The following is a 115,343-nucleotide window of genomic DNA, read 5'->3' as shown; positions in this document are numbered from 1 at the left end:
CGTCGGGCCCGCGCCGCCTCGTCCGGGTAGCGCCGCCGGTAGTACAGCTCGCAGCCCTCGACCAGGTCCGCACCCTCCAGGACCTCGGCCCGCGCGAGCGCGTAGAGCGCGTCGCCGCCCCCGCCGGCCGGGTTGGAGTCGTAGACCGTCAGCGAGACCACCGGGTTGGCCGCGATGTTCCGGGAGTGGAGGGTGTCCAGCCCCGAGATCCAGTAGAACCGGTCCTCGTCGTCCCAGGCGTGGGCCAGCGCGGACACCCATGGGACGGCCTGCGGCGAGGCGGTGCCGAGCGTCAGGTAGCGGGTGGAGCGGAGGATCTCGCGTGCGGAGGTGCAGAGTTCGTCGTCCGAGCTGGGCACAGTGCCTCCGGTTCGGTGAGCTTGGGCTGCCACGGGTTCGCACAGGCAAGGCGGGTTCGCACAGGCAAGGCGGGCGGATCGATCGCTCCGCCGGGCGTCCTGGGGCAGGGCGCCCCGCGGCCGGGCGCCGGGACGCCGGTTCTTCGCGTCCCCACTCTACCGAGGCCCGGCGACGGCCAGAAGAGGGCCGCCGCCGGACGCCCGCACGATCCGTTCGGGGCGGCCCAGGGCGCCGCTCAGAGGTAGAGCGGATGGAGGCGGCCGGTGCGGGAGACGTTGAGCCGGGCCTCGTGGCCGCTGCGCACGAAGGCGGAGACCAGGCGGCCGCTGACGGCGCCGACCGCCACGTCGTGGTGGGCGGAGGATCCGTCGGGGCCGCCGCGCAGCCGCGGGCTGGGCAGGTGCTCCTGGACCAGCCAGCCCTCGCCGACGGCGCGGGTGACGGCGTCCGCCCAGGCGGCGTCGTCGGTGTCCGGGCCGACGACCACGCCGCGGCCGTTGGTGTCCAGCGGGCTCTTGAGGACGTACCGCCCGCGGTCGCGGGTGATCCGGCGGACGGTCGGGCCGTCGCAGTGGGCGATGTTGCGCGACCACGGGACGGCCGGCTGGACGAGCCGGTGGTCGGCCGGGTCGAAGAGGTCGGCGAAGCGGGGGTCGGAGAGGACGGCGAGGCAGAGCTTGTTGTCGCCGAGGAGCCGGGCGCGCAGGCCGTTCTGTACGAACAGGGCGCGCTCGCGCAGGGCCTGCAGGCAGGGGCCCAGGTCGCCGAAGAGGTGCTGGAGCTCCGGAAGTTGGATCTTGGCGTAGGCGTGCCGGACGGGCTCGCCGTGCAGGGTGGCGCCGCCGTCCGCGCCGGTGCGCAGCTCGCGCGGGTCGGCGTGCAGGACGCGGACGCCGAGCGCGTTCAGGCCGTCGTGGTAGGACTGGACGGCGTTGCGGCTGGTGTGGTGCGGATACAGCAGTGCCACGGTGTCCGGCCGTCGGCCGGTCTCCTGTTCGGCGAGGTCGAGCAGCCAGCGGCCGGTCCAGGTGGCGTCGTCGGCGGGCAGCGCCCGGGGCAGGTCGATCCCCTGCCGGGTGAGCAGCGGCCGCCAGGCGGCCCGGGCCCGGCCGACCACGGCCAGCCCGCCCGGACAGTTGGCATTGGTCTCCAACACGCCCCACCGGCCGTCGGGTTGGGGTAGCAGGTCGAGCCGCAGCACGTGCACCCGGGTGTCGCGGGCTTCTGTCGCCAGGGTGCCCAGCGGCTCCGGGACGGTGAGTACCCGGCGCACCCGCGGATCGTGCTCCCAGGCGATCATGACGGCTTCGAGCATCCGGGTGCAGGCGGCGACGAGGGACTCCAACTCCGCGCGCAGGCCAGGCCGCAGCCGCAGCGGGAGGCCGAGGGGCCGCGCCTTCCCGGCGGCCGGGTCGCCCACGGTGTGCGACTCGGCCAGCGCCCGGCCCTCCGCCGTCCCACCGACCGCGCCGACCTGCCGGGTGAACGCCTCGTCCAGCCCCGGCCAGCTCTCGCCGTCGGCGGTCCTGGTGTCGTCAGCCATGGGAACCATCACGTCCTCAACCGGTCGAGAGCCCGAACGGTGGCCGACGGTAGCCATTCGCTCACCCGGCCTCAAGGGGGCGCGCGGTCACGGTACTCGGCGCCCGGCGGGTTCCGGCCAGGCCCGTTCACCGGATGGTGTCGCCGCGCTCCCGCACGACCGACCAGGTGTCGCCGTCCAGCGCGTGGACGGGCGGCCGGGGCCGTACCCACAGGTGGGCGAACGGCTGGTCGTAGCCCCCGGCGCCGCCGATCACCACCACGTCGCCCGGCGCCGCCCCGGCCGGCCCCGCGACGTCGTCCGCGAACACGTCGCCCTCGTAGCAGTTGGCGCCGAGCAGCCGGTAGCGGCCGTCGAGGTCGCCCGGCGCGGCGGGGAACTCGATCGGGTGCGCCCGGCTCTTCACCGTACGGGCCAGGTTGGTGCCCCCGTCCAGCACCAGGAGTTCGCGCCCGTCCCGGGACTTGCGGACCGCCACCCGGCAGACCAGCGCGCCGTGCTCCTCCACGAGGGAGCGCCCCGGCTCGATCAGCAGGTCCACCTTCTCCGGGCGCAGCCCCGCCTCGCGGCACCCGGCCGCCACGGCCGCCGCGTACACCTCCCACCCGCGCCCGGGGACTCCGCGCGGCGGGAAACCGCCGCCGACGTCGACCGTCAGCCGGCCCTCGGCGGCCTTCGCCAGGTCCCGCAGCGTCTCCGCCCAGAACAGCAGCGCCTCGCGGTACGCGTCCGGCCCGGAGAGCGTCCCGACCCCGGCGTGCACCCCCCACACCGGCCGGTCGGCCCGGTCCAGCAGCTCCCGGGCCCGTGCCACCTCGTCCGGCACCAGCCCGAACCGCGACCACTCGCCGTCGCCGCCCCGGGTGGCGAGCCGCAGGCCCACCGGCGGGGGCCCGTCGGGCAGCGCGAGCAGGTCGTCCAGCTCGGTCAGCGAGTCGACCTGCACGGGCACCCCGAGCCGGGCCGCGAGAGCGAGTTCCGCCGGGCTCTTCACCGGCCCGTCGAAGACGATCCGCCCGGGTGCGAAGCCGTCCGACAGGGCCAGGGACAGCTCCGCCCCCGACACCACCTCCGCCGTCCCGCCGAGTGCGGCCAGCCGCCGGGTCACCGCCGCCAGCGGATTGGTCTTGTACGAGTACGCCACCGTCAGGTTCGGGAACTCCCGCCGCCAGACCCGCTCCATCTCCCGGTAGTCGGCGCCGAGTCGCTCCAGGTCGAACAGGTAGAACGGCGTCGCGCAGCGCTCCGCCACCTCCAGCGCCCCAGCCCGCAGACGATCGTTCAGCACGGTGCACCCACCTCCCGGCACGGTTCGTACGGCCGTGAAGCACGATAGGCCAGCGCCCCCGGGTTGTCAGTGCCACCTCAGGGGAGTCGTGGTGGGGCGGGTGCCTGGAGGGGCCCCGAGCGGTTGTGGCCGTAACCCCGGGCGGTGCAAGGGCGTTGGGAAGCCGAGGCGGTGGAGCGGGAGGAGCGTGCGATGGCCGGGACTGTTGCCGCGGACGTGTGGATCGTCGGCCGGGGCGAGAGCTACGCCGAGCTGCGGATGCTCGGTGACGAGCTCGGCGGGCGCGGGCTGCGCGCCGAGGTGGTGGACTGGGACGGGCTGACGCCCAGTTGCGAGCCGCCGGGGGCGCTGCGGGCCGACGGCGGCTTCCAGGTGCCCCGGCTGGCCGTCATCGGGTCGATGGTCTTCACCCGGCAGCCGGCGGCGGGCCTGGCGGACCTCCAGGCCGCGCTCGGGCTCCTGGAGGACGGGGGCGCGCGCCTGGTGAACCCGGCGGCGAGCCTGGCCGCGTACCGCAACAAGCTCCGGCAGACGGCCGCGCTCGCCGCGGCCGGGCTGCCGGTGCCGCCGACCCGGGCGGCACGGAGCGTGGCGCAGGTCAGCGCCTGCGTCGCCGAGTGGGGGGACGTGGTGGTCAAGCCGAGCTACGGCCACGCCTCGGTCGACGTACTGCGGCTGCGCCCGGGGGTGCACGGCGGCGAGGTGCCGGGCGGGCTCGGCAGGCGCTCGGGCATCCTGGTCTGGCACCTGCTGGACCGTCACGGGGTGCTCTGCGTACAGCGTTTCGTCACCAACCCGGGGCGCGACCTGCGGCTGGTGGTACTCGGCGGGCGGGTGGCGGCGTGCTACTACCACGTGAGCACCGCGCCGGACGGCGACACCCACCACCCGCTCTACCCGTTCCGCTGGGAGCGCGCCGAACGCAAGCCGGAGATCGAGGAGTTGGCGCTCCGGGCGGTGGCGGTGCTGGGTTTCGACGTCGCCTCGCTGGACCTTCTGGAGGGGCCGGACGGGCCAGTGGTCGTCGAGGTGAACCCGAGCGTCTCGGCCTGGGCGTCGGTGGAGCGGACCGAGTACGACCGGACACCCGACGGGATCACCCGGGCCTACGCCGACCTGCTGTGCGAGCGGCTGGCGGAGCGGGCGTGACGCACCCGGGGCACGGCTCGCGCGGCCCCTTCCGCAGCCACGCCGAGACCGTCCTCGACCTGCTGGGGCACGACCCGGGCCGGGAGGCCGTCGTGCACGGCGGCCGGCGCGTCACCGCGGGCGAGCTGCGCGACCTCGCGCTGCGCACCGCCCGGGCCCTGCGGGCGCGGGGGCTCGGCCCCGGCCGGACGGTCACCCTGCTGGCCGGCAACCTCCCGGAGACCCTCGCCGCCCGGTACGCGGCCCACCTGTTGGGCTGCCGGGTCGTCCACCTCTTCGGCGAGCCGCCGGCCGCGGTGCACGCGGCCATCGCCCGCGACGTCGAGACCGGGGCGCTGGTCGCCGACCCCCGGTCCGCGGCGCGCGCCGCCGAACTGGCCGCGGCGGCCGGGGTGGCCGACCTGGCCACCCTCGGCCCGGCCGACGCGGGCGAGGACCTGCTGGCGGCGGCCGCCCGGGAACCGGCCGAGATCGTCCCCGGCGCCGTCCGGGCGCAGGACGTCTGCCAGGTCCGCCACACCGGAGGCACCACCGGCCCGCCCAAGGGCGTCTGCCTCAGCTACGCCCAGGCGGGCTCCTGGCGGCGGGCGCCGGGCCCGGCCCACCGCCTCCTGGTCTGCACCACGCTCGCCCATGCCGCCGGCCGGCTCGCCGACCGGACGCTCGCCGCCGGCGGCACCGTCGTACTGCTGGACGGCTTCGAGCCCGGCGAGGTGCTGGCGGCGGTCGAACGCGAGCGGATCACCCGGCTCTTCCTGATGCCGCCGCACCTCTACCGGCTCCTGGACCACCCCGACCTCGGGCGGCGCGACCTCACCAGCCTCACCAGCCTGCCCTACGGCGCCACCCGGGCGTCCCCGGCCAGGCTGGCCGACGCCGTCCGCCGGCTGGGCCCCGTTCTCTACCAGATCTACGGCCAGACGGAGGCCGGCAGCATCAGCCAGCTGGACGCCGCGGACCACGACCCCCGCCACCCGGACCGGCTGCGCTCGGCGGGCCGCCCGCTGCCCGGCGTCGAGGTGGCGATCCGCGACGAGGCGGGCCGCGACCTGCCCGCGGGCGCGGTCGGCGAGATCTGCGTCCGCTCGGAGCGGGTCATGCGCGGCTACTGGAAGCAGCCCGCGCTGACCGCCGAGGTGCTGCGCGACGGCTGGCTGCACACCGGGGACCTCGGCCGGCTGGACCGCGACGGCTACCTCACCGTGGTCGACCGGATCGGCGACAGACTCGTCGTGCTGGGCGGGCACGTCCATCCCGCCGAGGTGGAGGACGTCCTCGACTCCTGCCCCGGCGTGCGGCAGAGCGCCGTCTTCGGGATCCTGGACGCCGACCGGATGGACCAGGTGCACGCCGTGGTCGTCCCCGAGCCCGGCCGGGTCCTCGACGAGGCGCGGCTGCGCGGTGCGGTGCGGCGCGGGCTCGGCGCCCCGCACGTCCCGGCGCGGATCACCTTCGCCGCCGCGCTCCCGCTGACCGGGGTGGGAAAGCCGGACAAGAAACTCCTGCGCCGCCGGGCCGAGGAGAGCGCTCGAACGGGAGAGGGCGGGGCATGACGAGCCGTCGCGCGGACCATGGGCAGCCGGCCGAGGAGGGGCCGGACGGTTACACCTGGCCGGGACTGGACGCGGAGTTCACCGAGCGGGTCGCGGCGCTCGCCGCCACCGCCGAGGGCCGCGAGCTGGCCGGCTCGGTCGTCTTCCGGCAGGGCGACGCCCTGCGGGTGGGCCACCAGGGCGTCCCCCTGCGGCTGCGCCCCGGCGTGCGCGCCGAGCTGACGGCCCTCGTCGCCGCCTACCACCGGCTGATCGAGACGATCGTGGCCGCCTACGGCCGGGACCGCCGGCTCCGGGAGGTGCTCACCCTCCCCGAACCGCTGCGCGGCGAGGCGGCCGCCGCCCGCGACGACCGGGTGCACCTGCTGCGCCTCGACCTGCTCCCGCAGTCCGACGGGACGGTGCGGATCCTGGAGACCAACGCCAACTGCCCCGGCGGCCTGCACGTCAGCGGCCAGGGCCGGGCCGCCTGGCGCCCGCTGCTGAGCCGGCACGGGATCGACCTGCCCGCCCCGCTGCCGTCCGAGGCCGGCGACTGGCTGGGCCGGTGGTTCCTCGACACCGCCGAACGGCACACCGGACGCCGGCCGCACACCGTCGCCGTGCTCTGCCCCGAGGGCGCCAACCGCACCGAGGTCCCGGAGTACGGCGAGGCGCTCACCGCGCTGGGCGCGCGCGTCCTGCACGCCGACCCGCGCGAGCTGGACACCGGGCCGGACGGCGGCGCCGTGCTGCGCGGGGAGGAGGTGCGGTACGCCTACGCCAAGATCGGCATGCAGGACCTGGCGCGGCTGAGCGGCGAGGTCGGCCCCTACCTGCGGGCCGTGCGCGAGGGGGCGCTGTTCGTGCAGAACGGCGTGCGCGGCCGACTGGTCGGCGACAACAAGCTCTGCCTCGCCGTGCTGTCCGACCCGGCCTTCGCCGACCTGTTCGGTCCGGCCGACCACCGGCGGGTGCGTCCGGCCGTCCCGTGGTCGCGCAACCTCGCCCGCTGTGACGACGCCACCGTCCGCGCGGTCGCCCGCGACCGCGAGCGCTACGTGCTCAAGCGCCCGCTGGACACCCGGGGCCGCGGGGTGGTGATCGGCCGGGAGAGCGACGACGCGGCCTGGCGGGAGGCGGTCGACCGGGCGGGCGCCGAGGGCTGGCTGGTCCAGGAGTACCTGCCCAGCCCGCGGCTGCGCACCGCCCCGGACGGACCGGCGCTCCGCCACGACCTGGCCCTCGGCGCGGTGGACGGCCGGCTCGCGGCCGCGTTCGTCCGCACCGGCGACGGGGAGCGCCTCAACGTCGCCCGCTCGGGCTGCCCGCACTCGGTGTACCTGTGACCGGACGGCGACGGGCGAACCGTCCCGGCCGACTTCGACCGGATCCCGAGGCGGCCGCGACGGCACCGTGCCACGACCTACTGCGGGCCGTAACCCCCGTTGCCCGCCCGCCCGGTACCGCATGCCCCGTCGTCGTGCCCCCGCCGGTCAGGGACTGCCGCCGTGCGCAGTGGCGGCCCGCCGGGCGAGGGAGGTGGTGGAGTGCCCGTCGAGGTAGGGCAGGACGACGGCGTGGCCGTCCCAGCCGCGCAGGACGGCCCGTTCGGGCAGCGTCTCGGCGGTGTAGTCGCCGCCCTTGACCCACAGGTGGGGCCGCAGCCGCCCGAGCACGCGGTCCGGGGTGTCCTCGTCGAAGACCTCCACCGCGTCGACGCAGCCGAGGCCGGCCAGCACCCGGGCCCGGTTCTCGGCGGCGTTGATCGGCCGTCCGGGGCCCTTGAGCCGCCGGACGGAGGCGTCGGAGTTGAGGCACACGATCAGGCAGTCGCCGAGCCGCCGGGCGGACTCCAGCAGGGCCACGTGTCCGGGGTGCAGCAGGTCGAAGCAGCCGCCGGTGGCGACCACCGTGCCGCCCCGCGCGCGGACCGACCGGGCCAGCCGCGCGGCGTCGGACGTGGCCCGGCGGGCCGGGACGCGGTCGGCCGCGGGCTCGTGCTCCCAGAGCGCCGGGTCGCCCACGCCGCCGCGGGCGACGAAGTCCGTGGCCGCCGTGACGCCGCGGTGCACGGCCTCCTCGGGCAGACCGCCGTCGGCGAGCGCGGCGGTCACCGTGGCGGCGAAGCAGTCCCCGGCGCCGCAGGTGTCGCCCGCCGCCTGGTACGGGGCCGGCAGCAGGATCGGGCTGTCCGGGCCGCGGCTGAGCAGGGCGCCGAGCGGCCCGAGGGTCACCGCGACACCGGCGGCCCGCCAGTGGCGGGTGAGCAGGGCGGCGCGGCGGGTGTGCGCGGGAAGGTCCTCGCCCGGCGGCTCGCCCGGCGCGAGCGCGGCGCTGAACAGGCGGGCCTCGGCGGCGTTCGGGGTGGCGAGCCGCACACCGGGCACCGGCGGGCCACCGCGGGGGTGCGGGTCCCACACCACCGGGACGCGGTCGGCCACCGCGGCCAGCAGCGTCCGCAGCCGGTCGGCCGTGCCCGTGCCGTAGTCGGAGACCAGCACCGCCCCGGCGGCCGCGATCGCCTTGCGGACGGCGTCCGTCGGCGCGCCGGGCACGCCGCCGCCCCGGTCGATCCGGACCAGCGGCCGGCCGCCGGTGCGGACACGGGTCTTGACGGGCAGGTCGCCGTCCAGGGGGAGCCCGGCGAGGACGACCCGGTCCGCGAGCAGACGCCGTAGCTCGGTCGAGGCCTCGCCGTCGCCGACCGCCGTCACCAGGACGACCTCGCGGCCGCCGCTCGCCGCCAGCCAGGCGGCCAGCGCGGCGCCACCGGGCCGGTGCCGCTCGCCGGTCACGTCCACCACCGGCACGGGCGCGTCGGGGGCGAGCCGGGTCGCCTCCCCGTCGATGTCGCAGTCGAGCAGGCTGTCCCCGACGACGACCAGCGGACCGCGCCGGTCCGTACGCCGGACCGCGACGCCGCTCATGCCGGCCCCCCGGACGGGCGCCGGCCGTCGCCGCCCGCGCGCACGGCGGCGGCACGGGGCGGCGGCGGACCGGGCCGCGGGCGGGCCGTCGCCGCGTCGAAGGCCCCGCGGCCGGGGTGCGGGTCGGGCGTGGTGCTCCGGGGGCCCGGGCTCATCGGGCCACCTCCTCGATCAGCTGCTGCCAGTCGTGCAGGAAGCGCTTCAGCCCGTACCGTTCGAGCGCGGCCCGGCGGGCCTGCCGGCCGTCGGCCTCGGCCGCGGCGGGGTCGTGCAGGTAGCGGCGGGCCGCCTCGGCCAGCTCCTCCGGCCGGGTGGAGAGCACCCCGGCACCGGGCGGTACCGCCCGCACCACCTCGGTCGTGGCGAGCGCCACCACGGGCAGGCCGAGGTGCATCGCCTCCAGCAGCGACAGCCCCAGGGACGTCCAGCGGACGGGGTGCAGGTAGACGCGGCGCCGCGCGAGTTCGGCGTGCAGGCGAGCCTGCGGCAGCTCGTACGTCCGGCAGCGCTCCCGGGCCAGGCCGAGGCGGCCGGCCAAGCCCTCGGTGCGCATGCCGAAGACGTCCAGCGGAGCGGCGTCCGACAGCGCGGGCAGCAGGTCGCAGCCGACGGTGCGCCCGCGCCGCACGGGCTCGTTGACGACCACGGCGGCCCGCTCCAGCTCGCCGGTGTACAGGTGGCCCGGGTCGACGACGCCGTGCTCCACGACGGTGGTCGGGGCCCGCCCGTTGTCCCAGAACAGCCGGTTGAAGTGGGTCACGTGGACGATCGGCACCCGGTCCTGGCCGGCCATCGGATGACGGGTGTCGGGGACGTCCCCGTGCGGGCTGTTGTGCTCCAGGTAGACGGCCGGCACGTCCCGCCCGGGCCGGCGCCCGAGCCAGCGCTCGGCGAGGTCCTGTTCGTGGGGGCGCTGGAGCACCACCAGGTCGACGTCCGTGCCGCGCAGCTCCTCGGGGGAGAGCTCGACGACGGAGGGCGGCCAGTCGAACGTCCGGGCCCGCCCGAGGCCGTCCGGCCCGCGGTCGGGCAGGACCGGGACGAGGTAGCGGTGCGGCCCCTGGACGAAGGCCGTCGTCCAGGACCCGTGCACGTGCCACAGCAGGATGTTCACGAAGCCTCCTCGGTACGGGGGAGCGGACCGTCGACGGCGCGGGCGGCCCCGGGCCCGGACCGGCGCGGCCCGGAACCGGGCAGGCGGGTTACTCCTCACCGGGCGCGGCAGCAGGACCAGCATCGGTGACCGGCCCGCGGGCCCGCGACCGGAGCCGGCGCCGCCGCGTTCCCGGTGACGGCGTCCGACCGGTGTCGCACCGCGCTACGGCGGCGGCCGCCGGCGCGTCGCGGCCCGCCGCCACTCGGGTGACCCCGGTCCGGGGACCGGTCCTTCGCCGGACGCGGTCGGGCACGGCCCGGCGGAGGGCGTCGGCGGCAGCTCCGGCCGACCCCGCAGAGAGCGCGTGGCCGGGCGGATTGCCGTGCGGCCGGACGGGCAAGCGCTCCGTACAGGCCGACGGACGCGGCAGCGACCCGTCGGCGTCGTCGCAGCGGTCAGGGCGGAGGGAGTCGGGCCATGCGTCTGAGAACCAGCGATCCGCACGGGCCCGGGTACCGGCGGAGGCGGCACGGCCGTGGCTTCCGCTACCTCGCCGCGGACGGCCGGCCGGTGGCCGAGGAGGAACTCGCCCGCCTCAGGGCCCTCGCCGTGCCGCCCGCGTGGACCGACGTGTGGATCTGTCCGCACGCCGACGGGCACCTGCAAGCCGTGGGCACCGACGCGGCCGGCCGCCGGCAGTACCTCTACCACCCGGCCTTCCGGGAGCAGCGCGACCGGGCGAAGCACGAGCACGTCGTGGACGTCGCGGGCTGCCTCCCCAAGCTCCGCGCCGCCGTCGAACGGGACCTGGCCGGCCGCGGACTGGGTCGTGAGCGCGTGCTGGCCTGCGGGGCCCGGCTGCTGGACCTCGGCCTCTTCCGCATCGGATCCGACGCCTACACCCGGGACAACGGCTCCTACGGCCTCACCACCGTCCTGCGCTCCCACGTCACCCTGGCGCGCGACGGGGTCCGCTTCGAGTACCCGGCCAAATCCGGCCGACAGCGGTTCGCCGTCCTCGCGGACCCGCAGGCCCGCGCCGCGGTCCGGTCCCTCCTGCGCAGCCGTCACCCGGGCGAGCGGCTCCTGGTCCACCGGCAGGGGCGGGGGTGGCGCGAGGTGCACGGGAGCGACCTCAACGAGTACCTGCGGGAGCTCGGCGGGACGGACATCACCGCCAAGGACTTCCGGACGTGGAACGCCACCGTCCTCGCCGCGGTCGGGCTCGCCGTCTCGCGCCGGGCCGCCGGCACGTCCGAGGCCGCCCGGAAGCGGGCGGTGGGGCGGGTGGTCAGGGAAGTGGCCGACTACCTGGGCAACACCCCCGCCGTCTGCCGGGCCTCGTACATCAACCCGCGGCTGATCGAACTGTTCGACGAAGGCGTGACCATCCCCCTCGACGACCTCGGGGTCGACGGTGGACCCGTCGCCACCCACGGACCGGTCGAGGACGCGGTCCGCGCGCTCCTGTCCGAGCCGGTGCCCTCGCCGGGCCGAGGGCCGGGTCGGAGAGCGCGGCCGCCCGCGCCGGACAGGGGCCCGCGGACGGCCCCCACCGCCGGTCGCGGCCCGCCGCCGACGGGCCGGAACAGCCGGCTGGCGTGCCCGGAAGGGCTGGGCCACACTGACCGGGAGGTGAGGCTCCGATGAGTTCGCTGCGCATTGCACTGGTGTCCGAAAGCGTCAGCCCCCTCGCACCGCCCGGTGGCGACGCGGACCCGCTGCGCGCCCACGTCGCGGCCCTGTCCCGGGCCCTCGCCCGCCGCGGCCACCAGGTCACCGTGCACACCAGGCGCGCCGACACCCGCCTCGGCGAGCACGTCCCGCTCTGCTCGGGCGTCCTGGTGCACCACGTCGGCGAGTGCCTGGCCCTCGGCACCTCCGAGGAGGACGTGCTGCGCGGCATGGCGGACTTCGGCGAGCGGCTCGCCGACTACTGGATCCACCACCCGCCGACGATCGCCCACGCGCACTTCTGGACCTCCGGGCTCGTCGCCCTGCCCGGCGCCCACTACCTGGGCGTCCCCCTGGTGCAGACCTTCCACGCCCTCGGCGGCGGCGCGGTACGGGGCCGTGACGACGGCCGTGACGACGGCCGGGGCGTGACCGCGTCCGGCCGGATCGCCATCGAGACCGCGGTGGGGCGGCAGGCCGACCGGGTCCTCGCGGGCTGCCAGGACGAGTTCGGCGCCCTGCGGGCGATGGGCGTCGCCGAGGAGCGGATCCGGCTCCTCCCGCGGGAGGGGGACCAGCCGGTGTCGCGCCGGTCGCCGGCGGCGGCCCGCCACGCCCGCGACCGGGCCGCCGCCTTCACCGAACTGGTCTACCGGGAGGCGCTGGGGGCCCGGTCGCCCCGCCGGGAGCACCCGTAGCGGGACGTCCGCAACCGTCCGGCAGCGAGCCGAGCACCGCCCTCCGTCGGGCCGGCCCTCAGGCCGCGACGGCGATCCGCTCCTCCGCGACGGCGACCCGCCCCTCCGCGGCCGCGGCCGTGACCGGCCCGGCCGATCGGCGTCGCGCGGCGGCGGCTCCGCCCACCGCCCCGCCGACCACCAGCCCGCCGGACAGCAGTGCGCCCCGGGCCCCCAGCGCCTGGATGGACCCCCCGAGCACGAGCGGTCCGGCGAGGCCCCACACGGTGCTGACGCTGCGCCAGGCGCCCAGGACCCGTCCGCGCAGGTGAGCCGGCGGGTCCGTCTGGAGGATCGTCGAGACCGCGGTGTCGCTCAGCGACTCCAGCACGGCCATCGGGACGACCAGCAGCGCGAGGAACAGGACGGTGGGGGAGAGCGCGGCGAAGCACTGGAGCACGCCGCCGGCCGCCGTCACGACGGCCACCAACCGCACGGAGGGGTTGCGCAGCCGTCCGGCCAGCACCGCCCCGGCGGTTCCGCCGACGGCCAGGACGGTGGCGATCACCCCGAACTCCTCCGCTCCGCCGTGCAGGGCGCCGCTGACCAGCGCGGCGAGCGTCAGGCCGTAGTTGCGGCCCAGCACCGAGCCCAGGCCGGTCAGACACGCCAGCGCGACCAGGCGGCGCCTGCTGCAGAAGAAGGCGATGCCGTCCCTGACGCCCTGCGCCGCGGCCGTCGGCTGCGGCGCGTCGGCCGTGACCGCGCCGGCGGCCGGCCGCAGGAACGGGATGACCGCCGCCACCAGGACGAAGGAGACGCCGTTGACCACGTACGCGCTCGCCATCCCGAACAGGGCGACGACGACGCCGGCCGACGCGGTGCCGGCCAGCCGTCCGACGCTGTGCACGACCGAGCCGACCGAGATCGCCGACGGGACGTCCTCCGGCGGCACGAGGTCGTTGCCCAGGAGGGCGCAGGCCGGGCCCTCGACCGTGGCGACGAGCCCGGTGAGGACGGCCAGCACCATCAGGGCCGGGACACTGAGCGCTCCGAAGGCCACCAGGGCCGCCGTGGCGAAGGCGATCACGGCCAGCACCGCCTGGCAGACGGTCGCCGTGAGCTTGCGCGGCCAGCGGTCGACCGCGGCTCCGCCCACGAGTCCGAGCAGCAGGCCGGGGGCGACCTGGAGGGCGAGCGACAGTCCGGTGACGGCGGCCGAGCCGGTCAGCTGGAGGACCAGGAGGTTCTGGACGGTCAGCTGCATCCAGGCGCCGACGTTCGAGACCAGGTTCGCCAGCGACCACCAGCGCATGCTGCGGTGGCGCAGGGAGCGCCACGGGGCGCGCGACCCGGACGGGGTGGCCGGGGGGACGGCGGGACTCGCGGCAGGACGGTCCGGGCCGCTTCGTTGGGCGGGGAGCAGGGAGTTCGGGGTCGCCGGCGACGCCTTGGTGGTGGGCAGCACGTCTCACATCTGGATCAGGTGGGCACGGGGAGGGCTCCGGGCGGACGGTCGCCGGGCGGGAGCCGGGCCGGCTCGGACGCGGGAGCGACGGAGCGGCGCCGTCCATCCTGACCGGTCGCGGCGGGATCCCGAACGACGATCGCGTCACACTGCCGGGGCGGGGAGCCGTCGCACCCGGCTTGACCAGCGGCGTCGCCGCTCGGTGGCGTCCGTCACACCGCGTCGGCCGGGGCGGTCGGCCCGGTGCGGTGTGACGCTCCGCGACCGGGCCGGTGCGGCCGGCCTCGCTCCGCCGTGGGGGAGCGCTACCCACCGTGCGGCGCGGGCTCAACCGACGTAGCGGCGCGCGGTCGACGACCGCTGGGGCTCCTCCAGCAGCCGTAGGGCCTGCTCGACCCGGTCCGGCAGCCGTCGGCGCTCTCGCAGGACCCAGGGCAGTCCGGCGGCGGCCTCGGCGAAGGCGCGGGCGGAGACGGCGTCGCGGGGGACGGTGCGCACCAGGTGGACGGTACGCCGCACCACGGTGGTGGGATGCCGCCGGAGCCAAGTCGTCCACAGGGTGTTCCGGATCCCGTGGCGGCGTCGCAGCGTCGGGTCGCGCAGCGGTGACGGCCGGTGGTGGACGGTGAGTTCGGCGGCGTAGACGAGCCACCAGCCCTTCGAGGCGAGGTCGTGGGCGAGGAGCTCCTCCTCGCCGCCCAGCCAGAGCCGCGGCGAGAAGCCGCCGACCGCCCGGAAGGCCGAGAGCCGGACGACGGTGGCTCCGGCCAGGAACGAGCCGAGGGCGGGGCCGGGCAGGCCTGCCGGGGCGGGCACGGGGGAGTCGCGCAGTTCGGCCACGATCGGGTCCTCGGTCGGCGGCAGGTCCGGCGCGGCAGGGTCCTCGACCACGATCCGGGCGGTGACGGTGGCGACGTCCGGATGGGCGTCCAACAGGTCGGCGGCGGCGCGCAGCGAGCCCGGTTCCCACCAGGTGTCGTCATCGCTGAAGGCCAGGTAGGGGCAGTCCAGCTCGCGGGCGGCCAGGTTGCGGCCGCAGGCGCCGAGGTTGCGGCCGGGGGTGAGCAGGCGGACCTCGGGGTATAGCCTGCGGACGGCGTCCGCACTGCCGTCGGCGGAGGCGTTGTCCACGACGACGACGGGCGGCCGCTCGGGCAGCAGGGCGAGCCGGCCGAGGGTGTGGAGGAGCTCGTCGCGGCGGTTGTGCGTGATGACGGCGACGGCGACGCGCTGGTCGGTCATCGGGCCGCCCCGTCGATCGCGCCGGCTTCCTCCAGACGGGCCACGGACTTCTCCACCTCCGGAGGGAGGGGCCTGCGCAGGGCGAGTGCGACGGGGATCCTGGGGAGCGCTCCGACCAGGGCCCGGGCGGCCTGGGGACTCCCCGCGGCCTCCCGCAGCAGGCCGGCGCTCTGCCGGGCCACGTGGGGCCACGGCCGGCGCAGCCAGCAGGTGAGCAGCTCGTTGCGGCGCATCCGCGCGACCCGTCCGGGCCGCGGGCCCGGGTCCGGGTGGTGGTGGGCGACGACCTGGGGGCAGTGGGCGACTCCCCAGCCCGCCGCGGCCAGGTCGAGGGCCAGCAGGGCCTCCTCCCCGCCGAAGTGCAGCACCGGGTGGAACCCTCCCACCTGAAGGAACGCGCTCCGGCGGACGACGCTCGCGCAGGCGAGGAAGCCCAGGACGGAAGGCCCCGGCAGATCGGGCGCCACCCCGAGCGGGGACGCGGAGAGCTGGTCGTCGATGGGGTCGGCCCGGCCGCCGGGCCCGACCCGGGTGGCCGCCGCGAGCAGCCCGAGCCGCTCGTGCCGGTCGAACAGCCCGGCCGCCAGGGACAGCGCCCCGGGCCGCCACCACGAGTCGTCGTCGCTGAAGGCGACGTAGGGGGTGCCGAGCTGCTCGACCCCCACGTTCCGGGCCACCGCGCCCCGGTTGCGGCGCAGGACGCGCACCGCCACGGCGGGGTGGCGCTCGCGTACGGCGGCGGCCGTGCCGTCGGTGGAGGCGTTGTCCAGGACGAGGACGGGCGGGGCCTCGGGCAGGCCCTGGAGCCGGTCGAGGGTGTGCAGCAGGCGTTCCCGGCGGTTGCGCGTGATGACCACCACGCCGACGCGGGGAGCGGGGTGCGGGCTCGTCATCGGTCGCCGTCACCCCCTTCGTGCGCCCAGGCGGGGAGGGCCCTCAGTTCGGACAGGACGTCCTCCGGACCGATCCGCAGCAGCCGTGGGTCGGGGGACTCGCCGTGCGCGTCGCCGGGCCGGTCGCCGTCGAGGCGCTCGGGCCGCCACAGGATCCGGTGGCGCTCGTCGGCGGGCGGTCCCCAGAGGCGGGGCGACACCGGGCCGAAGAGGGTGACCGAGGCGGTGCCGAGGGCCGTGGCGAGATGGGAGAGGCCGGTGTCCCCGGCGACCACGGCGCCCGCCTCGGCGACCAGCGCCGCCAGGGTCTCGAACGGCACGTCCGCGGCCCCGCCGAGGACGGATCCCGCGGGCAGGCCGGCGAGGGCGGCCACCTCCCGGGCGAGCTCCGCCTCGCCCGCGCCGGCGGTGACCACCACCGGTCGGCCGGAGCGGCGCAGTTCGCGGGCCACCGCGGCGAAGCGGGCGGCCGGCCACCGGCGGGCCCCCGCGTCGGCGCCCGGGTGCAGCACCACCGCTCCAGGAGCGGGGGAACGAACCGCCGGCCGCCGGATCAGCAGGTCGGCGGGGTCCGCGGGGATGCCGTGGGAGCGCAGCAGACGGCACCAGCGGTCCCGTTCGTGTTCGTCCGCGCGCCACCCGGCGCCGCGGGCCCCCCGTGCCGCGTAGCCGATGAGCCGCCGCGGCTCCAGGGCCCGCAGGAGTCCCAGGCTCTCCTCGCCGCAGCCGTGCAGGTCGACCGCCAGCGCCGGCGCCGGCCCGTCCCAGCGCAGGTCGCCCGGCACCTGGCGCCCGGTGGCGTCGGTGGCCAGCAGCCGGTCGACGCAGCCGGTGGCCGCCACCGCCGGGGCCAGGCGGCCGGGCGCCGCCAGGACCAGTTCGTGGCCGGGGTGGTGGCGGCGCAGTGCGCGCAGGGCCGGGATCCCGGTGAGCAGGTCGCCGAGGCCCAGCGCGCGCAGGACGAGCAGCCGTGGCCGGCCGTCGGCCGCGCTCACGGGCCCGCCCCCGCGGAGCCCGGCCCGCCGGTGCCGGCGGCGCCGACGCCGGCGGCCCGCCCCGCCGCCACGGGCGGCCCGTTCACGCGACCTCACCCGCCGGCCGGGCGCCGTCGGCCGGGGCCCGCCCGCCGGCGCGGCGGGCCAGCGCCGCGTCGAACGCCTCGCAGACCAGATGGAGGGCCATCAGGTGGACCTCCTGGACGGTGGCGGTCGCCTCGGAGGCGACGGCGAACGTCTCGTCGGCCCGCTCGGCGAGCGGGTTGGGTGCCGGGCCCGTCATCGCCCACACCCCGAGGCCCGACCTACGGCCGACGTCGGCGGCCCTGAGCAGGTTGCCGCTGCGCCCCGAGGTCGACATCAGGACCAGCACGTCGCCGGGCCTCCCGTGCGCGGCCACCTGGCGCGCGTACACCTCCTCGAAGCCGTAGTCGTTGCCGATCGCGGTCAGCGCGGAGGTCTCGGCGTGCAGGGCCAGCGCGGAGAACGCGGGGCGCTCCACGCGGTAGCGGCCGACGAGTTCGGCGGTGAGGTGCTGGGCCTGGGCGGCACTGCCGCCGTTGCCCGCGACGAGCAGGCGCCCACCGGCGGGCAGCAGGCCGGCCAGGGCCTGGCCCCAGCTGGTGAGCAGCGGAAGCTGTCCGCCGCGCAGGGCCCGCACCGCGTCCTCCAGCGCGGCGCAGTGCCGCTGGGCCTCGGCGAGGTCGTGCGCCGACTCGTGGAAGTGAGCGCTCATCACAGTCCTCCCGACGGTGCCGCGGTACGGGCCTGCGGATCGGGGGCCACGGGGTGGGGGCGCACCGCCTCCTGGTAGATCCGCTCGGTGCTCGCCGCGACCCGCTCCCAGCTGTAGGAGGCGAGGACGCGCCGGCGTCCGGCCGCCCCGAAGTCGCGGCGCAGCCGGTGGTCGCCGAGCAGCCTGGCGGCCGCGGCGGCCAGCGCCGCACCGGACCCGCTGGGCACCAGCAGGCCGGTCCGGCCGTCGGCGACCGTGTCGAGGTGCCCGCCGACCGCGGTGGCGACCACCGGCACGCCGCACGCCATCGCCTCCAGCGGGACGATGCCGAACGGCTCGTAGTGCGCGGGGCAGACCACGAGGTCGGCGCTGCGCAGGAGCGCCGGCATCCGGGTGTTGGGCACCCCGCCCAGCAGGACGAGCCGGTCGGCCACTCCGTGGTCGACGGCCAGCGCGCGCAGCCGCCGGCACTCCGGATCGGCGTCCAGGCGGTCGGCCGGGGGGCCGCCGGCGATCACCAACTCGGTGTCGGGCAGCCGGGCGAGCGCCTCCAGGGCGGTGGCACCGCCCTTGCGCGCGACGAGCCGTCCGACCATGAGCAGCCGGTGCGGTGCCGAGCGCGGTGCCACGTCGCCCTGCGGGCTGAACCGGTCGGGGTCGACACCGCACGGCACGATCCTGACCCGGTCGGTGGGTACGCCCATCGCGAGGAGCTCGGACACCTCGTCGCTGCAGGTGGCGATCACGCGGGTGGCGGTGCGGCCGAGGTGCGACTCCAGCCCGATCCGCTGGGCGGGGCTGCTGTCCTCGTGGCCCTGGTGGCGGCGTTTGACCGTACCGAGCGCGTGGTAGGTGTGGGCGACCGGTAGGCCCAGGTGCCGGGCTCCGCGCAGGGCGGCCAGCCCCGACATCCAGAAGTGCGAGTGCACGATGTCCGGTCTGCGGCGGGCCCAGTAGCGCGCCAGGTGATCCCCGAACTCGTCCATGTAGGGCAGGAGTCGGTCCTTGGGGACGGCGCGGGGCGGTCCGGCCGGCACGTGGTGGACGACGACGCCCGGGCGCATCGCGACCTCCTCGGGCGATCCGGCGCGGTCGCGCCGGGTGTGGACGACCACCCGGTGGCCCAGGTCGGCCAGGGCGCCGGCGAGTGCGGCGACGTGGACGTTCTGGCCTCCGGCGTCCACCCCGCCGAGCACGGCGAGCGGGCTGGCGTGTTCGGACACCAGGGCGACGGTCAGGGGCCGGTTCACCGCGTCACCTCCTCGGTCGGGCGGTCCCGGTCCGCCGGGAGCCGCCCCTCGGCGAACCCGGTCGTCCGGGAGCCGTGCACGTGCCTCAGCAGGGTGTTCATGAGCTCACCTTTCCGGTGCTCGGCCGGGCGGGCGGGAACTGCCCGCCCGGCACCGCTCCGTTCGTCAACCGGCCCACCGCCGCCGCGATCTGGGTGCCGGTCAGGGTGTCCAGGCAGGGATGGCCCTCGACGGGGCAGACCCTGGCCCGGCTCGCGGCGCACGGCGCGTCCTGCCGGCCCAGCAGCAGGTGCGGCACGCCGAACGGACGCCAGCGCTCGGCCGGCACGACCGGTGAGAACAGGCTCACGACCGGGGTGCCGACGGCGGCGGCCAGATGGGCCGGACCGGTGTTGCCGGCGACCACGGCGTCGGCCGCGGCCAGGACCGCCGACAGGCCCCTGAGGTCGGTGCGGCCGCCGAGGTCCAGGGCGTGCGCCCCCGCGACCTCGGCGGTGAGTTCCTTCTCCGCCGGGCCGCCGGTCACCACCACCCGCCGTCCGGAGTCCGCCAGGGCGCGCACGGCCGCCGCGAGCACCGCGGGACCGGCGGCGCGGGCGGGAACGGCCGCGCCGGGATGGACCACCACGTACGGGTCCGGACCGGTCAGGTGCCGCAGGTCGGGCGGCGGCAGCACCCGCAGCCGGCCGTCGTCGTGCGGGGGGAGCGGGAATCCGGCGGCCCGGGCCAGGTCGAGGGCCGCTTCGGCCTCGTGCCGGCCGGGCGCGCGCCGGTGGCGCAGATCGAGCAGCGAACCCGGGTAGTCCTCGCAGTCGGCGGCGATCCAGGCCACGCCGGCCAGCCGGAGCAGCAGGGCGGTGGGCAGCGGGCTCTGATGGAAGGACGTGAGCACGAGGGCGCGGTCGAAGCGCTGCCGGGCGAGGTCCGCCACGACCGCCCGGACGTCCTCGGCGTCCAGCGGGGGCGGGTCGAAGCCGACCCAGGGGGCCTCCCAGACGACCGTCCGGTCGACGCCGGGCAGCAGCTCGGCCGCCGCGGCGCCCCGGGGCCCGCAGAGCACGGCCACGTGCGCGGAGGAGCCGGCGACGGCCCGCACGGCGGGCCCGGCGAGCAGTACGTCGCCCGCGCTGTCGAGGCGTACGACGAGGGTCCTCGTCATGCGGCCCGCCCGGGGGGAAGGAGGTGGTGCAGCGCGGTCCCGACGGCGGCAACGAGATCGCTCGCGACGGTCCTCGCCGCAGCCGTCTCCTCGACGCGGGTGGCGGCGTTGGGCACCAGGACGGGGAACGCCCCGGCGGCCTCGGCCGCGGCGCCGTCGGAGCCGATGTCCCCGATGACGACCGCCCGCCGGGGCGGGACGCCCAGGACCCGGCAGGCGGCCAGCACCAGGCCGGGGGCCGGCTTGCGGCAGCGGCAGCCGTCCTCGGGGCCGTGCGGGCAGACGGCCCAGACGTCCACCGGTCCGAGCAGTTCCTCGACGCGCCGGTTCACCGCCTCGACCTGCTCCCGGGTCAGCAGACCGCGCGCCACCCCGGACTGGTTGCTCACGACGCCCACCAGGATCCCGGCCGACCGCAGGGCCGCGACGGCGTCGGCCGCGCCGGTCACCGGACGGACGGCGCCCGGATCACCGTTGTACGGCACGTCGTGGACGAGCGTCCCGTCGCGGTCGAAGAGCACGGCCGCACGTGGTGTCCCCGGACGGCCCGCGGCACCCGCGGACCCGGCCGTACGGATCCATGGCAGCAGGCCGTCCGGAGCCGGGCGCCCGGGCACGGGCCCGGCCGGCGCGGTGGAGTCGGTGGGAACGGTCATGGGGGGTGTCCTCCTCGGCTGCGCGCCTACGGGGATCAGTGGTGGGCCGGAACCGGTCGTCCGCCGCCGGCCCGGTGCGCGGACCCGGAGCCGGTGCCCGGCGCGGGCCGCCAGGGCGCCACGCGGCGGTGCCGCAGAAGGCCCGCGGCCCAGTGGTAGCCCGCGGCGGGCGGGATCGCCGCGCTGGTGAGCAGCATCGTCGCGATCTCGTCCGCGAGCCGCGGCCCGGGCGCGATCCTCGCCAGCGCGAACTCCCCGGTGCCCGCCAGCCAGAGCCCGGCGAGCGCGAGCGAGGCGCGGGGGCGGCGGGCCAGGGCGGCGACGGCGGCGCCGACCGCGCAGCCGGTGACCGCCAGGTGCCGGGGGAGCCGGCCGCGGGGGGCTCCGGCCCGATGCCACCAGTGCCGCCCGTGGAGGCGGTTCATCAGGACGTCGTCCGCGTTGCCCGCCTGCTGGCGCAGGGAGACCCAGCGGTCGGCCGGCCGGACGGGGTGCAGGGTGGTGCGCGCGCCCTGGGTGAGGTGCCAGCCCGCGTCGAGGACGCGCAGGGCCAGGTCGGCGTCCTCGCGGAAGGCCCTGCGGAAGCGCTCGTCGAAGCCGCCGACCTGCTCCAGGGCGGTGCGGCGGTACGCCATGTCCGCGGTGATCCACAACGATCTGGCGAGCCCGGCCGTCGACCGCTCCCAGTCGGTCGGCCGCCGGTCGTCGGGCAGCGGCACCACGATGGTGCCCTGGCTTCCGCCGGTGCGCCGCCCGCAGGCGGCGAGGTCGGCGGCGAGGTCGGCCGGCCAGGTCGGTCCGGGCACGGTGTCGTCGTCCAGGAAGGCGATCCACTCCTGTCCGACGCTCCGCCAGCCCGCGTTGCGGGCGGCCGCGGGGCCGTTCCCGCAACCCGCCACCACCGAGGTCCGGTCCCGGAGGGACGGCGGGACCTCGACGTCCAGCGGCCCGCAGTCGGTCAGCGGGCGGTCGTCCACCAGGACCACGCGTTCCGGTGCCGGCCCGCCGGCCCCGGCGAGGGCGGCGAGGGTGACGGACAGGCTCGGCCGACCGAGCGTGGGGATGACGACGGCGTACGAGGGGCCGGTGCCGTGCGTCATGCCCGGGCCTCCGACCGGTCCGGCCCCGCGAACAGGGCCCCTCGGCGGACGACGAACGGGCCGAGGGCGAGCAGGTCGACCGGCGCGGAGCCGAAGCACTCCAGGGCGTCCCGGACGTCGTCCACCATCGGGCGCCCCGCCGTGTTGAGGCTGGTGTTGACGACGACGGGGAGGCCGGTGAGCAGCTCGAACCGCTCCAGCATCCGTGCCGTCAGGGGGTCGTCCAGCGGATCGACGGTCTGGATCCGGGCCGTGCCGTCCACGTGGACCACGGCGGGGATCCGGTCGCGCCACGCGGGGGCGACCTCGTGGACGAACAGCATGTAGGGGCTCGGGTGCCGGCCGTTGAAGATCTTCTGCGCCCGGTCGGCGAGGACCATCGGCGCGACGGGCCGGAACTGCTCCCGCCCCTTGACGTCGTTCAGCCGTTCGAGGTTCGCGGCCCGGCCGGGGTGGGCGAGCAGTGAACGGTGCCCGAGCGCGCGCGGGCCGAATTCGGACCGGCCCTGGAACCACGCGACGATGCCGTCCGCGGCGAGCTCCCGGGCCACCTCGGCGGCGACGTCCTCCGGCCGTTCGTAGGGGACGGCGGCGCCGCGCAGCCAGTCCTCCAGTTCCCGGTCCGACCAGCCCCGGCCGAGGTCGGCGCCGGGCATCGGTTCCGGCTGGTCCCCGGCGGAGGCCGCGAGGTGCAGCGCGGCGCCCAGGGCGGTGCCCGCGTCGCCGGCGGCCGGTTGCACCCAGACCCGTTCGAACGGGCCCTCGGCGGCGATGCGGGAGTTCGCCACGCAGTTCAGGGCCACCCCGCCGGCCATCGTCAGCAACCGGTCGTGGGTGCGCCCGTGCAGCCAGCGGGCCAGGTCCAGCAGCACCTCTTCGAGCACCCGTTGCGCGGAGCAGGCGAGGTCGGCGTGGGCGGGAGTCCACTCCTGGCCGGGCCGCAGGGCCGGAGCGAACTCGGCCCACGGCACGCCGGCGGCGCGGAAGCCGCCGTCGCCGGTGGAGTGGACGTACCGGCGGAGTTCCGCCACCGAGGTCGGCGAGCCGTAGGAGGCCATCGCCATCACCTTGTACTCGTCCGAGGACCGGAGGAACCCCAGGTGCTGGGTCAGCTCCTCGTACACCAGGCCCATGGAGTGCGGGAGTTCCTGGGCCGCGAGCTGGTGCAGCCGCGGCCCCTCCCGGCGGGCGGCCAGGTGCGACGTCGCCTCGCCGCGGCCGTCGAGCACCAGGACCGAGGAGGGGTCGGTGTTCCCGTCGGCCGCGAACGCGGCGGACGCGGCGTGCGCGACGTGGTGCGGGACGAACCTGACCTTGGCGGGGTCCAGGCCGGGCAGCGCCTCGGCGAGGAAGCTCGGGGCCTCGCGGGCGTAGGTGAGGCGCACGTGGTCCCAGGGGTCGTCCAGGCCCAGCTGCTCGGCGGGCCGGGCGAGTGCAGGGTCGAAGGAGTAGCCCACCAGGTCGAGGTCGCCGGGGCGGATGCCCGCGTGGTCCAGGCACCAGCGGGCGGCCTGTTCGGGCAGCTCCCAGGCGGAGAAGGGCAGCGGACGCTTGCCGTGCTTGCGGCGGCTGAAACGTTCCTCCTCCGCCGCCGCCACCGTCCGCCCGTCGATGACGAGGGCGGCGGCAGGGTCGTGGAAGAGGGCGTTGATGCCGAGAATGCGCATGGTCATGACGGCCTTCCGGATCGGCGGCGGGCCCCGCACGTCAGGTGGAGGGTCGGGTCGGGGAGGACTGCTCAGGCCTCGGGGTGCTCGCGGAACCAGGCGATGGTGCGGGCGAGTCCCTCGCGGGCGGGCACCGTCGGTTCCCAGCGGAGCTTCCCGCGGGCCAGGGTGATGTCCGGGCACCTGACGGCGGGGTCGTCGGTGGGGCGCGCGATGAACTCCACCGTCGACGTGGAACCGGTGAGCTCGATGACGAGCCTCGCCAGGTCCAGCATGGTGATCTCGGTGTCGTTGCCGAGGTTCACCGGGCCGGCCAGCTCGGAGCGGGCCATGGCGAGGATGCCGTTCACGGTGTCGCTCACGTAGGTCAGGGAGCGGGTCTGGCTGCCGTCGCCGGTCACCGTCAGGGGCTCGCCGGTCAGCGCCTGGCGGATGAACGTCGGCACCGCCCGCCCGTCGTGGGACCTCATCCGGGGCCCGTAGGTGTTGAACAGGCGGACGATCGCGGTGTCCACCCCCTCGGCGGCGGACTCGGCCGTGGTCAGCGCCTCGGCGAACCGCTTCGCCTCGTCGTAGACGCTCCGCGGACCGACCGGGTTGACGTTGCCCCAGTAGGTCTCGCTCTGCGGGTGCTGCAGCGGATCGCCGTAGACCTCCGAGGTCGAGGTGAGCAGGAACCTCGCGCCGTGCCGCTGGGCCAGGGCCAGCGCGTTGCGGGTGCCCAGGCTGCCCGCGTCGAGGGTGTGGACCGGGAGCCGGAGGTAGTCGCTGGGCGAGGCGGGGGAGGCGAGGTGGAGGACGAGGTCCACGGGCCGGTCGATCTCCAGCCGGTCGGTGACGTCCGCCTCGCGGAGCTCGAAACCGGGGCGGCCCAGCAGGTGGCGCACGTTGGCCGGGGAACCGGTGCAGAAGTCGTCGACGCAGGTGACGGCATGGCCGAGCCGGACGAGTTCCGTGCACACGTGGGAACCCACGAAGCCGGCCCCTCCCGTCACGACGGCATGCATGTGGTCGGTCGGCAAGCTGCCCATGGAATTCCTTTCGGTCGTCGCGGACTTGCGGTCCGCGGTCCCCGGACCAGCTTTGGCGGACCTCGGCGCGTTCCGCCAGTCGGTCCGCCCGCGCCGCGGGCTCCGGCCCGCGCACCACCCGCCGCACCCGCGGGCTGCCGCCGCCCCGCCCGCCCTGCCGCCGCCCGGCGCGGCGGAAGGGCGCGGACGACCGCGGACGGACGGCCGCCGCCGGCCGGGCCGGTACTCCATCCGAACGAACCCCGCCCGTCCCGGCCGGGCCGCCGAGAACCTGGGGGCGATCCCCCCATACGGCCCCGGGCCGGCGTGCGCCCGGCCCGGGAACCACCGCGCACGACGGTGTCCCGCGGGGCCGCCGAGGACTTCCCCGGGCAGCGGGGAGGGGCCGCCTCGACCGTGGGCGGAATGCGGGGGCCGATCCCCCATGCGGCTCCAGCCGGGCGCGACCGATGCTCGAGGCCCAAGAGGACTCGCCGCGCCGATCGAGGAGCCGCTCCATGGGGAACGCCCTGTCCGTCTGCGTAGTCGCACTGGATCCCGTCCTGGAAGCGGGAGCCGCCAGCACCCTGGGCAACAGCCCGGAGGTCGCACTGGCGCTCCCGAACGAGCCCGCCCAGGTCGCCGTCGTGATCGTCGACCAGGTGGACCGCCCGGCCCTGGACCTGGTCACCACCACCCGTGAAAGGCTCCAGCGGCCCGAAGTCGTCCTGGTGGCCGCCGAACTGGACGCCGCCGACGCGCGCCAGGCGATCACCGCCGGGGTGGCCGGACTGCTGCGCCGCCGCGAAGTGACCGTCGACCGCCTGGTGCGCACCGTGCTCACCGCCGCGGGCGGCGACTGCACCATGTCCGCCGACCTGCTCGACGAACTGCTCGAACACCGGGAGGGCGGCGTCCGCCCGTACGCCGGCGGCCCGGGCCTCAGCGACCGGGAACGCACCGTGCTGCAACTGGTCGCGGACGGCCGGGAGACCGAGGAGATCGCCCGCGAACTGAACTACTCGGTGCGGACCGTGACGACCGTGCTGCGCGACATCACGCAGCGGTTCCGGCTGCGCAACCGCGCCCACGCCGTCGCCTTCGCGCTGCGCGGGGGCCTGCTGTGAGCGGCGCGGCGGTGGCCGAGGTTCCGGCCGGGCCCCTGACCGACGCCTCGTACCCGGCCGTGCCGGCCGACCGGGCACGGACCGGCGCGGGCCACCGGTTGCGCGCCCACCTCCGGGCCGCCGACCTCGCCGGGTACGAGGCCCTGGCCGGCGCGCTGAGACGGGCCGGCGTGGAACTGCTCGGCAGCCGCCCCGTCGACGGACCACCGGGCGCGGTCACGGTCGCCGTCGGCGGGACGGTCGAGGAGGCCCTCGGCATCTGCCCGCCGCCGGGAGGGCCCGGAGCCGGTTCCGGGGTGCTGCTGGTCGCCGAACGCTTCACCGCGGGCGGGGTGCTGCGGGCCGTGCGCTCCGGCGCCCGGACCATGTTGCGCGCCGGCGACACCGCCCCGCACCGGCTCGCCGCCGCCGTGCGCACCGCCCGGCACGGGGAGGGGATGATCCCGCAGGGCGTGGTGCTGCGGCTGTTCCCCACCGGGACGGAGGAGGCGGGCGCCCCGCGCCCCGGCACTCCGCTGACCGCCCGGCAGTCCCTGGTGCTCGCCCTGGTGGCGGAGGGCCACGACAACGCCGCGATCGCCCGGACGCTGTCCTGCTCCCAGCACACCGTGAAGAACGCCCTGTACGACCTGATGGCCCGGCTCCAGGTCCGCAACCGGGCCCACGCGGTGGCGCACGCCGTCCGGGCCGGGCTGATCTAGCACGGCCCCGGCCGGGCCGGTGGGGCCGCCGTCCCCGGCGCCCCACCGGCCCGGCCGCCGGTCACTCCCGGGCGTCCGGGGCGATCACCCGCTCGATCACCGCCGCCAGCTCGCCGACCAGGGGCGGCTTCACCACCCCGAAGTGGTCGCCCGCCATCCGGTGCACGGTCACCTCGCCGGCCGCCAGCTCCCGCCAGCGCGCCAGGTAGTCGGCGAACTCGGTGCCGTAGGCCACCTCGTGGCGCCCCTGGGCGAGCTCGTCGCTGGCGATCAGATGCAGCCCCCCGGCGTACCGGCGGTGGCGGTAGGTGAGGCACATCTCCATGACCTCGCGCCAGATCCGGGCGGACGGCAGCCACACCTCGTCGGCCCCGTGCTCGGGCAGCACGATGCCGGTCTCCGGGTCGACGTCGTCGACGATGTGGTCGAGCAGTTCCAGGGTCTCGCGCCGCAGCTCCGAGGTGTCCTGCTCCGGCGGGGCGGCGGCGAGTGCCTCCAGCTTCTCGACACAGCTCTCGATCAGCCGGAACTCCCGCCACAGCTGCGGGCTGTCGTGGCTGTCCAGACCGGGGTCGAGCAGCAGCAGGACGACCTCCTCGCCCTCGGCGGTCAGCCGGTGCGCCAGCTCGCTGGCGATGCCGCTGCCGCCGCACCAGCCGAACACCCGGTACGGCCCGTGCGGCACGGCGGCCCGCAGTTCGGCGAGGTAGCGCTCGGCCATCCGCTCCGTCGAGGGCGCCGGCCCGGTGGCGGCCTGCAGACCCGGCCAGGCGAAGGCGAGGACCGGCTGGTCGGGGTCGAGGTGCTCGACCAGCGGCCGGTACCAGTGGGCGCTGCCCCCGCCGGGGTGGACGCAGACCAGGACCGGCCGGCTGCCGGTGCGCCGCAGCCACAGCAGCGCCTGCGAGCCGTCCCCGCCGGCCGCGGCGGCCAGCCCGGCCACCGTGTGGTGCTCGGTGAAGGACCGCACGGTCAGCTCGACGCCGTGCCGCTCGCGCAGCAGGGCGGTGATCCGCAGGATCGCCAGCGAGTGCCCGCCGAGGGCGTAGAAGTCGTCGTGGACCCCGACCTCCGGCAGGCCCAGCACTTCGGCCCAGACCTCCGCGACGGCCCGCTCGGTCGGGGTGCGCGGAGCGACGGACCCCTCGGCCGCGACGGCGCCGGAGGGCTCCGGCAGCGCGGCCCGGTCGAGCTTGCCGTTGGCGGTGAGCGGCAGGGCGTCGAGGACCACCCAGGCCGAGGGGACCAGGAAGTCCGGGACCCGCTGCCGCAGCAGGGCGCGCAGCGCGACGGGGTCGAGGCCGCCGGCGGCGTCGGTCGCGTCGGGCTCCGGGACGAGGTAGCCGACCAGGTTCCGGTTCCCGTCCGCTCCCGGCCGGGCGGAGGCCGCCACCGCCCGGACCCCCGGGAGCTCGCCGAGGGCGGCCTCCACCTCGCCGAGTTCGACGCGGTGCCCGCGGATCTTCACCTGGTGGTCGCGGCGGCCGATGAAGTGCAGGGTGCCGTCGGGGTCGCGCCGCACGAGGTCCCCGGTGCGGTACATCCGCGCCCCGGGCCGGGCCCCGGTCGGGTCGGGGACGAAGGCCTCGGCCGTCAGGTCCGGTCGGCCCAGGTAGCCCCGGGCGAGACCGGGACCGCCGAGCAGCAGTTCGCCGACCACCCCGAAGGGCACCGGGTTCAGCTCCTCGTCGACCACGGCGGCGACGGTGTCGGTGATCGGCCTGCCGATCGGCAGCGCGCGTTCGGCGTCGGCCGCGGTCAGGCCGCGCCGGACGGTGCTGAAGGTGGTGCACTCGGTGGGCCCGTAGACGTTGCCCACCGGCGCGCCGTGGGCGAGGGCGGTGCGGACGTGGGAGGGCGAGAGGGCGTCGCCGCCGGTGAGCAGGTTGCGCAGGCCGGCGAGCGCCTCGGGCCGGGCCTCGACCACGTGGTTGAAGAGGCCGGTGGTCAGGAACAGGCTGGTCACCCCGTGCCGCCGCAGCACCTCGGCCAGTCCGTCCGCGTCGGCGGCGCCGGGCGGGCTGACGGCGAGGCGGGCGCCGTTGCACAGCGCTCCCCAGACCTCGAAGGTCGAGGCGTCGAACGCGAGCGGGGCGTGCTGCAGCAGCACCTCGTCCGGGCCGAGGTCGGCGTAGTCGGCGTCGTGGACCAGCCGCACCACTGCCCGGTGGGTGATCTGGACCCCCTTCGGCCGTCCGGTCGAACCGGAGGTGTAGGTGGTGTACGCGAGGTGGTCGGGGGAGAGCGGCACCTCGGGCCGGCCCTCCGGCTGGCCGTCCAGCGCCGTCCACTCCGGGTCCAGCACGACTGTCCGCAGGCCCGGGCGGTCGGCGAAGCGGCCGGCGTGGCGGGCGGTGGTGGCCAGCACGGTGGTTCCGGCGTCGGTCAGGACGAACTCGATGCGGGCGTCCGGGTACGCCGGGTCCAGGCAGAGGTAGTACCCGCCGGCCTTCAGGACGCCGAGCATCGTGACGACGGCCTCGATGCCGCGCTCCAGGCAGACCGCGACCGGGACGTCCGGTCCGACGCCGAGCGAGCGCAGCAGGTGGGCGAGACGGTCGGACCGCTCCTGGAGCTCACGGTAGGTCAGCTGCTGCTCGCCGTCCTCCAGGGCGACGGCTCCGGGGTCGGAGCGCTCGTCGATCAGCCGGGGCACGGTCACCTCGGGCAGCGGCCGGGCGGTCCGGGGCTCGGCGGTCGGCCGCTCCAGGGCGGGGGCCCGGAAGGTCCGGGGGTCGCCCTCCGGGTCCGTCACCATCGCGGTGAGCACGCCCAGGAAGGTCTCGGCGGCGGCCGCCAGCCGGTCCCGGCCCAGCCAGCCCGGGCGGCAGGTCATCCGCAGCTCGCCGGGGAAGGTCCAGACGTCGAAGGTGAACTCGTTCGGGCTGTCGTCGGTCACGTCGCCGATGTCCTCGGCGTGGTCGTCCAGCACGTGGAAGTCCAGGTAGCCGAAGACGACCTCGACCAGCGGGGAGCCGTCGCCGAAGGACTGCTGCATGGCGGGCAGCGGGTAGCGGCGGTGCGGCCACAGCGCCAGCTCCTCCGCGAAGACCGAGCCGACCAGCTCCCGCCAGCTCGCGGCCCGCAGGTCGACGGCGAACGGCACGGTGTTGAGGTACATGCCGCGCACCTGGTCGCCGTCGGCCAGTTCGGGCCGGCCGTTGGTCACCGCCCCGGCGAAGAAGCGGCGCTGGCCGCTGAGCAGTCCGAGCACCGTCAGGTGCGCGGTGTACAGCACGCTCTTGAGGGAGACCCCGGACGCGGCGGCCAGGCGGCGCAGGTCGGGCTCCAGGTGCGCCCAGGACAGCCGCACCTCGGCGGCGGGCAGCGCCGCCTCCTCGGGCGCGGTGTCGGCGGGCAGCCGGAGCCGTTCGAAGCCGGTGATCCGCCGGCGCCAGAACGCGGCGTCCTGCGCGGACCGCAGCGCCCGGCGCTCCAGCGCGATGAAGTCGGCGTAGCGCACCTCGGGTGCCGTGGCCGGCGGGGTACCCGGGTCGTCGCGCAGGTCCCGGTAGGAGGCCCGCAGTTCGGCGATGACCGAGTGGTGGCTCCAGCCGTCCAGGATGGCGTGGCACTCCACGTGGGTGAGCAGCCACTCCCGGTCGCCGGTGCGGTGGACGTGGTAGCGCAGCAGGGGGGCCCGTTTCACGTCGAAGGGCGTGCGCTGGGCCTCGGCGCGGAACCGCCGGACCTCCTCGCGCTGCTGTTCGGGGGTCAGGTCGCGCAGGTCGTGCACGGTGACGGGCGCCTCGACGGCGTCGGCCGGGTGTACCAGTTGGAGCGGCTCGGAGTAACCGGAGAGGTCGAAGGAGGTGCGCAGGATCTCGTGGCGGGCGACCACCCGCCGCACCGCCTCCCGGAGGGCCGGCTCGGAGAACGGGCCGTCGTCGACGACCTGGAAGGTGCTGACGTTCTGGTAGGTGTTGCGCTCGGGGTCGGCCAGCATCTCGAAGACCATGCCGACCTGGACCTGGCCCATCGGGTAGGCGTCGACCAGGCCCTCCGGCAGCCGCTCGCGGTCGGCGTCGGCGAGCAGCTCGAACGGCCGGACGAGGGTGTCCCGGGGCTCCCGGTCCTCCTCCCCGACGTGCGCGGCCACCGCCTCGGCGAGGCCGGCCACGGTCTGCCGGGTGAAGACGTCCTGCACCTCCAGGGGGACGCCCCGGGCGCGCAGGGCGCCGACCGCCCGGATGGCGCGCATGGAGTCGCCGCCGAGCTGGAAGAAGCCGTCCAGGACGCCGACCTTGTCCAGGCCCAGGGCGTCGGCGAACGCCTCGGCGAGGGTCCGTTCCAGGGCGTCCCGGGGTGCGACGTACTCCCCGGCCAGCGCGGAGCGGCTGCCGTCGGGGGCGGGCAGCGCCCGGCGGTCGGTCTTGCCGCTGGGGGTGAGCGGCAGGGCGTCGTGCAGCAGCCAGTGGGCCGGGTGCAGCTGGGCGGGCAGCCGGTCGTGCAGGTGCGCGCGCACCGCGGCCGCGTCCACCGTGCGCGGGGCGAGGTGGGCGACCAGCCGGCCGTCGTGGACTGTGACGGCCGCCGCGGCCACGCCCGGCGCGGAGGCCAGGGCCGCCTCGATCTCGCCGGGCTCGACCCGCTGGCCGCGGATCTTCACCTGGTCGTCGAGCCGGCCGAGGTACTCGATCGCGCCGTCGGGCCGCAGCCGGGCGAGGTCGCCGGTGCGGTAGAGCCGCTCGCCGGGGGCGGTGGCGAACGGGGAGGGGACGAAGCGCTCCGCGGTCAGACCCGGCCTGGCCAGGTAGCCGCGGGCCAACTGCACACCGCCGAGCAGCAGTTCGCCGGCCACGCCGATCGGCACCGGCCGCAGCCCGGCGTCCACCACGTAGGTGCGGGTGTTGGCGATCGGCCGGCCGATGGTGACCGGCTCGCCCGGCAGGCAGCGCAGGGCGGTGACGTCCACCGCGGCCTCGGTCGGGCCGTACAGGTTGTGCAGCTCGCAGCCGATCCGCCGGTGCACCGCCTCGGCGAGCTCGCTCGGCAGGGCCTCGCCGCTGCAGACCATCCGGCGCAGGTCGGGCAGGTCGGGCAGGTCCGCGGCGAGGAACTCGCGCAGCATGGACGGCACGAAGTGCACGGTGGTCACCCGCTCCGCGGCGACCAGTTCGGCGAGGTGGGCCGGGTCCCGGTGGCCGCCGGGTTTGGCGAGCACCATGGTCGCCCCGGTGACCAGCGGCCAGAACAGCTCCCACACCGAGACGTCGAAGCTGGTCGGCGTCTTGTGCAGGACCCGGTCGTCGGAGCCCAGCCGGTAGGCCTCCTGCATCCAGTGCAGCCGGTTGACGATCGCCCGGTGCTCCACCACGACGCCCTTGGGGCGGCCGGTGGAGCCGGAGGTGTAGATGACGTACGCCGGGTGGGCCGGCCCGGCGAGCGGGGCAGGGTCGTCGGCGGGGAGGCCGGACAGGTCCTCGGCGACGTCGACCAGGACCGCGTCGCCGTCGGCCCCCGGAGCCCCGGCCGGGTCGCCGGCGTGGCCGATCACCACCCGGGCGCCCGAGTCGGCCAGCATGAAGGCCAGCCGCTCGGCCGGGTAGTCCGGGTCGAGCGGCAGGTAGGCGCCGCCCGCCTTGAGCACGGCGAGCAGCGCCACCACCAGCTCGGCGCCGCGGTGCAGCCGCACCCCGACCACGGACTCCGGGCCCACGCCGAGGGCGCGCAGCCGGTGCGCCAGCCGGTTGGCCCGGGTGTTCAGCTCCGCGTAGGACACGGTGACGCCCTGGTCGCGCAGGGCGGGGGCGTCCGGCGCGCGGTGGGCCCGGCCCTCGACCAGGGCGGTGAGGGTCCCGGTGGGGTAGTCGCGGGCGGTGTCGTTCCAGGTCTCCAGCAGCAGGGTGCGCTCGGCCGCGGGCAGCACCTCCAGGGCGTCGACGGGCAGCTCCGGCGCGGCGACGGCGCTCGCCAGCAGCTCGGCCAGCTGGGCGGCGAAGCGTTCGACGGTGGCGCGGTCGAACAGGGCGGAGGCGTAGGTGATCCCGCCGGCCAGCGAGCCGTCCGGCTGCTCGGTGAGGCCCAGGGTGAGGTCCACCTTGGCGCTGCTCTCGCCGACCGGCAGGCGGCCGACGGTCAGTGCGCCGGCCGGCACGTCGGCGGCGGTCGACGCGTCCTCCCACAGCAGCATCGTGGTGAACAGCGGGTTGCGGGACGGGTCGCGCTCCGGGACCAGCTCGTCCACCAGCAGCTCGAACGGGAGCTCCTGGTGGGCGTAGGCGTCCATCGCGCCCTCGCGCACCCGGCGCAGCAGCCCGGTGAAGGACGGGGCACCGGACAGGTCCGTCCGCAGGACCAGGGTGTTGAGGAACAGGCCCACCATGGACTGGAGTTCGGTGCGGTCCCGGCCCGCCACCGGGGTGCCGACGGCCACGTCCCGCTGCCCGCTCCAACGGCCGAGCAGCACGGCGTAGGCGGCCTGCAGGGCCATGAACGGGGTGGCGCCGTGCTCCCGGGCCAGCGCGGAGAGCCTGCCGGCGACGTCCGCCGGGACGGCCACCGGCACCTGGGCGCCGGCCGGGTCCCAGACCGGCGGCCGGGGCCGGTCGGTGGGCAGTTCCAGCGGGGCGAGACCGGCGAGCCGCTCGCGCCAGAAGGCCAGGTGCCGCTCGGACGGCTCGGCGGCGAGCCGCTCCCGCTGCCAGACCGCGTAGTCCGCGTACTGGAGGGGCGCGACTCCCGCGCTCGCCTCCGGGGCGCCGGTGGAGGCCGCGGCGTAGCGGGCGGTGAACTCGGTGACCAGCAGGTCCTCCGACCAGCCGTCGGCCGCGATGTGGTGGAAGGTCAGCAGCAGGGCGTGCTCGTCCTCGGCGAGCCGGGCCAGGGCGGCGCGCAGCACCGGGCCGGTGGCGAGGTCGACCGGGCGGCGCTCGGAACTGGTCAGGGCGTCGATCCGGGCCTCGGCGGCGGTGCGGTCCAGCCCGCTCAGGTCCAGTTCGTCGAGCTCCACCGGGGCCGGGTCGTCGACCAGCTGGACGGGTTCGTCCCCGATCACCGGGTAGCGGGTGCGCAGCACCTCGTGCCGGGCCGGCAGGGCGTCCAGCGCGGCGTGCAGGGCCCGGCGGTCCAGGGGGCCGCGCAGGCGCAGGGCGGTGGTCATCAGGTACTCGGTGCCGCCGGGCCGCATCCGGTCCAGGATCCAGAGCCGGCGCTGGGCGGAGGAGAGCGGCAGGGGGCCGGTGCGGGGGGCCCGGCCGATGGCGTCGGCCGGGCGGGGCGCGGCCCCGCCCTCCAGCCGGCGGCGCAGCAGCTCGGCGCGCCGGGCGGCGCGGTCAACGGACTCGCTCACAGAACACCCTTCCGGGACAGGAGGTCCTCGATCTCGTCATCGGTCAGCCGGTCGATGTCGGCCTCGACGGCCTCCTCCACCGCCTGGGCCAGGGCGGCCACCGTGGTGGCCTCGAACAGCCGGCGCAGCGGCAGGTCGACCGCGAAGGCCTCCCGCAGGGCGGCGAGCACCCGGGTGGCGAGCAGGGAGTGGCCGCCGAGGGCGAAGAAGTCGTCCTGGGCGCCGACCCCGGGCAGGCCGAGGACCTCGGACCAGATGGCCGCGAGGGCCTCCTGCACCGGGCCTTCCGGGGGCAGGCGGTCGGCCGTCCGGTCGGCGCCGGCCGGGGCGGGGTCCGGCAGGGCCTTGCGGTCGACCTTGCCGCTGGAGGTCATCGGGAACTCCGCCAGCGGGGTCCAGCGCGCGGGGATCATGTACTCGGGCAGCAGGTCGCGCAGGTGGGCGCGCAGGTCGGCGACCGGCGGGACCTCCGCGCCGGGCCTGGCGACGAGGTAGGCGACCAGCTGCCGCTCGCCGGGCGCGGTGTGCGCCGCGACGACCACGGCCTCCCGCACCGCGGGGTGCCGGGCCAGCGCCGCCTCGATCTCGCCGAGCTCGATCCGCAGGCCGCGCAGTTTGACCTGGCGGTCGATCCGGCCGAGGAACTCGATGGCACCGTCCGGGCGGCGCCGGACCAGGTCGCCGGTGCGGTAGAGCCGCTGCCCCGGCTCGGTGGCGAGCGGGTCGGGGACGAAGCGGTCGGCGGTCAGGCCGGGCCGGCGGTGGTAGCCGCGGGCCAGGCGCACCCCGCCGAGGCAGAGTTCACCGGCCACCCCGACCGGGACGGGCCGCAGGTCGGCGTCCAGGACGTGGGCCCGGGTGCCGGCCACCGGCCGGCCGATCGGCAGCGCGGCGGAGGCCTGCCGGCCGGCTTCCTCGGCGGCGTCCACCGGGTGCAGCAGGCAGGTGACGGTGGCCTCGGTGGGCCCGTAGTTGCACAGGAAGCGGCCGGGCAGGCCGGTGTCCGCCCAGCGGCGGGCGTCGTCGACGGTGACGACGTCGCTGCCGACGTTCATCAGCTTGAGCGCGGTCAGCCGGCCGAGGTCGGGGGAGTCCAGCACGGCCCGGTAGTAGGCGGGGGTGATCTCGAGGACGGTCACGCCGTACTCGGCGAGCCGGGCGGGCAGTTCGGCCGGCGTCCAGAAGACCGGGTCGCCGACCACGATGGTGGCGCCCGCGACCAGGGTGGCCGCGATCTGGTCCATCGCGACGTCGAAGGTGAGCGCGGAGAGCAGGACGACCCGCTCGCCCGGGGCGATGCCGTAGGCGTCGGCGATCACCCGGCAGTGGTGGGCGTAGGAGCGGTGCTCGATCATCACGCCCTTGGGGCGGCCGGTCGAGCCCGAGGTGTAGATGACGTAGGCGAGGTTGCCGGGCCCGGCCAGCGGCACCGGGTCGGCGCCGGCGTCCGGGCCGGCGGCGTGGGCCGGCTCGGTCCGCCCGCCGTCCGGCCCGGGCTTGTCGTCGACCAGGACGGTCCGGTGCCGGCCGCCGGCCGTGCGGTCGGCGAACTCGGTGGTGGTGACCACCAGGTCGGCGCCCGCGTCGTCGAGCATGAAGGCCAGCCGCTCGGCCGGGTGCCGGGGATCGAGGGGGACGTACACGCCGCCCGCCTTGAGCACGGCCACCAGGGTGACCACGGCGGCCACGCTGCGCTCCAGGCAGGAGGCGACCACCGTCTCCGGCCCGACGCCGAGCCGGCGCAGCCGGTGCGCGAGGCGGTTGGCCCGGGCGTTCAGCTCGGCGTAGTCGATCCGCTCCTGCCCGGCGATCAGCGCGACGGCTCCGGGGGTGCGGCGGGCCGCGCGCTCGATCAGCTGCGGCACGCACAGCCCGTGCTCCTCGGCCGGGTCGAGGGCGGCGGTGCGGTGGCCGTCCGGGTCCGGCCACCGTTCGAGCAGCTGGTGGCGCTCCTGCGCGGTGAGCAGTCCGAGGTCGCCGATCCGGGCGTCGGGGGCGGCGGCGACGGCGTGCAGCAGGGTCAGGTAGTGCCCGGCGAGGCGGTCCATGGTGGCCCGGTCGAACAGGGCGGTGGCGTACTCGAACCAGACTCGCAGCAGGCCGTCCTCGTGCTGGGTGACCGTCACCGTGAGGTCGAACTTGGCGACGGAGGGCCCGGCGTCGATCCACTCGGCCGCGGCCCCGCCGAGGGCGGTGGGCAGGTCGTCGGCGTGCTGGAGCTCGAACATCACCTGGAACAGCGGGTTGCGGGAGAGGTCGCGGTCCGGCCGCAGGGCGTCGACCAGGTGCTCGAACGGCACGTCCTGGTGGGCGAGCGCGTCGGCGGAGGACCGGTGGACCTGCTGCAGGAGGTCGGTGAACCGCGGATCGCCGGCCAGGTCGGTGCGGATCACCAGGGTGTTGGTGAAGAACCCGACCAGGTCCTCGGTCTCGGGCCTGGTCCGCCCGGCGACGGGGGTGCCGACCGCGACGTCCTCCCGCCCGGTGTGGCGGCCCAGGAGCAGCTGGAAGGCGGTCAGCAGCAGGACGAACGGCGTCACTCCGCTGCGGCGGGCCAGCTCGGTCAGCTCGCGGCCGAGCCCGGCCGGCACGGTGGTGTCGAAGGTGGCGCCCCGGGTGTCCCGGACGGCGGCCCGCAGCCGGTCGGTGGGCAGTTCGACGGGCACCAGGCCCGCCAGCCGCTCCCGCCAGTGGTCGAGCTGTCCGGCGAGCTCGCCGGCCTCCTCCCGCTCGCGCTGCCAGACCGCGAAGTCCGCGTAGTGCACCGGCTGCGCGGCCAACGGCGAGGGCTCGCCCGCCGCGAGCGCGCGGTAGGCCTTGTCGAGGTCGGCGAGCAGTAGGCCGGTCGACCAGCCGTCGCAGACGATGTGGTGCAGGGTCAGGGCCAGCAGGTGGTCGTCGGGGGCGATGCGCACGACGGTGACGCGCACCGGCCACTCGGCCGCCAGGTCGAACGGGCGGCTGCCGGCCTTGGCCACCAGCTCGTGCGCCTGCGCCTCGGCGTCGGGGGTGGCGGCGAGGTCGACCAGCCAGAACGGCACCGGGCCCGGCGGGTCGATCACCTGGCGGGGGTCGCCGTCGTGGGGCAGGTAGTGGGTGCGCAGCACCTCGTGCCGGGCGGCGACGGCGTCCATCGCGCCGCGCAGCGCGTCGACGTCCAGCGGGCCGCGCAGCCGCACGGCGAGCGGGACGAGGTACTCGTCGCTGCCGGGCTCCAACTGGTCGAGGAACCAGAGCCGCTGCTGGCCGAAGGAGAGCGGCAGCCCGCCGGTGCGGGGCACCGGCCGGATGGCGGGCCCGTCGGCGGCGGTGGCGCCGGCCGCGTCGACCCGGGCGGCCAGCGCGGCGACGGTGCGGGCGCCGAACAGGTCACCGACGGTCAGGTCGACGCCGAGCGCCCGGCGCAGCCGCAGGACCATCCGGATCGCCACCAGCGAGTGGCCGCCGAGGGCGAAGAAGTCGTCCTCGGCGCCGACCCGGTCCACCTCCAGCACCTCGGCCATCGCCTCGGCGACGGCCCGCTCGGTGGCGGTGCGCGGCGCGGTCCAGGGGCGGCTCGCGTCGCGCTGCCGGCCCTCGCGCGAGGGCAGCAGCTTGCGGTCGACCTTGCCGCTGGGGGTGAGCGGCAGTTCGTCCAGTTCCAGGACGGCGGAGGGCACCATGGCCTCCGGCAGCCGGGCGGCCAGGTGGGCGCGCAGCTCCTCGGCGGTGGCGGCCGCGCCGGGGGCGGGCACCACGTAGGCGGTCAGCTCCAGGTCCCCGGCGGCCGACCGGTGGGCGGCCACCGCGGCGGCCCGGACGGCCGGGTGCAGGGCGAGCGCCGCCTCGATCTCCCCGGGCTCGATCCGCACCCCGCGGACCTTGACCTGCTCGTCCAGCCGGGCCAGGAACTCCAGCGCCCCGTCCGCCCGGCGGCGGACCAGGTCCCCGGTGCGGTACCAGCGCTCGCCGGGGGTCAGCGGGTACGGGTTGGGCGCGAAGCGCTCCGCGGTGAGGCCGGGCCGGCCGAGGTAGCCGCGGGCCAGGCCGACGCCGGCCACGCACAGCTCGCCGGGCACGCCGACCGGCACCAGCCGGTCCTGGGCGTCGACCACGTGGACCCGGGCCCCGGTGAGCGGGTGGCCGATCGGGACGATGCCGTCCCGCTGGGAGCCGTCGTGCGGCCAGGCGGTGGAGTCGATCGCGCACTCGGTCGGGCCGTAGGTGTTGACCACCCGGACGTCGAGCAGGGCGCGCAGCCGCTCGCAGAGGTCGGCGGGCAGCGGCTCCCCGGCGGAGCAGACCACGCGCAGCGCGGTGCAGTCGGCCAGGCCGGGCTCGGCGAGCAGCAGCCGCAGCACCGAGGGGACGAGCTGCAGCACGGTGACGCCGTGTTCGGCGGCGGCCCGGGCCATCACGGCCGGGTCGCGGTGGGCGTCGGCCGGGGCCGTCACCACGGTCGCGCCGCTCACCAGCGGGGAGAGGAACTCCCAGACGGCGGCGTCGAAGCCGATCGTGGTCTTCTGCAGCAGCCGCTCGCCGGGACCGAGATCCAGGTGCTCGACCGACCAGAGCACCCGGTTGCGGATGGCCGCGTGCGGCACCACCACGCCCTTGGGGCGGCCGGTCGAGCCGGAGGTGTACATCACGTACGCGGCGCCCGCGGGGTCGACGGGCACGGGTGCCGCGAGGGCTTCCGCGGGCTCGGGCCCGTCGCCGTCCAGCAGCACCAGCCGGGGCCCGTCGGGCAGCCGGTCGCGCAGCGACTCCTCGGTGAGAACCAGGCCGACCCCGGCGTCCTCGACCAGGTAGGCGAGCCGGTCGGCGGGGTGGTCGGGGGCGAGGGGCACGTACACCCCGCCCGCGGTGAGCACCGCGAGCAGCGCGGTGACCAGGTCGGCGCCCCGGTGCAGGGCGACCCCGACCGGGGTCTCCGGGGTGACCCCGAGCCCGCGCAGCCGGTGGGCCAGCCGCCTTGTCCGGTCGGCGAGTTCGGCGTACGTCAGCTCCAGCGGGCCGGCCACCACGGCCACCGCGTCCGGGGTGGCCTCCGCCCGGGCGAGGAAGAGCTCGGGCAGGGACGGGCCCGACCACAGCCGGTCGGGGCCGGCCTCGGTGCGGTTCCAGGCCCGGAGCGCCCGGGACTCGTCCTCGGTGAGCAGCTCCAGCCGCTGCACGGGGGTGTCCGGGTGCTCGGCCAGTTCGGTCAGCAGCCGCAGCAGGTGGCCGGCCATCCGCTCGATCCGGTCGGCGTCGAACAGGGCGGTGGGGTAGAAGAGGCGCCCGCTGAGCGAGCCGTCCGCCTCCTCGGAGAGGTGCAGCGAGAGGTCGAAGGGGGAGGTGGTGACGGTCGCCGGGACGAGGTCGACGTCCAGGCCGGCGAGCCGGAACGGCTGGGCGTCGGTGGTGTGCAGGGCGAAGGCGGCCTGGAAGACCGGGTTGCGGGACTGGTCGCGCTCGGGGGCGAGGTCCGCCACCACCCGGTCGAAGGGCACGTCCTGGTGGTCGTAGGCGTCCAGGACGCCCTCCCGGACCCGGCCGAGCAGCTGGTGGAAGCTCGGCGAGCCGGACAGGTCGGTACGCAGTACCACGGTGTTGAGGAACATGCCGAGCAGCTGTTCCAGCTCGGGCTGGTCGCGGCGGGAGACCGACACCCCGACGGCCACGTCCTCGCGGCCCGCGTGCCGGGCCAGCAGCAGCTGGTAGGCGGCGAGGTACACCATGAACGGGGTGGCGCCGTGGTCGCGGCCGAGCTCGGTGAGCCTGGCGGCGCACTCGGCGGGCACGGTGAAGGTGACGTCGGCGCCGGCCGCGTCCCACCGCGCCGGCCGGTGCCGGTCGGCGGGCAGGTCCAGCGGCTCCAGCCCGGCGAGCCGCTCGCGCCAGTAGCCGCGGCGGCGCTCCATCCGCTCGGCGTCGGCGTCCCAGCGCTCCCGCTCCCACTCGGCGTAGTCCGCGTACTGCAGGGCCGGCGGCTCCAGCGGGGAGGGCTCGCCGGCCCGGAACGCGCCGTACAGGGCGTCGAGTTCACGGGCGAGCAGGACCCAGGAGCCGGCGTCGAAGGCGATGTGGTGGACGGTCACCAGCAGGGCCGCGTCGGCTTCGCCGAGCCGCACCAGGGTCAGCCGCCAGGGCGCCGCGGCGCGCAGGTCGATCGGGGTCCGCCGTTCGGTGGCGCTCAGCTCCCGCAGCCGGTCCCGCTGTTCGGCCGCCGGCAGGCCGGTCAGGTCCACCCGGCGGGGCTCGACCGGGGACGGGTCGTCGACGAGCTGGGAGCCGGCGCCGTCCACCGCGGCGTACCGGGTGCGCAGGATCTCGTGCCGGGCGGCGACCTCGGTCAGCGCGGCCGTCAGCGCGGCCTCGTCCAGCGGGCCGCGCAGCCGGATCGTCTCGTGCAGCAGGTACTCGGTCGAGGCGCCCGAGCGCAGCTGGTCGACGAACCACAGCTGCTCCTGGGCGAAGGAGAGCGGGGAGCCGGTCTCATCGGGTGCCATCGGACGCCTCCCCGGGCGAGTCGGTACGGGCGGCGCGGGCCTGGGCGGCGTCGGCCGCGGACCAGGGCTCGGCCATGGCCACGGCGATCCGCCGCGGTCCGGTGAAGGGCTCGCGGCCGTGCGCCGCCAGCATGTTGTCGACCACCAGCACGTCGTCGAGCTGCCAGTCGAAGCGGCGCTGCTCCGCGCGGTAGCAGTCCCGCAGGTGGGCGACCACCTCGTCGGGCACCGGTGCGCCGTCGCCGTAGTAGGTGTTGGTGGGCAGGCCGGCCTCGCCGTACATCTCCCGCAGGCCGTCGCAGACCTCCGGCCCCAGCGTGGTGACGTGGAAGAAGGCGAGGTGGTTGAACCAGACCCGCTCACCGGTCTCCGGGTGCCGGTGCACGGCCTCCCGCCGGGCCCGGGTCCGCAGGCCGGTCGCGGTCCACTCGGCGGTCATGCCGTTGCGGACGCAGTACCGTTCCACCTCGGCCCGGTCCTCGGTGCCGAAGGCCTGCTGCCAGGCCACCCCGAAGCCCTCGGTGAAGTTGCGCACCACCATCCAGCCGCGGGCCGCGAACTCCTCGCGCACCGCCGGGTCGATCGCCGCGTGGACCCGGCGGACGTCGGCGAGCGGGGTCGAACCGAGCGTCTCCGGCGGCCGCACGCAGTGGAAGAACAGCGTCCGGGGCCAGGCGGCCTGGTAGGAGTTCTCGTTGTGGAGGAAGATCTCCTCGGCCGGCGGGTAGTCGGTGGAGGTGTACACCCGGCCCTTGATGGTGCTGCGGGGCGAGGAGCGCTCGGTGTAGGCCAGGGGCTCGCCGGACACCGCCGCGACCACGCCGGCGAACCCGTCGACCCCGCCGACGTCGAAACCGCGCAGCAGGACCGCGCCGTGCTCCAGGAGCCGCCGGCGCAGGAGAGGACGGGCGGCGGGCAGGTACTCGGCCACGGGGGTACCCGGCGCGTCCGCCGACAGGACGAAGGGAAGGGCGGACTCCACGGCACGCTCTCCCGAGGGGTCCGCGGTCACGGACAGGGGTGACGGGTTCGCAGTCATGCGCCTCAGCCTCTCGGGCCGGACCGGGTGCGGCGAGAGAACTACCGGCAGCCCTGTCGGCAGCGCCTCCACCGGGCCCGCTGCGTGTCCTTCTCTTCCGCCTCCTCCGCCCGGGCCCTCCCCCGCCCGGGGCCCTCCCGCTTCGGGCCCATTCCCGGAGGGTGTGCCGTGCCGGGGCCGCGGTCCGGTGCGCGGGCACGCCGACGGCGGCCGGGGGCCCCCCCCGGGGGGGGGGGGCCCCCCCCCCCCGGGCGGGGGGGGGGGGCGCCCCCCCCCCCCCCCCCCCCGGGGCCCGGGGGGGCCCCCGGGGGGGGCCCCCGCCGGGGGGGGGGGCGGGGGGGGGGGCGGGGGGGGGGGGGGGCCCCCGCCCGCGGGGGGGGGGCCCCCCCCGGGGGGGGGGGGCCCCGGCCGCCGTCGGGCCGGTGGGTGTGCCGTCAGCCGAGCCGCTCCACGGGGAGGCCGGGGCGCTCGCCCGCGGCCGCGACGAAGGCGGTGAACGCGGTGGCCAGGTCGCGGGCGGCCGTCGCGGTCAGCAGGCCCTCCGGGTAGTGCAGCCGGCCGTCCAGGGCGCCGCCGTTCTCGCGCAGGTCGACCAGCACGTCGAAGGGGTGCCCGCCCTGCCCGTGGTCGTACGGTTCGGCGACGACGCCGGGCAGGTCGACCCGGCCGGTGAGCGGGCCCAGCAGCTGGAATCCGGCCTGGGCGACCGGGTTGCGGCTCGGGTCGCGCGGCGGGCGCAGCGCCGTCACCACGCGGTCGAAGGGCAGGCCCTGGTGGCGGTAGGCGGCGAGCGCGGTGGCCCGGGTGCGGGCCAGCACCTGGGTGAACGGCTCGCGCCGCCCGACCGGGGTGCGCAGCGCCAGGGTGTTGACGAACAGGCCGACCAGGTCGGTGAGTTCGGCGACCGGCCGGTTGGCGGTGAAGGTGGCCACGACCAGGTCGTCCGTCCCGCCGGCCGCCGTGAGCACGGCGGAGAAGCACGACAGCAGCGCCATGAACGGGGTGGCGCCGGCCTCGCCGGCCGTCCGGTCGAGCGCGGCGGTGACGGCCGGGGCCAGGGTGAAGTCGACGACGGCGTCCCGGCGTCCGCGCAGCGGCGGCCGGGCGTCGGCGCCGGGCGGCCCCGGGGCGGGCAGCTCCAGGACGGGCAGCGGCGCCCGGAGGTGGCGCAGCCAGTGGTCGAGGTCCGCCTCGGCGCCGTCCGCGTCGTCGGCTCCGGCGCGCTGCCAGGCCGCGTAGTCCGGGTAGTCGACGGGCAGGTCGGGCAGCCGGGGCGCGCGGCCGGCGCTCGCGGCCCGGTAGCACTCGGACAGGTCGCGCCAGAACACGCCCATCGACCAGTCGTCGGAGACGATGTGGTGGGTCACCGCCAGCAGCACGTGGTCCTCGGGCCCCAGGGCGAGCAGGACCAGGCGCAGCAGCGGGCCCCGGTCCAGCGCGAACGGCCGGGCCACCTGCTCCCGGACGGCCCGGCGGGCCCGTTCCTCGCGCTCCCCGGGCGGGGCGCCGGTGAGGTCCAGCAGCTCCGGGACGACCGGCAGGTCCTGGTGCACCACCTGGCGCGGCACCCCGCGGGCGGCCTCGAAGGTGGTGCGCAGCGCGGCGTGCCGGCGGACGGTCGCCCGCAGCGCCTCGTGCAGCGCGGCCGGGTCGACCCGGCCGCGCAGCCGGTGCGCGTCGTACATGGTGTACTCGGTGCTGCCGGGGGTGAGCCGGTCCAGGAACCAGAGCCGGTGCTGCTCGGAGGAGAGCGGCACCGGGCCGGGCGGGCGCGGCGGGACGGTGCGGCCGGCCCCGGTGGCGGCGGCCGGTCCGGCCGCGTCGAGCAGGGCCGCGAGTTCCTCCACGGTGGGCCGGGCCAGCAGGTCGGCGGGGGAGGGCGCGGCGCCGGTCAGCGCCCGCAGCCGGGAGCAGATCCGGGTCGCGATCAGGGACTGGCCGCCCAGGTCGAGGAAGCGGTCCCGGACGCCGATCGGGGCGACCCCCAGGGCCTGCTCCCAGACGTCGACCAGGGCCCGCTCGGTCGGGGTGCGCGGCGCCAGGTAGGCGGTGGCGAGCTCCGGGCGGCCGTCGTCGGGGGCGGGCAGCGCCTTGCGGTCGGTCTTGCCGCTCGCGGTGAGCGGCAGTTCGGGCAGCCGCACCCAGGCGGTGGGGACCATGTAGTCGGGCAGCAGTTCGCCCAGGTGCTTGCGCAGCTCGGTGAGGTCGGGTGCGTCGGGGACGACGCCGACCAGGTAGCCGACCAGCCGGCTGCCGCCGGTGGCCGCGGGGTGCGCGGCCACCACGGCGGCGTGCACCTGCGGGTGGGAGGCCAGCGCGGCCTCCACGTCGCCGAGTTCGATCCGCAGGCCGCGGATCTTCACCTGGTGGTCGAGCCGGCCCAGGTACTCGATCCGCCCGTCCACCCGGCGGCGCGCCAGGTCCCCGGTGCGGTAGAGCCGGGCGCCGGGCGGGCCGTACGGGTCCGGCCGGAAGGAGGCGGCGGTCAGGCCGGGCCGGCCGAGGTAGCCCCGGGCCAACTGGACGCCGGCGAGGCAGAGTTCGCCGTCGGTGCCGGGCGGTACGGGCATCCCGTCGGGGTCGAGGACGTACGTCCGGGTGTTGGCGACCGCCCGGCCGATGGTGACCGGGGCGCCGGGCAGGCAGCGCTCGGCGGTGACGTCCACCGCCGCCTCGGTGGGCCCGTACAGGTTGAACAGTTCGCAGTCCAGCAGCTCGTGCACCTCGCGGACCAGGTCCGGCCCGAGCGCCTCGCCGCTGCACACGATCCGGCGCAGGGCGGGCAGTTCGGGCGGGCCGCCGTGGGTGCGGCGGGCCCGCAGGTCGGCCAGGAACTCCCGCAGCATCGAGGGGACGAAGTGCACGGTGTCCACCCGCTCCTCGGCCAGCACCCGGTGCAGGTAGGCCGGGTCCCGGTGGCCGCCGGGGCGGGCCAGGACGAGCGTGCCGCCGACCGCCAGCGGGCCGAAGAACTCCCAGACCGACACGTCGAAGGTGGCCGGCGTCTTCTGCAGCACCCGGCCGCCGCCGACCAGGCCGCAGTCGTCGCGCATCCACAGCAGCCGGTTGACCACGCCCCGGTGCGGCACCACGACGCCCTTGGGACGGCCGGTCGAGCCGGAGGTGAAGATCGCGTACGCCGGGTGGTCCGGCCCGGCCGCGGGGTCCGGGTCGTGGGAGGGCCAGCCCGGCTCGTCGTCGGGGACGACCGGGCGCACCCCGGCGTGCTCGGCGGCCCGCGCCGCCCCGGCGTCGGTGACCAGCAGGGCCGCACCGCTCTCGGCCAGGACCGCGGCGGTGCGCAGCGGCGGGTGCCCGGGGTCGAGCGGCACGTACCCGGCCCCCGACTTGAGCACCCCCAGGAGCGCCACCACCAGGTCGATCCCCCGCTCCAGCCGGACGCCGACCAGGGCCTCCGGCCCGGCCCCGGCCGCCCGCAGCCGGTGGGCCAGCCGGTTGGCCCGCTCGTTGAGCCGGGCGTAGCCCAGCTCGACGCCCTCGCAGACCAGCGCGACCGCGTCGGGGGTGAGCCGGGCCTGGCGCTCGAACAGCTGGTGGACGCACTGCTCCAGCGGGTACGGCCGGTCGGGGCCGGTCGCGTCGGCCAGGTACCGCCACAGCTCCGACGGCGCCAGGACGGTGGGCCGGGCGGTCACGGCGCGCCGCCGGGCAGGAAGTCGTCCAGCCGGGTGCCGCCGCCCCCGGCCTCGGCGCCGCGCCGCACCAGGTCGGCCAGCGCGAGGTCGAGGATGCCCAGGCCGAACGGGGAGAACACCGTGGTGCGCCGCGGGTCGCGCGGCCCCGGGGCCGGCCCGGCGAGCAGGCCGCCGATCGTGGCCGTGATGAACTCCCGGTCGCCGGCCTCCTGTTCGGCCAGGTGAAGGGAGGTCGCGGCCCGGCACACGTGGTCCGGGTCGTCCACCACGTTGACCGCCGAGAGCACCGACTCCACCGTCAGGTCGCGCAGTGAGACGTGCAGGACCAGGGTGCCGGGCCGGCAGGGCCCGGTGGACAGGTGCGGGGCGGCGGCGGTGGTGGCGAGGCTGACCAGCGGGTGGGCGGCCAGCGCGTCCTCGGGCCGGTCCACCACGGCGGTCTTCAGACCCGGCTGCTCCCGCGCGCAGCGGGCGGCGAACTCCTCTGCCCGGGCGCGGTCCCGGTCGTACAGGGTGACGGTGTCCAGGGCGGGCAGGACCACCCGGAGGAAGCGGAGCACCTCGAAGTTGATCACGCCGCAGCCGATCAGGGCCGCCCCGGTGTCGGGCTGCTCCCCGGCCAGGGCGGCGGCGGCCAGCGCGGCGCTCGCGGCGGTGCGCCGGGCCGAGACCAGCGACCCCTCGATCAGCGCCTCGGGGTGCCCGGTGCGCATCGAGTTGAGGATGATCGCCGCCGAGGCGCGCTCCAGGCCCAGCTCCAGGTTGCCGGGAAAGGAGGAGATCCACTTCATCCCGGCCACCGGCTGTTCCCCGCCCAGGTAGGCGGGCAGGCCGATGATCCGGTTGCGCTCGTCCTCGGGGAAGCGCAGGAACACCGAGTGCGGGATCGCGCTCTCGCCCCGCGCGTGCCGGACGTAGGCCTCGCGGACGGCCGCGAGCACCTCCCGCTCCCGTCCGTCGAGGGCCTGTCGTACGTCGCGGGCACCCAGGATCAGCATGCTGCCACCTCCACCGAAGGGTCCTTCCACAGGTCGGCGGCGTCGCCGAAGTGCGCGGCCGCCCAGTCGTCGTTGTAGATCGTGTCCAGGTAGCGCTCGCCCCGGTCGGGCAGGACCACGGCGCAGACGGACCCGGCCGGCACCCGGGGGCGGATCCGGTCCAGGGCGCTGACCACCGCGCCGGAGGAGCCGCCGGCCAGGATCGCCTCCCGACGGGCCAGCGCGCGGCAGCCGACCAGGCAGTCCAGGTCGTCGACGTGCACCACCTCGTCGGCCAGGTCCGCGCCGAAGAGCGCGGGGCGCACCGAGGCGCCGTGGCCGGGGATCAGCCGGGGCCCGGCCGTCCCGCCGAAGATCACGCTGCCGACCGCGTCGACGGCCACGATCCGGGTCGACAGGCCGCGTTCGCGCACGTACTCGGCGCAGCCGCGCAGGGTGCCGCAGGAGCTGGTGGCGCAGACGAGGTAGTCGACCCGGCCGTCCAGCTCGTCGACGATCTCCCGCATGGTCTGCCGGTGCGCCCCGGCGTTCAGCGGGTTGGCGTACTGGTCCGGGCAGTAGGCGTGCGGGATCCCGGCGACCAGCTCGCGCACCCGGCGCAGCCGGACCGGCAGGTACTCGCCGGTGTCCTGGTCGCACTCGGTCACCACCTCGACCTCGGCGCCCAGGGCCCGCATCACGGCGATGTTCTGCTGGTTGGTGCGGCCGTCCACCACGCAGACGAAGCGCAGTCCGAAGTACCGGCAGACCTGGGCCAGGCCGATCCCGAGGTTGCCGGAACTCGACTCCACCACCACGGACTTGCCGGGGGTGAGGGCGCCGGAGCGGACCCGGTCGACGAGCATGTTGAGCGCGGCGCGGTCCTTGATGCTGCCGCCGGGGTTGTGCGACTCCAGCTTGGCGTAGGTGCGGAAGCCGCTGTCCGGGAAGATCCGGGTGAGTTCGACCAGCGGGGTGGCGCCGACGGTGGACAGCACGCCGCCGGCCACCCCGACGGCCGGGGGCGCCGTCACCGGACGCCCGCGCGCGGGTCGCGGCCGGCCCGGGCCGGGGAGGTGGTTGGGGTACGGGTCATGGCGGGACTCCTGGTGAGAGCGTCGGGAGAGGACGGGGACGGGCTCAGGCGGGTGCGTCCGTCGGGGCGGGGAGCGCCGGGTCGCTCGCCGCGGGGTCGCCGGGGGCGGCCGGGCCCCGGCGGACGGCCTTGCTGAGCGTCACCGCGGCGGCCAGCAGCACCATCCAGACGGCGAGCGCGGTCAGGGCCGTCCCGGTGCCGTACCACTGGAGCAGCAGGCCGCCGGCGAGCGAGCCGAGCGGCAGCGCTCCGCCGGACAGCACCGAGCTGGCGCCGGACACCCGGCCCTGGAGGTGGTCCGGGGTGGTGGAGAGCTGCTGGGTGGCGACGGCGACGTTCCAGATCGGGCCGACGAACCACATCAGCGCGTAGAGCGCGCCGGTGAGCCAGAGGTCGTCGGCGAGGACCAGGCCCACCGCCAGCGCGGCCCAGGCCCAGTTGGCGCCGATCACCACGGCCGGCAGCGGCAGGCGCCGCCGGCACCAGGCGGCGGCGGTGGAGCCGAGCACGCCGCCCGCCCCCGCGACCCCCAGCAGGACGCCGATGCCGGTGGGGGAGGCGCCGCGCTCGTCGGCGAGCACCACGACGACCAGGAACAGCGCCCGGAACAGCAGGTTGCTGCCGGCGACGGCCAGGGCGGCGGTGCGCAGGAACGGCTGGCGCCACAGCCAGGCGAACCCGGCGGCCAGCTCGGCGAGCGGCTTGGCGGGCGGCCCGGCGTCGGCGTCCGCGCCGGTGTCGGCGGCGGCGGTCTCCTCCGCCGTGCCGGGCGCCGACTGGAAGTCCTTGCGGATCAGCAGCAGCGTCACCACCGACACCACGTAGCTGACCGCGTCCAGCAGGAACGGCAGGGCCCGGGCCACCCCGAAGAGCGCGCCGCCCAGCGGGGTGCCCAAGGTGATCGCGGCCCGTTCCCGGGCCTCGTTGCGCGACAGCGCCTCGGTCAGCCGCCGCTTCGACACCAGGTGCGGGACGGCGACGTGCGAGGCCAGCTCGTGGCAGACCGTCAGGGTGCCCTCGACGAAGCCGACCAGCAGGATCTGGGCCAGGGTCAGCCGGTCGAGGGCCAGCGCGAGCACGATGCTCAGCGCGCCGGCTCCCCGGACGACGTCGCACCAGATCATCAGGCGCCTGCGGTCCACCCGGTCCACCAGCGCCCCGGCCGGCACCGGGAAGAGCAGCAGCGGCAGCAGCGCGGTGAACCCGGCGAGCCCCGCGTCGGCGGCCGAGCCGGTGACGGCCAGCACCAGCAGCGGGTAGGCGACGGTGGCAGCCGTCGACCCCAGCATGGACAGCGCCGAGCCGGTCCACAGCAGGACGAAGTCCCGGTTGCGGTGCAGCGGCAGGTCCTCGGCGTCGGGCCGCCCGGCCGCGACGGCGGTCACCGGGCACCGCCCCGGCGGGCCCGGCGGGAGCCCAGCAGCGGCAGCGCGGCGGCCGCGCCCGCCTCCGGGTAGTCGGGCAGCGCGGCGGCCAGCGCGGCCACCGTGGCGCGGTCGAAGACCGCCCGCACCGGGACGTCCCGGCCGGTCGCCTCGCGCAGCCGCAGGGCGATCCGGGTGGCCAGCACGGAGTGCCCGCCGAGGGTGAAGAAATTGTCGTGCGCGCCGATCCGCGGGTGGCCGAGGATCTCGCGCCAGGCGGCCGCGACGGTCCGTTCGTCCGGGGTCCTGGGTTCGACGAACTCCTGGACGTCCACGCCGGGTTCGACCGTCGGCAGGCGGCGGCGGTCGACCTTGCCGGAGGGGGTCAGGGGCAGCGCGTCGAGGACGGAGAAGGCGGCCGGGACCATGTAGTCGGGCAGGGTCGCCAGCAGCCGGTCGCGCAGTTCGCCGTGGCCGGGCACCCTGGCGCCGGGCACCGGTTCCAGGTGGGCGACCAGGTCGACCTCGCCGGTCGGCAGGGTCACCGGCTGGACCACGGCGGCCCGCACCTCCGGGCAGGAGAGCAGCGCGGTCTCGATCTCGCCGGGCTCGATCCGGTGGCCGCGGATCTTCACCTGGTGGTCGGCCCGGCCGAGCAGCTCCACGCCGCCGTCCGGGCGCCGGCGGCCGAGGTCGCCGGTGCGGTACATCCGGGCGCCGGGCACCCCGGCGTAGGGGTCGGGCAGGAAGGCGCCCGCGGTGGTGCCGGGCCGGCCGAGGTAGCCCCGGGCGGGGCCCGAGCCGCCCAGGTGGATCTCGCCGACCACGCCGTCCGGGGCCGGCTCCAGCCGCCCGTCCAGGACGTACAGCCGGGTGTTGGCCAGGACGGACCACGGGGCTCCGCCGGGGTCGGCGCCCGGCCGGGTGACGGTGGCCCAGACGGTGGTCTCGGTGGGGCCGTACAGGTCCCAGACCCGGGCGCCGCCGGCGGTGAGCCGCTCGACCAGGTCGGCGGTGAGCCGCTCGCCGCCGCTGAGCACCAGCAGCCCGGCGGGGGCGCTCCAGCCGGCGTCCAGCAGCATCCGCAGGGTGACCGGGGTGGCCTGGACGACGGCCGGGCCGGCGCGGTCCAGCAGCTTGGCCATCCGCAGCGGGTCCCTGGCCTCCTCGGTGTCGGCGAGGACCACCCGCCCGCCCGCGAGTAGCGGGAGGTACAGCTCCAGGACGGACGGGTCGAAGGAGACGGTGGTCAGTGCGGCGACCGCGTCGTCCGGCCGCAGCGGGACCTGTTCGGCCACGGCGGTCAGGAAGCCGGCCAGTCCGCCGTGGGTGATCATGACGCCCTTGGGGCGGCCGGTGGAGCCGGAGGTGTGGATGACGTAGGCCAGCGCGGCCGGGTCGAGGTCCACGGCGGGCGCGGTGTCCGGGTGCGCGGCGATCTCCGCCCGGTGGGCGTCGGTCAGCACCAGTCGGCGCCCCCCGGCGGGCCCGTCGGCGGCGAGCCGGGCGGCCAGCGCGCGGTCGGTGACGACCAGCGGGCTGGCGCAGTCGTCGAACAGGAAGCGGATCCGGTCCTCGGGCAGGTTCGGGTCGACCGGCAGGTAGGCCGCGCCGGAGCCGAGCACGCCCAGCATCGCCGTCAGCAGCTCGGGGCCGCGCTCCAGGAGCAGCCCGACCACGGTGCCCGGGCCGGCGCCCAGCGACCGCAGGTGGTGGGCCAGCCGGTTGGCGCGCGAGCGCAGCCCGGCGTAGTCGATCCGCTCCTCGCCGCAGACCAGCGCCACCGCGTCGGGCGTGCGCTCGGCCTGCCGGTGGAACAGCTCCGGCACGGTCGGGCCGCCCTGGTCGGCGGCGGGCGGCGGACCGGCGGGCAGCAGGGCCCGGCGGTCGGCCGGGGGCAGCGTGACGGCGCGCGGGTCGGCCTGCGGGTCGGCCACCAGGCCGGCCAGCACGTGCCGGTAGGCCCGGGCCAGCAGGGCGAGCTCCTCGGCGCCGATCCGGTCCGCGGCGGCCTCCAGCTGGAGGGTGCCGGGCACGGTGGAGACCGACAGGCCGAACTCGTTCGGCGTCACGTCCTCGACCTCGTCGGCGTCGATGCCCTCGCCGGCCAGCACGTGCATGTCGGTGTAGTTGAAGAACACGTCGACCAGCGGCGTGTCCTGGCCCCAGGCGCGCTGCATGGCGGGCAGCGGGTGGTGCCGGTGCGGCCAGAGCGCGGTCTCCTCGGCGAAGACGGCCCGGGCCAGCGCGGGCCAGTCGGCCGCGTCGAGCACCACCGGGAACGGCACGGTGTTGAGGAACATGCCGCGCACCTGGTCGCCGTCGGACGTCTCCGGGCGGGCGTTGCAGACCAGCCCGGAGGTGAACGCGGCCGGGCCGTCGGTGCCGCCGCCGAACAGGCCGAGCACGGTCAGGTGGGCGGCGAACAGCACGCTCTTCAGCGGCACCCCGGCCCCGGTGGCCACCGCGCGCAGGCCCGGCAGCAGGTCGGCGAAGCCCACCCGGGCGACCCGGTGGACGGCCTCGTCGCCGCCGTCCGCGCGGTGCCGCTCCGGGGCGGACCAGCCCTCGGGGACCCGCCACGGCCCGTACCGCGCCACCCGCTCGCGCCAGAACTCCCGGTCCTCGGCGGACTCTAGGGAGCGGCGCTCCAGCGCGATGGTGTCGGCGAACCGGGTGGTCGGCGGGGGAGGCGGGGCCGGGTCCCGGCCGTCGCGCAACGCCCGGTAGTAGCCCAGCAGTTCGGGGACCAGGGAGTTCTGGCTCCAGCCGTCCAGGATGGTGTGGGCGTAGACGACGGTCAGCCGCCACCGCCGGTCGTCGATCCGGTGCGCGACCAGCCGCAGCAGCGGGGCCGCGGCGAGGTCGAAGGGCGTGGACTGCTCGCGCGCCGTGGCGGCGGCGAGTTCGGCCCGCAGCCGCTCGGCGGAGAGCCCGCGCAGGTCGTGGACCTCCAGCGGGACGTGCGCCACGGCGTGCACCAACTGGAGCGGCTCGCCGTGGCCGGACAGGTCGACCGAGGTCCGCAGGATCTCGTGCCGCTCCGCCAGCAGCGCCGCGGCGGCGCGCAGCGCGTCGGGCGCGAAGCCGTCGTCCTCCTCGCGCACCGGGTAGCTCAGCACGTTGACGTACATGCCCCGGTCCGCGCCGGCCAGCATCTCGTACGCCATCCCGGCCTGCACCTGGGACAGCGGGTAGGCGTCGGTCAGGCCGCCCGGCAGCCGTTCGCGGTCGCCCGGGGCGAGCAGGGCGAAGGGCGCGGTGGGCTCGGCCCGCCGGCCGGCCGCCCGTGGGGCCAGCGCCTCGGCGAGCAGGCCCAGGGTCCGGTACCGGAAGAGGTCCTGCACGGACACGTCGAGCCCCTGCTCGCGCAGCCGGCCGACGGCGCGGATGGCGAGGATGGAGTCGCCGCCGAGGTCGAAGAAGGTGTCGTGCACGCCGATCCGGGAGACGTCCAGGGCCGCCGCCCACGCCCGGGCGACGAGGTGCTCGACCGGGGTGCGCGGGGGGACGTGCTCGGCGGCGGCCTGCGGCACCGGGTCGGGCAGGGCCGCGCGGTCCAGCTTGCCGTTCGGCGTGATCGGCAGCCGGGGCAGGGTGGTCCACGCGGTGGGGACCATGTGCTCGGGCAGCGACAGCCGCAGGTGGGCCTGGAGTTCGGCGGCGGCCGGCGCGGCGGCCGGGTCGGCCGGGACGACGTGCGCGGTCAGCCGCTCGCCCCCGGGCGTGCCGTGCAGCGCCGCCACGGCGTCGGCGACCAGCGGGTGGGTGCGCAGCGCGGCCTCGATCTCGCCGAGCTCGATCCGGTGCCCGTGCAGCTTCACCTGGTGGTCACCGCGGCCGTGGTAGGTCAGGGTGCCGTCGGGGTTGCGCCGGGCGAGGTCGCCGGTCAGGTAGAGCCGCCCGCCCGGGTTGGCCGGGTCGGGGTCGGGCACGAAGCGCTCGGCGGTCAGCGCGGGCCGGTTGAGGTAGCCGCGGGCGAGCTGGACGCCCGCCAGGCAGAGCTGCCCGGGGACGTCGACGGGCACCGGGGCGAGGTCGTCGTCCAGCACGTGGACGCGGGTGTTGGAGACGGGCGTGCCGATGGTGACGCGCTCGCCGGGCCGGCACGGGGTGGCGGTGACGTCGATGCTGGCCTCGGTGGGGCCGTACAGGTTGTGCAGCGCGGCGCCGCCGGTCACCGGGTGGCGGTGGCAGGCCGCGGCCAGGTCGTCGGGCAGGGCCTCGCCGCTGCACAGCACCAGCCGCAGCGCGGCGGGCGGGGTGTCGGCGGGCACGGTGGCCAGGAAGGCGCGGAGCATCGCGGGCACGAAGTGCAGGGTGGTGACGCCGTGGTCGGCGATGGCCCGGGCGAGGTAGCCGGGGTCGCGGTGGCCGTCCGGCCGGGCCATCACCAGGGTCGCGCCGGTGATCAGCGGCCAGAACAGCTCCCAGACGGACACGTCGAAGCTGTACGGCGTCTTCTGCAGCACCCGGTCGGCCTCGGTGAGGCCGTAGGCGTCCTGCATCCAGCGCAGCCGGTTGACCACGCCCCGGTGGGTGGTGACCACGCCCTTGGGACGGCCGGTGGAGCCGGAGGTGTAGATGGCGTAGGCCGGGTGCAGCGGGTCGACGGCCGCGGCGGCCACGGGCTCCGCCGGCTCCGCGGCCTCCTCGCCGGCGTCGGCGTCCAGCAGCAGCACGCGGGCCCGGTGCGGGGGCAGCGCGGCCGCGAGGTCGCCGGTGGTCAGCACGACCGGGGCGGCGGAGTCCGCGAGCATGTGGGCCAGCCGGTCCGCCGGGTAGCCCGGGTCCAGCGGCAGGTAGGCGCCGCCGGCCCGGAGCACGGCCAGCAGCGCCACCGGCAGCTCCAGCCCGCGGTTCAGGCAGACGGCCACGGTGCGCTCCGGGCCGACGCCCAGCGCCCGCAGCCGGCGGGCCAGCGCCTCGGCGCGGGACTGCAGCGCGCGGTAGTCGAGCGCGTCCGCCCCGAAGCGCACGGCGACGGCCGCGGGGGTGCGCTCGGCCTGCCGCTCGACCAGGGAGTGCAGCAGTTCGTCCTCGGGGTAGCGCACCGCGGTGTCGTTCCACCGCTCCAGGCGGGCGCGCTCGTCCGGCGAGAACAGGGTGGCGCCGGTGACGGCGGTGCCGGGGTCGGCGGCGACCGCCTCCAGCAGCGCGGTGAAGTGCTCGGCCAGCACGGCCGCCCGCTCGGGGGTGAACAGGGCGGTGGCGTACTCGACCACGCCGGACAGCGAGCCGTCGGGCTGCTCGGTCAGGTGCAGCGTCAGGTCGAACTTGGCGCTGTGCCACGGCGTGGCGTACGGGGTGGCGCTCAGCCCGGCGCCGCCGAAGCCGTGGCCGGTGCTCGCCCCGTTGTAGGCGAACATCACCTGGAACAGCGGGTTGCGGGACAGGTCGCGCTCGGCGCCCAGCTCGTCCACCAGCCGCTCGAACGGGACGTCCTGGTGGGCGAAGGCGCCCAGCGCGCTCTCCCGGACCCGCTCCACGGCCTCCTCGAAGGTCGGCTCCCCGGACAGGTCGGTGCGCAGCACCAGGGTGTTGACGAAGAAGCCGAGCAGCTCGCGGGCCTCCGGGCGGGTGCGACCGGCCAGCGGGGCGCCGACGGTGACGTCCGCGCGGCCGGCGTGCCGGGCCAGCAGCAGCTTGAAGGCGGCCAGCAGCAGCATGAACGGCGTCGCGCCCCGGCCGCGCCCCCAGGCGGTCAGGGCACGGGCGGTGGCGGCCGGCACGGTGAACGGCAGGATCGCGCCCGCCGGGTCGAACACCGGCGGCCGGGGCCGGTCGGTGGGCAGCTCCAGCGCGGTCGAGCCGGCCAGCTTCCGCCGCCAGTAGTCGAGCTGGCCGGCGGTCGCGGTGGCCGAGTGCGCCTCGCGCTGCCAGCCGGCCCAGTCCGCGTACTGCACCGCGGGCGGCGTCAGCGGGCTGGGCCGCCCCTCGGCGAACGCCGGGTACAGGGCACCGAGCTCGGCGGCGAGGACGCCGACCGAATGGCCGTCGAAGGCGATGTGGTGGAAGGCCAGGACGAGGACGTGGTGCTCCTCGGCGAGCCGGACCAGCCGGGCCCGCAGCGGGGTGCCGGCCGTGAGGTCGAAGGGCGCGCGGGCCAGTCGCTCGACGAGCCCGTCGAGCCGGTCCCGGGCGTCGGCGGCGGGCAGCACGGCCAGGTCGACCAGCTCGAACTCCGGTGCGGCCACGTCCAGCGGCAGCTGCCGCGGCTCGCCGTCGACCTCCAGGTAGCGGGTGCGCAGCACCTCGTGGCGGGCCGACACCTCGGCCAGCGCGCGGCGCAGCGCCGTCACGTCCAGCGGGCCGCGCAGCTCCCAGCCGACCGGCAGCACGTACTCGGCGGTGCCGGGGCGCAGCTGCTCCAGCAGCCACAGCCGTTGCTGGGCGAAGGAGAGCGGCAGCGGGCCGCCGCGGGCCAGCCGGGCGACGGCGCCCTCGGCGCCGCCGCCGGGAGGGGCGGGCCGGGCCGCGCCGCGCAGCAGGCCGTCCAGCAGCGCCCGGCGCCGCTCGGCCTGGTCGGCCTGGTCGGACGGGGAGGGACCGGTCAGTGGAGTGTTCATCGGGGACCTCCGTGGATACCCCCGGCCCGAGCCGGGGGTGGGGGTACCTCCCGCTTGCGGGGGAGAAACGGACTGTTTGCGGAGCGGGTTCGGAGGCGGCGTTCCGCCGTTATGGCGGACCGCCGTGCAGGTGGCCGCAGGTGGTTGTCAGCGCCTGCCGGTAGGTTGGTCCCGTGTATCTCAGGTACTCCTATCGCCTGTATCCGACGGCAGGTCAGAGGCAGTTGCTGGCCCGTGCGTTCGGGTGCCTGCGGGTGGTCTACAACGATGCGCTCGCCCTGCGGAAGGCGGCGTGGAAGGCGGACCGGTCGAAGATCCCGACCGGTGCTCTGGCCAAAGCCGTGATCACCGATGCGAAGAAGACCGTTGCCAGGTCGTGGCTCGGGTCGGTCTCGGTGGACGCTTTGCAATCGTCCCTTCGCGACCTGGACACCGCCGGCTCCTCGCGGAGAAGGCCACCCGGTACGGACGGCACCTCGGTGTGATCGGCCGGTACGAACCCACGTCGCAGGTGTGCTCCACGTGCGGCGTGCTGGACGGGCCCAAGCCGCTGGACGTCCGCCGGGTGGACGACGTGCGGCGCGTGCGGCACCTCTCACGATCGTGACCTCGATGCTGCTCGGAACATCCTGGCCGCCGGACGGGCGGACAGGCTAAACGCCTGCGGAGGGCCGGTGAGACCCGGCGTGGCGATCCCACGCCAGGCACGGCCCGTTGAAACAGGAACCCACCCCGTGCTTCAGCGCGCGGAGGATGTCAACCCTCGATCACCTGAGACAACATCGACTCCACTTCTGCATCGGAAAGTTGCTCGACCCGCTCGGTGATCGCCTCGCGCAGCCGTTCGGCGAGCTGGGCCGGGGTGCGGGCGTCGAACACCGCGCTCACCGGCAGCTCGACCGGGAAGCGCTCGCCCAGCAGGGCGACCACCTCGGTCGCCAGCAGCGAGTGGCCGCCCAGCTCGAAGAAGTCGTCGTGAACGCCGATCGCGGCCACCGAGAGCAGCTCGGACCAGACCTCGACGACGGCCCGCTCGACCGGCGTGCGCGCGACGGTCACCGGCGCCCGGTCCGAGTCGTCGCCGGGGGCCGGCAGCGCGGCCCGGTCCACCTTGCCGTTGGGGTTCAGCGGCAGTTCGGGCAGCCGCACCCATGCGGTCGGCACCAGGTACTCGGGCAGCAGCCCGCCCAGGTACTCCCGCAGCGGCCGGCCCGGCCGGTCGAGGGTGTCCGACACCACGTAGCCGACCAGTTGCTTGTCCCCGGCCGGGGTCGGCCGGACCGCGGCCACCGCCGCCCGGACCTCCGGGTGGTTGCTCAGCGCGGCCTCGACCTCGCCGAGTTCGATCCGATGGCCGTTGATCTTGACCTGCTGGTCGCGCCGGCCGTGGAAGAGCAGCTGCCCGTCGGGGCCCTCGGTGACGAGGTCCCCGGTGCGGTAGAGCCGGGCGCCGGGCACCGTGCCGTACGGGTCCGGGACGAACCGCTCGGCGGTGAGCGCCGGGCGGCCGTGGTAGCCCCGGGCCACCCCCGGCCCGCCGACCAGCAGTTCGCCGGGCTCGCCGGCCGGCAGCAGGGAGACGCCGTCCTCCGCCACCACGTACAGGCTGGTCCGGGTGATGGCCCGGCCGATCGGGACGGAGCCCCGGGTCTCGGCCAGGGTGACCCCGCGCCGCGCGGCGCAGAAGGTCGTGCACTCGGTCGGCCCGTAGCCGTTGACCACCTCCACGCCCTGCTCCACCAGCATCCGCACCTCGGCCGGCGGCGCCACGTCACCGGCCACCAGGACCTGGCGCACCGTCGCCAGCGCGCCGGGCCGGGTGCGCACCACGTGCTGGAACAGCCCGGTGCTCAGCAGCGCCACGCTGACGGCGTGCCGGCGCACCGCCTCCTCGATCGAGGCGGCGGTCGGCACGCCCTGCGGCAGCACGGCCAGCCGGGCGCCGTTGCACAGCGCGCCCCAGATTTCGAAGGTGGACAGGTCGAAGGACAGCGGGGCGAGCATCAGCACCACCTGCCCCGGGTCGAGGTCCGCGTAGTCGGCCTCGTGCACCAGCCGCAGCACGTTGCGGTGGGTGACCCCGACCCCCTTCGGACGGCCGGTGGAGCCCGAGGTGTACATCACGTAGGCCAGGTCGTCCGGTACGGCCCCCGAGGCGGGGGCCGTGGTCGGCAGGCCGGCCGCCGCCGACCAGTCCGGCTCGATCGCCACCCGGTCCAGGCCGGTGGCCGCGAACCGGTCGGCGAGCCCCGGCTCGACCAGCAGGATCCGGGCGCCGGAGTCGGCCACCATGAAGGCGAGCCGCTCGGGCGGGTACTCCGGGTCCAGCGGCAGGTAGTGCCCGCCCGCCTTGAGCACGGCCAGCAGGGCGGTCACCACCTCCGGGCTGCGCTGGGCGCACACCGCGACCGGGGCATCGGGCCCGACCCCGCGGGCGCGCAGCAGATGGGCCAACTGGTTGGCCCGGGAGTCCAGTTCGGCGTAGGTCAGCCGCCGTCCGCCGAACTCCAGGGCCGTCACGTCCGGCGTGCCCGACGCCCGTCCCGCGAACCACTCGTGCACGCACCGGTCGGGCAGGGGTGCGTCGGCGCGGCCAACCACGGTGCTCATGCCGTCCGGGTCTCCTGCTCCATCCGCCGACGCAGGCTCAGCGGGCGCATGTCCGTCCAGACCGTGTCGATGTGGTCCAGGCAGTCCTGCTTGGGGCCCTCCTTGCCCTCCCGCTGCCAGCCCAACGGGAGCTCCCGGTCGGCCAGCCAGATCGAGTACTGCTCCTCGTCGTTGCGGACCACCCAGTACGTGCGCGGGTCGGTACTCTCGTCAGCCATTCCGCTCTCCTCTCGCAGGGGCGGGCGCCCGCTCGGCCGGGGCGCCGCGACAGGAAGACTCGCCCGGGACGGGCCGGACGCCATAGGGAAGAAGCGGCCGACAATCCGGCAGCCCCGCTGCCCGCAGGACTGCTGGTCCTTCTCTTCTGCGCGCCCGCGCCGCGCCGGAATGCTGGCCGGACCCCGCCGCGTCGGAAAGGACACACATGACCGTCGAACGGACCGCGCCGGCCACCCCGGGAGAGCCGCCGGCCCCCGGCGACCACGCCCTCTTCGAGACCATGGAGGCCGACGTCCGGCTCTACTGCCGGAAGTTCCCGGTGGTCTTCGAGCGGGCCAAGGGCGCGGAACTGCACGCCGAGGACGGCCGGGTCTTCCTCGACTTCTTCTGCGGCGCCGGCGCCCTCAACTACGGCCACAACCCCGACCCGATCAAGCGGAAGCTGGCCGCCTACCTCGCCGCCGACGGCGTCAGCCACGGCCTGGACATGTACACCGTCGCCAAGCGGGACTTCCTGGCCCGGATGGACGAGGTGCTGCTGCGCCCCCGCGGCCTCGACCACAAGGTCCAGTTCACCGGCCCGACCGGCACCGACGCGGTGGAGGCCGCCCTCAAACTGGCCCGCAAGGCCACCGGGCGGCGCGGCCTGGTCGCCTTCACCGGCGGCTTCCACGGCATGTCGCAGGGCTCGCTGGCGGTCACCGGCAGCCGGCGGGCCCGCCGGGCCGGCGGCGCGATCGCCCAGGACGTCACCTTCGTCCCCTACGAGGACGGCCCGCACGGCGCGTTCGACTCGATCGGGTACCTGGAGCGGCTGCTCACCGACCCGTCCTCCGGCACCGACCTGCCGGCCGCCGTGATCGTCGAGCCGCTCCAGATGGAGGGCGGCGTCTACCCGGCCTCCGCGGACTGGCTCCGCCGACTGCGCGACCTGACGGACCGCCACGGCATCCTGCTGATCGCCGACGAGATCCAGTCCGGCTGCGGCCGCACCGGCACCTTCTTCGCCTTCGAGCAGTCCGGCATCGTCCCCGACCTGATCACCCTCTCCAAGTCCATCGGCGGGTACGGGCTGCCGCTCTCCCTGGTGCTGCTGCGCCGCGACCTCGACTGCTGGGAGCCCGGCGAGCACACCGGGACCTTCCGCGGCAACCAGCTCGCCTTCGTCGCGGCCACCGCCGCCTGGGACTACTGGGAGCAGCCGGAGTTCCTCGACGCCCTCGCCGACAACGCCGAGCGGCTGCGCGAGTTCGGCGAGACCGTCCTCGCGAAGGTGCCCGGCGTCACGGCACGCGGCCGGGGCATGGTGCTCGGCCTCGACCTCGCCGGGGCGGGCGGCCCCGAGCGGGCCGAACGCGTCCAGCGGTACTGCTTCGACCACGGCCTGGTGGTCGAACTCGCCGGCCGGCACGACGAGGTGGTCAAGCTCCTCCCGCCGCTGGCGATCGACCGGGCCCCGCTGGAACGCGGCCTCGCCGTCGTCCTCGACGCGATCCTGGCCGGGTGAGCGCCGTGACCAGCCGCCGCCACCTGATCTCGATCGACGACCTCTCCGACCAGGAGCTGTACGACCTGGTCCGCCGGGGCGCCGAGTTCGCCGCCGGCCACGCCGAGGACGCCCGCCCGCTGCGCGAGCACGTGGTCGGCATCCTCTTCCGCAAGACCTCCACCCGGACCCGGACGGCCTTCTCCGCCGGGGCGCTGCGGCTCGGCGCGCAGATCATCGGCTACGGTCCCGACGACCTCCAGCAGAACACCGGTGAGAGCGTCGAGGACACCGCCCGGGTGCTGTCCGGGATGCTCGACGTGCTGGTGGCCCGGACGGCGGGCCCCGAGGCCGAGCTGCGGGCGCTGGCCGACCAGCAGACCATGGCGGTCATCAACGCGATGAGCGCCGAGGAGCATCCGACCCAGGCCCTCGCCGACCTCACCACCCTGCACCGGCACTTCGGCCGGATCGACGGGCTCCGGGTGCTCTACGCGGGGGAGGGCAACAACAGCGCCTCCGCGCTCACGCTGGCCCTGTCCCGCTACGCCGGCACCGAGCTGCACCTGCGCACGCCGCCCGGCTACGGCGTCCACCCCCGGTACGTGGAGCGGGCCGCGGCCGGGGCCGGGCGCCGCGGCGGCCTGGTCGAGCAGCGGCACGACATGGCCGGCCTGCCGGAGGTCGACGTCGTCTACACCACCCGCTGGCAGACCACCGGCACCAGCAAGCCCGACCCGGACTGGCGCTCGCTGTTCGACCCCTTCCGGGTGGACGACGCGGTGATGGCCGCCACCTCCGCCCCGGTCTTCCTGCACGACCTGCCGGCCCACCGGGGGGAGGAGGTCACCGCCTCCGTGCTCGACGGACCGCTCAGCCTCGCCTTCGGGCAGGCCGAGAACAAGTACCACAGCGCGCGCGCCGCCCTGGAGTGGTGCACGGCCGGGAACGGCTGAGCGCGGTGTGGCGCGGCGGCGCGATGGCGGCGTCGTGAACGGCCGGCCCGGCGCGCCGCCCGTTCCCGGCCCGTGCGCCGCGCCGCCGTCCCCGGCCGGCCGGGGACGCATCGGTGCCCACGTCCACGGGGCACGGTGCCCACGTCCCTCCGGGTGCTCCGGTGCACCGGTACCCACGGCCCCTCCGGGGGCTCCGGTGCACCGGCGCTCACGGCCGGCGCGGGTCCGGGGCGAGCTCGGCCGCCAGTCGGCAGAGCCCGCCCCGGTCGGCCGCCCCGGTCTTCTGCACCAGGCTCGCCAGGTGCTTCTCCACCGTGCGCGGCGAGATCGACAGCCGCCGGGCGAGGTCCTGGTTGCCGGGCCGGTCCACCAGCAGCGCCAGCACCTCGTACTCGCGCGGGGTGACGCCCCGCTCCCGCAGCGCGGCCGGGATGCGGTCCCGGCCGCTGCGGCGCTGCCCGACGCTCGCCCCCGACTGCCGGAGCAGGGCCCGGCAGGCGCCCGCGACGGACGGCACGTCCAGCTCGTGGAAGTACTCCTCCGCGGTGCGCAGCCAGCTCACCGGATCGCCCCACCCGTCGGCCAGCGCGGCCTCGGCGACCAGCCGCAGGCCCAGCCGGTGGGCGGTCGGGAAGAGGTCGGGGTCCCGCCGCAGCCGCTCGACCTCGGCGGCGGCGTCCGCCCCCCGGCCCCGCCGGCCGAGCAGGACCGCTCGGGCCAGTGCCAGGAACGGGCGGTTCCAGGCCAGTTCCGCGCCCGGGGAGCCGGCGACCGCCTCGTACGCGGCCCAGTCCGCCCGGCCGGCCAGTACGGCGAGCAGCGGGGCCAGCCCGTACTGGCCGGACAGGTAGAAGACGCTCGGGTGCTGCGCCTCCCACTCGGCGGTGGCGGTCAGCTCGGCCTCCGCGCCGGCCCGGTCCTCCTCCAGCAGCGCGCAGACCGCGCGGCAGAGCCCGAGCACCACCGGGGTGAGCAGCGAGCCGTCGCCCCCGGCCTGCCGGAACAGCCGCAGTTCGCGCTCCATGTCCCGGCGGCGGCCGCGGTGGGCGGCCAGCGTCGCCGAGGTCAGCCGCAGGTAGCGGTGGGTGGCCAGGTTGCCCATCCGCAGACTGCTGTCCAGCCAGCGGTCCACGATGGCCTCGGCGGTGGCCGGGTCGCCGCACAGGACGGCGTTCATCGCCAGCAGGCTCTCGGTGTGCTGGGTGCGCACCAGCGAGCCCAGTTCCCGGGCGGCCTCCCCGGCCTGCTCCAGCCGGCGGGCGTCGCCGGTGCGCAGGAAGGCGTTGGCGCCCAGCCGGAGCAGGGCCTCGAAACGCCAGTTGGGCAGGCCGTGCGTCTCGGCGACCGCCAGCATCCGCTCCAGGCACTGGTCGGCCGCGTCGAAGCCGCGCTCGCGCGCGAGCAGGGCGAGCAGTTGCAGGGCCTGGCAGGCCAGTACCGGCGGCCCGGTCCGCTCCGCCTCCTCGGCGGTCTCCCGGGCGATCCGCTCGGCGTCGTCCACCCGGTCCCGCCGGCCGGGCAGCAGCGCCAGGTGCCCCTCGACCACCGCCAGCGCGGCGGTCTGCTCGGGCCGGCCCCCGTCGCGCAGCAGCGCCCGGGCCGCCGCGACCTGGGTGACGGTTTCGGGGCCCCGCTCGGCCACCACGGCCGCCCAGGCCAGTCGGGTGCGCAGCGCGACCTCCCGTTCGGGGCTCAACGCCGCCGCGCTGGCCGTCGGCAGGGTGTCGGCCAGGGCGAGCGCGCGGTCCAGCTGGCCGGCCTCGACCAGCGCGTAGCCCAGCGACTCGGCGGCCGCCGTCCGGTCGGCCGGCGCCGCCAGTTCCACCGCCCGCTCCAGCAGCCGCACCGCCGAGGCGGACGCGCCCTCGGCCAGCGCCTGCCGGCCGGCCTCCGCGTAGAGCAGGGCCGCGCCGTGGTGGTCGCCGGCCGCGACGAGCAGCCGGGCCACCAGCCGGCCGTGGTCGGCCGCGTACGGCGGCCCGGCCTTGCGCAGCGCGGCGGCGGCCCGGCGGGCGAGCGCGGCCCGCTCGGCCGGGGCGACGCTCTCCAGCACCGCCTGCGCGGTGATGGCGTGCCGGAAGCCGTACCCCTCCGGCGCACCCGGGTCCGGCACGATGAAGTCCGCCTCGGCCGCGGCGCGCAGCCGGGCGAACAGGCCCGGACCGTCGTCCCCGGTGACGAGTTGCAGGCTGTCGACCGAGAACCGGGGGCCGAGGGTGGCCGCCGAAAGCAGCAGGTCGCGGACCGGCGGGGCCAGCTGGCCCAGTCGCAGGCCGCAGCCGTGCACCACGCTGGCCGGCACGGTCGCGGCCAGGTCGCCGGTCACCCGCCAGCCGTCGCCGTCCCGGCGCAGCGCGCCCGAGCCGACCAGCTCGGCCAGCAACTCCTCCACCAGGTACGGGTTCCCGCCGCTGCGCTCGGCCAGTCGGCCGGTCACCGCGGACGGCACGCCACCCTCCGGCACGCCCAGGCAGCCCGCCGCCAGCGCCCCGACGTCGGCGGTGGTCAGCGGCGGCAGCGCGGCGACGGACGCCACCCGGCGCCGCTCCGCGCCGCGCACCAGGTCCAACGCGTTGCCCGGCTCCGGCCGCAGCGTGGCGACCAGCAGCGCCGGCACCCGGTCGAGGTGGTCCACCAGGTACTCCACCGCGGCGAGCGTCTCCGCGTCCGCGTCGTGCAGGTCCTCCAGCGCCAGCACGCAGCCGGACCGGCGGCCGATCACGCCCAGCAGCCGCAGCAGCGCCTCGGCGAGCTCCACCACGCTCTCGGCGTACCCCGACCCTGCCACCGACCGCCACTCCGGCACCAGCCGGCCCAGGGCGGGCCGGTACGGCAGCAGTTCGGCGTCCTGCGGGGGGCCCTCGGCGTGGAAGCACGAGTACAGCGCCTCCGCCAGCGGGCGGAAGGGCGTGTCCGCCCCGGTCGCGCTGCTGCGCCCGCGCAGTGTCGGCAGTCCGGCGGCCACGGCCCGCCCGGCGCAGTCGTCGACCAGCCGGGACTTGCCGATGCCGGCCTCGCCGACCAGGAACACCGCGCGCCCGCCGTCGCTCTGAAGGCGTGTCAGGGTTCGTCGCAGCAGTGACGTTTCGGCCGTGCGGCCGACGGTCACCGGTGATGAGGTCCGCATGGCCGCAGGCTATTGGTCACCGGACGGCTCCGGTAGAGCGGAATCGGGCATTCACCGCCCGCCCGACCGGCATGTTCATGCCTAAACGTGCCGGTCAGGCGGGCGGTGGCGGGTCGTCCGGGCGCCGGCGGCCGCGCGCCGCGGGGGTCACGCCGACCGCGTGTGCACCCGGGGGCGGCGGCGCACACACGGGCCCGGACGGGCGGGGCCGGCTACTCCTCGTGGTAGCTCATCGTCGTCCACGGGTCGGTTTCGGCCATCCGGGCCGTCCCGCCGCCCAGCAGCACGGAGCGGCGGGCGAGCCGGCCGCCCGGGTGCAGCCTGATCGCGCCGGCCGGGTGGTCGGCGGCCACGCCCTCGTGCCCGTCGGCCCGCTTCCACCGGCGGACGGCCTCCGGCGCGGGCGTTCCGGCGGACTGCCCGACGGCCGGTCTGCCCGCGGCGGCGGTGGTTCCGGCGAGTGCTCTGGCCAGGGGGTCGGATCGGTTCAAGGAGTTCACCCTTCTCTTCCGTGAGTCACGGCGGCCGGGGTGGACGCCGTTCGGTGCCGCGACGTCCCGGGGGACGACCGCGGGTGGGTCACGGCGTCCTCGTGGGACGGCCGCGTCGAACTCGGCGCCAGGAGCAGCGCCGAAGCCGTGCGGTGGGCGAAACCGAGCCGGAGCAGCCCGTGGCCGACTCCGGCCAGCCCGAACAGCAGACCCGGGACGGTGAGGCCGCCGGGGGTGCCGCAGACCGGCCCGGTGCGGGCCAGCGCGTCCAGCAGGGCGGCCGAACGGCGCGCCAGCCCTCGCCGGGCGGCGGCGCCCGGGGCCCGGCCGAGCAGCTCCAGCACGCCGGTCTCGCCGTGGCAGAGGCTGTGGTCGGGTCGCGTCCCGGCCGTCACCGCCGCGTCGACGGCGGCCCCGGCCCAGGCGGCCAGCTCCGGGTCGCCCGCCGACGCCCCGCTGTCGACCACCGCGAGTGCGATGCCGGGCGCGCCCTCGCAGCAGGACCCGCCGGGTGCCCGCCCGGCCACGGACGAGCGCAGCGCGGCCAGCCCCGCGTGCCGGTACGCGGCGCCGCCGTCCGCCTGCGCGTACGCCAGCAGGGCCCAGCCGAGGCCGGCCGTTCCGGTGGCGAAGCCCGGGGCCGGGCGGTCGGGCCGGTCGCGCGGCTCATCCGGGCCGTGCCCGTCGTGCACCTCGTACCGGTCGAGTCGATCGAGCAGGCGGTCGGCGCAGCGCCGGGCACCGGCCAGGGCCTCGGCGTCACCGGTCTCCCGCTGCACCGCGAGCAGGGCCGCCAGCCCGCCGGCCGTACCGTCGGCCAGCCCGAACGGCTCCTCCGCCTCGGCGGCGGCCGCGGTGAGCCGGACGGCGGGCCCGACCCAGCCGAGCACCTCCCGGTCGCCCAGCAGGCCGCCGACCTGCGCCAGCGCCCAGGTGAGGCCGCCCAGGCCGGCCCAGGCACCCGAACCGACCAGCGCCAGGTCCTCGGGCCGGGCGGCGAGCCGCTCCAGCAGGGCCGGCACCGGCCGCAGAGCCAGACGGGCCACCTCCGCGTAGCGGTCCGCCCCGGTGAGCGCGGCGAGTTGGGCGAGGAACAGCGCCGGCCCGGGGTAGCCGCCGCCGAGGTCGGCGCCGGCCGGGGCGAGCCGCCAGTAGCGGTCGGCGATCAGGTCGAGCCCGAGCCAGTTGGCCCGGTCCGCGGACCGGTGCGCCCCGTCGACCAGTCGGTCGCCGATCTCCCGGGCGGCGGCGAGCAGCCGGGCGGGGTCCGCAGCGGCGGGCGGGTCGGTGGGCGTCCCCGGCCCGGCGTGGCCGTGCGCCGGGCCGGTCGAGCGGGCCGCCATGGCCGCGCGGACGATCCACTCCTGCTCGGCCGTACCGGTCGCCCCCAGGGTGGTGAGCCGCTCCGCGACCCGGTCGAGGCCGGGGCGGTCCAGGGCGCCGGGGACCGGCCGGCCCCGGCCTCCGCGCAGTTCGGTCCCGCCCGGGCGGGTGGTGAACAGCGGCACGTCACCGGCCCACAGTTCGGCGACCTCCTCGTCGATCACCGCCGCCGGGCCGGGCCGGGCGGACTCGCCGGTGCCGAGGGTCCGGAACAGCGCCTCGCGGTGCCCGGCCTCGCGCAGCACGTCGGGGTGGGTCGACTCGTCGAGCAGCGTCGCGTACTCCTCGGTGGCCCGCAGGACCACCCGGACCTCGTCCTCGGCGAAGGCGCTCAGCAGGCCGCGCGGGCCGGTGAGGTCGGCGAGTCCCGCCACGAGGGCCCGGCGGCCCGCTCGGAACCCGGCCAGCAGCTCGTCCAGGTGGTCGGCCGGATCGGAGTCACTGCCGTCGAGCCGCGGCCGGTTCTCGGCGCCGGCGAACTCGGCCGCACCGCGGACCAGCCGCATCCCGTCGGTGCCCGCCGCCGCCCAGCGCACGGCCGCGCTCGGGGAGCCGGCGCCGGCGTCACCGCCGAGCCCGGAGGCGTCCAGGGCACGCTCGTCGCCGAGGACCAGCCGGGGCAGCAGGCCGGTGCGGTGCACCGAGGCCTGGAGCGCGAGCGCCGCCGGGTCCTCGTGCCACGGGTCGTCGTCCGGCCGGTCCGGGTCGGCGGGCGCGGGCGGGTGGAAGAGGGTCTCCAGGTCGACCGGTACGGGGTGCTCACCGCAGGCGATCAGGTTCCCGGCGTGCAGGTCGGTGGCGTCCAGGGCGTGCAGCAGGGCGAGCCAGGCGCCCTGCCGGAGGTAGAACCGCCGCACCTGGGCCGGTTCGGTGCACGGCCGCCGCTCCACGAACTCCAGCCAGCCGTAGCCCGGTCGCTCCAGCAGGACGGGGATCCGCAGACCGGGGGTGCCGGGCCGGGTGTTGAACCAGTGGACCACGTCGGCGAGATGACGGTGGACGGCGGTCGGCCGCGGCCGGTACACCAGCCGCCCGCCACCGGCGAAGCGCAGCACCGCGACGGACCGCCCGCCCTGGTGCCCGTCGCCCGCGCCGTGCCGGACGGCTACCAGGGGGCCGGGGTCGACGCCGTGGAACAGGGCCCCGGTCACCTCGTGCCGGTCGGCGGCGAACCGGGTCAGCAGTTCCGCGAAGGCGTCGGCGGCGGCCAGACAGGTCCGGGCCAGGACCCGTGCCAGCACCGGGTACTCGCCGAACAGCGCGCGGAGCGCGGCCGGTGCGGCCATCCGCCGGACGAAGTCGCGGAAGCGGTCGGCGGGGGAGTCGCCCGCCAACACCCCTTCCTCCCTGGCCACGTTGAGCTCCAGGACCAGCGTCCGGGCGGCCTGCCGGGCCAGCGTGTCGGTGAGCCCGTCGACGAACCGTGCCCGTACCGCGGGCAGGTCGACCGCCCCGGCGGGCAGCGCGGTCGGCAGTCCGGCCCCGGCCAGCCGGGCCAGCGGCGCCACCACGGGCCGGAACCCGCTGACGCCGGGCAGGTCCCCGGCGGGTGACCCGCGGTCGGTCGCATCGGTCGTGTCGGTCGTGTCGGTCGTCGGCACCCCGGCCACCGCCCGCTCGACGAACGCCGCCCAGTCGGGCCGGTCGGCCGGGGCCCGGTCCGCTGCCCGGACGGCGGGCAGCCACCAACCACCGGATCCGGAACCGGCGTTGACGGTCGTGGGGTCCCTGGCAATCACAGTGCAGAGGGTGGCATCGTGTGGATGATTGCACAAGGGTGTGATCTCCACGTAATGATCACGTGGCTACCGTGCGGGCCGTCCTCCGCCCGGCACCCGCCGCCCGGCCCCCGTCGTCAGGCACCCGCCCCCCCGCGCGGCTCCCGGGGAGGTGCAGGGACGCCTTCTCCAGGACGTGCGAGGTGGACATCCCGCCCCCCGCGAAGCCGCACCGGTACACCGTGACCCGGGCGGCCCCCGGAGCTGCCGCCGCCACCCCGATCGGCCGGGCGTTCAGGGCGGCCCCGAGCACCCGCGTCCGTGACGGCTACGGCGACCAGGGTGTGGCCCACGCCATTGTCGTGAGCCTGCCCACCCCGGTGCGTCCGCAGCAGCACCTGATCCTGACGGCCGATCCGGAGCCGTACCCGCCGGGGATTGTCACGGTCGGCATCGACGACCCCCGGCTGGAGCCGTAGGCGCCGCCGGGAGGAGCCGGCGACGGGCTTCCGCCGCGTGCCGCGGCTCGGCCCGGGACGCCCTCGCACCCGGCCGGCACCGCGCAAACCGCGTCTACCTGCGCAGATGTGGACGACTACAAGGAGCGCCACGCCGTGCCGTGCGGCATCAACCGCCCCAAGCGCCACCGCATGGTCGCCACGGGATGCGACGGACTCGCGGTCCGCTACGAAGCGACCGTGCTGGTCGCGGCCATCAACGAGTGGCTGTGAGCACGTCGCTATGGGAAGACGGGATTCCCGTCCTCGCCGATCCATGGATACTGGTCCGGGTTCCGGCCGACGGCTTGCCAGACGGCATGCGCCGCAGCGAACTTCACGTCGTCGGGGCCCGTGTCTGCTGGTGCCGTCACGATCTCGACGACGGAAACGAGCACGCCACGGGCCTCTTCGGGAAGCCGCATGAGCGCGTACCAAGCACCTTCCCGCGCCTCTGCCTGGATGCGTTGATCATCGGCGCGGCTGGCGCACGGCGCGGTGCCGTAGGCCCGGCCGCGCCAACCGAACACGTCGGGACCCATCCGGACCTCTGGCACGGTGGCCACGGCTCCGTGCACGGTGACCTGGGCAAACCGCGCCCATCGACTTGTCTGGCGCAGCAGCCTGTACTTCCCCTCCATGATCCACATTCTCGCGCACACTCTTGAGTGCGGGTCCCACAGAGATCACTTTGAGCTGGTCCAGGGCAGACCGGTGCGTTGTTTGTGGAAGCCGGGTCATGCGGGTCGCTCTGTTGAAATAGCCCACTCCGGAGGACGGGTCCGGTCGGGCGGACGCGTCAGACCGCGGCCACCGAGTCGATTCCGAGAGGGACCGGATCGTCGGAGGGCCGCGGGACATGGTTCACACCCGGCGCCGTTTCCAGGACCTGCTGGACGCAGTGATGGCGGTGGGCCGGGACCTGGAGCTACCGGTCGTGCTCCGCCGGGTGATCACCACCGCGGTGGAACTGGTCGACGCCCGCTACGGCGCATTCGGCGTGCTGACCGACGACGGCGAACAGCTGGAGGAGTGCATCCCTGTCGGGCTGAGCGAGCAGCAGGTCGCAGCCTCGGTGGGCCCCTGAGCGCCTGACCCGGGCGCTTTCCCGTGTCCATCGGTTGCGGCCGGTCGGCGGCAGCCCGGCGGACGGCCCGGCCTATCCGACCCCCGGCGGGCGGTCGTCGTGCTGCCGGGTGTCGATGGCATCGCGCAGGGCGGGCAGGTCCGCGATGGCGGCCTGCTCGGCGAAGCGGGCCAGCAGCCGGCGAAGGACCCGCTCGTCCCGATCACGGACGGCTTCCGCGATGGCCGCCGCCGGCGACGCCTGGGTATGCGGGGCGGGGGTGCGCACCTGCCGCGCGGTCTGCCGGACTTCCAGCGCCGCCTCCTGCTCACTCGTCCTCCTGCCCGCCTCGCGCGTCGTCCTCCGTCCCGGTGTGGCTGCGGCGAACGACCGCCCCACGCTGTGCGAGGCGGAGAATATCTTCCTGCCCGGCATCGAAAAATCTATGTTCGCTGAAGTAGACATTGGCACGCGCCGCGGTTAGTGTTTCTCTCGTAGACGAGGTCAAGCGGTACCCGCCAGACACGAACTGGCGGGCAGAAGTACAGAAGTTTGCAGGTAGGAACGGTTGCAGGGTCCTGAAGCCACGGATGGTGCAGTAAGGCGACGGGACCGGCGACCGGGCCAGGTGGCTCGCAGGCATCAGGAGCCGCCGCCTAGCGGTACCGCAGTTCGGCAAGTGCATTGCAGTACATCAGTCAGTACAAAGGATGAACGGAGGGACAGAGCGCCATCAGGATCGCCCGGCCCGTGAAGCATCACCCGGGCGGACTCCGAAGACCCCCAACGCGAGGACGGTGGTTTCCGGTCACGCATACGCGATCCCCGCACGGCCCCCACTCCGGGGCGACGCGGACGTAAGGAACCCGGCCCCAGGGCCGGCAGATGGTGTAAAACCCTTCGGGGCCCCGGGAGCCGCAATGGCCCCGGGGCCCCTCAGCGCGTCCACCGACACAACACGAAGAGGTGCAGTGACCACGGCAACCATCCGACCGCACACCCCCGACTCGCTCGACGACGACGACTACCCCGCGTACACCATGGGCCGCGCCGCCGAGATGACCGGCACCACCCCCGGCTTCCTGCGCTCCCTCGGCGAGCAGGGCCTCATCACACCATTGCGCTCGGAGGGCGGACACCGCCGCTACTCCCGCTACCAGCTACGGATCGCGATGCGCGCCCGCGACCTCGTCGACCAGGGCACCGCCATCGACGCCGCCTGCCGCATCATCATCCTCGAAGACCAACTCGAAGAAGCGCTGCGCATCAACGAGCAACTGCGCGCCGCCCAGCACGGTCAGGAACCCGGCGCCGACACCTGACCCGCCTGCCAGGGCGACGAGACCGGCCTGCGGTGGGCGACGATCGCGCACCGCCGGCCGCCCCGGAGACGGGTCCCCCGTTCCGGTGCGCCGGCCGACCGTTCGCTACCCCCGGCCATCCGGCACCTGCCCTCACTGGTCGCAGCCATGCTGCAGCGACCCGGCGTCGACCGGGTGCTGCGCGTGAGTTCCACCCGTGCGGAAGTCGTTTCCGGACAACGGGATTCCGGGGCCGTGTGAGGCCGCACCGGCCTGCGCATCCACTGCCCGGAGTGCCCCTCCGGCGGAACACGGGGCCGCTCGCAGCGTTCCGGAACACTGCGAGCGGCCAGGGCGCCGGCCGGCGCGTCGGCGCCGACGGACAGTTCTAGAAGCTGAGCAGGCCGATGGCGTGGCCGTCCTGGTCCACCACCGGCCAAACGTCCAGGCCTCGGGCGCGCATAGCGGCGGCCGCCGTGCCCGCAGGCATGTCGGCGGTGGCGAACGGGGCGCGGTCGAGGACGATGTCGCGCACCGGAGTCCGTTCCGTGTACCAGGAGCGGGCCTGGAACGGCGCGAGGTGCAGGCGCGTCAGCAGCCCCGCGCAGCGGCCGTCGTCGTCGCGGACCAGAAGGTGGTCGGCGCCGGAACTCTGCAGGATGTCCGTCGCCATGTCGACCATGACGTCGTCGCTGACCTGCAGCTCAGGGCATTTCATGAGGTCGCCGACCGTGGCGGCGGGCTCGGTGCGTTCGAGGGTGACGGTCATGGGCAGACTCCTTCGCGTATCCACCGCCGGGACCGGCGGAGGGCGGAACACTGGCGGTGGGGCGGCCGGCGGGTGCGCCGGAGCGGGCCGAGAGCGCTGGTCGCTCGGTAAGTGAGGGGGCTGCGGCGGCGGTCCCGGCCCCACCCACGCCCTAAGCGGCGAGAGCGACGCGGCGCGGTGCCCGGCGGCGGCCGGTGGAGCCCTTGGTGTCACGGCCCGTGGCGGTTGCGCCGGTGCCGGCTCCCGCGTGGACGGGGCGGCCGCGGCGGCCGCGGCTCGTGGACGCGCTGCGGCGGGGACGCTCGACGACGGGGGCGGCTATCACGGTCGGAATCCCGGTGGGCACCCGGGCGCCGGTGATGCGGGCCAGGTCCTCGTCGCCGGCGCTGACACGCGTGGTGACGGGGGTGATGGCGGCCGTGGCCATCAGGCGGGTCATCGCGCGGCGCTGGTCGGGCAGCACCAGGGTGACGACCGTGCCGGACTCGCCGGCGCGGGCGGTGCGCCCGCCGCGGTGGAGGTAGTCCTTGTGGTCGCTCGGCGGGTCGAGGTTGACGACCAGGTCGAGGCCGTCGACGTGGATGCCCCGGGCGGCGACGTTGGTGGCGATCAGCGCGGTGACCTGGCCGGTGCGGAACTGCTCCAGGGTGCGGGTGCGCTGGGGCTGGGACTTGCCGCCGTGCAGGGCGGCGGCCTTCACCCCATTGGCGAGCAGGTCCTTCACCAGGCGGTCGGCGCCGTGCTTGGTGTCGATGAACATGATCACGCCGCCCTCGCGGGAGGCGATGTGCGCGATCGTGGCGGCCTTGTCGTGGTTCTGCACGTGCAGCACGTGGTGCTCCATCGTGCTGACCGCGCCTGCGGACGGGTCCACCGAGTGCGTGACCGGATCCTTCAGGAACCGCCGGACCAGGCGGTCGACGTTGCGGTCCAGGGTGGCGGAGAACAGCATCGTCTGGCCGCCCTCGGCGACCTGGTCGAGGAGCCCGGTGACCTGCGGCAGGAAGCCCATGTCGGCCATCTGGTCGGCCTCGTCGAGGACCGTGATGCCGACCTGGTCCAGCCGGCAGTCACCGCGCTGGACCAGGTCCTTGAGGCGGCCGGGGGTGGCGACCACGACCTCGGCCCCCTGGTTCAGCGCGTGGGCCTGGCGTCCGATCGACATCCCGCCGACCACGGCCGCCATGCGCAGCCGCACCGCGTGGGCGAACGGGGTGAGGGCGTCGGTGACCTGCTGCGCGAGCTCGCGGGTGGGGACCAGCACCAGGGCCAGCGGCTGACACGGTTCGGCGCGCCGCCCGGCCGTGCGAGCCAGCACGGCGAGGCCGAACGCGATCGTCTTGCCGGAGCCGGTGCGGCCCCGGCCGAGGACGTCCCGTCCGGCCAGCGAGTTCGGCAGCGTGGCGGCCTGGATCGGGAACGGCGCGGTGACGCCCTGCCGGGTCAGCACCGACAGCAGCGCCTTCGGCATGTCCAGCTCGTCGAACGCTTCGACGGCCGGCAGCGCCGGGGTGGTGCTCACGGGCATCGCGAACTCGCCCTGGAGGGACGAGCCCTGACGGGAGCTCTGGCCGCCGGGCCGGTCGCCGTAGAAGGGGCTGCCGCCGGAACGGGATCCGTAGGAGCGGCCGGAGCGGGCGGAGGCCGAGGAGCGGGAGTTGGTGTTCCGGTACGGGGAACGACTGGAGCGGTTCATGGAAAACCTTCCTGGGGCGGCACGTCGCGAGGCGGCTCCGCAGCGCGGGGCGCCGGCGGGAGACCGCGAGGGACGGGCCGAAAGTTCGGAGCTGGCGGGGCGTGGACGGTGAAACCGTGCGGCACGTCACCTCAGGTCCGCGCTCACCGCGAAGGGCGGGAGCGAAGATCCTCGAACCGTGGGTGTCACGGCAGGGCGCCGATCCGGACGCGGCGCGGGGCGTCTCGCGCGGGGATGGCCGCCGGTGGCGGAGCCAGTGGGACTGAACGACCGGGATGAGTGGTGTGGCGCAATGCCGAGGGGCCCGCACCGGGCATCATGTACGCGGTGCGGGCCCCTCGCTACCAGGCGGGTGCCGTGGCAGAAACTACAGCGGACGGATGTTCTCGGCCTGCAGGCCCTTCTGGCCCTGCGCGACGTCGAACTCGACCTTCTGGCCCTCGAGCAGCTCACGGAAGCCGTTGGCGTTGATGTTCGAGAAGTGGGCGAACACGTCAGGACCGCCACCCTCCTGCTCGATGAAGCCGAAGCCCTTTTCCGCGTTGAACCACTTCACAGTGCCATTAGCCATAAAGAAATCTCCTTCAAGGGGCTGTCCGAAACCCGCACGGCGCGGACTTCGAGTCGCCGCGATGAGCACCCACCCGGGGAAGAGCCGGGAAACAAAAAGCGCCTGCGAAACATCAGCAGGCGCACACAAAGTTCATGGGAACCACTACTGCAACTACAACGACTGTAGCAGGCCCAGGCCCGCAACGGGCGGAAATTCCGCCGCCAGTGTTGCGGGACCCCGCCCCAGACCGCAGGGCGCGAGGCGACATGACCGTCAACGCGCCTGAAAAACAGCCGTTCGAGCCGACGGCTCCACCCTCGCGACACCCGCGATCCGTTCTCCCGGACGGGCGAGCCCCGGGCGCCGATAATCCGCCCCGCCGCGCCGGCCACCCGGCGCCCACCAGCGCCATCCGTGATCATTACGGGCGGCGCAGACGAAACTCCGATGCGACTCAGAAATGAAGTGAACAAGAAGGACCCGCTCCCGCGATTTTCGGCGCATACTGCAGGGAATGACAAGATCTGCAGCAGTCCGCCGCACCCTGCCCACCAGCCCCTTCAAGGCACGGATCGAAGCGCCGCGCAAGTACTTCGCCGTCGGCGACCGCGTCACCCACGACACGTACGGCCTCGGCCGGGCCATCGACGTCGAGGGCGACAGCGATATCGCGGTACTCGTCGACTTCGGATCGCGACGCGAACGCATCACCCCGCCCTACGCCACGATGCACAAGCTCTGACCTGAGACCAACACGGTTCTCCGCCCCGGAGGGGACGCACGACGCGGAGCCGGCCGCACGTCCCCTCCGGATCGAACGAGTGCCCGCCACCGCGCCTCCGAAGCGGTACCGGCGATGACCGGCGATGCACGAGAGACGCGTCCGGCCGACCTGCAGACCACCTTCTCCCGCTCCGCAGGCAGTCGGCCCGTGCGCCGCCAGACAAGAAAGAGTGCAGGTCATCTCACCCCTGCGGGTGGCGCTGGCCGTCGCCGGGCGGCGCGATGACGGGTGCGTGGTCGGACCAGCGCTCGGCGTGGGCGGCGGCGCGTTCGACGTGGGCTCCGACGGCCTTGGCGGCGAGGGCGGGGGTGGCGACCTGGAGGTCGATGCGCCAGCGGGCATTCCACTCCGCCGAGGACTGTGCGACGTCGCCCAGTGGGCCGAGGAGAACCACCGGGGAGAGCTTCGCCGCGGGTCCCGGGGCGGGGCTGTGCGATCACCGCACGGGCTGGGCATCGGCCCAGCGTCCACATGGCCGGCCCGTCACGAAGCCCACCGCCGTGGCGACACCGCTCTGACGTAGGGTTTCGAAGGTCAGAACCTCACAAAAGGCGTCCCCACAGCAGACAGACCCAGGGCCCTTGGCGGGTGATCTGGGCCTCCGTGCACCGTGCCCCAACCCGTTGGCGCCTCTGGCTGCCTCTCAGTGCTGGTGAACCATCGCCGGTTGAAGGCCGGTTAGCCGAGGTCGAACGCCACGGTCACGGGCGCGTGGTCGGACCAGCGGTCGGCGTGGGTGGCGGCGCGTTCGACGTAGGCTTCGACGGCCTTGGCGGCGAGGGCGGGGGTGGCGACCTGCAGGTCGATGCGCCAGCCGGTGTCGTTGTCGAAGGCGCGGCCGCGGTAGGACCACCAGGTGTAGGGGCCGGTGCGGTCGGGGTGGAGGGCGCGGACGACGTCGACGTAGCCGGCCTCGTCGTAGACGCGGGAGAGCCAGGCGCGTTCCTCGGGGAGGAAGCCGGCGGACTTCTGGTTGGCCCGCCAGTTCTTGAGGTCCTCGGGGCGGTGGGCGATGTTCCAGTCGCCGCAGACGACGACCTCGCGGCCGTCGGCGGCGGCGCGGGCGCGCAGGGCGGTGAGGTGGACGAGGAATTCCGCCATGAAGCGTTCCTTCTCGTTCTGGCGGTCGGTGCCGACCTCGCCGGAGGGGAGGTAGAGGCTGGCGACGGTCAGGCCGGGCAGGTCGATTTCGACGTACCTGCCCGAATTGTCGAATTCAGCGGAGCCGAATCCGATCACCGTGCGCTGCGGCTCCTGGCGGGAGAGGACGGCGACGCCCGCCCGGCCCTTGGCGGCGGAGGGGGCCCAGACCGCGTGCCAGCCCTCCAGGTCGCGCAGTTCGACGGGTAGTTGTCCGGGCTCGGAGCGCACTTCCTGCAGGCAGACCACGTCGGCCTCGGTCCCGGCCAGCCATTCGACGAAGCCCTTCTTGGCCGCTGCCCGGATTCCGTTCACGTTCACACTCGTCACCACGATCACTCGGGCAGCCTACCGACTGGCCGTTGCCGGGCCGAACGGCGACGCGCGGGACCGGCCGTCCGCGGCGGATGGTGACAGTAGCTGACAGGAGCTGTCGTGAACGCGGCATGAATATGGGTGACGGCCCCATCAAGCCCCGCCATTGGTCTTGACCATCTCCGGACGGAGCACCTAGGGTCACTTACTGCAAGGACCTTTAATAAAGAAGGACGGATAAAGGCCCGCTCTCCCACCTGCCGCAACAGCGGACAGCGGGCCCGGGGTCCGCCCTTTTCGTCGCAGGGCGGACAGACAGCAGGGTGGAGGACGCGGTGGGAACGACAGGACAGCTTTCTGCGGTGCCGGAGCCGAAGTACTGGCACCTGCGCACGGTGCTGCTGCGGGCCATCGACTCGGAGTTCTCCACCGGGCAGGTGCTGCCCAACGAGCGCGAGCTCTCGGCCCGCTTCGGCGTCGCCCGGGCCACGCTGCGCCAGGCGCTGGACCAGCTGGAGCTGGAGGGCCGCCTGGTGCGCCGCCGGGGGATCGGCACCCTGATCGCCGCCCCGCGGGTCGGCGTCCCGGTCAACCGGCAGGAGGAGGGCTGGCCCGGCACCGCGCGCAGCCAGGCCTGGCGGACGGTCGACTGCGCCACCGCCCCTGCCTCCGCGCAGCTGGCGAAGGACCTCGGCATCGCCGAGGGCGCCACGGTGCACACCGTGCGCCGGGTCCGCATGGTGGAGGGCCGCGCGGTGGCCACCGAGTCGCTGCACGTCCCGGCCGCCGCCCTGCCGCACCTGCCGGGCTTCCGCGCCGAGAGCGACCGCGCCCGTTCGGTGCTGCGTCAGCTGGAGCGCCTGGAGGTGGACGGCGAGTCCCGCTCGGTCGAGCTGGGCGTCGCCGAGGCCGAGCAGGCCGCCCTGCTGGAGCGCCCGCCCGGCTCGCCGGTCCTGGTGATGACCACCCAGTACGCCTCGGCCGGCCGGCTGGTGGCGCTGGCGGTCTCCACCTACCGCGCGGACACCTGCAAGCTGACCTTCGGTGAGGCCGGACTCGTCGAGGTCACCCCGGTCGGCGCGACGGCCGAGGTCCGTACCGCCTCCTGAACCATCCTCCGGAAAACCCTCAGGCCGAGGCCCGGGCGCCGACTGGCGTCCGGGCCTTCGCCGTTGAGTCCAGGCGCATGAGCCCTGGGGTGGCGGTGGGCACGGCGGTCGAACCGGGCGGCCGCGGGCCGGCGGCCGCCCGGGCGTCGGGCGTCAGGCCCGGGGCGGGTCCACCGCGAAGAGCTGCTCCTCGACGTGGTCGAGGGCGACGCGCAGGGCGCCCATCGCCACCACCTCCGAGCCGAGGGCCGCCAGAGCGACCTCGGGCGCGCGCAGGGTGAACTGGGCCAGGCGTTCGCGCAGCGGGTCCAGGACGCCGTCGAGGCCGGCCGCCCAGCCGCCGATCACCACCAGCTGCGGGTCGATGGCCAGCACGAGCGCGGCCACCCCCTGGACGAGGCGGGTGAGGAAGCGGTCCATGGCGACCTTGGCGACCTCGTCGCCCTCCCGGGCCAGCCTCAGCACGCGGGCCACCGCCGCCTCGTCCAGCGGGTTGAGGGGCTTTCCGGTGGTGGACAGCAGGCGCTCGGGGGTGACCTCCTGACCGAGCAGGTGCAGGGCGCCGATCTCGCCGGCCGCGCCGCCGAAGCCGCGGTGCAGCCGGCCGCCGATGAGGGAGCCGGCGCCCGGGCTGAGGCCGGCCATCACGAAGACGACGTCGTCGGCGCCGACCGCCGATCCCTGCCAGTGCTCGGCGATGGCGGCCAGGTTGGCGTCGTTCTCGATCATGACCGGGCAGCGGAAGGAGCGCCGCAGCTTGGCGCCGAGGTCGAGCCCGGTCCAGCCGGGCATCGCGGTGCCCAGCTGGACGGTGCCCTCGCGGTCCACGATGCCGGGGGTGCCGATGCCGACCGCCCACAGGTTGTCGCGGGAGATGCCGGCCTTGCGCAGCACCTCGGCGACGGCGGTGCGGACGGCGGCGAGCCGGTCCTCGGCGTCGAGGGTCTCGTCCACCGGCTTGAAGTGACTGCCCACCACCTCGCCGGTGAGGTCGGCCAGGATGACCCGGATGTCGTGCACGCCGATCTCGATGCCGAGGATGTGCCCGGCCTCGGCGCGGAAGCGGAACCAGCGGGCGGGGCGGCCGCGGCGGCCGGGGCCCGGCTGGCCCTCCTCCCGCGGCTGCTCGACCTCGGCGACCAGCCCGGTCTCGACCAGGCCCTCGATCACGCCCTCGACCGTCGGCCGGGAGAGCCCGGTTTCGCCGACGAGCTGAGTGAGGGTCACGGAGTGGCCGTTGCGCAGCGCCCGGAGCGTGACCGCCGCGTTGATCCGCCGCAGCAGCGAGGAGTCTCCTCCGGTGAGCCGATCCGCCAATGCGATGCCCTTCGCCGTTCGCGCGACTGCCCTGGCGCGCGTGTCGAGTGCGCGGTGCCCACCGAATGGCCCGCGGGGGAGCGCCTCCGGAGAACGCGGCACGGCGGCGGGGGCCGCCTGCGCGAGGGCCGGAGGACAACCGGAGCCTACCCGGGGACCGGCCCGGGCGGCGAGGATCCTCGCAGCTCACCCAGGCTTCGGTATCGAAATGGTACGGATCGGGTGGCGGTGCGTGACCCGGACTTCACCGCTCGGCCACGGACGGCCCGCGCCCGACGGCGGACGGGGCCGGTGTGACGGGTCGGGTCACCGACCGGACGGGGCGCACCGGCGGGAGCGGGCCGGGCCGAACGAACCGAGCGAGCCGAACGACCTGAACGAGCCCACACCGCGCCAGGAGCCCATGGAGAGGGCGGACATCGCGGAGCCGATCGAGCCGATGGACGCGAACGAGCCGATCGAACCGATGGAAGCGGCCGACCCGATCGAGCCGATGGACGTGAACGACCCGATCGAGCCGATGGACAGGAACGAGCCCACCGAGCCGATCGAGAGGAAGGAGCCGACGGACCCGATCGAGAGGTTCGAGCCGATCGACGCGAGCGCGTCCACTGTGCGGAGAATCCGGGGCATGACCCCGATCGTAGCCAGCGGCTCCACCGGCCGCTGCTCGGTCCGTGCTGCTCCCGTCGTACTCAGGCCGTCCGCGGGTCAGTCCACCCGGGCCGCGAACAGCCGCTGTCCCAGCAGGCCCAGCGGGTGCCCGTCCTCGGGCAGGGTCAGCACCGTCGGGCAGCCCGCGGCGGCCAGTGCCGACCGCCAGTGCTCCGCCGGTCGGGCGGTGGGGCCGTGGGCGTCGCCGGTGATCAGCAGGTCGAGCTGTTCGGCGGTGGGCGCGAGCAGCAGCAGCCGGCCGCCGGGGGAGAGCAGCCGGACCAGCGCCGGGAGTTCGGGCTCCGACCGTCCGGTCACGGTGGCGACGACGAGGTGGTAGCGGCCGCCGTCGGGGGCGGGGTGGTGCTCGGTGGCCTGCCGGGGGCGGGTGGCGAGGGCGCGGGCGACGGCGGGCTCGCCTCCCTCGGGGCCGAGTTCGAGGACGCGCAGCGGCCCGGGCCCGTCGTGGGCCCCGGCGGCGCCGCGCACCAGCGCGTCGAGGGCGGCGTCGAGGAAGCCGTGGGCGGCGGCCGAGCGGACCGGGGCGGCGGCCGGCCGGGGAGCCTCCTGGCCGGTGATCAGCCGGGGCAGCCGCAGGGCGTCGCACCGGACCCGGTCCAGGGCGGCCGCCGGGCCGAGGCCGTCGGCCCAGGCCTCGACGACCGGGCGCCAGGCCTCCCGGACCTCGGCGGTGTCCGGCCCGGGCCCACCGCGGTAGACCGAGCCCCGAGCTCCGCCGTCCTGGCGGGTGATCAGGCCGTGCCGGGCGAGCGCGTCCAGCCAGCGGGAGACCCGGGGCCGCTGGGCGGGGGTGACCATGGCCGCGGCCAGCACCTCGGCCTCGGGGTGGCCGCGCGCGGGGTCGGTGAGCACGCCGCTCTGCTGGAGGGTGTGCAGCAGCGCGGTGAGCACGGCCCGGTCGAGCCGGGTGCCGAAGTCGCGGACCTGCTCGGCGGTGACGCCGATGCCGTGCTTCCAGGCGGCGGCCGAGGCGCTCTCGGCGTCGGCGCGCAGTCGGCGGTCGGCCGCCTCGGCGCTGCTGTCCGGGGCGCGGACGTGGGCGAGAACGGCGCCGAGCGCGTCGACGGCCGCGTACACGTCCTCCTGCCGGGGTTCGGGGCCGACGTGCAGGACCAGGCGCAGCGAGCCGAGGTCGTGGGTGCTCGGAGCTGGGGCACCCGGATCGCCGCCACCGGGATCGCCGGCACCGTCATCGCCGCCGCCGGGACCGCCGCCGGAGGAGTCGCCGCCACCGGGATCGCTGGCAGTGGGATCGCCGGCAGTGGTCTCCCGGGCGCCAAGGCCGGGCTGCCGGCTGAGCCGCCAGAGCAGGGCGGACGGCAGGCTGAGGTGGGTGGTCCGGGCGGCGGCGACGGCGGCGAGCAGCTGATCGGGGTGCTGCTCGGGGTCGCCGCAGTGGACGGTGCCGCCGGCCAGCAGGGTGGCGAGGGCGAGGTCGATGGCGAGGTCGGTGACGGGGTGCAGCACGGTGTGCCGGATCGGGGGCGTGCCGAGGACGCCGGCCCAGTGGCGCAGCCGCTGTTCGGCGGCGCGGGCGGCGGAGGGCGGCAGCGCCGCGTGCTCGGCGACCCCTTGGGCCAGGGCCCGGGGCAGGCCGCCCGGCGGGGAGACGCCGAGCAGCAGGCCGATGCCGCTGATGGCGTGCCCGTCGGCGACGACGGCGGGCCGGTCGCCGAGTTCGCGCAGCGCGCTGACCAGGGCGGAAGTGGTGGGCACGGTGATCACTCCGGGGTGCGGGGCGGAAACCCGCACTACTGAACCACGGGGGTGGGGCGGGGAAGGCCGGTAGCAAGTCAAGTTTCTGTAATGATTTTCATATCGGACAACCAAGCTGCCGGGGCGAAGTCGCCTCGAAGCGGTCGGAACCGTACATTCCGGAGGGTCTGTGCGATCCCTTGACAGGTGGTTCGGGTACTGGATCAATGGAGCGGGCCTGACCGAACGATCGGTCGGCGGCTCGTACAGGCAGAGCAGCGAAGGAGCGATGATGACCGGCACCGCACCCGTCCCGCGCCGACACCTCGGGGAGCCGCTCCCACCGGAGCTCCTGGACGCCGGCGAGCGGATGGGTCCGGACGAACTGCGCGCCCACCAGCTCACCCGGCTGCGGGCCACCCTGCGGCACGCGTACGACAACGTCGAGCTCTACCGCCGCAAGTTCGACGCCGCCGGGATCCGCCCCGAGGACTGCCGCACCCTGGACGACCTCGCCCGCTTCCCCTTCACCACCAAGGCCGACCTGCGCGAGGGCTACCCCTTCGGCATGTTCGCCGTCCCGATGGAGCGGGTCCGCCGCATCCACGCCTCCAGCGGCACCACCGGGCTGCCGACCGTGGTCGGCTACACCGACGACGACCTCTCCATGTGGGCCGACGTGGTCGCCCGCTCGATCCGCGCGGCCGGCGGCCGACCCGGCCACAAGGTGCACATCGCCTACGGCTACGGGCTGTTCACCGGCGGCCTGGGCGCGCACTACGGCGCCGAGCGGGCCGGCTGCACCGTCATCCCGGCCTCCGGCGGCATGACGGCCCGCCAGGTGCGGCTGATCCTGGACTTCGAGCCCGAGATCATCATGGTCACCCCGTCCTACCTGCTGACGCTGCTGGACGAGTTCGAGAAGCAGGGCGTCGACCCGCGCGGCACCTCGCTGCGGATCGGCATCTTCGGCGCCGAGCCGTGGACGGAGGAGATGCGGCGCGAGATCGAGGAACGGCTCGACCTGCACGCCGTCGACATCTACGGCCTCTCCGAGGTGGTCGGCCCCGGCATCGCGCAGGAGTGCGTGGAGACCAAGGACGGGCTGCACATCTGGGAGGACCACTTCTACCCGGAGGTCGTCGACCCGTTCACCGACGAGGTGCTGCCCGAGGGCGAGGGCGGCGAACTGGTCTTCACCTCGCTCACCAAGGAGGCGCTGCCGATCATCCGCTACCGCACCCGCGACCTCAGCCGGCTGCTGCCCGGCACCGCGCGGCCGGCCTTCCGGCGGATGGAGAAGGTCACCGGGCGCAGCGACGACATGATCATCCTGCGCGGGGTGAACGTCTTCCCGACCCAGATCGAGGAGATCCTGCTGCGCACCCCGGCCGTCGCGCCGCACTTCCAGCTGCGGCTCGGCCGGCAGGGGCGGCTGGACCACATGACCGTCCGGGTGGAGGCCCGGCCGGACGCCTCCGCCGAGCAGCGGGAGGCGGCGCGGGCGGAGATCGTCCGCGCGGTGAAGGACGGGGTCGGGATCACCGTCGCGGCCGAGGTGGTGGACCCGTACACGCTGGAGCGCTCGGTCGGGAAGATCAGGCGGGTGGTGGACGAACGGGGGTGACGGGGCCTCCGGCCGGCCGCGCCGGGCCGACCGCTGGGCCCGGGCCGCCGAGCTGCCGGGGCCGACCGGTCCGGGCCGGCCGAGCGAGCGACCGCTGAGCCCGGGCCGCCGAGCACTCCGGTGTCCGGGAACACCCCCGTACGGCTCTATGCTGCGGGGCATGCCGAGTGAGCTGCGCACGCTTCAGCCGGCCGACGACCTCGCCTTCATCCGGCGGGAGACCGAGCTGAAGCCCGTCCCCTTCGTGCCCGAGATCAGCCTGCACATGGCCGAGGACGCCATCGCCCTGTGGGAGACCACCGAGCGGGCGCGCGGGGAGGCCGGGCTGCCGCCGCCGTTCTGGGCGTTCGCCTGGGCGGGCGGCGTGGCGGTCGCCCGCTACGTGGTGGACCACCCCGAACTCGTCGCGGGCCGCACGGTGTTGGACGTCGCGTCCGGCTCGGGGCTGGTCGGGGTGGCGGCCGCGCTGCGCGGGGCGACGCAGGTGCGCGCGGCCGAGATCGACGCCTACGCGGTGGCCGCGATCGGGCTGAACGCCGAGGCCAACGGGGTGCGGGTGGACGGCGCCCTGGTGGACCTGGTGGACGGCGACGGCGGGCCCGCCGAGGTGGTGCTCGCGGGCGACGTCTTCTACGAACGGGCCATGGCGGCCCGGTTCCTGCCGTTCCTGGAGCGGGCCGCGGCGCGCGGCGCGACCGTCGTCGTCGGCGACCCGGGCCGGGCCTACCTGCCCCGGGAGCGGTTCACCGCGGTGGCGGCGTACCAGGTGCCGGTGGTCGCGGACCTGGAGGACACCGCGGTCAAGACCACCACGGTGTGGCGGCTCGGCTGACGGTCCGTCACGTGGAGCGCCATGGCCGTCCGGGCCGTGGAATTCGCGGCGGCGCGGCGGGGACGGCTGGTAGACAGGCGCGCATGACCGACCAGATCGCCCTGCGCGCCGCCGTCCCCGACGAGATCCCCGCCCTGCTCGCCCTCTGGGCCCGGGCCGCCAAGGGCACCAGCATCACGGACGACGAGGCGGGGGTGGCCGCCCTGCTCGCCCGGGACCCGGAGTGCCTGATCGTCGCCACCCCCGCCGACGACCCGGCGACCGTCCTCGGCACGGTGATCGCCGGCTGGGACGGCTGGCGCTGCCACCTGTACCGCCTCGCCGTCGACCCCGGGCACCGCCGCCGGGGCATCGGCGCCGCGCTGCTGGCCGCCGCCGAGGAGCGTTTCGCCGCACTCGGCGGACGACGGGCCGACGCCATGGTGCTGGACGACAACGCCCTGGGCCACCGCACCTGGCAGGCGGCCGGCTACGCGCCCGAGCCGCAGTGGAGCCGCTGGGTCAAGCCGCTGCGGGCCTGATGCGCGAGCGCCTGACCTGCGAGGAGTTCCTCCGGCGGCGCCGTGGCGGGACGTCGGGAGCGGGCGGGGTGCCGCGGGCGGCGCAGGTTCGTGCGATCATGGTTACCGACTGGTAATCAGATGACGTCCGGTCATCGAGCCACGCAACCAGCAAGGAGTCACCCAAGTGCGTCGACGCATTCCCGCCCTGGTCCTGACCGCCGCCCTGGCCGGCGGAGCCCTGGCGACGGTCGCGCAGGTCGCCACCGCCCAGCCCGCGGCGGCCGCCTCGGTCACCGCCGACCTCAAGCAGATGCGCCAGCAGGTCTACGAGCTGCGCCAGAAGGCGAAGCGGATGGACCACGAGGGCGAGAAGGAAGCGGCCCGCAGGGCCCGCGCCCAGGCCGACGCGCTGCAGCGCCGGATCGACGCGCTGGAGAAGGCGGACCGGGACGCCAGCCGCCACTTCTGACGGCCGCTCCGCGGTCGGCGCCGTTCCAGCTGCCCGACTGATCAAAGGCCCCTGCTCCCGTCCTCGCCAGGACGGGAGCAGGGGCCTTGCCGGTGCAGCCCTCAGCCGCGCAGCCGGGCCAGCCAGGCCTCGACCTCGTCGGAGCGGCGCGGGAGGTCGGCGGAGAGGTTCTCGTTGCCGTCCTCGGTGACCAGGATGTCGTCCTCGATCCGCACCCCGATGCCCCGGTACTCCTCCGGCACCGTCAGGTCGTTCTCCTGGAAGTAGATGCCCGGCTCGACGGTGAGCACCATGCCAGGCCGGAGCGGGCCGTCGACGTGCTCCTCGGTGCGGGAGTGGGCGCAGTCGTGGACGTCGATGCCCAGCATGTGGCCGGTGCCGGCCAGGGTGAAGCGGCGGTGCAGGCCCAGCTCGTACACCTTGTCCGCGCCCAGGTCGCCGAACAGGCCCCAGGAGGTGAGGTGTTCGGCCAGCTCGCGCTGGGCGGCGTGGTGGAAGTCGCGGAACCGGCCGCCCGGCTTCACCGCGGCGATGCCGGCCTCCTGGGCCGCGTACACGGCGTCGTAGACCTTGCGCTGGATCCCGGTGAAGCGGCCGCTGACCGGCAGGGTGCGGGTGACGTCGGCGGTGTAGAGGTGGTTGGTCTCCACGCCCGCGTCGAGCAGCAGCAGGTCCCCGGGCCGGGCGTGGCCGTTGTTGCGCACCCAGTGCAGGGTGGTCGCGTGCGGGCCGGCGGCGGCGATGGTGCTGTAGCCCACGTCGTTGCCCTCGATCCGGGCGCGGACGAAGAAGGTGCCCTCGATCAGCCGCTCGGCGGTCTCGGTGTCGGTGCCGAGGACGCGCACCACGTCCTCGAAGCCGCGGGCCGTCGCCTCGCAGGCGAAGCGCAGCTCGGCGATCTCCCACTCGTCCTTGACCAGGCGCAGCCCGGACAGGAAGACCTCGAACTCCTCGTCCCGCTCGGCGTCCGCCCGGTCCGCGAGCGCCGCCTCCACGCCCGCGTCGTGGCGGCGCAGCACCCGCACCGGGCCGGTGGCGGCGCGCAGGTCGGCGCCGACGGTGCGCACGTCCCGGCAGGGCAGGCCGAACAGCCGCTCGCTCTCGGTCAGGCTGTTGCGGCGGCCGTCCCACAGCTCGCCGTGGCCGTCCAGCCAGAACTCGCCGTTGTCGGTGCGCGAGCGGCCGCGCAGGTAGAGCACGGCCTCGTGGCCGCTCTCCCCGGTCGGCGTGAGCACCAGGACGCCGTCCTGGGACTGGTCGCCGGTCAGGTAGACGTAGTCGGAGGAGGGGCGGAACGGGTAGTCGGTGTCGTTGGCCCGCACCTTGGGGTTGCCGGCCGGGACCACCAGCAGCTCGCCGGGGAAGGCGGCGGAGAGCTCCGCGCGGCGGCGGGCGGTGTGCGCGGCCTGCGGGACCGGCTCCAGGGTGGTGCGCTCGGTGTCGGCCCAGCCCCGCGTCATGCTCTCGGCGAGTTCGTCCGTGACGCCGCGGGTCAGGCCGTTCTTCCGGTACTTGATGGTCTCGGTGGGATCGGCGGTCTCGGCGGGCTCGGTCACTGCGGTCTCCAGGTGAGGGTGAGGGAGGCGCGGTGCTTCGCTACGCTGCCCCGTCCATCGGTGTGCGTCCCGTACGGTATACCGAACGGTGTCGGGAGAGAAGAGGTCCAGCATGAACGATGCCGAGGAATCCGTCCGGGGCGTCCTCGCCGCCAACCTGAAGCGGGTGCGGGCCCAGCGCGGACTGTCGCTGTCCGAGCTGTCCCGGCAGGCCGGGGTCGGCAAGGCGACGCTCTCCCAGCTGGAGTCCGGGGCCGGCAACCCCACCCTGGAGACGGTGCTCGGGCTCTCCCGGGTGCTCGGGGTGCCGATCTCCGACCTGGTCGAGGCCCGGCCCGCCGACGAGGTCACGGTGGTGCGCGCGGCCGACGCCGAGGTGCTCAGCGGACGGGGCGTCGACCTGCGCCCGCTGCGCCGGATCGAGTGCGGGGGCGCGGTGTTCGAGGTCTACGACCAGGTGGTGCGGATCGACGGCACCCAGATCTCCGCCGGCCACGGCGGCACCGAGCACACCGTCGTCCAGGCCGGCCGGCTGCGGGTCCGGGCGGGCCGCCGCGAGGTGGAACTCGGCCCGGGCGACTACATCGGCTTCGACGCCGCCCTGCCGCACAGCTACACCGCCGTGAGCGGCGAGCCGGTGCGCTCGGTGCTCCTGCTGCAGCACCGCTCGGAGCAGCGCCTGCACCTCGCCGCTGCGATGGGGGACCCGGCGGGCGAACAGCCGCAGCCCGGTCTCCCGCAGGGGCACGGGCACTGAGCCCGGCGCCAAGCTCGCCGGACTCGCGCGTTCGGTTTGCCGAACGGACCGCCGCCCACACGCCCCGGTCCGGCACGTCCTCCGGGTGGCCGTCAGCAGTGGCAGCGGCCGGTGGTGTACGGAAGAGTCCTCGGCACGGCGAGGGGACCCGACCCTCGCGCCCACTCCCGAGGAGAGTCGCCATGAGCGCTCCGCAGAACAGTCCGCAGGACAGCCCCAGCGGCGTCGACGTCAAGCTGGACGAGCAGGGCCGCATCGTCGTGTCGCCCCAGCTGGCGAGCTTGGCGAGCACCGGCGAGACGCCCGACATCCAGAGGCGACACGGCCACGTCACCAACGTCTGTCCCAACATGGTGGCCGGCTGCGGCTCTCCTCCGGTGTAGTCGAACCGACCCGCCCGAGCAGTCGAACCGACCCGTCCGACGGAGAACCGCACCCATGACGCAGACCCTCACCGCGCCCGGTACCGGCGGGAGCACCTCCCCGGCGTTCCGGGCGCAGCTCGCGGAGTCGCTGACCGACCAGGCCCTGCACCTGATCGTCCTCCCCACCGAGCAGTGCAACTTCCGCTGCACCTACTGCTACGAGGACTTCACCGTCGGGCGGATGGACGAAGCCGTGGTCGGCGGCATCAAGCGGCTGATCGACCGGCGCGCCGCGGACCTGCGGCGCCTGGACGTCTCCTGGTTCGGCGGGGAGCCACTGCTCGCACGCCCGATCGTCGAGGAACTCTCCGCCCACCTGGCCGACTTGGCCGCCGCCCGGCCCGGCCTCCACTACCGGGCCGACATGACCACCAACGGCTACCTGCTCGACACCGGGACCGCCCGCAGGTTCGCGGGCCTCGGCGTCGACCGGTACCAGATCTCCCTGGACGGCCCGGCCGAGGCCCACGACACCACCAGGCTGCGCGCGGACGGCCGCGGCTCGTTCGACCGGATCTGGCGGAACCTGCTGGCGATCCGGGACAGCGCGCTGCCCGTCCGCGTACTGCTGCGGGTCCACCTCACCCCCGCCAACCTGCCGCTCATGCCCGGGTTCCTCGCCCGGCTGCGCGACACCTTCCTGCGGGACGAGCGGTTCACGCTCCACCTCAAGCCGGTCGAGCGGATGGGCGGGCCGAACGACCGGACGATGGAGATCCTCGACCAGGGGCTGCGCCCGAAGGTCCTGGACGAGCTGACCGCCGTGGCGTACGACGGGCTCCCGGCCGCGCCGGAGCCCGACGAGCTGCCCGTCTGCTACGCGGCCCGGCCGAACTCCCTGGTGATCCGGGCCGACGGCACCGTCGGCAAGTGCACGGTGGCGCTCACCGACCCCGCCAACGCGATCGGCCGGCTGCTGCCGGACGGCACCCTGCGGATCGACGACGAGCGGCTCGCCCCGTGGGTGCGCGGCTGGGCGGCCGGTGACGAGAGCGCGGTGCACTGCCCGTACGCGGCGATGGACCGCCCGGCCCCGGCCCCGGCCCCGGCCCCGGCGCTGCTGCAGATCGGCAGGCGGCCGGCACCCGCTGCCCGCGGCTGACCGGACGGGCCGCCCCGGCCGGTTGTCGGTGCCCTGCGGCAGGATGGCCGGCATGACGGACACACTCACCTGGCTCGCCGAACCCCAGTCGATCGCCTTCGGCGGCTACAGCGTCGTACTGGCCCGCGGCCTGGCGCCGGAGGAGCTGGTGGCCCGGATCGCCGAGGGCTTCCCGGGGTGCACCGCGCGGCCCCTCGGCGAACTCACCGCGCGGGAGCTGGTCGAGGAGTACGAACTCGCCTTCCCCGGCGACGTCGAGGACATCGCGCTGCACCACGGGCGCACCGGCGACCTCGCCTTCGTGGTGGTGTACGGCTACTGGCAGGGCGAGCTGAGCGTCCCGCCGGCCGCCTCGCGCGGCGGCGCCGAGGTCTTCCACCTGGAGTTCGAGGAGGAGAACGGCAAGCCGGTGCCGCCGTTCTTCCACGGTTACCGGGACGGCCGGGAGATCTGCTTCCTCAACCTCCACCTGGACGGCAGCTGGGGCCCCGACGGCGTCGCGGGCGAGCCGGCCACCGTCGCCGCCCTGACGGCCGAGCTGGCGGCGGCCGGCCTGCCCGACCACGACCGCGCGGGCGACGACCTCCACCGGACCAGCCTGGAGGTGCTCGGCCGCCACTTCGGGCTCACCCTCCCGCGCACCCTGGTGCGGGAGGCTGCGCTGCCGGCGGTGCTCCTGGAGGCCGACTGAGCGCCCGCCCCGGCGGGCGCTCAGTCGCGTCGGCGGTCCCGGGCCGGGGCGGGGGCTTCGTCAACCGCCGTCCGGGGATTACGCCTTGGGGCGCGAACGGTGCGGGAACGGACCGTGAATTGTTCCCGGGCCGGGTGGACTCCCCGGCCGACCGCCGGGCCCTGCGGGCATCATGGGCCGCGACCGGGACGTCGCGGAACAGGGAGTCGACCGATGGGAAGGCCGATGGCGGAGTTCGGCTGCGCGAAGTGCTACGGGGAGGACGAGAAGGCCGTGTGGGGGCGGCAGCGGGAGGGCTTCGAGCACGAGGCTGAGGTGGTGGACGGCTCGCACTTCTCCGTCGGTCTGCGGCGCTGCCGGGAGTGCGCGCAGCGGTTCGTGTGGATCTTCAGCGAGGTCGTCGACTGGATGGGCGGGGACGACGCCCAGTACGTGACGATCATGCCGGTGACCGCCGACGAGGCCACCGGCCTGAGGCGGGGCACCCTGCGCCCGCGGCAGCTCGGAGGACTCGGCCGCGACCGCCGCCACCTGGACCACGACTGGCCCACCGGCGGCCCGGCGAGCCTGCGGTGGCGCTCCGGCCGCTTCCTGGTCCCGGAAGGCCGCGGATAGGAGAGGGATCAGCAGGCGCCGAACTCCGGCTGCCTCAGGCCTCGTCGAGGGCGTAGCTGCGGAAGGTGGCCAGCAGGGGCAGCACCTCGGTCCTGTCGGGGTCCTCGGTGACGGCCCGCATCGCGTCGATCACCGTGTGGGCGATGATCTTCGTCACCGAGAGGTCGTCCGAGGGCGCGAGGGTGCCCCAGGCCTTCAGCGTCTGCGTCAGCAGCGCGCTCATCCGGGCGCCGATGTTGGAGCTGACGGCGTCGGAGATCTCGGCGAGCTCCTCGTCGCTCATGGTCGCGCGCAGCCCGAAGGCCAGCGCCATCAGGGTGTCCATCGCGTGCTCGCCGTACGCGGCGACCAGCGCCGGCAGCGGCCGTTCGCTGGCGCCGCCCGCCGCCAGGGCGGACAGCGCCTCGTCGTCGTCCTTCCACGCCGCCTCCAGGGCGGCCAGGGCCCGCAGGGCCTCGTCCACGGTCAGCCCGTCTGTCATGGAAGGAACGCTATTGAGCCGCCCGGGCTTCCGACAGGCCCGCGCGCCCGGATCACCCCTTCGAGCGAAGCGGGGCCGATTCGGGCCGATGGAGGCGCGCGAAGTGCTCCACGTCCCAGCCGCCGCCCAGCTCGGGGGCCAGCGAGGCGTACGCGAGGGCGGCGAAGTCCTCGGCGGCGCCCGCCCGTTCCGGCAGGGCGCCGAGCAGCGGGGCGCCGGCCGAGCGGGGCAGGTCGGCGAGGTTGCAGCGTTCGGCGAGGCCCGGTTCGGCGGGCCAGGACCCGACGAGCACGCCCGCGAGCGGCAGGCCGCGGGCCGCCAGCGCCTCCGCCGTGAGGGCGACGATGTTGAGCGTGCCGAGCCCGGCCGAGGCGATCAGCAGGACCTCGGCCGGCAGCCCGGCCTCGCGCACGGCCCGGGCCTGGTCGGCGAGCGTGCGGCCCTCGTCGTCGTAACGGACCAGCAGCCCGCCCGCGCCCTCCACCAGGACGAGGTCGTGGCCGGCGGCCAGGTCGGCCACCTCGGACACCACCGAGGCGGGGGAGAGGTACGGCATCCCGGCCCGCCGGGCGGCGGTGTCGGGAGCCAGCGGCTCGGGGTAGCGCACCAGCTCGCGGACCGTCAGATCGCCTGCCAGCCTGCGCACTTCGGCGGCGTCGCCCGGTTCGTCCGGCGACACGCCCGTCTGCCCGGGCTTGAGCACCGCGACCTTCAGGCCCGCCCGCAGCGCCGCCGAGGCGACCGCCGCGGTGGCGACCGTCTTGCCGACGTCCGTGTTGGTACCCGTGACGAACAGGATGCGCGCGCTCATCCGGCCACCGCCGCGGCGGTCACGGCGGCGGCGATCCGTGCCACGTCCCCGTCCTCCGTCACATAAGGGGGCATGGTGTAGATCAGGTCCCGGAAGGGCCGCAGCCAGACGCCCTCCCGCGCCGCCGCCTCCGTCGCCGCGCGGACGTCCACCGGGTGGTCCAACTGGACGACGCCGATGGCCCCCCGGGTGCGCACGTCGAGCACGCCGGGGACGTCCACGGCCGCCGCGAGGCCGTCGGCCAGCCCGGCCCCGATCCGCTTCACCTCGGTCGACCAGTCCTGCCCGAGCAGCAGCTCCAGCGAGGCGTTGGCGACCGCGCAGGCCAGCGGGTTGCCCATGAACGTCGGCCCGTGGGCGAGCACCGGCACCTCGCCGCGGCTGATGCCGTCGGCGATCCCGCCGGTGCACAGCGTGGCGGCCAGCGTCAGGTACCCGCCGGTCAGTGCCTTGCCCAGGCACATCACGTCCGGCGAGACGCCCGCGTGGTCGGCGGCGAACAGCGCGCCGCTGCGCCCGAACCCGGTGGCGATCTCGTCGAAGACCAGCAACACCCCGTAGCGGTCGCACAGTTCGCGCAGCATCCGCAGGTAGGCGGGGGAGTGGAAGCGCATCCCGCCCGCGCCCTGGACCACCGGCTCGACGATGACGGCGGCCAGCTCGTCCGCGTGCCGGGCCATCAACTCCTCGAAGCGCGCGGCGTACTCGGGGTCGAGCGGGGCGTCGAAGCCGGCCGGCGGCTCGGGGGCGAACAGCTGGCCGGGCAGCACCCCGCCCCACAGGTGGTGCATCCCGCCGTCCGGGTCGCAGACCGACATCGGGTGGAAGGTGTCCCCGTGGTAGCCGCCGCGCCAGGTGAGCAGCCGACGCTTGGCCGGCCGCCCGACGGACTGCCAGTACTGCAGGCACATCTTCATCGCGACCTCGACGGCCACCGAGCCCGAGTCGGCGAGGAAGACGTGCCGCAGCGGCTCCGGGGTGATCTCCACCAGCGTGGCGGCCAGCCGGACGGCGGGCTCGTGGGTGAGCCCGCCGAACATCACATGGCTCATCCGCCCCAGCTGGTCGCGCACCGCCTCGTCCAGCACCGGGTGCCGGTAGCCGTGGATCGCCGCCCACCAGGACGACATCCCGTCGACCAGCTCGCGCCGCCCGCCCGCGACCGGCTCGGCGAGGCGCAGCCGCACCCCCGAGGCGGACTCGACCACGTACGGGGCGACGGTCCCGGGCATCGGCCCGTACGGGTGCCACACATGGGCGCGGTCGAGGTCGAGCAGGGCGGCCGCGGACGGCTGGAGCATGGTGCGTTCTCCGGAGGGTCGGAACTGTCAGGCGTTGGGCGCGAGTTCGGTGCCGGCGCCGCGGCGGCGGACCTTCACGAGGTCGCTGCGCAGCTCGTCGCCGTCCTGGGTCTGCGGGGCGACGGCCTCCGGGGAGGCGGCCTCGGCGCCGTGCGCGTGCCCGCCGCACGGCCCGCAGCCGCCGCCGCTGCCGCAGGCCGAGGCCGCGGTGCCGCAGCCGCCACCGGCCGCGGCCTCGGCGACGTCCGCGCGGTGGCGCGGCAGGGTGGCCTCGCCGGCGCCCTCGACCTCGAAGCCGGCGTCCTTGATCATGTCGAGGTCGGCCTGTCCGGCCTGGCCCTCGCTGGTGAGGTAGTCGCCGAGGAAGATGGAGTTGGCGATGTGCAGGCCGAGCGGCTGCATCGAGCGCAGGTGCACCTCGCGCCCGCCCGCGATCCGCACCTCGGTGTCCGGGTTGACGAAGCGGACCATCGCCAGGATGCGCAGGCAGCGCTGCGGGCTGAGGTTCCACTCCTTGGCGAGCGGGGTGCCCTCGAACGGGATCAGGAAGTTGACCGGGACGGAGTCCGAGCCCAGCTCGCGCAGCGCGAAGACGACGTCGACCAGGTCCTCGTCGCTCTCGCCCATGCCGGCGATCAGGCCGGAGCAGGCGGACAGGCCCGCGCCGTGCGCCTTCTGCACGGTGTCCACCCGGTCCGCGTAGGTGTGGGTGGTGGCGATGTCGCCGTAGGTGCCCTCGGAGGTGTTGAGGTTGTGGTTGTAGGCGTCGGCGCCGGCCGCCTTGAGCCGCTCCGCCTGGTTGTCGGAGAGCAGGCCGAGGCAGACGCAGATCTCGACCTCGGGGTCGGCGTCCTTGATGGCGGCCATGGTGTCGGTGACCCGGTCGATGTCGCGGTCCGTCGGGCCGCGGCCGCTGGCGACCAGGCAGACCCGCTTGGCGCCGCCGGCCACCCCGGCGCGGGCCGCGTCGGCGGCCTGGTCGGGCTTGAGCCAGGTGTACTTGAGGATCTCGGCCTTCGACCCGAGCCGCTGCGAGCAGTACGAGCAGTCCTCCGGACAGAGCCCGCTCTTCAGGTTCACCAGGTAGTTGAGCTTGACCCGGCGGCCGAACCAGCGGCGGCGCACCTTGCCGGCCGCGGCGACCACGTCGAGCAGCTCGTCGTCGGTGGTGGCGAGGACGGCCAGGGCCTCCTCGCGGGTCGGGACTTCGCCGCGCAGGCCCTTGGCGGTGAGGGTATCGAGCAGATCCATGGGGCGATCCTGCCTGGTGGTGAACGGGCGGCGCCAGAGCAAACCCGCCAGAAGATCCGTGTGAGGATGTGCCGATTGCCACAGTGTCGAAGCTCACGGCTCCGCCGCAGGTCACGCGCTTGACGTCGCGCCCGGGCGCCGCCTGCCGGCGGGGGCGGGCGGGCGGATGGGACGGACGGCGGACGGCTCCGGCGGGCGATGATCCACAACTCCCGACCCAGTGATCCACGCCACCCCGGGGGTGCTTAGAATCTGCGCCATGACCACGCAGGGGGAGCGCACCCCGACTCCGGGAGAGGGCCGGGAAGGCCGGGCAGAACAGCGGGTCGGCGGGGGCGCCGACGCCGACGGGGGGACGGACCGCGGGCGGCGCGGCCGACGGCTGACGGCCCGTCGGGCGGCGGGCTGGATCGTCGTGGTCGGCGTGGTGGCGGGCGGGGGATGGATCATCACCCGCCCGATGCCCGGCGACTACATACCCGGGCTCGGCCCGTCCAGCAAGGACTCCTCCGCGACGCCGCGCGTGGTGGGCACCGCGCCGCCGCTCACCGACCCCGAGGCCCTCAACGTCGACAACATCTTCCCCGCCCAGCGGCCGGTCGAGGTCGGCGCCTACAAGGCGCGGCGCAACGGCATCCGGCAGGGCGAGAACTGCGCCGAGGCGCTCCAGGACCGGACCCAGGACCCGCTGAAGGAGACCGGCTGCCAGGGCTACCTGGCCGTCAGCTTCAGCGGCCAGGACCGCCCGGTGCTCAGCAGCGTCACCCTGCTGCGCTTCCCCGACCAGGCCTCCGCCGCCCGGGCCGCCGAGGCCCTGCGGGCCAAGCCCGGCGCGGTCGCCTTCACCCTCGCCAACGCCGGCACCGCCCCCGGCCTGCCTCCCGGCGGCGCCAAGCCGGGCGGCGAGCCGCGGATCGAGGCGGTCGGGCACTACGTGACCGTCACCAGCTCCCGGCCGGGTGACGAGCGACCGGCCGGCTCCCCCACGGTCGGCACCGGGGCGCCGACCGCGCCGGTCCCGCCGACCGCCGGCGCGACTCCCGGCGCCGATCAGGGCCTGGACGAGGCCACCCGCGCGCTCTCCTACGCGGCGGGCTCGCCGTTCGTCTGGATGTGACGGCCCGCCGAACGCGCGGATCCCCCCGGAAGCCTCGGCCTCCGGGGGGATCCGCGCGTTCGGGCGCCGGCTCAGCCGCCGAGCCGGTCCACCGAGGTCACCCGCAGCACCGCCCGGCCCTCCTCGTCCGAGCCGTAGAGGTCGACCTCGGCGCTGATGCCCCAGTCGTGGTCGCCCTCCGGGTCGTCGAAGATCTGCCGGACGCGCCAGGAGGAGTCCTCCTCCTCGATGATCAGCATCTTCGGGCCGCGTGCGTCCGGGCCGGTGCCGAGGTCGTCGTACTCCTCCCAGTACCCGTCCATGGCGTCCGCCCAGCGGTCCGCGTCCCAGCCGTACTCGCCGTCCAGCTCGCCGAGCGCGTCCCAGTTCTCCAGCGCGCACAGCTCGACCCGGCGGAACATCTCGTTGCGCACCAGGACCCGGAAGGCGCGGGCGTTGGCGGTGACCGGCGCCGGCTTGTCGTCCAGGCGCACCTCGGCGGCCTGCGGCTCGGTCGGGTTGGCCAGCTGCTCCCACTCGTCCAGCAGACTGGAGTCGACCTGGCGGACCAGCTCGCCGAGCCAGGCGATGACGTCCTTGAGGTCGTCGGTCTTCACGTCCTCGGGGACGGTCTGCTCCAGCGCCTTGAACGCGCCGGCCAGGTAGCGCAGCACGATGCCCTCGGTGCGGGCCAGCTCGTAGAAGCCGACGTAGTCCGAGAAGGTCATCGCCCGCTCGTACAGGTCGCGGACCACCGACTTCGGCTGCAGCCGGTGGTCGCCGATCCACGGGTGCGCCCGGCGGTACACCTCGTAGGCGTGGGTGAGCAGCTCCTCCAGCGGCTTCGGGTAGGTGATCTCCTGGAGCCGCTCCATCCGCTCCTCGTACTCGATGCCGTCCCGCTTCATCTCGCCGACGGCCTCGCCGCGCGCCTTGTTCTGCTGGGCGGCGAGGATCTGGCGCGGGTCGTCGAGGGTCGCCTCGACGACGGAGACGACGTCCATCGCGTAGGAGGGCGAGGTCGGGTCGAGCAGCTCGAAGGAGGCCAGCGCGAAGGTGGACAGCGGCTGGTTGAGCGCGAAGTTCTCCTGGAGGTCCAGGGTGAGCCGGACGATCCGGCCCTCGGCGTCCGGCTCCGGCAGCCGCTCCACCACGCCGCCCTCCAGCAGCGAGCGGTAGATGGCGATCGCGGTGCGGATGTGGCGGCGCTGCGCGGCGCGGTCCTCGTGGTTGTCGGTCAGCAGCTTGCGCATCGCCTCGAAGGCGTTGCCCGGGCGGCCGATCACCGACAGCAGCATCGCGTGGCTGACCTTGAAGCGGGAGACCAGCGGCTCCGGGTCGGCGCCGATCAGCTTGTCGAAGGTCTCCTCGGTCCAGCCGACGAAGCCCTCCGGGGCCTTCTTCCGGACGACCTTGCGCTTCTTCTTGGGGTCGTCGCCGGCCTTGGCGATCGCCTTGTCGTTCTCGATCACGTGCTCCGGCGCCTGCGCCACCACCTGGCCGACGGTGTCGAAGCCGGCCCGGCCGGCCCGGCCTGCGATCTGGTGGAACTCGCGGGCGCGCAGGATGCGCACCCGGTTGCCGTCGTACTTGGACAGCGCGGTGAACAGCACCGTGCGGATCGGCACATTGACGCCGACGCCGAGCGTGTCGGTGCCGCAGATGACCTTCAACAGGCCCGCCTGGGCGAGGCGTTCGACCAGCCGGCGGTACTTCGGCAGCATGCCCGCGTGGTGCACGCCGATGCCGTGGCGCACGTAACGGGACAGGTTGCGGCCGAACTTGGTGGTGAAGCGGAAGTTGCCGATCAGGTCGGCGATGGCCTCCTTCTCCGCCTTCGAGCACATGTTGATGCTCATCAGCGACTGGGCCCGCTCCACCGCCTCCTTCTGGGTGAAGTGCACGACGTAGACCGGCGCCTGGCCGGTCTGCAGCAGCTCCTCCAGGGTGTCGTGCATGGTGGTGCGGCGGTACTCGTAGAACAGCGGCACCGGGCGCGTCGCGTTGCGCACCACCGTGGTCGGCCGGCCCGTGCGGCGGGTCAGGTCCTCCTCGAAGCGGCGGACGTCGCCGAGCGTCGCGGACATCAGCAGGAACTGCGCCTGCGGCAGCTCCAGCAGCGGGATCTGCCAGGCCCAGCCGCGGTCCGGCTCGGCGTAGAAGTGGAACTCGTCCATGACCACCTGGCCGATGTCCGCCCGGGCGCCGTCGCGCAGCGCGATCTGGGCGAGCACCTCCGCGGTGCAGCAGATGATCGGCGCGGTCGGGTTCACGCTCGCGTCGCCGGTCATCATGCCGACCTGCTCGGTGCCGAACATCTTCACCAGGTCGAAGAACTTCTCCGATACCAGCGCCTTGATCGGGGCGGTGTAGAAGGTCCGCTGCCCCTCCGCCAGCGCCGCGAAGTGCGCGCCCGCCGCCACCAGGCTCTTTCCCGAGCCGGTCGGCGTCGCCAGGATCACGTTGTTCCCGGACACCAGCTCGATCAGCGCCTCCTCCTGCGCCGGGTACAGCGTGATCCCGCGTTCCTCCGCCCAGGCTGCGAACGTCTCGTACAGCGCGTCGGGGGTGGCGGGCTTCGGCATCAGATCAAGGAGGGTCACCCGGCTATCTTGCCTGCTCGCCGCCACCCCGGGCAAAGGCCCGGGCGGGCGGACGCCGGTGACCGGCTTGTGGCGACCGGCCAGCCGGGCGCGCCGATCATGTGCCGAGAGGCACATTGATCCCCGTTCACGGCGCGTGCCAGAGTGCCGGGCATGAACCATCCGCTCGCGGCCGAGCCGCGCACCGCCGTTCCCGCCCCCGCGCACGTGTTCGACTGGCTCGACGAGACGGCCGCGATGCGGGCGGAGGCGGGGCTGACGCGCACGCTGCGCAGCCGGGCGGCGGACGACGGGGTGCTGGACCTCGCGGGCAACGACTACCTGGGGCTGACCAGGCATCCGGTGGTCGCCCGGGCGGCCGCCGACGCGGCGCTGCGCTGGGGCGGGGGGTCGACGGGCTCGCGGCTGGTCACCGGGACGACCGCGCTGCACACCGAACTGGAGGAGGAGCTGGCCGAGTTCTGCGGGGTGGAGGCCGCGCTGGTGTTCTCCTCCGGCTACACGGCCAACCTCGCGGCGCTGACCGCGCTCACCGACCCGGACACCCTGATCGTCTCCGACGCCTACAACCACGCCTCGCTGATCGACGGCTGCCGGCTCTCCCGTGCCGACGTCCACCGCGCCCCGCACGCCGACCCGGCGGCCGTCGCCGAGGCGCTCGCCGGGCGGGCCCGGCGGCGGGCGCTGGTGGTGACCGACTCGGTGTTCTCGGTGGACGGCGACGCGGCCCCGCTGCCCGCGCTGTCCGCCGCCGCCCGAGCGCACGGCGCCGCGCTGCTGGTGGACGACGCGCACGGGCTGGGCGTGCTCGGCCCCGGCGGCACCGGGGCGCTCGCCGCGGCCGGGCTCGCCGGGCAGCCGGACACGGTGGCCACCGCCACCCTCTCCAAGTCGCTCGGCTCGCAGGGCGGCGCCGTCCTCGGCCCGCGCCGGGTGATCCGCCACCTCACCGAGACCGCCCGCACCTTCATCTTCGACACCGGCCTCGCCCCCGCCGCCGCCGGCGCCGCCCTCGCCGCCCTGCGGCTGCTGCGCGCCGAGCCCGCCCGCGCCGAACGCGCCCGCGAGGTCGCCCGCACCCTGGCCCGGCGGCTCACCGCGGAAGGGCTGCGCAGCTGCGAGCCCGAGGCCGCCGTGGTCTCCGTCCGGGCCCCCGGCCCCGAGGCCGCCGTCGCCTGGGCCGCCGACTGCCGCCGGGCCGGCCTCGCCGTCGGCTGCTTCCGCCCGCCCTCCGTCCCGGACGGCGTCTCCCGGCTGCGGCTGACCGCCCGCGGCGACCTGACGGACGGGCAGATCGCCGAGGCGGTGCGCATCGTCGCCGGGCTGGCCCCGGCCGGCGCGCGGGGCTGAGGCCCCCAGCGGGCGGCGTCGTGGCCCGGAGCGGGCGCCGGGGCCGAGGGCTGCGCTGGGGCTCAGCGGGCGCGCGCTACTTCCTCCTCGCCCGGCTGGGCTGGACCCTGGTGGGCTCGCCGGCCGCCTTGGGGTGGTCGGGCGGGTAGGGGAGTTCGCCGAGGCCCTCGTCGTGCAGCTGCTTGTCGTAGAGCTCCAGCAGGGGCTCCAGGCGGAACGCGTGCTGCTCCATCCCGGCGTTCAGGTCGCCGAGTTCGGCGAAACGGGCGGGGACGGTGCGCAGGTCGAAGTCCTCCGGGACGGCGTCGTCCAGTTCCTCCCAGCGCAGGGGGGTGGAGGCGGTGGCGCGGGGACGGGCGCGCAGGGAGTAGGCCGAGGCGATGGTGCGGTCGCGGGCCATCTGGTTGTAGTCGACGAAGATCCGCTCGCCGCGCTCCTCCTTCCACCACGCGGTGGTGACCTTCCCGGGCATCCGCTGCTCCAGCGCCCGGCCGAGCGCGATCACCGCGTGCCGTCCGTCGGTGAACGTCCACTCGGGTGCCAGCGGCACGTAGACGTGCAGCCCGCGCCCGCCGGAGGACTTGGGCCAGCCGCGCAGCCCGTACTCCTCCAGCAGGGCGCGCAGCTCGTGGGCGGCGCGGACGGCGTCGTGGAAGTCGGTGCCGGGCTGCGGGTCGAGGTCGATGCGCAGCTCGTCCACGTGGCCGGTGTCGGAGCGCCGCACCGGCCAGGGATGGAAGGTGAGGCAGCCCAGGTTGGCCGCCCACAGCACGGCGGCCGGCTCGGTGGGGCAGATCTCGTCGGCGGAGCGGCCGGACGGGAACTCGATCCGGGCGGTGGGCAGCCACTCCGGCAGGCCCTTGGGCGCGCGCTTCTGGTAGAAGAACTCGCCCTCCACCCCGTCCGGGAAGCGCTGCAGGGTGGTCGGCCGCTCGCGCAGCCCGCGCAGCACCCCGTCGGCGACGGCCAGGTAGTACTGCGCGACGTCCAGCTTGGTGAAGCCCCGCTCGGGGTAGTACACCTTGTCCGGGTTCGACAGCCGGACGGTGCGCCCGGCGACATCCAGTTCCACGGCTGAGCCCATGCCCCACACGCTAAGCGCCGTACGCCCGGCGCGCGCCCCGGGGCGAACCGGGCGAGGATCGGACGCATGGACCTGCCAGTGATGCCGCCGGTGGCGCCGATGCTCGCCAAGTCGGTGGCCGAGATCCCGCCCGGAATGCAGTACGAGGCCAAGTGGGACGGCTTCCGCTCCATCGTGTTCCGCGACGGCGACGAGGTGGAGCTCGGCAGCCGCACCGGCAAGCCGCTGACCAGGTACTTCCCCGAGCTGGTCGAGGCGTTCCGGCGGGAGCTGCCGCCGCGCTGCGTGCTGGACGGCGAGGTGGTGATCGCCCGGGACGGCCGGCTGCGCTTCGAGGAGCTGCTGGAGCGCATCCACCCCGCCGCGAGCCGGGTGAGGCTGCTCGCCGAGCGGACCCCGGCCTCCTTCGTCGCCTTCGACCTGCTCGCCCTCGGCGACGACTCCCTGCTGGACGAGCCGCTGTCGGCGCGCCGCCCGGCGCTGGAGGCCGCGCTCGCGGGCGCCGCCGACCCGGTGTTCACCGCCCCCGCCGCCACCGACCTCGACCTGGCCCGGAGCTGGTTCGACGAGTTCGAGGGCGCCGGGCTGGACGGGGTGGTCGCCAAGCCGCTGGACCAGCCGTACCGGCCGGGCGAGCGGACCATGTTCAAGGTCAAGCACGAGCGCACCGCCGACTGCGTGGTGGCCGGCTACCGCGAGCACAAGAGCGGCCCGGTCGTCGGCTCGCTGCTGCTGGGCATCTTCGACGACGACGGCAGGCTCCAGCACGTCGGCGTCTGCGCCGCCTTCCCGATGGCCCGCCGCCGCGAACTCGCCGAGGAGCTGGCCCCGTTGCGGATGGACGACCTCTCCCGGCACCCCTGGGGCGGCTGGGCGGACGAGGCCGCGCACGCCGAGGGCCGGCTGCCCGGCGCGGTCAGCCGCTGGACCGGCGGCAAGGACCTCTCCTGGATCGCGCTGCGCCCCGAGCGGGTGGTCGAGGTGGCGTACGACCACATGGAGGGCACCCGGTTCCGGCACACCGCGCAGTTCCGCCGCTGGCGGCCGGACCGCACGCCGGAGAGCTGCACCTACGCGCAGCTGGAGGAGCCGGTCTCGTACGACCTCGGCAAGGTGCTGGGGGGCTGACGGCGCACGGGAGGCCCGACCCGGGTGGCCGGGTCGGGCCTCTCGCGTGTGGTGGTCCGGGCGGGGCTCAGGAGACGTGCAGCGTGGCGGTGCCGGTGGGCGTGCCGGGCGCGGTCGCCGTCGGCGAGGACTTCGGCGAGGCGGACTCGGTGGGCGAGGCCGTCGGTGACGGGGAAGCCGTGGGCGAGGCCGTCGGGGAGCCCGTGCCGGGCGGGGTGGGCAGCGTGTAGACGTTGTCCGGCGAGACGATCCGGGTGATCGCCCGGGCCAGGAACGTCGAGGGTTCCGACTCGTCGTGCGTGATGTCGGTGTTGAGCAGGATGGCCAGGCTGGCCTTGGACTGCGGCAGGTAGAGCACCACGCTCTCGTAGCCGGGCAGCGAGCCGTTGTGGCCCATCCACCCGTGGGTGGTGAAGATGCCGAAGCCGTAGCCGAGGTCGGGGGAGTCCCCGACGGACTTGAACTTCAGTCGCTCCGCCTGGGTGGCGGGCTTGAGCAGCGGCTCGCCGGTGGCCAGCGCCTTCGACCAGGTCTGCAGGTCGGTGACGTTGGAGATGGCGGCGCCGGCCGCCCAGCCCCAGGACGGGTTCCAGGTGGTGGCGTCCTCGACCTTGCCGCTGAGCGTCTGGTCGGTGTAGCCGTGGGCGTGCGGGTCCGGGAAGGCCGCGTCGGTCGGCAGGCTCGTCCGGGAGAGCCCGGCCGGGGTGAACACCTGCTGCTTGAGGAAGTCCTGGAGCGGTCGGCCGCCGACCTTCTCGACGACCAGGCCGAGCAGGATCAGGTTGGTGTTGGAGTACTCGAACCTGGCGCCCGGCGCGAAGTCCGCCGGGTGCTTGAACGCGTAGCCGAGCAGCTGGTCCGGGGTGAACGGGCGGCCCGGGTCCTTGAAGAACACCTGTTGGAAGTCGTCGTCCAGGGTGTAGTTGAACAGTCCGCTGCGCATCTCGCCGAGCTGGCGCAGGGTGATCCCGTCGCCGCCGGGCACGTTCGGGACGTACTTGGAGACCGGGTCGTCCAGGCGCAGCTTGCCCTGGTCCACGAGCCGCAGGACGGCGGTGGTGGTGAAGGTCTTGGTCACGCTGCCGATCCGCATGTACAGGTCGGGGGACATCGCCGTCCCCGCGCTCCGGTCGGCGACGCCGAAGGCGCGCTGGTAGCTGCCGTCGGGGGTGGTGTAGCCGACGATCACCCCCGGGATGTCGACCTCGCTCATCACCTGCTTGATCGCGCTGTCCAGGCGGGCTTCGACGTCGGGGGTGAGCGCCACCACCCCGTCGGTGGGGCTGCCGGTCGGCTTGGCGGTCGGGCTGAGCGCGGCCGGTTCGGCGGTGACCGCCGGGCCGGCCTGTCGGGCGGGCTTCGCGCCCCCGGAGCAGCCGGAGACGGCGAGCAGTCCGGTCAGCGCGAGGGCGGCGGAGGCCACCCGTACGGACCGGGGGACGGCCGGGCGCGGGCAGCGGGGAACGGCCGGTCGGGGCCGTCGGGTGTCGGTCATCGGCGCAGGCGGCCTCTCTGGGGCGGACGGCCCCGTGGCGAAGGGCCCCGGAGTGCGGCTCGGCCGGGCCGGAGCGCCGCTCCACGGGGCGCGGGGGATCGCCGCCACCGTAAGCACCGCCGCCGGAGGGCCGCGCGCGGCTCGCGGCCCGACTGGACCGAACGGGAGAGCGGGTCAGCCGAGTGCCCCAACCGGCTGGCGTCGTGCTGTCAAGTACCCCGGCCGGCCCGCCGGTTGGTGTCGTGGCGGCCGTCCCGCGCTCGGCCGGACGGGTGAGCACCGGCACGCCGCACCCGCCGCCGGCCGCTGCTCGGGCACGATCGTTCAGCCCAGCTGTGGCCGCCCTTAAGAATTCCTCGATGGACCGCACCCCCTCCGACCAGGCAGATTGCTGCCTGCCCGGAGCGCGCCCGCCAGGAGCGGCCGAACCGGGCCACCTCGGCCTGCCCGACCCCCGAAGGCCGTCCCCCGCGCACGTCAGGAGCCGTCGCCGTGAAGGCACTCGTCAAGCAGCAGGCCGAGCCCGGCCTCTGGATGATCGATGTCCCGAAGCCCGAGATCGGCCCCGGCGAGGTGCTGATCAAGGTGCTGCGGACCGGCATCTGCGGCACCGACCTGCACATCCGCAAGTGGGACGGCTGGGCCCAGCAGACCATCCGGACCCCGCTGGTGCTCGGCCACGAGTTCGTCGGCGAGGTCGCCGAGACCGGCGCCGGCGTCGCGGACATCGCGGTCGGCGACCTGGTCAGCGGCGAGGGCCACCTGGTCTGCGGCAAGTGCCGCAACTGCCTGGCCGGCCGCCGCCACCTGTGCCGCAACACCGTCGGCCTGGGCGTCAACCGCGACGGCGCCTTCGCCGAGTACGTGGCCCTGCCCGCCTCCAACGTCTGGGTGCACCGGGTGCCGGTCGACCTGGACGTGGCCGCGATCTTCGACCCGTTCGGCAACGCCGTGCACACCGCGCTGTCCTTCCCGCTGGTCGGCGAGGACGTGCTGGTCACCGGCGCCGGCCCGATCGGCATCATGGCCGCCGCCGTCGCCAAGCACGCCGGCGCCCGCAACGTGATGATCACCGACGTCTCCCCGTACCGGCTCGACCTGGCCCGCAAGGTCGGCGTGACGCTGGCGCTCGACGTCTCCCAGCACACCATCGAGGAGGGCCAGCAGAAGCTGGGCCTGCGCGAGGGCTTCGACGTCGGCCTGGAGATGTCCGGCCGCCCCGAGGCGATGCAGTCGATGATCGCCAACATGACCCACGGCGGGAAGATCGCCATGCTCGGCCTGCCCGCCGAGCAGTTCCCGGTGGACTGGGCCTCGATCGTCACCTCGATGATCACCATCAAGGGCATCTACGGCCGCGAGATGTTCGAGACCTGGTACGCGATGTCCGTGCTGCTGGAGGGCGGCCTGGACCTCAGCCCGGTGATCACCGGCCGCTACGCCGCCGCCGACTTCGAGGCCGCCTTCGACGACGCCGCGAGCGGCAACTGCGGCAAGATCATCCTCGACTGGACGGCCTGAGCCCGGCCCGGGCCCCGCCGAACTGCTCCCGCCGAACTGCTGAAGGAGACCGCAGTGTTCGACAACGTGCGTGCCGACGTCGCCGCCACCCTGGACGAGATCCGCGAGGCGGGCCTGTTCAAGCCCGAGCGGGTGATCGGCACCCCGCAGAGCGCCGCGGTCACCGTGACCGGCGGCGGCCGCCCGGGTGAGGTGCTGAACTTCTGCGCCAACAACTACCTCGGCCTGGCCGACCACCCCGAGGTGCTCGCCGCGGCCAAGGACGCCCTGGACCGGTGGGGCTACGGCATGGCCTCGGTCCGCTTCATCTGCGGCACCCAGGACGTCCACAAGGAGCTGGAGGACCGCCTCTCGGCCTTCCTCGGCCAGGAGGACACGATCCTCTACTCCTCCTGCTTCGACGCCAACGGCGGTGTCTTCGAGACCCTGCTCGGCGCCGAGGACGCCGTCATCTCCGACGCGCTGAACCACGCCAGCATCATCGACGGCATCCGGCTCAGCAAGGCCCGCCGCCACCGCTACGCCAACCGCGACATGGCCGACCTGGAGAAGCAGCTCCAGGACACCCAGGACGCCCGCCGCCGCCTGATCGTCACCGACGGCGTGTTCTCGATGGACGGCTACGTCGCCCCGCTGCGCGAGATCTGCGACCTGGCCGACCGCTACGACGCCATGGTCATGGTCGACGACTCGCACGCCGTCGGCTTCGTCGGCGCGGGCGGCCGCGGCACCCCCGAGCTGCACGGCGTGATGGACCGCGTGGACATCATCACCGGCACCCTCGGCAAGGCCCTCGGCGGCGCCTCCGGCGGCTACGTCGCCGCCCGCCGGGAGATCGTCGCCCTGCTGCGCCAGCGCTCCCGCCCGTACCTGTTCTCCAACTCGCTGGCCCCGGTGATCGCGGCCGCCTCGCTCAAGGTGCTCGACCTGGTCGAGCAGTCCAACGAGCTGCGCGAGCGGCTGGCGGCCAACACCGCGCTGTTCCGCACGAGGATGACCGAGGCCGGCTTCGAGATCCTGCCCGGCGACCACCCGATCGCCCCGGTGATGATCGGCGACGCGGCCCGGGCCGGCAGGCTCGCCGAACTGCTGCTGGAGCGCGGCGTGTACGTGATCGGCTTCTCCTACCCGGTCGTCCCGCACGGCCAGGCCCGGATCCGGGTCCAGCTGTCCGCGGCGCACTCCACCGAGGACGTCGAGCGCGCCGTCGCGGCCTTCGTGGACGCGCGCGCCGCGCTGGGGGAGTAACCCCCGGCCACCAGCCGCCCGTGGGCCGGACCGCTCGGAACCGGACCGGCCCACGGGCCCACGACTCCCGTGCGGCGGGGGCGAACCGATTCGCCCCCGCCGCACGGACCAGAGACCATCCGCCCCACCCTCCCGCTGCGGGGGCGGGACGCCGGCCCCGCCGTCGTCCCGCCCCCGTCGTGGTTCCGGGCTACCGCTCGTCGCCGTCCTCGCCCTGGTCGTCGCCGTCGCCCCGGTGGAGCCCGGTGGGCTTGGCGAAGACCTGGTAGCCCTCGGCCGCCGGGGTTCCGGTGCCGGCCACCAGGTTGCCGCTGGTCGAGTCGAACACCACGGTGGTGCCGGCGGCGGACACGAACGGCTGCGTCGACGAGCCGTTGCCGGACGAGCCGTCCGGCGCGGTGGCGACCCGCTCGGTGCGGCCGGTGCGCAGGTCCTGGCGGTAGACGTCCCAGCCCGGGTGCTGCGGCCCGGCCACCAGGTTGTCGGCGGCGGACTCGAAGTAGAGCCACCGGTTGTCGGCGGTGATCGAGCCGTGGTCGGAGGAGCCGGTCGAGGTGGTGCCGGGCAGGCCGCCGCTGACCTTCGTCACGGCCCCCGTGCGCAGGTCCCGGACGTGGAGCACGGTGTGGTACCGGTGGCCGCCGGTCGAGCCGCCGGGCTCGGGCAGGGTGTAGACCGCGCGCCGCCCGTCGGGGCTGATCGTCGCCTCGAAGCTGGAGTTGCCGACGGCGCCGTCGAGGCCCACGCTCACCGGGGTGAGCGTCCTGGAGGGCACGTCGTAGGCGTAGTAGACGGCGGAGGTCGGGCGGGCCAGCAGCGGCTGCGGCAGGGACTTCGCCACGGACTGCGGGACGCTGCGGCGGGCGGCCTCGGCGGCGCCCGGGGTGAGGTCGGTGTCGGCGGCCGCGGCCGCGGCGGCGGCCAGGGCGGGGGTCTGCTCGGGCGGCAGCAGGTCGGAGATGGAGCCGAAGCCGACGGTGCGGCCGTCCGCGCTGACCGTGGGGCGGAAGGAGGTGAGCTCGCCCGGCCTGCCCTGCACGTCGTGGGAGACCAGCCGGGTGGTGTGGGTCCGGCGGTCGGTGAGGTAGACGTTGATCTTCCAGGTGTAGGGCCTGGCGAGCGAGGGCTCGGGCCCGGGCCCGGGGTCCACGACGGTCGGGTCCAGGTCCGTCCGGGAGGACACGTACGCCACGTAGCGGCCGTCGGCGCTGATCGACGGCGCGTACGAGCCGTGGAACCGGTCGGTGTCGGTGGCGGTGAGCCCGCCGCTGACCAGCTCGGTGCGGCCGGTCCGGAGGTCCCGGACGTACACCTCGGTGCGCCCCTTGACCTGCATGCCGGGCACCGCGTTGTCGGCGTCGCTCTCGAAGGCGACGTAGCGGCCGTCGGCGCTGATCGCGGCCTGTTCGGTCCAGCCGTTCAGCCGCTCGCCCGAGTCGGACAGGTTCACCTGTTCGGTGCGGCCGGTGCGCAGGTCCCTCACGTAGGCGTCGCGCGAGCCCGGCGTGGTCCCGGGCACCAGGTTCGAGGCCCAGGAGGTGAACAGGGCGTAGCGGCCGTCCGCGCTGACGCCCTGGCCGAAGGACTGGTCGTCGGGCACGGCGCCGTTCAGCCCGGTGCTGACCTGCGTGGTGCCGCGCGGCGGCGGTGCGGCCTGGGCGGGTGCGGCGGTGGCGGCGAGCAGGGCGGCCGCGGCCAGGGCGCTGCCGCCGCCCGCCGGCCACCGGTTGCGGATGGTACGGGTCATGAGGTGGTCCCCTCCGATCGCCCGGCCGGGCTCCCTCCCGGCGACGGGCTTTTCGGGAGAGCCAATCGTCGGGAGGGCCGGTGGTCAACGTCCGTGGGTGATCTCGGCGGAAAATACGTCAACGGACGTATGCGGAAGGGGCGGGCGTCAGGGGCGGCGACGTGGAACGGGGGCCGGCCGTCACAGGCGGCGCCGGAAGACGTCGGTGGCGACGTTGGTGTCGCCGGGCACCAGGTCGCCGTCCTCGGCGTCGAAGAGCACCGTGCCGCCGGTGGCGTCCACGTACGGGGTGCGGGCGTCGGCTGTGCCCTGCCCGCCGTCCCGGGTGAGGCTGACCCGTTCGATCCGGCCGGTCCACAGATCGCGGCGGAAGACGTCGCCGCTGTCGTTGGTGTCGCCGGGGACGAGGGTCTCGGCGTAGGACTCGAAGTAGACCCAGCGGCTGTCGGCCGTCATGACGCCGGAACCCGAGGACCGCTTCGTGGTGGTGCCGGGCAGGTCGGTGTTGACCTTGGTGATCGTGCCGGTGGCCAGCTCGTGGACGTACACGTCCAGCCGGATGCCGTGGTTGGAGGTGGGGATCCCGGCGCCGAAGACCGGGAGGGCGTAGACCGCGTAGCGGCCGTCCGGGCTGATCCGGCCGTCGTGGGCGACGCCGACCAGCTCGCCGGCGGCGTCCAGGCTGGCGCCGGTGATCGTGCCGGTGCCGGCCTTCCAGACGTAGTACGGGCGGTAGCGGGGCCCGGTCAGCCCGGGCGCGTCGTCGTCGGCGGCCGGGGTGCCGGGGAGCAGGTTCCCGGCCCGGGAGGCGAAGCCGACGGTGGCGCCGTCCGCACTGATCGTCGGGGTGAAGGAGTGGTTGTCGGCGCCCTCGCCCTCGGTGCCGACGGTGACCAGCCGGGTGGTGCCGGTCCAGCGGTCGGTGACGTAGATGTTGGACTTGCCGCGCTTCACGCCGGGGGCGAGGTCGGTGCGGGTGGAGGCGTAGGCGACGTAGCGGCCGTCCCGGCTGAGGCTGGGGCTGGTCGCGTCGCGGATGCTCTGGTCGTCGGTGTTCGGCAGGGTTCCGGCGGAGACCAGCTCGGTGCGCCCGGTCCAGCGGTCGCGGACGAAGACGTCGCCGGCGTGCTTCGGCTGGCCGGGCAGCACGTTGGTGGCGGCGGTGCTGAACGCCACGTACCGGCCGTCGGCGCTGATCGCGGCGTCGGTGGTGGGGGCGTCGAGCCGGGAGCCGTCGTCGGCGACGCTGATCCGTTCGAGGTGGCCGTTGCGCAGGTCCCGGACGTAGACCTCGCCGGAGTCCGGTGCGCCGGGCGTGGCGGGCCCGGGCAGCAGGTTGGTCGCCGTCGAGGTGAACAGCGCGGCGCGGCCGTCCTCGCTCAGCCCGAGCGCCGACGAGTAGCCGTTCGGCTGCTCGCCCTTGGAGCCCTCGCTGACCCGGGCGGTGTCGCCCTTGGGCGGCCGGGCCTCGGCGGTCGGCGGCGCGGCGACGACGGCGACGGCCGCGACGGCGGTGGCCGCCAGTACGGCGGCGGTGCGGGCGAGCCGGCGTCGGGTGGGCGGGTGCGTCATGGATCGTCCTCCCCTGGTGACGGTGCCGGGCCCACGGCCCCCGCGGCCCGGTCGGTACGAGCCAAGCGCCGGGCCGGGCGGGCGGTCAACGAGCGGGGGCGATCTCGTCCGGAAATGCGCCACCGGCGGGGCCTCCGGCCGAAACCGCCGCTCCGGTGGGGCCGGGCCCCGCGCTGCGGCCGGTCCGCCGCACCGCGCCGCGCTGGCAGAATTGGTCCGTGATCGACGCACGACGGCTGCGGACCCTGCGGGCCGTGGCGGACCACCGCACCGTGACCGCCGCGGCGGCCGCCCTCTACCTGACCCCCTCCGCGGTCTCCCAGCAGCTGGCCGCCCTGGAGCAGGAGACCGGCCACCACCTGCTCGCCCGGGAGGGCCGGGGCGTGCGGCTGACCGCCGCCGGGGAGATCCTGCTCGGCCACGCCGACGTGGTGCTCGCCCAGCTGGAGCGCGCCGAGGCCGACCTCGCCGCGTACAGCGCGGGCGTCTCCGGGGAGGTCACCGTGGCCTCCTTCGCGACTGCCATCGCCTCCGTGCTCGCCCCCGCCGTCGGCCTGCTCGCCGGGCGCGCGCCCGGGGTGCGGCTCAAGGTGCTGGACGCCGAGGGCGACGCCAGCCTGCCGATGGTGCTGGACGGCCGCGCCGACCTCGCGGTGGCCGTCGAGTACCGGGGCGCCCCGCGCGCCGACGACGCCCGGCTGACCCGGGTGCCGCTGTACGCCGAGCCCTTCGAGGCCGTGCTGCCGCTCGGCCACCGGCTGGCCGGGGAGGCCGGCCCGCTGGCCGTCGCCGCGCTGGCCGACGAGCCGTGGATCGGGCCCTACCCGGGCAACCCCTGCCACGACGTGGTGCTGCTGGCCTGCGAGCACGCCGGGTTCCAGCCCCGGCTGCTGCACTCCTCGGACGACTTCCGCGCCGTGGTGGCGCTCGCCTCGGCGGGCCTCGGGGTGGCGCTGGTGCCGCGCTCGGCGCTGCGCGGCGTCGACCTCGGCGAGGTCGCGGTGCGCCCGGTGGACAGCGAGCTGGCCACCCGCCGGGTCTTCGCCGCCGTCCGGGCGGGCGCCGACGGGCACCCGCTGATCCGGCCGGTCCTGGACTCCCTGGCCGAGGCGGCCGCGGGCGCCTAGCGGGCCTGGCGGGCCTGGCGCGGGGAGCGCCGCTGCCCGGGAGAGGTCCGGAAAAGGCTGTGCGGCTGCTCGGCGTCCCGGGTCGGGCGGCCGCGCCGTGTGCAGCCGGCGTGGCGTCCCGGCCCGGGCGGCCGGGCAGCCGCAGGTCCTCGGGGTCGGTCCGGTGCCCGGCCGCCGGCACCCGGTGTCGAGGGGTGATCCGGCGGTACCGATCGGTTCCGACTCGAAAACGGTACCGATCGGTGCCGTTTGGCGTCAAGGGCGGTTAGGATCGGTGGCATGGCAGTCAACGCACGGGCGCGCCTGCTGAGCACGGCGGAGTCCCTCTTCTACGCCCACGGGATCCACGCGGTCGGCGTGGAGCGCATCCTCTCCGAGTCCGGCGTGGGCCGGGCCTCCTTCTACCGGCACTTCGCCGGCAAGGAGGCGCTGGTGACGGCCGTCCTGGAAGGCCGCGACCAGCGGTGGCGCGCCTGGCTCTCCGAGCGGGTCGCGGCCCACGGCGGCCACCCGCTGACCGTCTTCGACGCGCTGGCCGAACGCTTCGCGGCCCAGGACTACCGCGGCTGCGTCGCCATCAACACGATGACCGAGATCTCCGACCGCGCCAGCCCGGCCCGCGAGATGGCGGCGCTCCACAAACGGCGCGTCATCGAGCTGGTCGAGCAGCTCATGCGGGACGCGGACATCCCCGAACCCGCCGAGCGGGCACGGCAGTTCGCGCTCCTGATGGACGGCGCCATCGTCACCGCCCTGCGCGAGGGCACCCCGGACGCCGCCCTGCGGGCCCGCGGCATCGCCGAGACCCTGCTGGCCGCCCGGCCGGACGCATCGGGCGGGGACGGCGACGCATAGGGTGGGGGCGGCCGACGACCGCGCACCACAGGAGTCCCCATGAGTTCGACAGCCGCACCCGACACCCGGCTCCCGGTCGGGGTGATCGGCCTCGGCGACATCGCGCAGAAGGCCTACCTGCCGGTGCTCACCGCACTGCCCGGGCTCGACCTGCGGCTGATGACCCGCGACGCGGCCAAGCTGGACCGGCTCGGCGAGGCCCACCGGATCGCCCCCGAGCACCGCTTCACCGACCTCGGCGCGCTGATCGCCGGCGGCATCCGCGCCGCCTTCGTGCACGCCGCCACCGACCAGCACGTCCCGATCGTCGAGCAGCTGCTCACCGCCGGGGTGGACGTCTACGTCGACAAGCCGCTCGACTACACGCTGGACGGCGCCCGCCGGCTGGTCGACCTCGCCGACCGCACCGGCCGCTCCCTGATGGTCGGCTTCAACCGCCGCCACGCGCCGGGCTACGCCCAGGCCAAGGAGCGCCCGCGCGACCTGATCGTGCTCCAGAAGAACCGCGAGGGCCTGCCCGAGACCGCCCGCACCCTGGTGTACGACGACTTCATCCACGTCGTGGACCTGCTGCGCTTCCTGGCCCCCGGCGAGATCGAGCACGTGGACGTCCGGGCCCGCACCCGGGACGGGCTGGTCGAGCACGTGGTGCTCACCCTCGGCGGGGCCGGCTTCACCGCGCTGGGCATCATGAACCGGCTCTCCGGCTCCACCGAGGAGGTGCTGGAGGTCTCCGGCGGCGACTCCAAGCGCGAGGTGCGCAACCTGGCCGAGGTGATCGACCACCGCGGCCAGCCGACCGTCCGGCGCCGCGGCGACTGGGTGCCGGTGGCCCGGCAGCGCGGCATCGAGCAGTGCGTGCTGGCCTTCCTGGCGGCCGTCCGGGCCGGGCAGACCCTGGACGCCCACGACGCGCTGCGCACCCACGAGCTGTGCGAGCTGGTCGTGGAGCGGATCGAGGCCTCCTGGGAGTCCGCCGGGGGCGGGCTGTGAGCAGCCCGGACTGACCGTGAGTCACGTCACCCCGGTGGAACCGACAGTTCACCGGAGAGGTCTTGTCGGGGTGTTTTCTACGCGCGTATCTTGAGGGGCGCCGCGGGGGGCGGGTGTCCGTTCCCCCGCTTCTTCCCCACGCGAGTAGCCGCGCCCGAAGCGCGCCTCCGCCCGGACCGCCGTGCCACGACCGTGCCGCACGGCGGAGCTAGGAGTCCTGCCCGGTGACCACCGCCCCCGCTCCCCGCCCCCGCAGAGCCCTGCTGCGCGCCGCCCTGATCCCGGCGTCGCTGGCCGCCTCGCTGGTGCTCGTCCCGCTGCCGGTGGCGAACGCCGCCGCCCCCGCGACCCCCGCCCCGACCGAGGCCGGCCCGCTGCGGATCCACGACGTCCAGGGCGGCACCCGGATATCCCCGCAGGCCGGCAAGCCCGTCACCGGCGTGCCCGGCGTCGTCACCGGCGTGCGCGCGTACGGCAGTTCCAAGGGCTTCTGGATCCAGGACCCGAACCCGGACGCCGACCCGGCCACCAGCGAGGGCGTCTTCGTCTTCACCGGCGCCAACCCGACCGTGAAGGTCGGCGACTCGGTGCTGGTGAGCGGTAAGGTCACCGAGTACTACCCGAACTTCAACGGCGGCTCGCAGTCCCTCACCGAGATCTCCGCCCCGGGTGTCACCGTCCTGTCGGCCGGCAACCCGCTGCCCGCCCCGGTGGTCGTGGACACCCGCAACATCCCCGGCACCTACAGCCCGGCGGCCGGCGCGGACGGCTCCATCGACGGCGTCGGGCTCCGCCCGGAGAAGTACACCCTGGACTTCTACGAGTCCCTCGAGGGCATGCTCGTCCAGGTCAAGGACGTCCGGGTGATCCAGGCCACCGACAAGTACAACGAGCTGTGGGTCGCCGCCGACCGCCAGGACCAGCGCAGCAAGCGCGGCGGCGTGCTGTACGAGTCCTACCGCGAGCCCAACGTCGGCCGCCTGATGGTCCAGCAGCAGGCCGCGGTCTCCCAGCAGCCGTTCCCGGTGGCCAACGTCGGCGACGAGCTGACCGGCACCACCAGCGGCCCGCTGGACTACAACAACTTCGGCGGCTACACCCTGGTCGCCGGCACCATGGGCACGCTGAAGGACAACCACCTCCAGCGCGAGGTCACCGCCCAGCCCGGCGACCGCGAACTCACCCTCGCCACCTACAACGTGGAGAACCTGGCCCCGGGCAACCCGGACGCCAAGTTCGCCGAGCTGGCCCAGGGCGTCGTCACCAACCTGCGCTCGCCCGACATCATCGCCCTGGAGGAGATCCAGGACGACAACGGCGCCAAGAACGACGGCACGGTGGGCGCGAGCCGGACCGTCGCCAAGTTCACCGCCGCGATCAGGGCGGCCGGCGGCCCGTCCTACGACTGGCGCTCGATCGACCCGCAGGACGGCAAGGACGGCGGCGAGCCCGGCGGCAACATCCGCCAGGTCTTCCTGTTCAACCCGCAGCGGGTGTCCTTCACCGACATCCCCGGCGGCACCGCCACCACCGCCGTCGGCGTGAGCGGCACCGGCGCGGACACCGCGCTGACCGCCTCGCCCGGCCGGATCGAGCCGAACGACGAGGCCTGGACCAACAGCCGCAAGCCGCTGGTCGGCCAGTTCTCCTTCCGCGGCAAGAAGGTCTTCGTGATCGCCAACCACTTCAACAGCAAGGGCGGCGACCAGGGCATCGACAGCCGGTTCCAGCAGCCGACCCGCGGCTCCGAGGTGCAGCGGACCAGGCAGGCCACCGTCGAACAGGCCTTCGTCGCCGGGCTGCTGGCCGCCGACAAGGAGGCCAAGGTCGTCTCCCTCGGCGACTTCAACGACTACCAGTTCTCGCCCGCGCTCGCCGCGCTCACCAAGGACGGCGTGCTGCGCGACCTGGTGAACGAGCTGCCGGAGACCGAGCAGTACTCGTACGTCTTCCAGGGGAACTCGCAGGTGCTGGACCACATCCTGGTCAGCCCCGAGGTCGGCTACGCCAAGTACGACGTGGTGCACATCAACGCCGAGTTCGCCCAGCAGGCCAGCGACCACGACCCGCAGGTGGTCCGCATCAAGCCGTAGCACCGGCCACGGCTATCCTGCCTCCGCCACCGGTGACCGCCGGCGGCGGAGGCAGTGCCGTGTGAGGGGGAGCGGAGCCGATGTCGATGCCGACGGAGTACCGGGTCGAGCGGATCGGACGGGCCGACTGGCAGCGCCTGCGGGCCGTGCGGCTGGCCCAACTCCTCGACACGCCCCTGGCGTTCGGCGAGACCCACGAGGCCGCCGGCCGGCACGGCGAGGGCGAGTGGCGGGCCCGCTGCGGCTGGCTCAACGAACCCGACCGGCTCGGGCTGGTCGCGGTGGACGCCGCGGGGGAGTGGGTCGGCACCATGCTGTCCGCCCCGAACCGGACGCAGGCCCGCGCGCTCGACCTGATCGGCGTCTGGGTGGACCCGGCGCACCGCGGCCGCGGGCGCGGCGTCGCCGACGGCCTGCTGGACGCGGTGCTCGCCTGGGCGCGGGTCCGGGGCGCCGGGCGGATGCTGCTCGGGGTGCACGAGGCGAACCCCCGCGCCGCCGCGTTCTACCGGCGGCGCGGGTTCGCCTACACGGGGGAGTCGACGCCGTACGTGCTGGACGCCTCGGCGCGGATCCTGGAGATGGCCCTCCCGTTGGGCTGACCAGGCTAGGCCTCATCGGGCGCGGTGGCCGCGGCCCGGGCGCGGCGGCCCGGCCCGGGCGCGGATCGGCCGGGGTACGGCTCAGCCCAGGTACTGGGCCAGCGCCTCGCCGGTCAGCGTGGACCGGGCGGCGACCAGCTCGGCCGGGGTGCCCTCGAAGACCACCCGCCCGCCGTCGTGGCCGGCGCCCGGGCCGAGGTCGATGATCCAGTCGGCGTGCGCCATCACCGCCGGGTGGTGCTCGATCACGATCACCGACTTGCCGGACTCCACCAGCCGGTCCAGCAGCCCGAGCAGCTGCTCGACGTCCGCCAGGTGCAGGCCGGTGGTCGGCTCGTCCAGCACGTACACCCCGCCCTTGTCCGCCATGTGGGTGGCCAGCTTGAGCCGCTGCCGCTCGCCGCCGGAGAGCGTGGTGAGCGGCTGGCCGAGGCTCACGTAGCCGAGCCCGACGTCGGCGAGCCGCTCCAGGATGCGGTGCGCGGCCGGGAGCTTCGCCTCGCCCGAGCCGAAGAACTCCGCCGCCTCCGACACCGGCATCGCCAGCACCTCGGCGATGTCCCGCCCGCCCAGGTGGTACTCCAGCACCGCCGGCTGGTAGCGCTTGCCCTCGCAGTCCTCGCAGGTGGTGGCCACCCCGGCCATCATCGCCAGGTCGGTGTAGACCACCCCGGCGCCGTTGCAGGTCGGGCAGGCGCCCTCGGAGTTCGCGCTGAAGAGGGCCGGCTTCACGCCGTTGGCCTTGGCGAAGGCCTTGCGGACCGGCTCCAGCAGCCCGGTGTAGGTGGCCGGGTTGCTGCGCCGGGAGCCCTTGATCGCGCCCTGGTCGACCGAGACCACGCCCTCCTCGGCGCGGATCGAGCCGTGGATCAGCGAGCTCTTGCCGGAGCCGGCCACGCCGGTCACCACGGTGAGCACCCCGAGCGGGACGTCCACGTCCACGTCCCGCAGGTTGTGGGTGCTCGCGCCGCGGATCTCCAGCGCGCCGGTGGGCTTCCGCACGGTCGCCCGCAGCGGCGTCCGGTCGGACAGGTGGCGGCCGGTCACCGTGCCGCTGGTGCGTAGCCCCGCCACGTCGCCCTCGTAGCAGACCGCGCCGCCCGCCGTACCGGCCCCGGGGCCGAGGTCGACCACGTGGTCGGCGATCGCGATGGTCTGCGGCTTGTGCTCCACCACCAGCACCGTGTTGCCCTTGTCCCGCAGGCGCAGCAGCAGCCGGTTCATCCGGTCGATGTCGTGCGGGTGCAGGCCGGTGGTGGGCTCGTCGAAGACGTAGGTGGTGTCGGTGAGCGAGGAGCCGAGGTGGCGGATCATCTTGACCCGCTGGGCCTCGCCGCCGGAGAGGGTGCCGGAGGGCCGGTCGAGCGAGAGGTAGCCGAGGCCGATCTCCACGAAGGAGTCGAGGGCCTGCCGGAGCGTGCCGAGCAGCGGCGCCACCGAGGGCTCGTCCAGGCCGCGGACCCAGTCGGCGAGGTCGCTGATCTGCATCGCGCAGGCGTCGGCGATGCTGATCCCGGCGATCCTGGAGGAGCGGGCGGCCTCGCTGAGCCGGGTGCCCCCGCAGTCGGGGCAGGCGGTGAAGGTCACGGCCCGCTCCACGAAGGCCCGGATGTGCGGCTGCAGCGCCTCCTTGTCCTTGGCGAGCATGGACTTCTGGATCTTGGGGACGAGGCCCTCGTAGGTGAGGTTGACGCCGTTGACCTTGACCTTGGTCGGCTCCCGGTACAGGAAGTCCCGCAGCTCCTGCTCGGTGTACTCGCGGATCGGCTTGTCCGGGTCGAGGAACCCCGAGTTGGCGTAGACGCCGACCGTCCACCAGCTGTCCGTCTTCCAGCCCGGGATGGTGATCGCGCCCTCGGAGATCGACCTGCTGTCGTCGAACAGCTGGGTGAGGTCGATGTCCGAGACGGTGCCGCGGCCCTCGCAGCGCGGGCACATGCCACCGGTGATGCTGAAGCTGCGCCGCTCCTTGACCGTCCGGCCGGCCCGCTCGACGGTGACGGCGCCGGCGCCGCTGATCGAGGGGACGTTGAAGGAGAAGGCCTTCGGGGAGCCGATGTGCGGGGTGCCCAGGCGGCTGAACAGGATGCGCAGCATCGCGTTGGCGTCGGTGGCGGTGCCGACGGTGGAGCGCGGGTCGGCGCCCATCCGCTGCTGGTCGACGATGATCGCCGTGGTCAGGCCCTCCAGGACGTCCACCTCGGGACGGGCCAGGGTGGGCATGAAGCCCTGGACGAAGGCGCTGTAGGTCTCGTTGATCAGCCGCTGGGACTCGGCGGCGACGGTGTCGAAGACCAGCGAGCTCTTGCCCGAGCCGGACACCCCGGTGAACACCGTCAGCCGGCGCTTGGGGATGTCGACGCTGACGTCCTTGAGGTTGTTCTCGCGTGCGCCGTGCACGCGGATCAGGTCGTGGCTGTCGGCGACGTGCGGCTGCGCGTCCGTCCGCTTGGGCATCGTTCTCTTCGCTCCCTGGCTCTCGGCGGTCTGGGTGGAGGGGGCCGGGCGGGCCCGCCCCGCGGCCGCCGTCGGTGTGCTCGGACCCACCGATCCAACCATCGATCCGGCCGGGATCGAACAGGATTCGAGTACGGCCGACGGCGGGAGGGGGCGGGGGCGACGGCGGGGCGGGGCGGGCGCGGTGCCCGGCGGCCCGGGGCGGGGGGGGCCCGGGCCCCCCCCCCCCCGCGCCCCCCCCCCCCCCCAAGCCGGCCAAGTTGACCCCCCGGGGGCGGTACCCCCCCTGGCGGGCGCCCGACCGCGGGGTCGTCGGCGCGTTGTCC

Annotated in this window: 85 protein-coding genes (1 of these 85 running past the window's edge); 35 read left to right on the top strand and 50 right to left on the bottom strand. The window is 75.5% G+C overall.

The genetic code is table 11. The features are described 5' to 3' along the window. The 3 genes from ACIQI7_RS13525 to ACIQI7_RS13515 form a co-directional block, all read right to left on the bottom strand. A protein-coding gene (locus ACIQI7_RS13525; RefSeq protein WP_401108599.1) for a pyridoxamine 5'-phosphate oxidase family protein crosses the window boundary here: on the bottom strand, window positions 1-359 show its 5' portion. The gene continues 163 nt to the left of window position 1, outside the view; 359 of the gene's 522 nt are visible here — the first part of the coding sequence; it begins with the start codon at window positions 357-359; the stop codon falls past the left edge of the window. Window positions 360-595: 236 nt separating this feature from the next. Then, window positions 596-1,903, bottom strand: coding sequence for a hypothetical protein (locus tag ACIQI7_RS13520; RefSeq protein ID WP_401108596.1), 1,308 nt, complete (start codon window positions 1,901-1,903; stop codon window positions 596-598). A 127-nt stretch (window positions 1,904-2,030) separates the two neighbouring features. Then, window positions 2,031-3,191, bottom strand: a complete 1,161-nt coding sequence (locus ACIQI7_RS13515; protein WP_401108593.1) for a hypothetical protein — start codon at window positions 3,189-3,191, stop codon at window positions 2,031-2,033. 192 nt (window positions 3,192-3,383) lie between these two features. Here ACIQI7_RS13515 and ACIQI7_RS13510 point away from each other — a divergent pair, with 192 nt between their 5' ends. Genes ACIQI7_RS13510 through ACIQI7_RS13500 form a run of 3 tightly spaced genes read left to right on the top strand, consistent with a single transcriptional unit; the run spans window position 3,384 to window position 7,221 of the window. Then, window positions 3,384-4,340 (top strand): RimK family alpha-L-glutamate ligase, encoded by a 957-nt coding sequence (locus ACIQI7_RS13510; protein WP_401108592.1) that lies wholly within the window; start codon window positions 3,384-3,386, stop codon window positions 4,338-4,340. Further along, on the top strand, window positions 4,337-5,893 hold the full coding sequence (locus ACIQI7_RS13505; protein ID WP_401108589.1) for an AMP-binding protein: 1,557 nt from the start codon (window positions 4,337-4,339) through the stop codon (window positions 5,891-5,893). The genes ACIQI7_RS13510 and ACIQI7_RS13505 overlap by 4 nt, the downstream gene beginning before the upstream one ends. After that, entirely contained in the window at window positions 5,890-7,221 is a 1,332-nt protein-coding gene (locus tag ACIQI7_RS13500; RefSeq protein WP_401108586.1) for a hypothetical protein, read from the top strand. The genes ACIQI7_RS13505 and ACIQI7_RS13500 overlap by 4 nt, the downstream gene beginning before the upstream one ends. Before the next feature lie 147 nt (window positions 7,222-7,368). Here the strand turns inward: ACIQI7_RS13500 and ACIQI7_RS13495 are convergent, their stop codons facing one another. Both ACIQI7_RS13495 and ACIQI7_RS13490 read right to left on the bottom strand, forming a co-directional pair. Further along, window positions 7,369-8,802 (bottom strand): PfkB family carbohydrate kinase, encoded by a 1,434-nt coding sequence (locus tag ACIQI7_RS13495; RefSeq protein ID WP_401108583.1) that lies wholly within the window; start codon window positions 8,800-8,802, stop codon window positions 7,369-7,371. A 151-nt stretch (window positions 8,803-8,953) separates the two neighbouring features. Then, window positions 8,954-9,916: a glycosyltransferase gene (locus ACIQI7_RS13490; RefSeq protein WP_401108580.1), complete on the bottom strand. Its 963-nt coding sequence runs from the start codon at window positions 9,914-9,916 to the stop codon at window positions 8,954-8,956. A gap of 459 nt (window positions 9,917-10,375) precedes the next feature. Between ACIQI7_RS13490 and ACIQI7_RS13485 the strand changes: the two genes are divergently transcribed. Together ACIQI7_RS13485 and ACIQI7_RS13480 are read left to right on the top strand one after the other, a co-directional pair. Next, the gene (locus ACIQI7_RS13485) at window positions 10,376-11,548 is read left to right on the top strand and encodes a DNA topoisomerase IB (protein WP_401108577.1); all 1,173 of its coding nucleotides are present in this window, start codon (window positions 10,376-10,378) and stop codon (window positions 11,546-11,548) included. Further along, window positions 11,545-12,270: a glycosyltransferase gene (locus tag ACIQI7_RS13480; protein WP_401108574.1), complete on the top strand. Its 726-nt coding sequence runs from the start codon at window positions 11,545-11,547 to the stop codon at window positions 12,268-12,270. The genes ACIQI7_RS13485 and ACIQI7_RS13480 overlap by 4 nt, the downstream gene beginning before the upstream one ends. Window positions 12,271-12,328: 58 nt before the next feature. On the opposite strand, the gene ACIQI7_RS13475 is transcribed toward ACIQI7_RS13480, so the two are convergent. From ACIQI7_RS13475 to ACIQI7_RS13425, 11 genes are all read right to left on the bottom strand, one after another. Next, window positions 12,329-13,717, bottom strand: a complete 1,389-nt coding sequence (locus ACIQI7_RS13475; protein WP_401108571.1) for an MFS transporter — start codon at window positions 13,715-13,717, stop codon at window positions 12,329-12,331. A gap of 327 nt (window positions 13,718-14,044) precedes the next feature. Continuing rightward, on the bottom strand, window positions 14,045-14,959 hold the full coding sequence (locus tag ACIQI7_RS13470; RefSeq protein ID WP_401108568.1) for a glycosyltransferase family 2 protein: 915 nt from the start codon (window positions 14,957-14,959) through the stop codon (window positions 14,045-14,047). Next, window positions 14,956-15,852 carry a glycosyltransferase family 2 protein gene (locus tag ACIQI7_RS13465; RefSeq protein WP_401108565.1) on the bottom strand — a complete coding sequence of 299 codons (897 nt, stop codon included), beginning with the start codon at window positions 15,850-15,852 and terminating at the stop codon, window positions 14,956-14,958. Before ACIQI7_RS13465 ends, ACIQI7_RS13470 begins: the two co-directional genes overlap by 4 nt. Beyond that, window positions 15,849-16,847, bottom strand: a complete 999-nt coding sequence (locus ACIQI7_RS13460; RefSeq protein WP_401108562.1) for a glycosyltransferase family 9 protein — start codon at window positions 16,845-16,847, stop codon at window positions 15,849-15,851. Before ACIQI7_RS13460 ends, ACIQI7_RS13465 begins: the two co-directional genes overlap by 4 nt. 82 nt (window positions 16,848-16,929) lie before the next feature. Continuing rightward, window positions 16,930-17,583 (bottom strand): SIS domain-containing protein, encoded by a 654-nt coding sequence (locus ACIQI7_RS13455; RefSeq protein ID WP_387747559.1) that lies wholly within the window; start codon window positions 17,581-17,583, stop codon window positions 16,930-16,932. Beyond that, window positions 17,583-18,833, bottom strand: coding sequence for a glycosyltransferase (locus ACIQI7_RS13450; protein WP_401108560.1), 1,251 nt, complete (start codon window positions 18,831-18,833; stop codon window positions 17,583-17,585). Before ACIQI7_RS13450 ends, ACIQI7_RS13455 begins: the two co-directional genes overlap by 1 nt. A 97-nt stretch (window positions 18,834-18,930) precedes the next feature. Next, a complete protein-coding gene (locus ACIQI7_RS13445; RefSeq protein WP_401108557.1) occupies window positions 18,931-19,992 on the bottom strand; it encodes a glycosyltransferase family 9 protein in 1,062 nt (353 codons plus the stop codon). Beyond that, complete coding sequence (locus tag ACIQI7_RS13440) at window positions 19,989-20,648, bottom strand: D-glycero-alpha-D-manno-heptose-1,7-bisphosphate 7-phosphatase (RefSeq protein ID WP_401108554.1); 660 nt, start codon at window positions 20,646-20,648, stop codon at window positions 19,989-19,991. The genes ACIQI7_RS13445 and ACIQI7_RS13440 overlap by 4 nt, the downstream gene beginning before the upstream one ends. 35 nt (window positions 20,649-20,683) lie before the next feature. Continuing rightward, window positions 20,684-21,748 (bottom strand): glycosyltransferase family 2 protein, encoded by a 1,065-nt coding sequence (locus ACIQI7_RS13435; protein WP_401108551.1) that lies wholly within the window; start codon window positions 21,746-21,748, stop codon window positions 20,684-20,686. Then, complete coding sequence (locus ACIQI7_RS13430) at window positions 21,745-23,415, bottom strand: carbamoyltransferase (RefSeq protein WP_401108866.1); 1,671 nt, start codon at window positions 23,413-23,415, stop codon at window positions 21,745-21,747. The genes ACIQI7_RS13435 and ACIQI7_RS13430 overlap by 4 nt, the downstream gene beginning before the upstream one ends. A gap of 71 nt (window positions 23,416-23,486) precedes the next feature. Then, the gene (locus tag ACIQI7_RS13425; protein WP_401108549.1) at window positions 23,487-24,446 is read right to left on the bottom strand and encodes a UDP-glucuronic acid decarboxylase family protein; all 960 of its coding nucleotides are present in this window, start codon (window positions 24,444-24,446) and stop codon (window positions 23,487-23,489) included. 497 nt (window positions 24,447-24,943) lie between these two features. Between ACIQI7_RS13425 and ACIQI7_RS13420 the strand changes: the two genes are divergently transcribed. Beyond that, entirely contained in the window at window positions 24,944-25,552 is a 609-nt protein-coding gene (locus tag ACIQI7_RS13420) for a LuxR C-terminal-related transcriptional regulator (RefSeq protein WP_401108547.1), read from the top strand. Window positions 25,553-25,563: 11 nt separating this feature from the next. After that, window positions 25,564-26,253, top strand: a complete 690-nt coding sequence (locus tag ACIQI7_RS13415; protein ID WP_401108544.1) for a LuxR C-terminal-related transcriptional regulator — start codon at window positions 25,564-25,566, stop codon at window positions 26,251-26,253. A gap of 61 nt (window positions 26,254-26,314) precedes the next feature. Here the strand turns inward: ACIQI7_RS13415 and ACIQI7_RS13410 are convergent, their stop codons facing one another. The 8 genes from ACIQI7_RS13410 to ACIQI7_RS13375 form a co-directional block, all read right to left on the bottom strand. Beyond that, window positions 26,315-33,544 (bottom strand): amino acid adenylation domain-containing protein, encoded by a 7,230-nt coding sequence (locus ACIQI7_RS13410; protein ID WP_401108541.1) that lies wholly within the window; start codon window positions 33,542-33,544, stop codon window positions 26,315-26,317. Continuing rightward, entirely contained in the window at window positions 33,541-40,017 is a 6,477-nt protein-coding gene (locus tag ACIQI7_RS13405) for an amino acid adenylation domain-containing protein (protein WP_401108538.1), read from the bottom strand. The genes ACIQI7_RS13410 and ACIQI7_RS13405 overlap by 4 nt, the downstream gene beginning before the upstream one ends. Further along, window positions 40,004-40,999, bottom strand: a complete 996-nt coding sequence (locus ACIQI7_RS13400; RefSeq protein ID WP_401108535.1) for a TauD/TfdA family dioxygenase — start codon at window positions 40,997-40,999, stop codon at window positions 40,004-40,006. The genes ACIQI7_RS13405 and ACIQI7_RS13400 overlap by 14 nt, the downstream gene beginning before the upstream one ends. Window positions 41,000-41,490: 491 nt before the next feature. Further along, a complete protein-coding gene (locus ACIQI7_RS13395) occupies window positions 41,491-44,712 on the bottom strand; it encodes an amino acid adenylation domain-containing protein (protein WP_401108532.1) in 3,222 nt (1,073 codons plus the stop codon). Beyond that, window positions 44,709-45,710, bottom strand: a complete 1,002-nt coding sequence (sbnB, locus tag ACIQI7_RS13390) for a 2,3-diaminopropionate biosynthesis protein SbnB (protein ID WP_401108529.1) — start codon at window positions 45,708-45,710, stop codon at window positions 44,709-44,711. The genes ACIQI7_RS13395 and sbnB overlap by 4 nt, the downstream gene beginning before the upstream one ends. Continuing rightward, entirely contained in the window at window positions 45,704-46,723 is a 1,020-nt protein-coding gene (gene sbnA, locus ACIQI7_RS13385; RefSeq protein ID WP_401108527.1) for a 2,3-diaminopropionate biosynthesis protein SbnA, read from the bottom strand. Before sbnA ends, sbnB begins: the two co-directional genes overlap by 7 nt. 106 nt (window positions 46,724-46,829) lie before the next feature. After that, window positions 46,830-48,170: an MFS transporter gene (locus ACIQI7_RS13380; RefSeq protein WP_401108524.1), complete on the bottom strand. Its 1,341-nt coding sequence runs from the start codon at window positions 48,168-48,170 to the stop codon at window positions 46,830-46,832. Then, a complete protein-coding gene (locus ACIQI7_RS13375; protein WP_401108521.1) occupies window positions 48,167-54,718 on the bottom strand; it encodes an amino acid adenylation domain-containing protein in 6,552 nt (2,183 codons plus the stop codon). Before ACIQI7_RS13375 ends, ACIQI7_RS13380 begins: the two co-directional genes overlap by 4 nt. 173 nt (window positions 54,719-54,891) lie before the next feature. Here ACIQI7_RS13375 and ACIQI7_RS13370 point away from each other — a divergent pair, with 173 nt between their 5' ends. Beyond that, complete coding sequence (locus tag ACIQI7_RS13370) at window positions 54,892-55,203, top strand: helix-turn-helix domain-containing protein (protein ID WP_401108518.1); 312 nt, start codon at window positions 54,892-54,894, stop codon at window positions 55,201-55,203. A 271-nt stretch (window positions 55,204-55,474) separates the two neighbouring features. Here the strand turns inward: ACIQI7_RS13370 and ACIQI7_RS13365 are convergent, their stop codons facing one another. Together ACIQI7_RS13365 and ACIQI7_RS13360 are read right to left on the bottom strand one after the other, a co-directional pair. Next, window positions 55,475-57,328 carry an amino acid adenylation domain-containing protein gene (locus ACIQI7_RS13365; protein ID WP_401108515.1) on the bottom strand — a complete coding sequence of 618 codons (1,854 nt, stop codon included), beginning with the start codon at window positions 57,326-57,328 and terminating at the stop codon, window positions 55,475-55,477. Beyond that, entirely contained in the window at window positions 57,325-57,546 is a 222-nt protein-coding gene (locus tag ACIQI7_RS13360; RefSeq protein WP_387747593.1) for an MbtH family protein, read from the bottom strand. Before ACIQI7_RS13360 ends, ACIQI7_RS13365 begins: the two co-directional genes overlap by 4 nt. Window positions 57,547-57,752: 206 nt before the next feature. Here ACIQI7_RS13360 and ectB point away from each other — a divergent pair, with 206 nt between their 5' ends. Both ectB and ACIQI7_RS13350 read left to right on the top strand, forming a co-directional pair. Beyond that, window positions 57,753-59,054, top strand: coding sequence for a diaminobutyrate--2-oxoglutarate transaminase (ectB, locus tag ACIQI7_RS13355; RefSeq protein WP_401108512.1), 1,302 nt, complete (start codon window positions 57,753-57,755; stop codon window positions 59,052-59,054). After that, on the top strand, window positions 59,051-59,989 hold the full coding sequence (locus ACIQI7_RS13350) for an ornithine carbamoyltransferase (RefSeq protein WP_401108510.1): 939 nt from the start codon (window positions 59,051-59,053) through the stop codon (window positions 59,987-59,989). The genes ectB and ACIQI7_RS13350 overlap by 4 nt, the downstream gene beginning before the upstream one ends. 208 nt (window positions 59,990-60,197) lie before the next feature. Here the strand turns inward: ACIQI7_RS13350 and ACIQI7_RS13345 are convergent, their stop codons facing one another. From ACIQI7_RS13345 to ACIQI7_RS13335, 3 genes are all read right to left on the bottom strand, one after another. Beyond that, window positions 60,198-63,116, bottom strand: a complete 2,919-nt coding sequence (locus tag ACIQI7_RS13345) for an AAA family ATPase (RefSeq protein ID WP_401108508.1) — start codon at window positions 63,114-63,116, stop codon at window positions 60,198-60,200. A gap of 212 nt (window positions 63,117-63,328) precedes the next feature. Then, a complete protein-coding gene (locus tag ACIQI7_RS13340) occupies window positions 63,329-63,607 on the bottom strand; it encodes a hypothetical protein (protein ID WP_401108506.1) in 279 nt (92 codons plus the stop codon). Window positions 63,608-63,612: 5 nt separating this feature from the next. Further along, on the bottom strand, window positions 63,613-66,729 hold the full coding sequence (locus ACIQI7_RS13335) for a type 2 lanthipeptide synthetase LanM family protein (protein WP_401108504.1): 3,117 nt from the start codon (window positions 66,727-66,729) through the stop codon (window positions 63,613-63,615). A 182-nt stretch (window positions 66,730-66,911) separates the two neighbouring features. Here ACIQI7_RS13335 and ACIQI7_RS13330 point away from each other — a divergent pair, with 182 nt between their 5' ends. Together ACIQI7_RS13330 and ACIQI7_RS13325 are read left to right on the top strand one after the other, a co-directional pair. Further along, on the top strand, window positions 66,912-67,187 hold the full coding sequence (locus ACIQI7_RS13330; RefSeq protein WP_401108501.1) for a hypothetical protein: 276 nt from the start codon (window positions 66,912-66,914) through the stop codon (window positions 67,185-67,187). Window positions 67,188-67,295: 108 nt separating this feature from the next. Continuing rightward, window positions 67,296-67,439, top strand: a complete 144-nt coding sequence (locus ACIQI7_RS13325; protein WP_401108498.1) for a hypothetical protein — start codon at window positions 67,296-67,298, stop codon at window positions 67,437-67,439. 8 nt (window positions 67,440-67,447) lie between these two features. Here ACIQI7_RS13325 and ACIQI7_RS13320 read toward each other — a convergent pair whose 3' ends face one another. Then, on the bottom strand, window positions 67,448-67,846 hold the full coding sequence (locus tag ACIQI7_RS13320; protein ID WP_401108495.1) for a hypothetical protein: 399 nt from the start codon (window positions 67,844-67,846) through the stop codon (window positions 67,448-67,450). A gap of 218 nt (window positions 67,847-68,064) precedes the next feature. On the opposite strand from ACIQI7_RS13320, the gene ACIQI7_RS13315 reads away from it, so the two are divergent. Continuing rightward, a complete protein-coding gene (locus tag ACIQI7_RS13315; RefSeq protein ID WP_401108493.1) occupies window positions 68,065-68,292 on the top strand; it encodes a hypothetical protein in 228 nt (75 codons plus the stop codon). Window positions 68,293-68,364: 72 nt separating this feature from the next. Here the strand turns inward: ACIQI7_RS13315 and ACIQI7_RS13310 are convergent, their stop codons facing one another. Continuing rightward, window positions 68,365-68,706, bottom strand: coding sequence for a hypothetical protein (locus tag ACIQI7_RS13310; RefSeq protein WP_401108490.1), 342 nt, complete (start codon window positions 68,704-68,706; stop codon window positions 68,365-68,367). Window positions 68,707-69,311: 605 nt separating this feature from the next. Between ACIQI7_RS13310 and ACIQI7_RS13305 the strand changes: the two genes are divergently transcribed. Further along, a complete protein-coding gene (locus ACIQI7_RS13305) occupies window positions 69,312-69,593 on the top strand; it encodes a MerR family transcriptional regulator (protein ID WP_401108863.1) in 282 nt (93 codons plus the stop codon). 367 nt (window positions 69,594-69,960) lie between these two features. Here ACIQI7_RS13305 and ACIQI7_RS13300 read toward each other — a convergent pair whose 3' ends face one another. The 3 genes from ACIQI7_RS13300 to ACIQI7_RS13290 all read right to left on the bottom strand — a co-directional run bounded on the left by ACIQI7_RS13300 (window position 69,961) and on the right by ACIQI7_RS13290 (window position 72,608). Continuing rightward, window positions 69,961-70,341 carry a CBS domain-containing protein gene (locus ACIQI7_RS13300; protein ID WP_401108488.1) on the bottom strand — a complete coding sequence of 127 codons (381 nt, stop codon included), beginning with the start codon at window positions 70,339-70,341 and terminating at the stop codon, window positions 69,961-69,963. 151 nt (window positions 70,342-70,492) lie between these two features. Continuing rightward, window positions 70,493-72,037: a DEAD/DEAH box helicase gene (locus ACIQI7_RS13295; RefSeq protein WP_401108486.1), complete on the bottom strand. Its 1,545-nt coding sequence runs from the start codon at window positions 72,035-72,037 to the stop codon at window positions 70,493-70,495. 367 nt (window positions 72,038-72,404) lie between these two features. Then, window positions 72,405-72,608 carry a cold-shock protein gene (locus ACIQI7_RS13290; RefSeq protein WP_401108483.1) on the bottom strand — a complete coding sequence of 68 codons (204 nt, stop codon included), beginning with the start codon at window positions 72,606-72,608 and terminating at the stop codon, window positions 72,405-72,407. A 496-nt stretch (window positions 72,609-73,104) separates the two neighbouring features. Here ACIQI7_RS13290 and ACIQI7_RS13285 point away from each other — a divergent pair, with 496 nt between their 5' ends. Continuing rightward, the gene (locus ACIQI7_RS13285; protein ID WP_401108480.1) at window positions 73,105-73,332 is read left to right on the top strand and encodes a hypothetical protein; all 228 of its coding nucleotides are present in this window, start codon (window positions 73,105-73,107) and stop codon (window positions 73,330-73,332) included. Between the two features lie 223 nt (window positions 73,333-73,555). Here the strand turns inward: ACIQI7_RS13285 and ACIQI7_RS13280 are convergent, their stop codons facing one another. Together ACIQI7_RS13280 and ACIQI7_RS13275 are read right to left on the bottom strand one after the other, a co-directional pair. Continuing rightward, window positions 73,556-73,768 (bottom strand): hypothetical protein, encoded by a 213-nt coding sequence (locus tag ACIQI7_RS13280; protein ID WP_401108883.1) that lies wholly within the window; start codon window positions 73,766-73,768, stop codon window positions 73,556-73,558. A 284-nt stretch (window positions 73,769-74,052) separates the two neighbouring features. Beyond that, window positions 74,053-74,844, bottom strand: a complete 792-nt coding sequence (locus ACIQI7_RS13275) for an exodeoxyribonuclease III (RefSeq protein ID WP_401108860.1) — start codon at window positions 74,842-74,844, stop codon at window positions 74,053-74,055. A gap of 320 nt (window positions 74,845-75,164) precedes the next feature. Between ACIQI7_RS13275 and ACIQI7_RS13270 the strand changes: the two genes are divergently transcribed. Beyond that, window positions 75,165-75,938 (top strand): GntR family transcriptional regulator, encoded by a 774-nt coding sequence (locus tag ACIQI7_RS13270; protein WP_401108478.1) that lies wholly within the window; start codon window positions 75,165-75,167, stop codon window positions 75,936-75,938. A 153-nt stretch (window positions 75,939-76,091) separates the two neighbouring features. Here ACIQI7_RS13270 and ACIQI7_RS13265 read toward each other — a convergent pair whose 3' ends face one another. The 3 genes from ACIQI7_RS13265 to ACIQI7_RS13255 all read right to left on the bottom strand — a co-directional run bounded on the left by ACIQI7_RS13265 (window position 76,092) and on the right by ACIQI7_RS13255 (window position 79,646). After that, window positions 76,092-77,255, bottom strand: coding sequence for an ROK family protein (locus ACIQI7_RS13265; protein WP_387747669.1), 1,164 nt, complete (start codon window positions 77,253-77,255; stop codon window positions 76,092-76,094). 306 nt (window positions 77,256-77,561) lie between these two features. Next, a complete protein-coding gene (locus ACIQI7_RS13260; protein ID WP_401108474.1) occupies window positions 77,562-77,888 on the bottom strand; it encodes a hypothetical protein in 327 nt (108 codons plus the stop codon). Between the two features lie 78 nt (window positions 77,889-77,966). Beyond that, window positions 77,967-79,646, bottom strand: a complete 1,680-nt coding sequence (locus ACIQI7_RS13255; RefSeq protein ID WP_401108472.1) for a hypothetical protein — start codon at window positions 79,644-79,646, stop codon at window positions 77,967-77,969. A 271-nt stretch (window positions 79,647-79,917) separates the two neighbouring features. On the opposite strand from ACIQI7_RS13255, the gene paaK reads away from it, so the two are divergent. The 4 genes from paaK (at window position 79,918) to ACIQI7_RS13235 (ending at window position 83,056) form a co-directional block, all read left to right on the top strand. After that, the gene (gene paaK / locus ACIQI7_RS13250; RefSeq protein ID WP_401108470.1) at window positions 79,918-81,252 is read left to right on the top strand and encodes a phenylacetate--CoA ligase PaaK; all 1,335 of its coding nucleotides are present in this window, start codon (window positions 79,918-79,920) and stop codon (window positions 81,250-81,252) included. 160 nt (window positions 81,253-81,412) lie between these two features. Further along, entirely contained in the window at window positions 81,413-82,084 is a 672-nt protein-coding gene (locus ACIQI7_RS13245; RefSeq protein ID WP_401108467.1) for a class I SAM-dependent methyltransferase, read from the top strand. A gap of 83 nt (window positions 82,085-82,167) precedes the next feature. Beyond that, the gene (locus ACIQI7_RS13240) at window positions 82,168-82,605 is read left to right on the top strand and encodes a GNAT family N-acetyltransferase (protein WP_401108464.1); all 438 of its coding nucleotides are present in this window, start codon (window positions 82,168-82,170) and stop codon (window positions 82,603-82,605) included. 166 nt (window positions 82,606-82,771) lie between these two features. Then, window positions 82,772-83,056, top strand: coding sequence for a hypothetical protein (locus ACIQI7_RS13235; RefSeq protein WP_387747681.1), 285 nt, complete (start codon window positions 82,772-82,774; stop codon window positions 83,054-83,056). 101 nt (window positions 83,057-83,157) lie between these two features. Here the strand turns inward: ACIQI7_RS13235 and ACIQI7_RS13230 are convergent, their stop codons facing one another. Further along, window positions 83,158-84,624: an aminopeptidase P family protein gene (locus ACIQI7_RS13230; protein ID WP_401108856.1), complete on the bottom strand. Its 1,467-nt coding sequence runs from the start codon at window positions 84,622-84,624 to the stop codon at window positions 83,158-83,160. Between the two features lie 100 nt (window positions 84,625-84,724). Here ACIQI7_RS13230 and ACIQI7_RS13225 point away from each other — a divergent pair, with 100 nt between their 5' ends. The 5 genes from ACIQI7_RS13225 (at window position 84,725) to ACIQI7_RS13205 (ending at window position 88,202) form a co-directional block, all read left to right on the top strand. Then, window positions 84,725-85,369, top strand: a complete 645-nt coding sequence (locus ACIQI7_RS13225; protein ID WP_401108460.1) for a helix-turn-helix domain-containing protein — start codon at window positions 84,725-84,727, stop codon at window positions 85,367-85,369. A 182-nt stretch (window positions 85,370-85,551) separates the two neighbouring features. Beyond that, window positions 85,552-85,752, top strand: a complete 201-nt coding sequence (locus tag ACIQI7_RS13220) for a hypothetical protein (protein ID WP_401108457.1) — start codon at window positions 85,552-85,554, stop codon at window positions 85,750-85,752. 55 nt (window positions 85,753-85,807) lie between these two features. Then, on the top strand, window positions 85,808-86,896 hold the full coding sequence (locus ACIQI7_RS13215) for a radical SAM protein (protein WP_401108455.1): 1,089 nt from the start codon (window positions 85,808-85,810) through the stop codon (window positions 86,894-86,896). Window positions 86,897-86,948: 52 nt separating this feature from the next. Next, window positions 86,949-87,587 (top strand): hypothetical protein, encoded by a 639-nt coding sequence (locus ACIQI7_RS13210; RefSeq protein ID WP_401108453.1) that lies wholly within the window; start codon window positions 86,949-86,951, stop codon window positions 87,585-87,587. A gap of 213 nt (window positions 87,588-87,800) precedes the next feature. Beyond that, window positions 87,801-88,202 carry a hypothetical protein gene (locus tag ACIQI7_RS13205; RefSeq protein WP_401108450.1) on the top strand — a complete coding sequence of 134 codons (402 nt, stop codon included), beginning with the start codon at window positions 87,801-87,803 and terminating at the stop codon, window positions 88,200-88,202. 34 nt (window positions 88,203-88,236) lie between these two features. Here the strand turns inward: ACIQI7_RS13205 and ACIQI7_RS13200 are convergent, their stop codons facing one another. Genes ACIQI7_RS13200 through bioB form a run of 4 tightly spaced genes read right to left on the bottom strand, consistent with a single transcriptional unit; the run spans window position 88,237 to window position 92,046 of the window. Then, a complete protein-coding gene (locus tag ACIQI7_RS13200) occupies window positions 88,237-88,683 on the bottom strand; it encodes a hypothetical protein (protein ID WP_401108447.1) in 447 nt (148 codons plus the stop codon). A gap of 52 nt (window positions 88,684-88,735) precedes the next feature. After that, entirely contained in the window at window positions 88,736-89,494 is a 759-nt protein-coding gene (gene bioD, locus ACIQI7_RS13195) for a dethiobiotin synthase (RefSeq protein WP_401108445.1), read from the bottom strand. Then, window positions 89,491-90,795, bottom strand: a complete 1,305-nt coding sequence (locus ACIQI7_RS13190; protein ID WP_401108442.1) for an adenosylmethionine--8-amino-7-oxononanoate transaminase — start codon at window positions 90,793-90,795, stop codon at window positions 89,491-89,493. The genes bioD and ACIQI7_RS13190 overlap by 4 nt, the downstream gene beginning before the upstream one ends. A 27-nt stretch (window positions 90,796-90,822) precedes the next feature. Next, entirely contained in the window at window positions 90,823-92,046 is a 1,224-nt protein-coding gene (gene bioB / locus ACIQI7_RS13185) for a biotin synthase BioB (protein WP_401108439.1), read from the bottom strand. Between the two features lie 259 nt (window positions 92,047-92,305). Here bioB and ACIQI7_RS13180 point away from each other — a divergent pair, with 259 nt between their 5' ends. Further along, window positions 92,306-93,163: a hypothetical protein gene (locus tag ACIQI7_RS13180; protein ID WP_401108437.1), complete on the top strand. Its 858-nt coding sequence runs from the start codon at window positions 92,306-92,308 to the stop codon at window positions 93,161-93,163. A gap of 71 nt (window positions 93,164-93,234) precedes the next feature. Here the strand turns inward: ACIQI7_RS13180 and ACIQI7_RS13175 are convergent, their stop codons facing one another. Continuing rightward, window positions 93,235-95,727, bottom strand: coding sequence for a DEAD/DEAH box helicase (locus ACIQI7_RS13175; protein WP_387748061.1), 2,493 nt, complete (start codon window positions 95,725-95,727; stop codon window positions 93,235-93,237). Window positions 95,728-95,898: 171 nt separating this feature from the next. On the opposite strand from ACIQI7_RS13175, the gene ACIQI7_RS13170 reads away from it, so the two are divergent. Continuing rightward, window positions 95,899-97,095, top strand: a complete 1,197-nt coding sequence (locus tag ACIQI7_RS13170; protein ID WP_401108435.1) for an 8-amino-7-oxononanoate synthase — start codon at window positions 95,899-95,901, stop codon at window positions 97,093-97,095. A 76-nt stretch (window positions 97,096-97,171) separates the two neighbouring features. Here the strand turns inward: ACIQI7_RS13170 and ligD are convergent, their stop codons facing one another. Next, window positions 97,172-98,179, bottom strand: coding sequence for a non-homologous end-joining DNA ligase (ligD, locus tag ACIQI7_RS13165; RefSeq protein WP_401108433.1), 1,008 nt, complete (start codon window positions 98,177-98,179; stop codon window positions 97,172-97,174). Between the two features lie 66 nt (window positions 98,180-98,245). Between ligD and ACIQI7_RS13160 the strand changes: the two genes are divergently transcribed. Next, window positions 98,246-99,307, top strand: coding sequence for an ATP-dependent DNA ligase (locus ACIQI7_RS13160; RefSeq protein WP_401108431.1), 1,062 nt, complete (start codon window positions 98,246-98,248; stop codon window positions 99,305-99,307). 67 nt (window positions 99,308-99,374) lie between these two features. On the opposite strand, the gene ACIQI7_RS13155 is transcribed toward ACIQI7_RS13160, so the two are convergent. Continuing rightward, the gene (locus ACIQI7_RS13155; protein WP_401108429.1) at window positions 99,375-100,802 is read right to left on the bottom strand and encodes a serine hydrolase; all 1,428 of its coding nucleotides are present in this window, start codon (window positions 100,800-100,802) and stop codon (window positions 99,375-99,377) included. A gap of 492 nt (window positions 100,803-101,294) precedes the next feature. Here ACIQI7_RS13155 and tdh point away from each other — a divergent pair, with 492 nt between their 5' ends. After that, window positions 101,295-102,323, top strand: coding sequence for an L-threonine 3-dehydrogenase (gene tdh / locus ACIQI7_RS13150; RefSeq protein WP_401108426.1), 1,029 nt, complete (start codon window positions 101,295-101,297; stop codon window positions 102,321-102,323). A gap of 54 nt (window positions 102,324-102,377) precedes the next feature. After that, window positions 102,378-103,571: a glycine C-acetyltransferase gene (locus ACIQI7_RS13145; protein WP_401108424.1), complete on the top strand. Its 1,194-nt coding sequence runs from the start codon at window positions 102,378-102,380 to the stop codon at window positions 103,569-103,571. Window positions 103,572-103,761: 190 nt separating this feature from the next. On the opposite strand, the gene ACIQI7_RS13140 is transcribed toward ACIQI7_RS13145, so the two are convergent. Then, window positions 103,762-105,318, bottom strand: a complete 1,557-nt coding sequence (locus ACIQI7_RS13140; protein ID WP_401108421.1) for a TolB family protein — start codon at window positions 105,316-105,318, stop codon at window positions 103,762-103,764. Window positions 105,319-105,498: 180 nt separating this feature from the next. Beyond that, complete coding sequence (locus ACIQI7_RS13135; protein ID WP_401108418.1) at window positions 105,499-106,890, bottom strand: hypothetical protein; 1,392 nt, start codon at window positions 106,888-106,890, stop codon at window positions 105,499-105,501. A gap of 218 nt (window positions 106,891-107,108) precedes the next feature. Between ACIQI7_RS13135 and ACIQI7_RS13130 the strand changes: the two genes are divergently transcribed. From ACIQI7_RS13130 to ACIQI7_RS13110, 5 genes are all read left to right on the top strand, one after another. Then, window positions 107,109-108,017 (top strand): LysR family transcriptional regulator, encoded by a 909-nt coding sequence (locus tag ACIQI7_RS13130; RefSeq protein ID WP_401108415.1) that lies wholly within the window; start codon window positions 107,109-107,111, stop codon window positions 108,015-108,017. A gap of 279 nt (window positions 108,018-108,296) precedes the next feature. After that, window positions 108,297-108,872: a TetR/AcrR family transcriptional regulator gene (locus ACIQI7_RS13125; RefSeq protein ID WP_401108412.1), complete on the top strand. Its 576-nt coding sequence runs from the start codon at window positions 108,297-108,299 to the stop codon at window positions 108,870-108,872. A gap of 39 nt (window positions 108,873-108,911) precedes the next feature. Next, on the top strand, window positions 108,912-109,865 hold the full coding sequence (locus ACIQI7_RS13120) for a Gfo/Idh/MocA family protein (RefSeq protein ID WP_387747727.1): 954 nt from the start codon (window positions 108,912-108,914) through the stop codon (window positions 109,863-109,865). A 224-nt stretch (window positions 109,866-110,089) separates the two neighbouring features. Beyond that, window positions 110,090-111,958, top strand: a complete 1,869-nt coding sequence (locus ACIQI7_RS13115) for an endonuclease/exonuclease/phosphatase family protein (protein ID WP_401108408.1) — start codon at window positions 110,090-110,092, stop codon at window positions 111,956-111,958. 80 nt (window positions 111,959-112,038) lie between these two features. Next, the gene (locus tag ACIQI7_RS13110; protein ID WP_401108405.1) at window positions 112,039-112,560 is read left to right on the top strand and encodes a GNAT family N-acetyltransferase; all 522 of its coding nucleotides are present in this window, start codon (window positions 112,039-112,041) and stop codon (window positions 112,558-112,560) included. Window positions 112,561-112,641: 81 nt separating this feature from the next. Here the strand turns inward: ACIQI7_RS13110 and ACIQI7_RS13105 are convergent, their stop codons facing one another. Beyond that, entirely contained in the window at window positions 112,642-115,017 is a 2,376-nt protein-coding gene (locus tag ACIQI7_RS13105; protein WP_401108402.1) for an ATP-binding cassette domain-containing protein, read from the bottom strand. Window positions 115,018-115,343: the final 326 nt, after the last annotated feature.

The sequence above is a fragment of the Kitasatospora sp. NPDC092039 genome (assembly GCF_044756065.1).
In the GTDB taxonomy this organism is placed as follows: Bacteria; Actinomycetota; Actinomycetes; order Streptomycetales; family Streptomycetaceae; genus Kitasatospora.
The sequence above is the reverse complement of the archived record's forward strand: the minus strand, read 5'-3'. Positions and strand labels throughout refer to the sequence as shown.

Excerpts from the sequence above, each read along its gene's own strand:
- ACIQI7_RS13520 (WP_401108596.1), bottom strand. The coding sequence starts at position 1,903 with ATGGCTGACGACACCAGGACCGCCGACGGCGAGAGCTGGCCGGGGCTG.
- ACIQI7_RS13510 (WP_401108592.1), top strand. The coding sequence starts at position 3,384 with ATGGCCGGGACTGTTGCCGCGGACGTGTGGATCGTCGGCCGGGGCGAG.
- ACIQI7_RS13500 (WP_401108586.1), top strand. The coding sequence starts at position 5,890 with ATGACGAGCCGTCGCGCGGACCATGGGCAGCCGGCCGAGGAGGGGCCG.
- ACIQI7_RS13495 (WP_401108583.1), bottom strand. The coding sequence starts at position 8,802 with ATGAGCGGCGTCGCGGTCCGGCGTACGGACCGGCGCGGTCCGCTGGTC.
- ACIQI7_RS13485 (WP_401108577.1), top strand. The coding sequence starts at position 10,376 with ATGCGTCTGAGAACCAGCGATCCGCACGGGCCCGGGTACCGGCGGAGG.
- ACIQI7_RS13480 (WP_401108574.1), top strand. The coding sequence starts at position 11,545 with ATGAGTTCGCTGCGCATTGCACTGGTGTCCGAAAGCGTCAGCCCCCTC.
- ACIQI7_RS13470 (WP_401108568.1), bottom strand. The coding sequence starts at position 14,959 with ATGACCGACCAGCGCGTCGCCGTCGCCGTCATCACGCACAACCGCCGC.
- ACIQI7_RS13465 (WP_401108565.1), bottom strand. The coding sequence starts at position 15,852 with ATGACGAGCCCGCACCCCGCTCCCCGCGTCGGCGTGGTGGTCATCACG.
- ACIQI7_RS13455 (WP_387747559.1), bottom strand. The coding sequence starts at position 17,583 with ATGAGCGCTCACTTCCACGAGTCGGCGCACGACCTCGCCGAGGCCCAG.
- ACIQI7_RS13445 (WP_401108557.1), bottom strand. The coding sequence starts at position 19,992 with ATGACGAGGACCCTCGTCGTACGCCTCGACAGCGCGGGCGACGTACTG.
- ACIQI7_RS13440 (WP_401108554.1), bottom strand. The coding sequence starts at position 20,648 with ATGACCGTTCCCACCGACTCCACCGCGCCGGCCGGGCCCGTGCCCGGG.
- ACIQI7_RS13435 (WP_401108551.1), bottom strand. The coding sequence starts at position 21,748 with ATGACGCACGGCACCGGCCCCTCGTACGCCGTCGTCATCCCCACGCTC.
- ACIQI7_RS13430 (WP_401108866.1), bottom strand. The coding sequence starts at position 23,415 with ATGCGCATTCTCGGCATCAACGCCCTCTTCCACGACCCTGCCGCCGCC.
- ACIQI7_RS13425 (WP_401108549.1), bottom strand. The coding sequence starts at position 24,446 with ATGGGCAGCTTGCCGACCGACCACATGCATGCCGTCGTGACGGGAGGG.
- ACIQI7_RS13420 (WP_401108547.1), top strand. The coding sequence starts at position 24,944 with ATGGGGAACGCCCTGTCCGTCTGCGTAGTCGCACTGGATCCCGTCCTG.
- ACIQI7_RS13405 (WP_401108538.1), bottom strand. The coding sequence starts at position 40,017 with ATGGCACCCGATGAGACCGGCTCCCCGCTCTCCTTCGCCCAGGAGCAG.
- sbnB (WP_401108529.1), bottom strand. The coding sequence starts at position 45,710 with ATGCTGATCCTGGGTGCCCGCGACGTACGACAGGCCCTCGACGGACGG.
- ACIQI7_RS13375 (WP_401108521.1), bottom strand. The coding sequence starts at position 54,718 with ATGAACACTCCACTGACCGGTCCCTCCCCGTCCGACCAGGCCGACCAG.
- ACIQI7_RS13365 (WP_401108515.1), bottom strand. The coding sequence starts at position 57,328 with ATGAGCACCGTGGTTGGCCGCGCCGACGCACCCCTGCCCGACCGGTGC.
- ACIQI7_RS13360 (WP_387747593.1), bottom strand. The coding sequence starts at position 57,546 with ATGGCTGACGAGAGTACCGACCCGCGCACGTACTGGGTGGTCCGCAAC.
- ectB (WP_401108512.1), top strand. The coding sequence starts at position 57,753 with ATGACCGTCGAACGGACCGCGCCGGCCACCCCGGGAGAGCCGCCGGCC.
- ACIQI7_RS13345 (WP_401108508.1), bottom strand. The coding sequence starts at position 63,116 with ATGCGGACCTCATCACCGGTGACCGTCGGCCGCACGGCCGAAACGTCA.
- ACIQI7_RS13320 (WP_401108495.1), bottom strand. The coding sequence starts at position 67,846 with ATGGAGGGGAAGTACAGGCTGCTGCGCCAGACAAGTCGATGGGCGCGG.
- ACIQI7_RS13315 (WP_401108493.1), top strand. The coding sequence starts at position 68,065 with ATGGTTCACACCCGGCGCCGTTTCCAGGACCTGCTGGACGCAGTGATG.
- ACIQI7_RS13310 (WP_401108490.1), bottom strand. The coding sequence starts at position 68,706 with ATGCCGGGCAGGAAGATATTCTCCGCCTCGCACAGCGTGGGGCGGTCG.
- ACIQI7_RS13305 (WP_401108863.1), top strand. The coding sequence starts at position 69,312 with ATGGGCCGCGCCGCCGAGATGACCGGCACCACCCCCGGCTTCCTGCGC.
- ACIQI7_RS13300 (WP_401108488.1), bottom strand. The coding sequence starts at position 70,341 with ATGACCGTCACCCTCGAACGCACCGAGCCCGCCGCCACGGTCGGCGAC.
- ACIQI7_RS13295 (WP_401108486.1), bottom strand. The coding sequence starts at position 72,037 with ATGAACCGCTCCAGTCGTTCCCCGTACCGGAACACCAACTCCCGCTCC.
- ACIQI7_RS13290 (WP_401108483.1), bottom strand. The coding sequence starts at position 72,608 with ATGGCTAATGGCACTGTGAAGTGGTTCAACGCGGAAAAGGGCTTCGGC.
- ACIQI7_RS13285 (WP_401108480.1), top strand. The coding sequence starts at position 73,105 with ATGACAAGATCTGCAGCAGTCCGCCGCACCCTGCCCACCAGCCCCTTC.
- ACIQI7_RS13260 (WP_401108474.1), bottom strand. The coding sequence starts at position 77,888 with ATGCCCCGGATTCTCCGCACAGTGGACGCGCTCGCGTCGATCGGCTCG.
- paaK (WP_401108470.1), top strand. The coding sequence starts at position 79,918 with ATGACCGGCACCGCACCCGTCCCGCGCCGACACCTCGGGGAGCCGCTC.
- ACIQI7_RS13245 (WP_401108467.1), top strand. The coding sequence starts at position 81,413 with ATGCCGAGTGAGCTGCGCACGCTTCAGCCGGCCGACGACCTCGCCTTC.
- ACIQI7_RS13240 (WP_401108464.1), top strand. The coding sequence starts at position 82,168 with ATGACCGACCAGATCGCCCTGCGCGCCGCCGTCCCCGACGAGATCCCC.
- ACIQI7_RS13225 (WP_401108460.1), top strand. The coding sequence starts at position 84,725 with ATGAACGATGCCGAGGAATCCGTCCGGGGCGTCCTCGCCGCCAACCTG.
- ACIQI7_RS13220 (WP_401108457.1), top strand. The coding sequence starts at position 85,552 with ATGAGCGCTCCGCAGAACAGTCCGCAGGACAGCCCCAGCGGCGTCGAC.
- ACIQI7_RS13215 (WP_401108455.1), top strand. The coding sequence starts at position 85,808 with ATGACGCAGACCCTCACCGCGCCCGGTACCGGCGGGAGCACCTCCCCG.
- ACIQI7_RS13210 (WP_401108453.1), top strand. The coding sequence starts at position 86,949 with ATGACGGACACACTCACCTGGCTCGCCGAACCCCAGTCGATCGCCTTC.
- ACIQI7_RS13205 (WP_401108450.1), top strand. The coding sequence starts at position 87,801 with ATGGGAAGGCCGATGGCGGAGTTCGGCTGCGCGAAGTGCTACGGGGAG.
- ACIQI7_RS13200 (WP_401108447.1), bottom strand. The coding sequence starts at position 88,683 with ATGACAGACGGGCTGACCGTGGACGAGGCCCTGCGGGCCCTGGCCGCC.
- bioD (WP_401108445.1), bottom strand. The coding sequence starts at position 89,494 with ATGAGCGCGCGCATCCTGTTCGTCACGGGTACCAACACGGACGTCGGC.
- ACIQI7_RS13190 (WP_401108442.1), bottom strand. The coding sequence starts at position 90,795 with ATGCTCCAGCCGTCCGCGGCCGCCCTGCTCGACCTCGACCGCGCCCAT.
- bioB (WP_401108439.1), bottom strand. The coding sequence starts at position 92,046 with ATGGATCTGCTCGATACCCTCACCGCCAAGGGCCTGCGCGGCGAAGTC.
- ACIQI7_RS13180 (WP_401108437.1), top strand. The coding sequence starts at position 92,306 with ATGACCACGCAGGGGGAGCGCACCCCGACTCCGGGAGAGGGCCGGGAA.
- ACIQI7_RS13175 (WP_387748061.1), bottom strand. The coding sequence starts at position 95,727 with ATGCCGAAGCCCGCCACCCCCGACGCGCTGTACGAGACGTTCGCAGCC.
- ACIQI7_RS13170 (WP_401108435.1), top strand. The coding sequence starts at position 95,899 with ATGAACCATCCGCTCGCGGCCGAGCCGCGCACCGCCGTTCCCGCCCCC.
- ligD (WP_401108433.1), bottom strand. The coding sequence starts at position 98,179 with ATGGGCTCAGCCGTGGAACTGGATGTCGCCGGGCGCACCGTCCGGCTG.
- ACIQI7_RS13160 (WP_401108431.1), top strand. The coding sequence starts at position 98,246 with ATGGACCTGCCAGTGATGCCGCCGGTGGCGCCGATGCTCGCCAAGTCG.
- ACIQI7_RS13155 (WP_401108429.1), bottom strand. The coding sequence starts at position 100,802 with ATGACCGACACCCGACGGCCCCGACCGGCCGTTCCCCGCTGCCCGCGC.
- ACIQI7_RS13140 (WP_401108421.1), bottom strand. The coding sequence starts at position 105,318 with ATGACCCGTACCATCCGCAACCGGTGGCCGGCGGGCGGCGGCAGCGCC.
- ACIQI7_RS13135 (WP_401108418.1), bottom strand. The coding sequence starts at position 106,890 with ATGACGCACCCGCCCACCCGACGCCGGCTCGCCCGCACCGCCGCCGTA.
- ACIQI7_RS13125 (WP_401108412.1), top strand. The coding sequence starts at position 108,297 with ATGGCAGTCAACGCACGGGCGCGCCTGCTGAGCACGGCGGAGTCCCTC.
- ACIQI7_RS13120 (WP_387747727.1), top strand. The coding sequence starts at position 108,912 with ATGAGTTCGACAGCCGCACCCGACACCCGGCTCCCGGTCGGGGTGATC.
- ACIQI7_RS13110 (WP_401108405.1), top strand. The coding sequence starts at position 112,039 with ATGTCGATGCCGACGGAGTACCGGGTCGAGCGGATCGGACGGGCCGAC.
- ACIQI7_RS13105 (WP_401108402.1), bottom strand. The coding sequence starts at position 115,017 with ATGCCCAAGCGGACGGACGCGCAGCCGCACGTCGCCGACAGCCACGAC.